This window comes from Thermococcus piezophilus (assembly GCF_001647085.1).
Taxonomy (GTDB): Archaea; Methanobacteriota_B; Thermococci; order Thermococcales; family Thermococcaceae; genus Thermococcus; species Thermococcus piezophilus.
Genome location: NZ_CP015520.1, coordinates 714,686 through 826,182, shown reverse-complemented (window position 1 = coordinate 826,182; position 111,497 = coordinate 714,686). Strand labels below are relative to the sequence as shown.

The window sequence follows — 111,497 nt, the reverse complement described above, 5'->3', positions numbered from 1 at the left end:
AAAGTCCCGGGAAAGGTCGAAGCGAGGGCGAGGGTGTACCTCCCCGAATTTCTCAATTTTGCCAGGAAGTTGGGGTTTAAGGTCGAAGCGAACGAGAGTCTCCTGAAGTGGCTGAACCTTCCCCCGTCAAGGAGAGAAAGGCTTGAGTACAGCGGAAGCAGGAGGATAATCCTGAGGGCCAATGACGATTATGCCTACCTCCGCCTGATGGTCTATGGTGTCGTTATGGCAGTTCTTAAGACACCGGCAGAGTGGGGCCAGCTTGAGGATTACGTTCTCTCGATGGAGCCGATACAGCTTCGATTCTGGGCTTCAAAATTCAAAAACACTTACTGGAAGTATAAGAACCGGAGGAAGCTTGATTATCTTGCAAGACGCTTCCTGGAGGTGGAATGGGTTTGAGTGAAGACATCAGGGAGGCCATCCTGAGAGACGTTCTCCTCCACAGTCCTGCACTGTTTTACACCGCCCTAACCGCTCCTGGAAGGAGGGGGATAACCCCTTTTAAGCACCAGTTCCAGCCCCTTTATCATGCAATGATTTCCCGACCGGTGAGGATACTTATCGCTGATGAGATTGGGCTTGGGAAAACGGTGCAGGCGCTGGCCATTGCCCGTTACCTTCAGCTGAGGGGCGAGGCCGAGAGAATCCTTGTCCTCGTTCCCAAGATTCTCCGGGAGCAGTGGAAGCAGGAGATAAGAAGGGTTGGGGGTCTTCCAACCGTAATCGAGAACGGTCGTGAGGTTGAGGGCAAGCTGAGAAACACGTATGGATACACGGTCGTCTCAATTGACCTCGCAAAGAGATCTCCCCATCGCGAGAGGTTTCTCGGTGTTAAGTGGGATCTGATAATCGTTGATGAGGTCCACAACGTTACCCTTGGCACCCAGAGGTATGAATTCCTCAGAAAGCTTGTTGGGAAGGGTGGACGGGATCTCAATCTAATATTCCTCTCCGCGACGCCTCACAGGGGCGACCCCAAGGATTATCTCGCAAGGATTGCCCTCCTTGACCCAACTCTTACCGACCAGTATCAAAAACTCGACAAGCCAAGTTTTTACAAAAGAACTCGGGACACGCTCGTTATGAGGAGAACCAAAAAGGTCGTTAATGAGCTTGAGGGCAGAGAGGTCTTCAAGAAGTGTTATTTTGGGGCAGTTGTCGTTGAGATAAGCGATGCGGAGAGGGCTTTTTTCAATGAGCTCGATAAAGTGCTTTTTGAAATGATAAAGAATGCCGGAAAGAACTCTCCCGAGGCCCTGCTAGCTGTCCTTGTGCGCAAGAGGGCATCATCGAGTTACGAGGCTGCGGTGAGGACAATCAGCAAAATCGCCGAAAGTGCGAATTCCAATGAGCGTGGAAAGGCGGAAAGGGTGGACAAGTACATTAAAAGTCTCTTTGGCCTTGGTTATGATGAGATTGAGCTGGAAGACTTCAACGAGCTTGACGATGCCGTTGAAAAAATAATCGAGGAATACTCCCCCCTGCTCGACAGGAAACAGGTGGAGTCTTTCAGGGGACTTCTTGAGCTGGCAGGGCAAATCAAAGACCAGGACAGCAAGCTTCAAATGGTGGCGGAGATTGCCACGTATCACATCAAGCAAGGGGAGAAGGTGATAATCTTCACGGAGTTCAAGGACACATTAAATTACATAAAGCGGAAGCTTCCCAAGATTCTGGCCGACGAGTATGGGGTTAAGCTGGAGAGCCATGAGATTTCCCTCCTTTATGGAGGAATGTCAAGCGGGGAAGTGGAGGAACAGATATCCCGGTTTGAGAAATATGGGAAGCTTTTGATATCCACGGATGTTGCCTCCGAGGGTTTGAACCTTCAGATTGCCAGCGTTATCATAAATTACGAGGCTCCCTGGAGCCCGATAAAGCTTGAGCAGAGGGTTGGAAGAATATGGAGGCTCAGCCAGCCGAGAGAGACGACCGCTTACACCCTGTTTCTGGCCGCTGAGACTGCCTGTACGTTCTGGAGAACCTTTACCAGAAGATTATGAACATAACTGAAGCCATTGGAAGTGGCCCGCGCCTTGGCAAACCTGTTTTCGGAAAACAAATGTTCTCTGGGGATTTTGAAGCACTGTGGAAGGAGGGAGGAGCCGAAGGAGGTGCCAAGGGAGAGCAACCTTCCGAGTACGACCTTGTATTTGCGTCAATAAAGAGGGAACTGACAGGCTACGCGGGGGCCATAATACACACCCTAAAGAGTCTTCGACAGAACATTGAAAAAATGGTTCCCTCCGACACAACAAAGCAGGTTCAGGAGGAGCTTGAACACATACTCACTCCGAGAGACTTTGACAGTGACGTGATCTCCGAAGTGCTGGGGGCTTATCTCACTGAAGTCCTTGGGAAGAGGAACATCCCGGAGATTTCCCCAATTCTTCATGGTGTCACTAAGGAAGGCCCCTCAAATCTGAGGCCAATGTGGATTGGTGTTAAGGGTAGGGATGGCGTTGAATACCTTTATTTTGTAAGGTTAGTTGACGAGAAAGATGGCCGGGAGTTCCATCGTTATCCTGTTCTCGTAAGGAGGAATGGTGGAAAGCTTGAGTTTCTTTATGGCGTTGACCTGTTGGAGCATCTTATTGAGGTGTTCTCGCAGGAGTTCGTTGTTATTGGCCGGCCCGAACCCACGATGGAGGGGCATTTGGTATCCTCCCAGCTCAGGACACTGGCGAGAGACAATTTTTACAGACCGAGGACAAAGTACAGAAATTATGAAATGGCGTTCTCAAGGGATAAACTGAAGAAGGGGCGCCTCTTCAGGAACACGAAAATTGAAACAACTGAAGTATTGAGGATCGAGGGCATCAGCGAGGAGAGGTTCAACATACTGAAGTACATTCCCGAAGGGATTCTCGACATTTATGGGCTCTCAGAAAAGGACGTAGAACCACCAACTGATGAGTACAAACATATTACTGAAAGAAATTTCGTGCCCCTGGATGATATTCTGAAGAGCGAACGGAAGGCTATGGAGATCGTCATGGAGCTTGAGCGGAAGAGGCTGGAGAGAAAGTATGGTCCCAATGGAGGATGGAAAGTCGAGGATGTCTCGTTGAGAGAGCACTATGACATTAAGGTTAGTGAGCCTGGACGGGAGAAGTACATTGAGGTCAAGGGTCACAAGCCACTCCTGCTTACTGCAGAGGTCACGCCCGCGGAGTATAAATTCGCGACTGACTCCAAAAACGTGGATAAGTACTGGATTTATATCGTCGCAAACCTCGGAAAGAAAAAACCTGTCATACTGAAGATTTTCAGGCCTTTTGGTCCCAGCAGAAAGGTGTATGCGGTTCTCGAAGACGGGAAGGAAATTGACGTTACGGACAAGATGCAGGTTTACGTCAAAGACAAGACGCGGAAAGTCCTCAGCGTAAAATAATTTCTTTTTATCCCCTCTTACTGCCGTTTCATGGGGGGCGGTGAGAAGCTTGTCCCAACTCCCCGAACGATTTTATAAAAACGTTTGAATTTTTAAGACATTCGAGTTACTTGACATATTCCCCCGAAGTGCTTCGGGGAGTATCACGCCTCGAGAACGGGGTACTCTTTTTGGCCAAGCACTTGCGCTGGCTTTTGATATTAACACAATTTGTTGTTGGGATCCGCAAAGAATATGTACATCAAAGACAAGGGTAAAAGCGGTGGTTTGAAATGAGGTACTGGCTTTGCATTACAAACCGTGACAACTGGGAGGTTGTGAAAAAGAAGAACGTCTGGGGTGTGCCAAAGAGACATAAGAATACAATCGCCAAGGTTAAACCGGGCGACAGGCTCGTCTTTTACGTCAAGCAGGAGCGGAGGGACAAAGAAATTTTAGAGCCGAAAATCGTGGGCATCTTTGAGGTCGTTAGCGAGCCTTACATTGACTCAACAAGGATATTCAAGAGTCCACCACACCTCAACGAGACCTATCCGCTGAGGGTCAGGGTCAAGCCGATAAAGCTCGGCGAGCTCGACTTCAAGCCGCTCATTCCAAAGCTCAACTTTATTACGAACAAAAAGCGCTGGAGTGGCCACTTGATGGGCAAGGCAATGAGGGAAATTCCGGAAGACGATTACAGGCTGATTGAAAGCCTTATCTGAATTTTGAGGGGTCTATGAATGTATGATCATATCGTGTGTATTGGGAATACGGGTCAAGGGTCATTAAGATTGCACACTTTAAATCGGTCTTTCTAAGTAGGATTCTCTCAGAAACAGCTTTCAGATTTTTGCGTCTGCTTTTCTTTTGATGCCCTTTGAGGACCCCTTGAGAATGCCAACATAAGAGAGAATCCATCCTAAACTTAATCTCTAAATATGTGCACTCTCAAAGAGTCAGCATTTAAAAGCAGTTAGAAACTTTCCGCCAGCGCTTGCGGAAGCAAGGGCTGTTATGGGGCCGGGGCCGGGATTTGAACCCGGGCTAGGGGATCCACAGTCCCCTGTGCTGACCAGGCTACACCACCCCGGCCATGTCCAGCTAAACCTTTTGAGTTAGCTTTATAAAGTTTTCGTCAGAACGGGCTGAAAGAGGGAGCTGAGACCTTTTACATCCAATAACCAAACTCAGAGGAGAGATTGGAAACCGTCAAACCACGCGGGGAGGTTTCGAGATGAAAGCCAAGAGGGAAGCGCTCGCGAGCCTCTTCACGGCTATAAATGGGGGCAAAGTCGATGAAGACATAATAGACCTCCTCCTTCTCATCAACTCGATAAAGGGCATCTATACCACATCCTCCTGCTCGGGGAGGATTGGAATCATCGAGGAGCCGGCTCTGGGGGCAAAGCCCCTATCCAGATGGCTGATAAAGGTTCATAGACTCATAGAATTTGAAGAAGCGAAAGAAGCCCTGAAAAATGCCAAAGAGGGAATCATCTTCCTCAAGAGCCAGCCGCCTATCTTTCACGTCGTTGCCGGAGACCTTGAGAAGGCAAAGAAGCTCCACGAGCTAGGCTTGGCTTCAGGCTTCAAGTACACCACCTTCAAGGTCATCTCCAAACGCTATCTCGTTGAGATAAACGCCACCGAATACCTTACTGCCCCCCTTGGAAGGGATGGAAAGGTCCTGGTGGACGACGAATACATCCGCTTCGCCATCGAGATCGGCAACGAGATGCTGAGGCGCTCGAAGAGAAGGCTCTCCCGCCTTGAGGAAAACTTCAGAAAGCTGAGGAAAGAGCTTGGCAAAGACGAGCTGTTCTACGAGATGGCCGAGAAGCATGGAATTTCAGTCAGGTGAAATTTCATGGAATTATTCATAGATGAGAGTGGAGACCTTGGAGGCACGAAAAGCAATAAGTGGTACTTCATAGTCGCAGGAATGATATGTAATGAAAAAGAGATTTCGTTCATCATAAAGTCGCTTCTCCAAGAATTGAATTTAGCAGACTTTCATATGAGGAAAAGAAAAAGGTTCCATCCAAGCTCGCCAACCTTGATTTCAGTATAGCATACACCGTTCTCTCGAAAAACGATGAACATCTGAAAAGATGGCTCGACAGATCAAAGAGAAACAAACTGGTAGCAGCCAAAGTCCTGCACTCCACTGTAATCTCAGGGTTAGGGTTCTCAGAGGCAATCATCGACAGGAGCCATTATTCAAAGGAGTTATCCACGTGAGTAGCTCGTCACGGAATCAAAGTTACTGCCGAGAATTCAGTCATACGACCGGGTCTCCAGCTTGCCGACGCAGTAGCCAACACCGTATATCTCCATTACCAGCACAAAAACAGAGAGCTCTTTGAAAGCATCAAAGATAAAATTGTATCCAGCAAGTTTATCACCGAAAAAGAGATTCTAAGGGGAAAAGCTAAGTCGGGTGGCTAGTCTCCAGGCGGGCGACCCCCACCCTCATTCTTCATTTAGATTGTAGCTGGTTTATAACTTATTAACTTTTTGATTATCTCATCTCGTTCCACTCTGGGTTTCCATACCTAGCCTCTATCAGTTTCTCTGCAAGCTCGAGCTCGTAGTCCGTCAGCTGGTCTTCTTCCAGCTCAAACGCAGCAGAGAACTTGTCTTTCAGCAGCTCGTAGGTCTCCCAGCGGTTCAGCTTTATTCCCTCGCGCTCCAGGATCGTAACCCTCTCCCAGATGTTCGAAACTCCTTTATCGGAAAGCTTCGCCTTCGAGATCCTCAGAACCTTCGCGAGTACATCCACTCTTGTCGCGTACATGAACGTGCCGTGCTGGAGGATTACCCCCTTTCTCCTCGTCTGGGCAGAGCCGCTTATCTTCTTGCCGTTGGCGACGATGTCGTTCAGGCCGGAGAAGCCAGCGTCAAGGCCAAGCTCCTTTAGAGCATCGACGAGCGGACCAGCCAGGTAGCGATAGCTCTCCTCGACGTTCCTCAGGGCGGGATGGTAGTCCTCGCCGACGACCACAGAATAGGTTATCTCACCGAACTCGTCGTGGAAGACGCTTCCGCCGCCGGTTATGCGCCTTACAACAGGGATTCCGAGCTTCCCGGCAACATCGAGGTCAACATCGTGCCTAACGCTCTGGAAGCGGCCTATAGTTACCGAGCTGGGACTGAAAGCGTAGAGCCTCACCGTGTCGGGGACCTTGCCCTCGATTCTAGCGCGCATTATTGCCTCGTCTATCGCCATCTGAACCTCGGGTCGGGCAACTATGAGCGGAATGAACCTCATGCTATCACCAAGGTTAAAAAATCAAGAGCGTTTTTAAGCCCAGCGATGATGACGCCCAAGCCCTCCTGACGGGTGATGAAAGCGGTCACCACTGAGCAGATAGAAACTTTGCACCAGCAAAGTTTGATGGTCAGGGGCCGATTAGCTCCTCATCGGTCTCTCGGCCACCTACCCTCACATCATCCCAGACCGAGGCGCTCCCTTATCTCGAGCGGGATGAGGCCTATCTTCGGGAAAACCAGCAGGGCCTTGTCCTCGACGGCATAAGCTGGAACGCAAGGGACCGGCCCGTAAGGCGTTGGATAATCGGGGTCGGGAGCCCAGTTGTTGTCGCCCCATGTGACAAAACACTTCTCAGTTTTCCCTCCAAGGCTTACCTCCTTTATATCCCTGACGCGGTGAATTATCGGGTATTCATAACCGGGGCGCTTATAGACGATCACGTCGCCAACGTGAACTTCATCAATGTTGTTCTCACTTATCCCCTTCAGGAGGACGACATCCCCCCTGTAAAAGACGGGTTCCATGGAGCCGCTCACCACTATGACCAGTGGCGAGTCCGTGTGAAAGGCCATCTTAAGCCCGAATTGGAGTGCAAAAACTGCTATGAACGCGATTAGGATCCATGCTATGTCCTTTTTCCACGACTCATCCATCTCAGCGCCTCCATCAGAGTGCTTATTCTCGCGGATATGGCACCTATCGCGGTGCATGTTTCAAGGCTGACCCTTTTCCCTGTTATATCCATATGATAGCGTGCCATCTTAAATATTTCCTTTGGAAGGCCATGCCTTCCAAGGCCTATCAGGAGCAGAAAACTCTCGCCTTTCAAAGCCCTCTCTGAGAGCTCAAGTGGGGTTATCTCCTTCTCCTCGCTCGGCTTTCTAGTGGTCGCAACCGGCGTGCCGAACTGAGGAGGAAAGCCCTTCTTCGGAAACTCAAAGAGGTGAAAGCGGTTTCTCTGGGCAAGCTCGAGGAGATACTTCCCTCCCTCGCCTATGGTCGTGTGACTGGCTATTTCCTCGGCAACATCAACCGGTCTGCCCTCGAAGGGGAATCCTACCAGAGCCAGGTGAAAGCCGTAGGCATAAGCTGTTGGTCCGGCTCTGGCTATGGCTCTCAGGTGGGCCTCGTGCAGCTTCCTTGGGTCGTAGGTGTTGTAGAGCGCAACCGTCAGCATGGTTCCTCGGAAAAAGTGCCCAACAAAGGTTTATAAGGATTTATAGCAGACTAAACATTTAGTATGACCATGCTAGAGGAAATAAACATACTCGTCGAAAGGGGCCACTACGAAGAGGCCCTGGGAAAGATCCAGGAGCTCGCTGACCCAATAGAGAGGGTCACGGCTCTCGCAGATATAGCGGTTGCCATCTATCAACACGGCGATCCGGCCGAATGGATTCCTGGCATCTTAGAAGACGCCATATACATCGCCAAGAAGCTCAAAGATCCCTCCGACAAGGTCATTGCCTACTCCATCATTGCCTCCTCACTCGCGATGATAGACTACGAGGAGGACGCGATGGACTTCTTCAATCGGGCGATAGACGAAACAGATAGCATAAAAAGCCCCATAGAAAAGGGCATAGTTCTCTCGATCCTTGCCTACCGTCTTGCCCTTGCTGGCTACTCTGACAACGCCTTTGAAATGTTCAACGTTGCCTTCGATACGATAATCGGGGCCGAGATAGGCTACACACACAAAGTCGATGGGATAATAAGGATTGGGGAGCTACTTGAGAAGGTCGGGGACACTCTGCCATCAAACAAGGCTTTGGACTTTTACAGAATGGCGTTTGACATATTCGAGAAGCTCCATGTCAGCCAAAAGGCAGCGATAGTTGAGAAGAAGATAGAGCTCGCCAAAACGGTCTACAACGTCGGACTGCCTGAGATAAGGACGGCCCTGCTTGAGGGAAGAAACCACTACGCATTAGCCTTTCTTGAAAAGAAGTACAGTGGCGTTATGAGGCTCATTGGAGAGCTCGAAGTTGCCCTCTGGCTGAAGAGAGTGAACGACCCTGAGTACCTCGAGATCATCGATAAGGCCTTTGAACACTGTGAGAATCCAAGGTTCACCGACGCCAACGTCCAGCACATAGCGAGACTCCTAATCGAGCTTGGAAACCTGAGAAGGGCACTGAAATTCGCAAAAGAAATCCAGAATATCCACAAGAGAAGCGAGGCACTAAAGGCGATAGCCCTTGAGTTGGTCAGAAGGAAAAAGTTCGAAGAGGTAAAAAAGGTCATTGAAATCATCCCAGATCCAAAGATAAGGGAGGAGGTACTCAACGAGATTGGGACCATACAAGAAAGCCAGTGAGGGGTCCACATGATATTTGATGCCCATTCAGACCTGCCCGCTTTTGTCTATGACGAGAGGAAGAATGGAAAAACTCTTGTCCTTGAGGAAAGTTTTAACCAATTCTTTGCCCCGGGCGTAGCCGCTCGAGTGATGGCCATCTGGACAAAACCGGACAGGAAAAGCTCGGCCCTAAGATACGGGCTGGAGGTTCTCAACGCCCTTCAGAAAGACGTCGCGGAGAGCGAGCGCTTCGAGCTTGTGAAAAGCGTCAGAGATATGAGAAAGGCCATCGAGGAAGGAAGGGTTGCCCTCTGGTTGGGCCTTGAGGGAGGAGAGCCGATAGGGGACAGTCTGGATTTGCTGGAGGTTTTCCACCACCTTGGCCTGAGGGTGCTAACGCTCACATGGAGCCTTCGCAATGCCATAGGCGATGGTGTCTTCGAGAGGACAAACGGTGGCCTGACCAACTTCGGCGTTGAAGTCGTAGGAAAGGCTGAGGAACTGGGAATCATCATAGATCTCAGCCACATAAACGAAGCCGGCTTCTGGGACGCCCTAGACGTTACCGCATTCCCTGTTATGGCCTCGCACTCCAATGCAAGAGCGCTATGCAATCACCCGAGGAACCTCACGGACGAGCAGATAAAGGCCATAGCAGAGCGGGATGGAGTTATCGGGGCGGTTGCCATTCCGAGCTTTGTAGACAAGGAAAAGCCAACGCTGGAGAAGTACGTTGGTCACATAGCGTATATGGCCGAGTTAGCGGGATACAAGCACGTGGGGCTCGGCTTCGACTTCGTGTATTACATGTCCGGCTGGAGCGGGAGGAGCGTTGAGGGCTTTGAAGACGAGTCGAAGATTCCGGCGCTGCTAGAGAGGCTGAACGAGAACTTCAGCGCGAAAGAAGTTAGAGCGATAACTTTCAGGAACTTCGAGCGCCTTTTTGAAAGGGTTATCGGATGACGGAATCTTTTTATCCTCTTTTTCTCAGCAGTCCGCGGTGAGTCCATGGAGGAAGTCTACTTCTTAACCGCAGGAGACGCGAGAAGGCTGCTCTTCGCTAGAGGTGGAGCGAGGCTTAACCTGGATTTGAGAAAAACCGGGCGCTCATGGCTCATCACCATTGAGGGAGACGAGTTCATATTTCCAGACGGCACGCGCGTTGAGAGGAGCGTAATCGAAAGGGTCGCGAGGGACGAGGGGAACGTTTACTTCATCAAAAACGGGGGCGTTTACAAGGCGGCAATAGCCGGAGAGTACTACTACAAGCTCGTGCCAACGGTTCCGCCCACGATAGAGATAAACGGCATCAGGATGCACCGGACGAAGGACGTAAACCCCCTCCAAGACACCCTCAACAAAGTGAATACCGTCAAACCCAATGAGGGTGAAACTGTTCTAGATACCTGCATGGGGCTCGGATACACAGCGATAGAGGCCGCGAAGCGCGGTGCTTACGTGATAACTGTAGAAAAGGATAAGGGCGTCATAGAACTGGCAAGAATAAACCCCTGGAGCAGGGAGCTCTTCCAGGGCGGGAAGATTCAGATCATCCATGGGGATGCCTTCGAGGTCGTAAAGAGGTTCAACAACGGGAGCTTCGATGTGATAATCCACGACCCTCCGCGCTTTTCTCTGGCGGGCCATCTCTACAGCGGAGAGTTTTATGAGGAGCTCTTTAGAATTCTCAAGCCCGGTGGGAGGCTTTTCCACTACGTTGGGAACCCTGGGAAGAAGTACCGGAGAAGAGACCTCCAGAAGGGCGTGATGGAGCGCCTAAGAAAGGCAGGCTTCGTTGGTGTTAGAAGGGCCGAGGAAGCGCTCGGTGTAGTGGCGAAGAAGCCAGAGAAAAGATAAAAATCTCAGATGCCCCCAACCTCTTCCATCTCCTCGAAGGCCTCCAAGTTGGTGTAGTAGTCCATTAGCTGGGATATCTCCTTCCTCAGCCTGAAGCTCTTGACTATCGCTATGGCAAATCCTATTATCGATGGCCATGCTAAGAGTAGCAGCAGCTTCCAGTCGGCTATTGGAATCGGTCTCGGGTCTGTGAAGCGGTTGAAGTTCCATATCATGAAGGCTATCATGAGCCAGGCTGTGGAAAAGTTGGTCAGACCACTTCCGCTCTCACCGAGCTTGAAGCCAGGGATGACGTCCTTGGTTATCGGCGGGAGCAGGTTGCTGCCCATGAAGCCAAGCTGATCCTCGAAGACGTGGAGCCACTGGCCTATCATCGCCGCGAGGGCAAGCTCGGTCGCGTGGGCGTAGCCGATGAGCTTGAAGAAGGCAAAGACGACGATACCGATTATTATGCCCATCGTGAGGGAGTGGCTGAAGCCGTGGTGCCATGGCAGGAAGCGATCCTTGACTACGGTCTTGCCCTTAAACTCCGCCTTTCTGAAGGCTATCTCCGGGCCCGAGAAGGAATCAACACGGGTAGGCTTGGGATATGTCTTGATGAAGGGGACACTGACCTTCGCTATCCCTACGCGCCTATAATCTGGAACTTCACCGCCTATGGCAACACCGCCAGGAGTTACAATCGGGCCCATCTCAACGCGGACTTCCCTCTTCGGCGGGTCGAGGTGTATGAAGAACCGCCTGTAGACATCTCCGGGCAGGCGAATGTTGTGTATCTTGACTATAGTTTCACCTTTCTCGTAGGCTTCCTCTATGGCCTTGGCTATGGTCTCGGCTATGCCCTGTGGGTGGGGAGCGTCGGAGACAACAAGCTTTATTCCGTCATCATCAACGTCGACATAGCCAAAGACCAGCATCTCCTTCCCAAAGGCTATCTCACCGAACTCCTCTTCAAAGAAATCGTAGTCTTCCCCGAAGGCCTCTACCGTTATGGTGCCGGTCTCATCTGTAAGCTTGAAGATTATGCTCTTGTATGGCTTCTCGACTGTTTTGACGTTTCCGTTCTCATCAATCATCTTAAAGACCAGCGTATCCTCGCCCCTCTCGACTATTTCGCTGACCTTGCCCTGAACTGCAAAGAACTGGTAGCGGTTTTTCTCATTCAGTTCAGCAACCTTAACGAGTTTTGGTGCGTAGTGCTTCTTGTCGTCCCATGGAGCCGGATCTATTTCGTAGTCCCTCCTGCTGAAGAACTTGCCGAATTTAAAGTCGACGAAGTCGGGGAAATATGCCGCAGCTGCAGCTATGACTGGAATGAGGATGCCCATCCGCAAGTCCGCGACCAGAGCAGGGAAGAAGGTCGCCGCCGCCAGACCGGATATGTAGTGAGTGAAGCCCCTCATTTTACATCACCCCAGACCAAGCAGGTGCATAACTTCGCCCGTGTGTCCCGTCATACTTATGAGCACCGGAAGAATAAGGCCTCCGAGGCAGTAACTCCTTCTGGTGTTGAAGGCCGCCGCCATCATGCCTATTGCCGTTGAGACGAGGAGCACCACTATCCCCATCGGTCCGGTGAGGACGTATGAGATGATAACCAGCGTTATTGCTACGAAGTAAGAGAGCTTCCTAATATGGACGATGTTGAAGCTCCTCGCAAGGAACTTGGAGATGTAGTAGGTGAAAACGAAGCTTATTCCCGCGCTCAGGAGGATAACGCCTACGGCCGCCAAGTATTCAGCGTAGCTCTTCGGAGTGTATATCGAGCTAACGAGCCATGCCGCCGCTCCCCTCGTGAGCCTGAGGTTGGGCAGGAAGAGCAGTGTAAAGGCCCCGACGTAGTAGATGACCCTGTTAACTCCTTGACTGATTATGAAGGCATCGTCCCCGCGCTGGCTCGTCATGTGACCCGCTATGAGCGCTCCCATACCTCCAGTGATTATCGGGTAAACGGCAGCTATTGTTCCTCCAAGAGCACCGCCAAAACTGGCCTTAGCGATGTTGTAGGGACTGCTCTCAATTCTATCGTCCGGCACCTGTTCCAGCATGGGTGGATTGGAGAGTATGTTCAGCAGCACCCAAGACATCCCAAAGAAGCCTATGAACATGGGCGTAAGCCTCGTGTAGGCGCTCGTTGTCGGTAGGAGGTTGGTGTTCATGACGATGAAGCCAAGGATTCCAGAGAGTAAGAAGACGAGTAATCCACCCAGTATCTGCCTCCAAGCCATCCAGAGCCTCTGGAACGGCGTCTTGCCCCTGTCACCTTCCTTGGGCCACTCGCTCATGAACATGAAAAGAACTATGGCGGTGAGGAAGTAGGTGATGTACGGACTGGTCGCCTGGTATATCGGCGGAAGTACCTTCGGGAAGATGAAGAGGGCGCCTATGACCAGTATAAGCGTTCCAGCAACCGCGCCGATGAGGTACAGCAGTACCGCCTCATGTCCTCTGCCAAGGAGGAGGTACCTCTGCGTGGGGAAGAGCAGAAAGACGGCGCTTTCGTCAGCAACGCTGAAGTAGACGCTCGATATTGCACTGACGTAGGCGTAAGCTACTATGGCCCCTATAGCAAAGAATGGAAAGGCCTGGACTGGCATGAGCTCGCCGACCCCGAAGACTGCCACGAGCAGGGCCATGATGTTGAAGATATGGAATCCCGGAATCCATGATATAAGCGAGCCGAAGAGCACTCCGGCCAGCGACCAAATTAAAATATCCAAGAGGGGGAGCATGGTCATCACCTCACTCGACGATTATTGCGTCCCTCATGTAGGGGACGACCTCTATAGTACCCTTGTACTCGGTAACGTAGCCTGCTATCCTGACAACCTGGTCCTTACTGAACGTCTTATCGCCCGCGGCGCTCTTCGGTATGAAGATAACGAGCTCGCCGCTACCGTCATCAATGGTGAGCTTGAAGAAGGTACTTCCTTCATAGAGGTCAACGATAGTTCCACTGACGATCACCGTCCTGCCCATGATGTCCGCGCTCACGTCTCCGGTTTTAACCTCGGGGGAAGGCTCTGCCCTGATAACTTTGAGTGAAACCACCATTCCGCTGTCCGTGTCGTAGGTAAGCTCAAGGACGCTCCCAGTTCCGGCATCAAAGGGGTTGGGGAGGAGGTCCTTGCTTACAAGGATGGAGGCACTTCCCGTATCGTCGCTGACGTTCATGATGTACTCGGGCCCCTTGTAGGCAAGGGCATCCCACGTGACCGTCAGGTTGACAAGGCCACTGGCCCCCTCGAGCTCAGATAAGGTAACGGTTTGAATTTCTCCTTGGGATGATTCAGCCACGCGGATCGCATCGGCGGTGTATACCACTATCTCGGGCTCTCCGTTGTACTCCTCAACGTAGCCCGCAATTATGACTTTGTTCCCCTTCCTAACTTCGACGCTTCCAGCAGTAGAGGGTATGAACACCGCCACCTCTCCGCTTCCGTCATCGACCATCATCTTAAGGCCTGTGCCGAGCTGGACTACCGATATTACTGTACCGTTGACGGCAACGGTCTTTCCAGAGAGGCCCAGGCTCACTGAACCGGTACTAATAAGCTCCGCGGGAACGGCCTTCACGACTTCTAGGGTGGTTATATCCATTGTCGTGGGATCAACGGTGACCTTCAGTTCACTACCTGTTCCCGCCTCTAGAGGATTGGGAAGTAATGTTCTATTAACCACGAGGGAGGCCTTTCCGGTTTCGTCTCTGATGCTCATGATGTAGTTCGGCTTCTCGTAGGCCAAAGTGTCCCACTTCACCACGAGCCAGACCAGCCCCTGTGCAGTCTTAAGGTCCGAGACCGTGACAAACTGGGCCTCTCCGCCGAGTTCGGCTTTCACAACGGCATTCGGAGTGAAGACAACCACCTCTGGCTCTCCTCTGTACTCCTCGACGTAGCCACCGACCTTAACTACGTCGCCGACCTCTGGGACGTAGGAAAGCTCGTTCGCAGTGGAGCGCGGCACGAAGACCGGCAAGTCGCCGACGACTATCTTGAGGTTGCCGCTGAGGTTGGCGACATCGGTCACCTTGCCGATCACGAGCACGAGCTGGCCTCTCATCTCAAGGGTTATCTCCGATGGAGACATCGGTGTTGGCTCCACTGGCTTCACGATTGTCAAGTCCTTGCCCCTCACCTCGGTAGCGCTAACAACGAGTCCCATGACCTTAACCTCACTGCCTGTTCCCACCTCCAACGGGTTGAGGTTCATGAGTTCTTCTTTCGGAATTGAGACAGTTACACCATCAATCTTGAGGTAGTAGGTGTAGTTCTCGTAGGTGATGCCCTCGAGCGAGCCTGTGAAGTCTACGAGAGAGCCAACATAGCTGTCCAGCTCATCCGCGGTGACCTGCGGGAGTTCGATCTCCGATTCCTCCAGAGGCCTTCCAAGGGCATGTACCCCGTTTCCGGTGTAAACAACAACTTCGAGCTCATTGCGGTACTGGTCGAGGTAGCCGGCAACCTCAACGCCAAGGCCGGTCTGGAGGTTGTCCTTCGTCATGTTGGAAAACTCGGCAACGCTCGCTGAAGGTATGAAGACTACCAGCTTTCCGGTTCCATCGTCTATGTAGAGATTGAGGTTCGAGCCGATGGTGGCTATCTCCTCGATGTTACCCCTGACGATCACTATCTGGCCCCTCATATCCTCAGTCAGAGCCCCTATTGGGATAACTTTCGGAGCATTGGGCTCGATGACCTCGACGTAGGCACCGACCAGCCTGCCATCATCCCCTATCCTTCCAGCAACCTTAACGACGCTTTCAGTGCCAACCTCAAACGGATCAAGCTTCGCCAACACATCCCTCGGAAGGAGTGCATCGAAGTAATTGGTTCCATCCGTGAGGGTCAGAACGTATCTGCCGCTCTCATAGGAGATTCCGGCAAGCTCACCCTTAACGCTGAGAACCATTCCGATGTAGTTTGACGCTTCAGCAAGCGGAACCTCGGGAGCCTCCTCTATGGGCGTAATGTGGAACTTGTCAATGTCCCTTACGACTATTTCCGGAGAAGAACCCTTGTAGAGGTAGACGATTCCTGGAGCATAGACGGTGTCACCCGTTTTGAGTGTGACGTTGTTCTCCACAAGGAGAACTCGCGGCACGAGGACTGCAACCTCGGACTCGCCAGTATCAACGGTAAGCAGAAGTCCAGAGCTGACGTTTGAAACCTGTGTGACGATTCCCTCGACGGCGACGTAGAGATTGGCCATCTCCGGGGTGAGGGAACTGACTTTTTCAGGACTATCTGAGTAAACCTTCGAGACGAACTCCAGGCCGTCAAGGTACTGGAGAATCGCGTAGGTGTAGGTCTCCCTTACCCTGAGCTGAACTTCAGCAGTTACGTTGTCCCCGGGGAACGGCACGAGGTTTTTGGCTATCATCTCCTCCGCCAAAGGAGAATAAACCCTGACGTCTATTTGCCCAGTCCCATCATCTACGGTGAACGTTATGGATATTCTCCCCCCACTATCAGAGACGTAGGGAACACTGACGACGGTTCCGTTTATCCTCACGACGGCGTAGTTCATCAAGTAGCTTCCGTAGACATCATTCACCTTTATTAGCGGTGCCTGGGCTGTTTGAGCAGCCACTAAAAGAACCGCAACGCCAATAATCGAAATCAACAGCGACAGGTATTTAAGTCGAGAGACGTCCAGCTTCTTTTGCTCCTTCAGACCATGATAATAAAGTCTCTTCTCACTTTCAATTCCAGCCATACCCAGACCTCCGGTTTATTTAACGTAGCAATGTACTACAACGCGTGAATTTTTAACAGTTTCGTGTCAAAGAAATACAGAAATGGGCAGGTATGGATAAAGAGGAACATAAAATGTAAGGGACTTCTCAAAAAATCCGAACGCCAATAAGTTCCGAGTTGAATTCAGGACCAATGAGACAAAGATAAAAATACCAAGACTTCACTCTAAGCCCTTCAGAATCTTCTCCACATCGAAACCTTCCTCGTACTTCTTGAGCTTCCTCTCGAAGAACTCCACGAAGAGCTTGTAGCGCTTGGCCCTGTGCTTTGGAGAACCCCTTATGCTGTGGCCGTGAGCACCGCGCTTGAATATCGCTATGTAAGCCTCCTTGCTGAGGTCCTTGAGGGCGTGGTAGAACATGACGCTCTGGTCGAGCGGACAGCGGTAGTCCTCCAGCGAATGGATGAGCAGTATCGGTGCCTTAACGTTCTCGACGTAGAAGAGCGGGCTGAGCTTTCTGTAGTTCTCGTTGTTCAGCGGGTCGTCCCCGATTACCTCCTTGTCGAACCAGAGACCTATATCGGAGAAGGCGTAGCTCGTCAGCCAGTAGCTTATGCCGTTCTCACTTATCCCGGCCTTGAAGAGGTCGCTCTGAGTCAGCGCCCAGTTGGTCATGAATCCGCCGTAGCTGATGCCCGTTATTCCAACACGCTCCCTGTCAGCGGTTGGCTCGAGCTCGAAGAACTTCTTCACCCCGTTGAGTATATCCTGAAAGTCTTCTAAGCCAGTCCTTTCAAGGACGCGCAGCGCAAAGTCCTCGTCATAGCCATTACTTCCCCTCGGATTGACAAAGACAATGTAGTAGCCCTTACTCGCCATCAGTTGCATCTCGTACTTGAAGTAGTGGCCGTACATTCCCTTCGGCCCGCCGTGGACGAAGACTATGACCGGGGCCTTCTCGTCCTCATTCAGCTCTGGCCTGATGTACCAGCCGTCTATCTCGAGGTCGAGGGACTTAAACCTGAAGTGCCTCGGCTCAAAGGTCCTGAGCCTCTCAAAGAGCGGCCCGTTGTAGTCTGTGAGCTGCTTAAGTTCGCCGTCGTAGAGGTAGAGCTCCCTCAAGCGCGTTGCAGTCTCGATGAGCATCGCAACCTTTCCACCGTCGACGTCGAAGCCCATGACCCAGTGCTCGCCAACGGTTATCCGCTCAACATCACCATCCCACAGGTAGAGGTTGATACTACCAGCCTCGTAGAGGGTGAAGTAGACTCTGCCATCGTCAAGCCTAGCCTGGCCTGTATTCTTGCCGAGGTGTTCATTTATAGCCTTCAGCTCGCTGTCGTAGAGGTAGAGTAAGTCGTGCTCGCTGAGCTTTTTCTTCTCGGGCTTGCCGCGAAGGAGGATGGTTTTGCCGTCGGAATCAACCGCCTGGAAGGAAACCTTCTCGAAGAGTTTCTCCTCATCTCCATCGCGCCAGAGGTAAATATCGGTGAACTTGAAGAAGGCGGGCTTGCCCTCCTCGCGGTGAGGAACGTTAACGACTATGGCGTTGCCGTGCCAGATACCCGAACTGAAGCGCGGCTTCTCAAACTCCTCGAGTATCTCCTCGCTCTCGGTGTCGAGAATCCAAAAGGTGGTCGTCTCACCGTCGAAGAAGCCCATGTTGTCGAACCACACAGGGACATCGTCCTCGAAGATGAAGTCCTCATCGTCCCTGCGCTTGAAGCCTACAACAAGGAAACGCCGGGAATCGTCGTTCCACTGGATGAAGCGGACGTTTTTAGCCTCCAGAACCTTCTTGGCGCTAAGCATTTCAACGTCGGCGACCCATATCTCGGAAGTCCTCTTCTCCCCGTTGGGCCTCATGAAGGCGAGCTTCCTGCCATCCGGAGAAAAGCGAGGCATGGAAGCGTTCTCGATGAAGCGCCTTGTTCCAGTTTCGATGTCCTCAACCACCACAGTATTCTCGTACCTGTTGTCCTTCATGTTGGCCTTGGTCAGAACGTAGGCGATCCTATCTCCCTTGATCTGGGGGTCGCCCAGGTAAGCAAACCTAGAAAAGGTCCTTTCGTTCCATTCGATGCTGCTCATAACGGTATCACCAATTTAGTAGAGAGCCTTAAAAGTATATAAGCCTAACCCAGTGGACAGGTGGAAACATGAAAGATGAGTACGCCGTTGGAATAATTCTCATAGCGGGACTCGCCGTATCACTGGCCTTCAGGACGTATCTTGGAGTGGTCCTCGCTGCAATAGGGATACCGCTCTACCTGGCCTACGTAGCCAGAGAACAGAATATACTGGCGAAGTCGAGGCTCTTCGACAGGGATTTCTTCCTCATGATAGCCATAGCGGTCGTCGTTATACTCGTCTCCAACTACATCTGGGACCCAAGAGTGGGACTCATAGCGATGGCGGTTCTCGTTCCGATATTAGCCCTTTACATTGACAGGCTAAAGGCAGGAAAGAAGCCTAAAAACGCCTGAAAGCTCGCCCGTTTTCTTATATCTCCTCAATTCTTCCCTCAGCCCGTCAAGAAAAACCCCGTCGATCCCAAACTTCCCCCTTATCCTTCTCGATATGTAATTGTCGCTCAGAAACAGCATGGCCATCGCCGAGGTGAGGTTCTTGGGCTTCCTGAAGCCGGCCTTCTCGAAGTCTATGAGCCAGACGCGCTCCCCAACTATTATGTGCCTTCCGCCCTGTATCTGCCCGTGGTCTATGCCGAGCCTATCAAGGAGGGCCGTTTTATGGGCTATCTCGAAGAGATGGCGCTTTTCAACGTCGGCGTAGAAGATTATCTCACCCTTCGCGAACTCGCGGATGAGATATTCGAGGCCCTCAAAGGTTCCGTAGTCCACAAGCCGGGGCGTTACCTCGTATGGCTCGAGTATCTTGATGATTTCTGCCTCCCTCTTGAAGTTCATCCTCGGCGAATCCGGACGCTGGAGCTTAACTATAAAGATTTTTTCCCCTAAACCGGCCCTGAAAATAAGGCTCGTCGTCCCCTTGGCAAAGGAGCGAATTTCGGTGTATCCACGCCCTTTCAGGAAAGAGTAAAAGCGCTTTAACCAGACTTCACTTATCAGGTGGTCGAACATAGGCCTCGATAAACTTAAATACTCCGCCGATAAAATACTTTTGGTGGTTCACATGGTGACGGCTTTTATTTTGATGGTTACGGCCGCTGGAAAGGAAAGGGAAGTTATGGAGAAGCTTCTCGCCATGCCCGAGGTCAAGGAGGCATACGTCGTCTACGGCGAGTACGACCTCGTGGTCAAGGTTGAGACCGACACGCTCAAGGATCTGGACCAGTTCATCACTGAGAAAATAAGGAAAATGTCCGAGATACAGATGACCTCGACGATGATAGCCATCTGATTCTCTCGATTTCCTACTTTCGTTTCTGAGCCGCGGATAAGAAAAAGGGGCTCACTTGTTCATCATGAGCCTTATCCTTTCCGCAGCATCTTTCGCCTTGTCCGAGATGTTGCTCAGCGTTCTCGCTATGTTGAGGATGTAGAAGCCCTCACCCCAGTTCAGCTCGTTCTCCTTCTCAAAGACGAGCTGCATGAGCTTCGTGTCGAGTCCATCTAGCTTGCTCTCCACGCTTTCTATGGCCTTGATAATCTCATACTCCCTATCGATTTCCTTATCGATGAAGCCGCTCTCTATGACCCTGTCCATCTGGACTATGGCTTCGTGGACTAGTTTAGCAGCCTTTATGCTCTCAGTCCCCATCTGGAGGATTAACTCCTTCACCTCGGATGGAATATCCTTCGGTCTCTTGACAAGGAGCCACTTGGCGGTGTCTTCGGCAGCATCGGCCACCTTGTCCTGCATGTGGAGGTAGATGAGAACGTCTTCCCTCGCAACGGCCATGAGGAACTTCGAGCTGAGGGAGTCCCTTATCTCCTCCTTTATCCGGTCGGCCACATCCTCGAGGCGGTCCACTTCAATCGCTACCTTCTCCATCTCCTCGTAGTTCTCCTCATACCAGAGGCGGAGGGCCCTCTCGAGGGTCTCGACGGTTTGGAGAACCACGTCGGAGTGCTTTATCAAAGGCTTGAAGGGGCTCTTCGCAAAGAGCTTGGTCCAGACCTGCATGATATCACCCCACCACCATAAGCACCTTGAATATAATGGCACTCACAACGGCCGCTATCGGAACCGTGACGAACCAGGAGATTATTATATCCTTGACGATGTCCTTGTTTATTGCTTTTACTCCACGGGCGAAGCCTATGCCTATGACCGCACCGACGACGGTGTGAGTGGTGGAAATCGGCATGCCGAGCCAGGAGGCTACGAGAACGACGGTTGCAGCTGAGAAGTCAATGGTGAAGCCCCTCGTGTTGGTGAGCTCGGTTATCTTCTTACCGACGGTCTCCATAACTTTGTAGCCGTAAGTGGCAACGCCAACCGCTATGCCTACTCCACCGAGAGCCAGAATCCACTTCGGAACGGGCACCTGCATTCCGGCCAGGCCCATGGTGGCGACTGCATAAACAGCGGCTACCGGACCTATTGCGTTGGCGACGTCGTTGGCGCCGTGGGCCAAAGCTACGTAGCCGGAGGTAACCACCTGAACCTTCTTGAAGATGCTCTCAACACCTGTGTAGGGGTCACTCGAGAGGAAGCGGACCTTTATGAGGAAGTAGCTGAAGATGAAAACGATTATGCCAAGAGGTATTCCATAGAAAATAACCCCCGTCTTGAGGTCACTCCCGTGGAGAACCTTGATGTAGAACATGGCCCCGATGACCACGAAGGCCATGCCTATCCAGAAGGGAGACCATATCCTCGCACTTCTCACAGGATTTTCGCTTTCGAAAATGCTCTTGGTAAGGGCCTTGAAGATGAAGTAAGCCATTAGGGCACCTATTACAGGGGACAATATCCAGCTAAGGACGACCTGCGCCATCTTGTCCCAGTTGACGATGCCCAGGCCGGCGTAGGCTATCCCGTAGCCCGCTATGCCACCTATGATCGAGTGCGTCGTTGAAACCGGGAGTCCGAATTTGGTAGCCACTACCAGCCAAATAGTTGCAGCAAGCAAGGCCGCTATTGAGCCGTATATAAGAACCGTTGGATCTGTGATTTTGTCGGGGTAGAGTATTCCCTTCCTTATGGTCTCGGTGACACTCTTTCCGAAGAAGTATGCGCCAGTGAACTCTAGGACGCCCGCTATCAAAACGGCCTGCTTGGGGGTTATCGCCTTCGCACCTACGGCAGTGCTCATGGAATTAGCAGCATCATTGGCACCTATCGCCCATGCCATGGCAAAACCGAGGATTATGGTTATCAGCAACCATGGATCCACGCTTATCACCGAGAGAACGCTTCCCCCGAAGATATAAATATCTTGCCGCAGTAGAATATAGTGCACCGCAAAGTTCTATATAGACATAAATAGAATAAAGAGAAAGTCAGGACTCAACCTTGACGGGCTCAACCTCAATGCTCCCATCGGCAGCCATGAAGAGCCTCGTATAGTGGTCGAAACCGCCCTCGTCTGGAGCGGCGTAAAGGGGAGCCCCCGCAGCGCCAGTCACTATGAAGTGGACGCCATCGATGGTTCCGTTCCAGAACATGTGTATGTGGCTGAAGATTCCGAAGGCGTTGTACTCCCTCATAAGCTCAAGGAGTCTCTTTCCGTCGCTCGGATCCATACCGTGGTCTTCGCCGGATCTTGGATCAACGGGCGGGGCGTGCATGATCATAACGGGCCTCTTGCCCATTTCCTTGGCCATCTCCAGCTCATCCCGGAGCCAGGCCCACTGCTCGTCGCTCAGGCGGTAGTCGTTCTCGATGTTGTTCATGAAGATGTAGTAGTAATCGCCGAGGGCAAAGGAGTAATCTGTCGGGCCGAAGAACTGGTGATAAACGTTTATTCCCTCTCCCCTGTATTCATGGTTGCCAGGGGCAACAAATATCGGCTTGTTCCACTTCCACTCCTTGAGCAAAGCCGCCCACTGGTCGACGGTTCCTGAATAGACGAGATCTCCGCCATCTATGACGAAAACTGCATCTTCGTTGTTTATCCCATCTCTTATCTTAAGGAACACCTCCGGAACTTCGGTGCCTCCATCAGACCTATGGTCGCCGAAGGCTATTATCTTGTAATCGCCGAGATCCTTGGGAACCAGGCTGAAGAAATCGGCACTGGTTGTGAGCTTCACCCATGTCTCGCCAGTCTCCGCACCCTGGGGGAGCTGGATAACCGCCGGGTTAATGTTCTCCACTACATAGGTTAACTCGACGCCATTCGAGTCCTTGACCTCAACGCTCACGTTGAAGCCAAGGGCATGGATATAAACGGTGGAACCGTTCACTAGGCTTATGAAGCCTCCCTTAACGGTGACGTTTTCACCATCAACAACGCGCCAGTAGTAGATGAATGGCTCCATCGTCTTGAAAGAGCTTAGATACCAGTGCTCACCCTCATCTGGAATTCCGTTCCAGTCGTTGTCTCCTATGACCTTAACCACAACTCCCTCAAAGTCACCCATCCTGAGGACATCGTCCGTCCTAACACTTCCGCCGTTCTTGAGTTCCAGCGCGTATTCAACGGCGGCACCGACACCAGCCTTGCTCGTCCCGGTAAATACGTAGTAGGTCTTCCCGTTCTGGTTAAACCCTGCAAAGATGCCCTTGTCTTCCCCGACGAACTTGATACCGAGCTTGTAGATGATGTAGCCGAAGTAGTCGTTGACGGTTATCAGAATCGGCTTGCCCCTGAGGACCTCCCTTCCATCGGCGGGGGAGAGTATCGCAACTCCACCGTCATAGTCCTTGGCCGGAAGAATTTGAGCGTTTGGGAAGTAGTGCCTGGCCAAATCCTCGTAGCCCTCGCTGACGTAGACCTTTGAGACTTCACCCACTATCTTGTACCACTCAGCCAGAACCTGGCCCTTCTCATAGCTTCCAAAGTCTATGGCACCTGTGGGGACAGAACTAGTCGAAGCCGGAGACGTTGACGTTTCAGTGGTTCCATCAGAGCTTATGCACCCCGAGAGGAGCACCATAAAGGCGAGTACAATGGCCAAAACTGCCGTGCCTTTTCGCATAGGTTTCACCAGGAGATGATGGTAAATAAGGCTTAAAGCACTTTTCATCACCTTTAAATATGCCAACGTCGAAATTCCTTCGGTGATACCATGTTTGTCGGCCACTACACCGAAGTTCCCGAGAAGGACACAGGTTTTGAGGGAGTAACAATTCGGTGGCTCGTTTCCCCGAAGCTCGGGGCCAAGAACTTCGCGATGAGGTATTTCGTCCTCAAGAATGGTGCCGAGATATCCCTCCACAGCCACGACTGGGAGCACGAGATATTCATCATAAAGGGCGAAGGAATAATAACCAACGGGAAGGGAGAGCACCACGTCAAGGCCGGAAACTTCCTCTACGTCCCGCCCAACGAGCCCCACGGCTACAAGGCACTGAGTGAAACCTTCGAGTTCCTCTGTCTGATTCCGGCCAAGAAGAATGCCATCCCGGAAGACGAGTGGGCCTAGCGCCTTCTGTAGTAGTGGATCTTTATTTTCTTTCTTCTGGTTACCATCAGGTCTGCTTTCTTTGATTTGGGGCGGATTGAAGGTTCTTCAAGAAACGCCCATGCGAGATCATATGCAAGCGACGCAATGACGACCAGGAGAAGGGCGAGCACCAAGAAGGGCGTGTAGTACCAGATAACCCCAACCTTCGGGATGACTATCAGGGGCTTGCCTATGACCTGATCAGGATATACTACCCATGGATCAGGTCTCTCACGGTTGTCTCCCTTAGTAATGTAATAGATCTGTCCGTTTTCATCCGTGCGGATTTCAGCAACCCTGTGAAGGATTCTATAAGTGGAGTTTCCAATCTCGATGTTGTATAGGATAATATCACCAATGTGAACATTGTGAGAGGGATACGTAACAACGAGGTCGTTGGGATTGATGTTTGGCTTCATTGAGTCAGTAAGGATGACAACGTACTGAAAGCCGAAGATGAACTTAAGGACAACTACTAGAATGACGAAGAACAGGAGAAGGTAAGTCAAAATGGAAAGGATATCACGGTGCTTAACATTCATTCAGAGCCTCCTAGAGAGTTCATTGACCCTGGTAGACCACATAAACAGTGTCAAAGCTGCTGAGGGGAACACCATCAGCGCTGGCTCCGTTGGTGAATGGCACAGTATAAGTACCGCTTCCATCAAGAGTAACCTGGCCCCATGCAACTAGAGTCGTGCCGCTGTAGAGCTTGACGTAGAGGGTTCCCGCTCCGGGATCAGTGGTTATGGTAACCGTTGCACTGACTACGTAGTCCGGATTGTTGGGGTTAAGGTTCCAGGTGACATTGGCCGTGGTGACAGTGCTAGTGATCGTCTTGCTTCCCTGACCAAGCTCCTGAACGTTAACTGTAATACTAGGCACAGCAAGCGCGGCACCAACCAGCGCCAGGACAAGCGCCAGTGTGAGTGGGATTAACCTCTTCTTATTGTTCCTCCTCATGGGACTTCACCTCTACTGACTATAACCGTTAGGTATATAAATACCTTTCTAAAACAAACCATGTTGGTTCACTGTAGGATATTGTAAGTCCCACAAATGAACCACAAATTTATCGTATGCGCAACAATTAATATTGTAGAATCCGCAAAAAATACCTCAGTATAAAACAGCGCCTTTAAGATATGTGGAACCTGCCCAAGTGACCCTGGCGTTTGTCAGTTCTCCTGGTGCCCCACCATCAAGTATTATGTCTTTGTAGTTGAAAGTCCTGCCTTCCACTCCGCCCTTTTTGCCCTCACCGTGGATGAGAACCTCAATCTCCCTTCCAACGTAGTTCTGGTTTATCTCGTAGGCGATCTGGAGTCTAAGCCTGTGGAGCAAGCGAGAGCGCTCCTTGACCTTCCAGCCGGGCAGCTGCTTCCATTTGGCAGCTACCGTTCCAGGTCTCGGCGAATAGCGGGAAACGTTTATCTTATCAGGCCTCACCATCTTAATCAGTTCCACTGTGTTCTGGAATGCCTCCTCGGTCTCTCCAGGGAAGCCGACTATGATGTCCGTGTTAAGGTTCAGCCCGGGAATCTTCCTTCTGAATTCGTTAACTATCTCCTCGAACTCCTCAACGGTGTAAGTGCGCCCCATTCTCCTCAGCACTTCGTTGTCTCCGCTCTGAACAGGCAGGTGGAGGAACTTGTAGACTTTTTTGTCCTGATAGGCTTCAATCAGCTCGTCAAGGAAATTTATTGCATGGTTCGGGTTCATCATGCCGACCCTTATCCTAAACTGTCCTTCTATGGACGTTATCTCATCGAGAAGCTCCGCCAAGTTGGTCCCAATATCGAAGCCGTAGCAGCCAGTGTCCTCGCTGGAAAGCTGTATCTCCCTGTATCCACGCTCCAAAGCATCTTTAACCCACTTAACCACGAGTTCAGGTTTGTAACTCGTGAGAACCCCACGAGCGAAGCGCGTTGCACAGTAGGTGCACGCGTTGAGGCAGCCCTCGCTTATCGGAACCACGAAGGCAACGCCACTTCTCCAAAGGCGGGGAAGCCCAAGCTTGTCAAGACTTCTCTCGCGCCAGCCTTCAACACTCACCAGCTTTCCGTCGCGCTCGGCAAGGTCTATTGCCTCAGCTATTCTGTCTATGCTCTTTACTCCGAGTATTCCAGAAACGCGAGGGTCTATTATATCAGGGTTGACGTGTGTGAGGCAACCCGTAACGATGACTCTTTTACCAGAATCAAGGAGCGTTTTTATGCGCTCCCTCATGTGCTTCTCGGTAGGGTCCTTTACGGCGCAGGTGTTCACAACAACGTAGTCAGCACTTTCCGGAGTCTCCACTAACCCATAGCCCGCTCTAAGGAGGATTGCCTCCATTATTTCGGCGTCCGCTTTATTCCTGGTGCAGCCGTAGGTCTCAACGTGAACCTTTATCATCACACTCGCCTGGGCTTGGGGGTTTAAAAAGCATGCTGGCCAGGTCTGTGGATACAAAATCAAAAAGCATGAATAATGAGTTAATAATGAGTTCCAAAAGTAGAATAGTAAGAAGGAAAGGAAATCAAATAACTTCTCCAAAAGCGAACTTTCTCTTGACTGAGTTTATGACGATCTCAACCTCGTCGCCGACCTGAGTGTTCGGGACGAAGATAACGAAGCCCTTTATCTTGGCGATACCATCGCCACCTTTTCCAAGGCCCTCGATCTTAACTCTATACCTTTCTCCAACCTTAACAGGGGCTTCGTAGCCACCGTCAAATCCATTTCCATACATATCTAACACCAACTCTTTCAACTTTTGGTACCCTTTGGATGGCTCCAGAAGAGCACCAGGTCCATTTAGTTTGATACTTTATAAACCTTTGGGCAGTTCCAGCGAGTTACCTTTGCCAAAAAAATAAACAAAAATGTTTGAGACACCAAAACAAGCTGAAAAAGTGAGATTTCGACCGAAGATTCCGTTTTAAACCTCAGGTTCAAAAAACGCTTTTATCCATAAACCTATTAGTTTAGATTAGGTGGAATGGATTTCATCTGGAGGTGATAATTTGAGTGAGATTACCCTCAACAAAGTGTGTCGAATCGCCGGTGAGGCGAAGCTCGTGCTGTATGAGGAAAATGGAACAGTTCAAGATGCACTCTTCATCGCCACTGCCCCAATTAGGGGATTTGAGAAGCTTGTAGTAGGCAAAAATCCACTTTTCGCGGTCGAAGCTGTCATGAGAATCTGCGGTCTCTGTCATGCGTCCCACGGTATAGCGATGAGCGAGGCCATAGAAAATGCCATTGGGATAATACCACCAAGAAACGGAATACTGATGAGAGAAGCCCTCGGCCTCGTGAACAGGATTCAGAGCCACATGCTCGAGTTCCTCATGGTTGCTGGGGACCTGCTAATCGAGGAGAAAAGGGAGGAAGTTCTGTTCCAGCTCATGGACTTCCACGCCAAGATCAGCGACTACCTTCTCAAGATGGGAGGCGCAGCAACACATCCCCCAAACCTCACCGTGGGAGGAATGTTCTCTGTCCCTAAGTGGAGCGTCTTCAACAACCTCAAGGCACGCCTTCCAAAGCTAACCGGGCAGTGGGAAGAAATAGCACATTTGCTGACCGATGAGGACATCCAGACAGAAGTTGCTGATGAACTCAGGGAGAAGAAAGCGGAAAACAACTACCTGGTAAGCAGTCTGTTCTACGGGGACAGGTTCAACATAAACGCCGAGAGAATTGAGACAATGCCCTATTATGAATACAGAACGGACAACCCCCACTCAAAGGAGTCCACCACACTCATAGCCTTCTACGGTGGGGAAAAGGTTGAAGCTGGCCCAAGGGCAAGGATGAAAGTTTACCGGGAGTTTACAGATTCTTCCCTCTATGGCCTTCACACCGCGAGGGTTCAGGATACAACGCTGGCACTCATTAGGCTTGAAGAAATCCTTGACAGCATAAAGATGGACGAGCCGTTCAGAACGAAGAACATAGTTTTCGGGCCAGGCAAGGGTGTTGGAGTCTACGAGGCACCAAGGGGAACACTCATCCACTTGATCGAACTTGGAGACGAGGGTAGGGTGGTTTCTTCCAAGATAATCGTTCCCACAATGTTCAACATTCCCGTGATGGAGGAGATGGCAAAAGGTCTGAGCGTTAAAGCGGCCGAGGCCGTTATGCGCCTATATGACCCATGTATTCCATGTACGACCCACGTTGTGAAGTTGGGGGGATGATTATGGAGAAGCTTAAGGTTCTTCATGTTGATGTAGGGGGTTGTGAGGGATGCAACGTCAGTATCATTCGCGCATATCCAAAGCTCATGGACTTGATAGAGCTCGACATATCATACCTGCGGAAGGAAGAGTATAAGCTCGACGAGTACGACGTAGCGATAATAACAGGCGGAGCCTGTATGAATGAGCCAAGGATTCTTGAGGAACTGAAGGAGATAAGGGAGAAGGCCCATACGGTGGTGGCATTCGGTTCGTGTGCAACCTTCAGCGGGATATTACGCTTCTGCCGCGGCGGGCAGGAGCCAAGGGCTGACCACAGGAACTTCCAGCCCATAAACAGCGTGATTAAAGTTGATTACTCCATCCCTGGCTGCCCACCAACACCGCAGATGCTCCGGTCCTTCTTCAAGTTCTACATCAACGGTGACGAGAGAAGGCTGAGGCTCTTCAAGGTGAGTGCCGACATAAAGAAGCTGAGCGGCTTTGACCTGATAGACGATATATTGCTTACGGGCCTCTGCATAGGTTGTGGTGCCTGTGAGCTGTCGTGTCCGACCAACGCAATCAAGCTGATAGACAAGAGGCCTAACCTCGTTCAGGAGAAGTGTATCCGCTGCGGCACCTGCTATATAAGGTGTCCGCGCGCCTCACAGATTCTGTCCATGGGTGATGCGAGATGATGAGCGTTTCAGAAAATCTTTTGGGAAACGTCTTTGGAATTTATCTTGCGCGGGCAACCGATGAGGAAATACTCAAAAGAAAGGTTGCCAGCGGCGGTGCGGTTACAGCCCTCTTAGCCTACGCCCTGGAGAAGGGCCTCATAGACGGCGTTGTAACGGCCAAAAGGACAGAGGGGTTGGAGGGTCAGGCTGTAGTTGCGAGGACAAGGGAGGAGCTCCTTGAAACTGCCGGAAACAAGTGGAGCATAGTGCCCTTCGCCTCCAGGATGAAGGCCAAGATAGAGGAAGAAGGCCTAAAGAACGTTGCCGTGGTCTGCCTCCCATGCCAGGCCCAGTTCTTCGGCCAGATGAGGGACTTCCCACTCCTGGAAAGCGATTTCGGAGAGAGGATAAAGTACATCGTTAGTCTCTTCTGCATAGGAACATTCGCATTCGAGGCATTCCTCAACTACCTCAGGATGAAGCACAGCATAATGGCCCAGGATATCAAGGACATAGTCCTTAAGGGAGACTTCCTCGAGATATACCACGGCGATTCAGTGCTCTCACTGCAGATAAAAGAGGTTTACTCGTACCTCCAAGCCGGCTGTCTGGTCTGTACGGACTACACTGGAACATGGAGCGATATCTCGGCCGGCTTCGTGGAGAGCGAGAAGGGATGGACGGTCCTTATAACGCGAAACCTTAAGGCAGAAGAGCTCGTTAAGAGCGCCGAGAAGGACGGATACATAGAGCTGCGCGACGGCTCTCACGTGATAGGAGACGTTCTCAAAGCGGCCAGGGAAAAGCTCGCGAGGGCGCAGAAAAACATGATGTATCTGCTATGAGAGCAACTTTTTCATTTTATCATCTGGGTTCTCCTTCTGGAAGGTGGTTGAGTTGATAAAGAAAGTGAAAATTCTCAAGTGGCAAGATGGGCTCGTCCCCACCGAGGATTATATCTGCGTCGAGGAGACCTTCGAAATCTTCGCAGTACACGAAAAGGACAAAGAGTTTCTCGCCGAACTTCCTGCTTCACCCAACCAGCTAAAGGAACTTGGAGCGGGATTCGTCGTGTGCGGAGGCTATGAAAGACCGGAAGACATAGTTGACGTATGGATTGAGGGCAATGAGATTTACGTGAAGTTGAAAGATACCCCCATCACCACGGGCGAGCTGGTTGTGAAACACACACCCTGCGGCGACCCCTACAGAATGAGGGAGGGCAAAATTCTCGACAGGAAGGGCGAAAAAGTCAAAATAACCCCCGACCTCATATTGAAGATATCCTCCACGATGACAACGCTGGCTGAAACGTGGAGAAAGACAGGGGGCACCCATTGGGCGGCCCTCTTCGATTTGAACGCCAATGTCGTTGCCTTCAGCGAGGACATAGGTAGGCACAACGCCGTCGATAAGGTCGTAGGATACGCCGTCCTCAGCGGACTCGACCTTGAAAGGCTTATCCTGGCATCGAGCGGCAGGATGCCCTACGGCATGGTAAGGAAGGTAGTCAACGCGGGCATTCCAGCAGTAGTGACGAAATCACCACCGACGGACAAGGGCGTGGAGCTCTCCAGGGAGCACGAGGTAACCCTAATAGGCTTCGCGAGGGGAAAGCGCTTCAACGTGTACTCCGGGGAGCATCGATTATTGTTCTAAGACTTATTCCCCTAGTCCTAATTTTGTCCTAACTTCCCTCGCCCTAATGGACAATACCTGATGAACGGCCAAACATGTCTATTAATGGCATTCTTAATTCAATATTCTACGTTCATAAATGACCTTAAGTGATTTTGTTTACTCCAGTATTTGGCAGTATACAAACAGACTTAAAAAAAGCCTTCTAAGGACTTTATTTTGCTGTTTCACAATGAATATAACCTTTTGTTAAAAACCAAGCTATTTAAAAAGTGTTTTAAGCCAAATAGAGAACTATTATTGAAAATCAAATAGCGTACAGTACACCATATAACGTACATTGAAGACCAAAAATGTCCCCCAAGGTGGAGGTGTGAAGAATGAGTGAAAGGCTCGTCCCCGTGGTCTGCCCCTACTGTGGTGTAGGGTGCAGGCTATACATCAGGAGTGTTGATGGCTATCCCGTAGGCATAGAATACGCCAAGGACGTCCCCAACATCTCAAACGAACTCGGAAAGCTCTGTCCTAAAGGCAACGCCGTCGTTGAGTACCTCCTCGCAAAGGACAGGCTCAAGAGACCCCTCAAGGCCAAGGAACAGGGCAAGTTCGTTGAGATAAGCTGGAGCGAGGCAATAAAGGAGGTTGCCGAGAGGCTCAAGGGCTATGCCAAAGACGATCCAAACCAGTTAATGTTCTTCGGCTCTGCGAGAACATTCAACGAGCCCAACTACCTCGTCCAGAAGCTGGCCAGAATGCTCGGCACCAACAACGTTGATCACTGTGCAAGGCTCTGCCACGCACCGACCGTCACGGGTCTCAAGGCTGTTTTCGGTGCTGGCGCAATGACCAACACCTACAAGGACATTGAAGAGGCAAACGTCATCTTCATTATCGGCCACAACTACGCTGAGACCCACCCGGTTGGCTTCCGCTACGTCATTAAGGCCAAGGAAAGGGGCGCTAAGGTCATAGTCGCTGACCCGAGGTTCACCAGGACGGCCTGGTTCGCCGACATATTCCTACAGCACTACCCGGGAAGCGACATAGCACTCATCAGTGGTCTCATCCACGTCATCATCAAGGAGCGGCTCTACGACGAGAGGTTCGTTAGAGAGAGATGCGTTGGCTTCGATGAAGTTGTGGCAGCCGTCGAAAAGTTCACACCCGAGTTCGTCGAGAAGGTAACCGGTGTCCCGGCGGAACTCATCATTGAAGCTGCAAGAACCTTCGCAAACGCTGGAAAAGGTGTCATAACATGGGCCATGGGTCTGACTCAGCACACCCACGGAACTGAAAATGTCAAGCTTCTCGCGACGCTCTCAGCCATCTGTGGGTATCAGGGTAAGGAAGGTGCTGGCTGTGCTCCAATGCGCGGCCAGAACAACGTTCAGGGCGCCTGTGACATGGCGGCCCTGCCAAACGTCTTCCCAGGTTATCAGGCCGTCACAGACCCTGAGAAGAGAAAGTTCTTCGAGGAGTTCTGGGGCGTTGAGCTGAGCGGCGAAGTTGGACTGACAACAGTCGAGGCTGCCTACGCGGTCGATAAAGGTAAGGTCAAGGCATACTACGTCATGGGTGAGAACCCGGTCATAAGCGAGGCCAACGCCAACCACGTGATGCACGCTCTACAGAAGCTCGAGTTCATGGTAGTCCAGGACATCGTTCCAACCCCAACGATGGAGTTCGCTGACATAGTCCTCCCAGCTGCCGCAATGCTCGAGAACGAGGGTTCCATTACAAACACCGAGAGAAGGGTACAGTGGAGCTTCCAGGCGGTAAAACCACCTGGAGAAGCAAGGCCCGACTGGTGGATTATAAGCGAGGTCGGTAAAGCCGTAGGTTTCACCGGAGGCGGAGCGAAGGGCTTCAGTTACACTTGCCCAGAGGACATTCTCAAGGAGATCAACGCCTGCACTCCGCAGTACCGCGGTATAACTCCAGAGAGACTCAAAGAGAACCTCGCTGGACTCCACTGGCCGTGCCCAAGCGAGGACCACCCAGGAACTAGAGTCCTTTACAGAGATAAGTTCCTTACACCCGATGGAAAGGCACACCTCGTTGCATTTTCAGAGTACAAGGGACCGGTGGAGATGCCTGACGAGAAGTATCCGTTCCTTCTCACGACCCACAGGTACGTCGGCCAGTACCACACGGCAACCATGACGATGAGGAGTGATTCCCTCAAGAAGCGCTGGCCCGAACCGTACGCCGAAATCCACCCCCAGGATGCTGCAAGGCTTGGTATCAAGACAGGTGACTGGATCAAGATAGAAACAAGGAGAGGATTCTATCCAATCAAAGCCAAGGTAACTAAGGCCGTCAAGAAAGGAGTCATAGCTGTCCCGTGGCACTGGGGAGCAAACGTCCTCACCAATGATGCCCTTGACCCATACGCAAAAATACCTGAAACCAAGGCCTGTGCCTGTAATGTCGCCAAGATCACAGAAGAAGAGGCCAGAGAACTCATAAAGAAACTGCCGCCCGTCATACCCAGGGTGGAGGTAGTTAGGGGGTGAAATAGATGGCGAGGAAGACCATCTTCATAGATTTTTCCAAGTGCATTGAGTGCCGTGCCTGTGAAGTCGCCTGTGAGAGGGAGCACAACGGTGTGTCCCACATAAGCGTCTTTGAGTGGCAGGAAATGGCCGCGATGGCCCTCAACTGCCGCCACTGTGAAAAAGCGCCGTGTGTTGAGGTCTGCCCAACCAACGCCCTATACCGCGACGAGGACGGAGCTGTTATACTCGCTCCACAGAAGTGTATCGGCTGTCTCATGTGCGGCATAGTATGTCCCTTCGGAATACCAGAGCTCGACCTTATTAACAAGATAATGGGTAAATGTGACCTCTGTGCCCACCGTAGAGCAGAGGGTAAGCTCCCAGCCTGTGCCGAGACCTGTCCAACTGATGCTCTCATTTACGACTGCAGAGCGCATCCCGCTGACGGGGGTGTGATAGCATGGAAGAGCTTTTTATTCTTTCCTTTTCAATTCCGCTGGTTGGAGGCCTTTTACTGTTCAAACTCGACGGTAAAAGAGCGGATTACCTCATGCTCATCACTGTCATCCTTGCCACAATACTCAATCTCGCGGGAGTTTATGAGTTCTATTCCTCTGGGATGCCTACTATACACAAAACCCTCATGACCTCTACACTCTTCGGTGAGGTCTACGGTCTCTTGATAGACCCAATGAGCGTGTGCGTTGGTTTGGTTGTGATAACAGCCGGACTGCTCTTCATGCTCTACGCAAAGGACTACATGGGCCCTGAAAACAAAGAGCATCCTGTCTACGAAGGTAAAGGAAGATTCTATGCGTGGATGGTCCTCTTCATCGGTGCCACCCTTGCGTTTATTTATTCCTCATCGGTTCTACAGCTGCTGATATTCTTTGAGATTATGAGTCTGGCCTGTTGGGGTGTGGTGAGCTATTACGGGGGTAAAAAGGCCAAGAGATCAGCGTACAAAGCCCTTCTCGTTACAAACTTCGGTGCGATGGTGGGCCTCTATACAGCGGTTGGGATAGGAATCACCCGCCTCCACGACCTCAGCCTGTTCGCGTACTCCAATCTTACCGATGATATGAAGTTCATTGTCTTTGTGGCAGTAATGATAGCTGCTTTTACAAAGAGTGCCCAGTTTCCGCTTTACTCATGGCTACCGGACGCCATGGTAGCTCCAACACCTGCTTCAGCCTTCCTCCACGGTGCCGCAATGGTCGAGATGGGTGTCTACCTGCTGGCCAGATTTATCCAGTTCATGAATCCCATACCCAAAGAAGGATTTTACGTCATGGCAGCACTTATCATCGCCACTCAAATAATTTGCATCATGATGTACCCCCTCCAGAAGAGCGCGAAGAGACTTCTAGCCTACTCGACGATAGCAGAATCTGGACTGATGTACGTCGCCCTCGCGACGGCAGTCCTCGGATTGCAAGGCGGACTGCAGGCTTCGATGTTCCAGCTCTTCAACCATGCTTACATCAAGGGTCTGGCATTTCTCACGGCTGGAACGTTCAGCTACGCCCTCGGAACCCTTGAGATGGACAGGATAAATGGCCTCATCAAGTCCCCTGTAGTCGGCTACGGCTGGACGTTCGCTCTCCTCGGCTTAGCTGGGGTTCCACCATTCGGCGTGTTCTTCGGGAAGCTCGGCATCCTCAGCAACGCGAACGCGATGAAGGAGAGCATGCTTGTTATGGTTATGTTTGTCCTGCTCCTCATAGACTCGGCAGTATTCCTCATGGTGTCCCTGAAGAGGATACACGGCATGGTATTCAGCAAGGGCGGAGAAGAAGTCGAGATTACACCACTGATGAAGGCCGTGATGGTTATCCTGCTTGTTCTGGCCATGCTGGCCCCGTACATAGCGTATCCAATGATCGTCAAGGTGGGGTGGTGATGGATGTTCGACGTAACGCTCACTCTTTCACTCGATAGAACTGCAGTGTTCTTCGTACTCAACGTCGCGATACTCGGCATAGCGGCGCTAGTTGCATCGTTCAGATACATGAGGATATACGAGTTCAAACCAAAGATACCCTACTACCCAACGCTCGCCATCTTCATAGCCTCAATGCTCTTCATCCCAATGGTTCAGGACTGGCTCAGCTTCCTCTTCTTCTGGGAAATAATGACGCTCGCTTCATACTTTCTGATAATCTATGACTGGCCGGAGGAGAGCGTCAAGAAGGCCGGCTGGAAGTACTTCGTGACCATGCACCTCTTTGACACATCCCCCCTCATGCTGGCAGTGACTATGTACTACGCCTTTCATGGAACGTTCAACTTTGGAGCCATAACAGAGTATAGCAACGCCATGGTCGCTCTCTTCCTCCTGGGATTCGCAGCCAAGGCTGGCCTTTTCCCGCTCCACTTCTGGCTTCCCGATGCTCACCCAGCCGCACCGAGCCCGGTCTCGGCCCTGATGAGTGGTGCCATGGTCGAGCTCGGCCTCTACGGAACTATTCGGGTTCTCGATGCTGTAGAATGGAGTGTCTCAAGCTGGATAATCTACGCCATAGGTGCCATGGCAGTGCTCAGCATGCTGGCTGCCATACTCAGCTACGCCCTCCAGGACGACGTCAAGAGGCTCTTCGCATGGTCCACCATTGACAACATGGGCTGGATGTATCTGCTCATCATGGCAGGTCTCCTCGGCGTTACAGGGGTGGATAAGAGCATCAACTACTACGTCGTTGCCCACGGACTCGCGAAGGCGGCGGCCTTTATCTCGACCGGTGCACTCCTCTACGTCTTTGGAACCAGAGACCTTGAGAGGATGAAGGGAATGATGAATTCAGACAGTTTTACTGCCGGCCTTATGATGGCATCAATATTCGCCCTTGAAGGGGTTCCCCCCTTCAACCTGTTCCTGAGCAAGCTCGACGTGATAAAGACTCTCCTGACGGTCAGCCCAGCTCTGGCATACTTCACAGCCATTGAGTGGGTGATAGCTTTCATACTGTTCCTCAGGGTCATCCACGCCTACATCATAAGCGACGGAAGGCCAGAGGCAAAGAGACAGCTCGCTGGAAGTATAGCGCTCTCTGTGGTGTTACTTCTCATCCTTTCGCTTGTCAGCCAATTCATATGTGACTACATATGGGTGAGGTGGTGAGAATGGAGGGACTGTTCACTCTCACCGTTATCCTCTATCTTGCATCAATACCTGCCGCGATAGCCTTCAGGAGAAACTATAGGACCTCTCTCAACGCTGGACATCTGCTCACGACGCTTGCTTCGCTCTCGCTATTGGTCTTTACAGTTATGGCCATTCCGAACGTCCTCAATGGCAACGCGATAGACATTACATACAACCTGGGAGTCTTCAGCATACCATTCCACATTGATGGGCTTTCATTGATAATGTGCTTCGTCCTCAGTGTTCTTGGACTGGCCACTTCAATCTACTCACCGTGCTACATGGAGTTCTACAAGGAACTTGGAAAGGGCTGGGTTTACATCATGCTCTACTCAGCTTTCGTCCTCTCAATGGTGCTTATAGTCACGGTGTCAAATCTGCTCTGGTTCCTCTTCCTCTGGGAGGTCATGACTTTAGCCTCCTACGTCCTCATGGTGTGGGAGTATGAGGAAGAGTATGTGAGAAAAGCAGGCTGGAAGTACTTTGTAAGTATGCACCTAGCTAGTACCCTACCTCTTGTCATAGCCCTAGCACTCATCTATGCAAAGACAGGCTCAATATCGGGTCTCGACTTTTCAGCCATAGCGAAGCTCCACCTAGGGCCCATCTACTACCTCTTGTTCCTGATAGGGTTTGGAAGCAAGGCCGGCGCTGTCCCAGTACACTTCTGGCTCCCAGACGCACATCCCGCAGCTCCCAGCAACGTGTCCGCTTTGATGAGTGGTGTCATGATTAAGGTTGCCGTCTACGGCCTCGTAAGGACGACCTGCTTCCTCTTGGGTCCAACGGTTTCATTCGGCTATGTAGTGGCCATAATAGGTACTATAACGCTGACAGTTGGAACGCTCTATGCCCTCAAGCAAACCGACGCGAAGAGACTCCTGGCTTACCACAGTGTCGGTCAGATGGGTTACATATGGCTCGGGATAGGTGTTGGAATACTATTCCTCGCCAAAGGGGGCGAATGGAGCGCCTTCGGAGCGGTGGCACTAGCCGCCGGTCTTTACCATCTCGTGAACCACGCACTCTTCAAGGGACTGCTCTTCCTATCGGCAGGTTCAATGCTCTATAGAACCCACAGCAGGGACCTTAACAAACTGAGGGGACTGGCGAGGGTTATGCCACTCACCGCCATCTTCACGCTCGTTGCCGCGATGTCCATAGCGGGAACCCCGCCGTTTAACGGATTCATGAGTAAGTGGCTCATCTATCAGTCAACCTTCCTGTCAAACAATGGACTTATCGTGTTCCTTGGGGTTATGGCCCTCTTCATAAGCGCAGCGACGCTAGCTTCGTTCATCAAGTTCTACACGACCGCGTTTGGAGGAGAACCGACGGAGTTTACGAAGGACGCTGAGGAAGTCCCATCCTCGATGCTCATCGCCAAGGGCTTCTTGGCGTCACTCTGCCTCCTCTTTGGACTGGTTCCAAGCCTCATCCTGCCGATACTGCTTTCGCCAGGGGCAGCCCTAGCAGGCATAGATGTCTCAGGATTGACGGACACAAACTACTGGCTTGTTACGATTAAAGCTCCGCTCATGCCGACGGGAGCAGAAAGCTACTTCAAACCGCTACTCTTTGCGACACTCTTCGGCGTGCTCTTCCTCGGCATGTACCTGCTCTTCCCAGTTTCAAAGAAAACCTACAGACCCTGGACCCTCGGTGAACCCGTGGCGATGGAGCACTACAAGTTCAAGGCGATAAACTACTACGAGCCCTTCGAGGAGTACATCCACCCGCTCTACCACACCGGCCACGTTCTCAGCGAGTTCGGCTCCGCCCTGATCGGAGCAGTCGCCAATGCGTACGTCTCAACGGCCACGGCCCTCCACAAGGCCTGCGATTCCATAAGCAGGGAAATAGCAGGGATCGGCAAGGCATACGAGAGGAAGTGCCCCGAGGTATACTTTGACGAGTACTTCCTTGCCCCCCTGGTCAAAATAGCGAGGGTCTCGGGAGTGCTCCTTGATGAAGGCTTCATGAGGCCCAACGCGGCGCTCACAATAGCCCTGGTAATCCTGGGAGTGATATTCGCCCTGATGGTGCTGTGAGGTGGTGAAGATGACGCTCGAAAAAATTGCATTCGCGGCCGTTTCACTGATGATAATCATCCTCCTTCCGCCCCTCCTCGACGGAATAAGCAGAAAGATCAAGGCTACCGTCCAGGAGAGGCAGGGACCCTCAGTCTTCCAGACCTACTACGACCTCTCAAGCCTGCTCTCAATGGAGCCAATGCTTCCAACGGACAGACTGGGCTTCCTCATAGCTCCCTATGTGGCCTTTGCTTGGCAGTCTCAGCCGCCCTGCTCCTACCCTTCGGGAACTTCGTTCCAGTGGCCTTCACAGGGGACATCTTCGTCTTCCTCTACGTGCTGGCGATATTCTCGATATCGATGATGATGGCGGGCTTCCTCGTGAACAATACCTACTCAAACGCAGGAGCAAACAGAGAGATGATGCTCATCCTCAGCGTGGAGCCGATACTGGGAATAGCGATAGGTATACTCGCGCTTAAGACCCACTCGCTCAGCGTGAGCGGGATTCCACTCAACCTCAGCTTCACACCCTCCGTTGTCCTCGCCTTCATCTTCCTCGCCTACGCCGTCTATACCGAGTGCGCCTTCATACCCTTCGACATAGCCGAGGCCGAAACGGAGATACTCGAGGGTCCACTCGTTGAGTACAGTGGAAAGTTGCTTGGAATCTTCAAGTGGGCCATGCTGATAAAGCGCGTAGCCCTGATATGGCTGTTCGCGAGCTTCATAGTCATTCCAGTCATAAATGGGTTCGTCGACATCACGACGCCTTACGGCGGTGCAGTAACGCTCGCGGCACAGCTGACATTCCTGGTGATCTTCTACGCCATGTCGGCCATCATAGAGTCAACGACGGCCCGTATGAAAGTAATCCAAGCCATCAGACAGAACACGGTGATATTCCTTGCGGGAATAGTCGCGCTGGTGATAGCTTCCCTGGGATTGTGAGGTGGTGCTCATGTCTGAAGTCATCAAGTTTAACGAGGCCATGAAAAAGAAGCTCGTACACAGGGGAGATGAGAAGGCTAAGGTAACGCGGGAGTACTTAGATGAGATTATCGAGAAGTTCGGGGAGAAGATAAGGGACGTCAAGCAGGTCGCTTACAACCAGTGGATTATAATCGTCGAAAGAGAAGACCTTCCGGAGATAGTCCTCTACTTCCTCAACACCCGGAGTGGAAGGAGACCCAGCTCTCATCGATGGTGGCCACCGACGAGAGGCCCTTAAATGGCAAGTTCAGCATCACCTACTGGCTCAGCGTTAACGGAAAGGCGGGTGACTTCTATCTCGGCGTCAGGGCTTACCTGCCGGAGGACGACCCGAGGTTCACCTCGATAGCGGCCAAGCACAGGGGCGCGAATTGGTACGAGAGGGAAGCCATGGAGATGCTCGGCCTCACTGCCGAAGGTCACCCCGATCCCAGGCGGCTCGTTCTTCCGGATGACTGGCCATCCTGCGTTTACCCGCTCAGGAAGGACTTCCACTACTCCGACAGTCCGCCGGGAGAGAAATTCTACCCCTACAAGGAACCGAAGAAGGACGAGATAATAGTTCCCTACGGACCGTACCATGTGGCCCTTGAAGAGGCAGCACACTTCAGGCTCTATGTTAAGGGAGAGACCATAGTGGACATTGACTATCGCGGCTTCTACGCCCACAGGGGCATAGAGAAGATATCCGAGGGAAGGCTAACCTATGATCAGGCATGCTTCATAGCGGAGAGAATATGTGGAATCTGCGGCTGCACACACTCCACAGCCTACTGCCAGGCGGTTGAGAACGCTGGAGGTATAGAGGTTCCCGAGAGAGCCGAGTACATCAGGACGATAGTCCTCGAGATAGAGAGACTCCACAGCCACCTGCTCAACTTTGGAATAGCCTGTCACCTCGTTGGCTACGACTACGGCTTCATGAAAGCCTGGAAAATAAGGGAGCACGTGATGTGGCTCGCCGAGCGTTTAACGGGCAACAGAAAGACCTACGGAATGCTCCTTGTCGGTGGCGTTAGGAGAGACCTTCTGGAGTACAGAAAATCCCTGATAGAAGACGTTCTCAAGAAGATAAAGACCGAGTTCAGTGAGCTCGTCGATGAGGCAACCTCAACGAGCACCTTCGTGAAGCGCCTTGAAGGCGTTGGGGTTCTGCCCTACAAGGTCGCCAAGGAGTGGGACGTTGATGGGCCCCTTGGCAGAGGCTCCGGAAGGGACTTTGATGTCAGAAGGGACCACCCGTACGCGGCCTACAAGTACCTCGACTTCAAGGTCCCAGTCTACAAAGAGGGTGACGTTCTGGCGAGGGCCCTCGTCAGAATAGAGGAAGTTTTCGAGAGCATATGGATAATAGAGCAGGCCCTCGACCAGATGCCCGGAGGAGACATTCTGGCGGAGTACAAGGAGATACCCCCGTACTCGGAAGCGATAGGCATGACCGAGGCACCGAGGGGAGAGAACATTCACTACGTCATGACCGGCGAGAACAACAAGGTCTACAGGTACAGGGCCAGGGCGGCAACCTACAACAACCTGCCAGCTGTTCCCGACATGATGCGCGGCTACACGATAGCGGATGCCCCGCTCATAGTTGCCAGCATTGATCCGTGCTACTCCTGTACAGAGAGGGTTCAGGTAGTCGACGTCGAAAGCGGGAAGGTTAGGGTTCTCAGCGAGACGGAGTTCAACAAGCTCTCCATAAAGGCCTCCAGGGGGGTCTGAGATGGCCGTGACGCTGAAGTACCCCTTCGTGAAGCTTGAAGCCCCTCCGGAGTACAGAGGAATTCCACAGATAGACCCGACCCTCTGCATAGGCTGCGGTGCCTGCGTTAACGCCTGTCCGCCAGATGCACTCCTCAGGATAGACGACTACAACAGAGGGGTTAGAGAAATTGTCCTCGATGTGGGAAGGTGCATCCGCTGTGCTCGCTGTGAGGAGGTCTGTCCCACCGGAGCAATCAAGCTCACGAACCTCTTTGAGGCCGCTTCGCCCGACAGGATGGACCACGTGGAGGTTGTTAGGCTTAGGCTCGTGAAATGCAAAAACTGCGGCAGGTACGCCGACTTCACTGAGAGGCAGGTGAGAAAGGCCCTCCAGATTCTCCCCAAGGAGATCATCGAAAGGGAAGCCCTGGAAGAGAAGGTCTGGACCTGCAGGAACTGCAGGAGGAAAGGGACAGTTGATGGAACCATAGAAGCCAGCAGGGAGGTGGTTCTATGAGCGGAAAGCCGAAGCTCCGCTCCATATGGGTCTTCCACCTCAACACCGGCTCGTGCAACGGCTGTGACATCGAGATAATCGACGTGCTCACACCGTTCTACGACGTCGAGCGCTTTGGAATCAAGCTAGTTGGCTCACCGAGACATGCTCATGCACTCCTCGTCTCGGGTCCGCTCACGAGACAGGCCTACTACGGCGCCAAAGAGACCATAAAGGCGATGCCTCCGGAGCCAAGGGTAATAGTCGCCATCGGAACGTGCACCTGTAGCGGAGGGATATTCTACAACGGCTATCCGGTCTACAGAAGACCCGAGAGCGGTAGAGAGGGAAGCGAGTATCCAAGGAGGGGAGGCATAGCGGAGCTTATCGCTGACTTGAGGGACGAGGGCGAGAAGGTCGGTCCGGTCATCTACATCCCCGGCTGTCCACCGAGACCGGAGGAGATAATCTACGGCATAGCACAGCTCGTGGGACTCGTCGAGAAGAGGCTCAGCTATCAGGAGTACAGCGACGAGTTTGTAAGGTTCAGACTTCCGGAGGGTCCTGTTGAAGAGAGGATTAGACTAACCCTAAGGGAGAGGCTCAGACACCTCGTAGGATACCTCGACAGGGAAAAGATCCTCGAGGATTTCATGAGCCTCGTTAAAGAGGCCGAGAAGAACGAGAATCCCAGGGAGGAGCTGGCCAGGCTCGTCAAGGACTACGCCGCCAAATGCGGGGACGTTAGACTGGGCTTCTGTATGATGCTCCTCGAAAGAGAGTACTGGAGGGTCAAAGATGCCCTGGATGCTGGTAAAGAGTTCGTATATTGGCTATAAAACCCATCTTGGGGCTGGACTGGCCCACATAGAGGGAGACTTCGAAGTGGAAGAGATAGTTGGAGAAATAACTCCCAGAACAGCCCATCTGCTTAGAAAATCCTTCGAACGGTCATACTTCACGCTCGCCGATGCTCCCCTGATACCCTTCGAAGAACTGGATGAGGGGGATAGGCGGCTAATCTTGAAGGCTCTTAGGGGTCTTAAAGAAAATGAAAAGCTTAAAATAAAGAGGAGGTGAATTGGATGGCTGAAGCAAAGGAAAAAATCCTATACGGCGTAGATACAACCTTTGAGGCCGTAGCGAAGAAGGCCACCCCCAAGTTTAAGACAACCCCGGGTAGACTGCTCTTTGCCGGCTTTATGGCTGGTGCCTTCATCGCCTTCGGATTCCTCTTGGCGGTGGTTGCCTCTGCCGGATACAGCCCGAAGCTCTTCCCGGACACGGGTAACATATCCACCTTCAAAATACTCCTTGGTGCGGTCTTCCCGGTTGGCCTTATAGCGGTTATCTTAGCGGGAGCCGACCTCTGGACGGGAAATGTTCAGTTCCTCAGCTCGGCTAAGGCAAAGGGCTACGCTGACTTCAAGTGCGTTCTCTACAACTGGTTCGGAAGCTACGGTGGAAACTTCGTAGGTTCAATATTCCTCGCGCTCCTAGCCGTTCCACTGACACACTTATTTGGCCACGTTGGAGACCCGAACACCTTCGGTCAGGTCACAGTAGGCATAGCCACCGGCAAGGTCTCGAAGGATATACTGGCATTGTTCTTCCTTGGTATCGGCTGTAACTGGCTTGTCAACGTCGCGATATGGCAGGCAGCAAGGGTTCAGGACGGTGCCGGCAAGATACTTGCCATATGGTTCCCGATCTTCGCCTTCGTTGCCATAGGCTTCGAGCACGCTATAGCCAACATGTGGGCCATTCCAACGGGCATACTCCTCAGCGACTACGCCATAACCTGGACCCAGTTCTTCCACAACGTAATCCCAGTAACCTTCGGTAACGCCGTCGGTGGCTTCCTCTTTGTGGCCTTCTACTACTGGTATCTGAGCAACCCAGAGCTAACCACCGACCGCGTTATCAAAGAAATCATTGACTTCCTTATCGTTTTCATGGCTTTCTGGGTCGTCGCGACACTCATCCCAGCGGGAATCGGCGTAGCTCTCGACAAGGCCCTTGGCAAGGGTGCCATGTACCTCGTCCCACTGGTGCTCTCAGCATATTACATCGTCGGTGCCTTCGTCCTCTACAAGAAGGCCAGGCCGGCCTGACCGCTCTTTCCTTTTTTCCATCCATCGTGAGAGGTGAGAAAAATGCTCGAAAGCACGTTCATGACGCTCATGAAGCTCATCATTCCCCTTTACATAGCCGCGTTCATCATCTATGCTGTTAGGGCTTTTAGGGGTCCAACGGTAGTGGATATTATCCTTGCTGTTGACTGTCTCTCTTTCGATGTGGCAGCGTTCATGGCCATCCTTGCGGTTTACTTTAAGAGCGTTTACTTAGTGAGCGGGGCTATAATACTCGCTCTTTGGGCGTACCTGCTGGATATCTACGTTGCAAAGTACTTGGTGAGCAGGGAGGTGGGAGCATGAGCGTTCTGTTTTACATAGGAGCGCTCCTGATAGTCATTGGTGGCATCTGCGACTTATTTGGTGCCCTTGGACTCTTAAAATTCCCGAACTTTTACGTTAGGTTACATGCTGCTACGGTAGGAACTATTGGAGGAGCAGTAGTGCCGTTATTCGGCGTTGCCCTGCTTGCCCTCGGTGCGGACTTCCTCCCCCACAGGTACGCCATCGCTGGTGCAAGCTTCATCACCGGCATAATAGTCCTCCTCGCAGCACCAGCGGGCGCTCACGCTTTGGCCTACGCTGCTCACAAGGCCAAGCTCGTGGAGTGGAAGCCAAAAGTCGACCACCTCAAGGAGGTGAGAGAGTGATTGAAATCCACCTGCTAATCTTAGCTACCGTCGCAGTCCTCGGTATGGTCTTCTCATACCTGGCCATCACAGAGAAGGACCTGCTCAAGGCGGTCGGATTTTCCGCTGTCCAAGCAATAGCCTACGCCATAGCCTTCTACATCCTGATGGCGCCGGACATTGTCCTGGCATACGTTGCCATAGCCGTGGGAATTTACTCCGCCCTGCTTGTCTTCGTAATAAGCAAGACCGAAAGGTACGAGGTGGTGTGAAATGAAACGCTGGATTGCGCTTATCTTTTTGCTAATCGCGGTCATTATGCTGGCTTACATCTTCCAAGTCCCCCAGCCAGAGAACATCAAACCCCTTGGCGAGTTTTATCTTGAAAACAGTTATTTTGGGGATTATTCTGCTAAGAGTCCTGAGGTTGTTACCTCAATCCTCTGGGACTATCGTGGTATTGACACGCTCTTTGAGACTGCAGTGTTCTTCCTCGCAATAATAGGCAGCCTAACCATCTTCAGACTCACCAAAGAGCAGGAGAAAGAAGTTAAAAAGGAGCCAACGCAGGTGGAATCACTCCCCCTGCCGATTAGGACTGTTACTAAAGTCATCGTCGTTATGATCCTTGCAGTCTCGGCTTCGATTGCCCTGCACGGTCACTTAACGCCTGGTGGTGGTTTCCAGGGCGGTTCAGCACTGGCCGTTGCACCACTCCTCATAATAGCCGCTTATTCCAAGTACGCTCTTGAAGAACACGGATTAGATAAAACCAGGGCTTTAATCCTGCGTTCTATTGGACTGCTTGGCATAGCCTTGGTTGCTCTGGTTCCCCTCCTCAGCGGTGGCTTTATCATGCAGAACCAGCCAATATTCCCTGCTGAAATTGGAGGCCAGCTCATTAGTGGTTCCCTAATCTACTACAACCTCTTCGAGTTCCTGGCTGTTGGAGCCGGCTTTACAGCAGTGTTCCTCCTCCTAAGCATCCCAGAAGAAAAATTCAAAAAAATCCTGGGGGTGAAGAAATGATAGGCTTCCTCTGGAGCCTTGTGGTAATTTCACTCATGATGACACTACTCATCGGCCTCTACGGAATTGCCAGAAGACCCAACATCGTCAAGAAGCTCATAGCACTGACTATCATCGGTGACACCGCGAACCTGCTCGTGGTCATGCTCGGTTACCGCCTGACCTATCCGACGGCTCCCCCGATCCTCCCGAGCCTTGAGAAGAGCGCATTAGGGAGCTTCCTGAGCACCGCGGTTGACCCTCTCCCCCAGGCGCTGGTAATCACCGCCGTCGTCATTGGGATGGCTGTCAACGTTCTGATAGCCTTTGCAATCGTTCAGATCTACAGGCTCTATGGCACGCTCGACGCGAGGGAAATAGGTGTAAAACGCTCATCGCCGCTGGAGGGTGAGAAGATATGAGGGGTGTGATTCCCACCGCACTGCTCGCGTTCATTACCTACATTCTGTTCACTGGCTCTGCAACGCCCTATGATTTGGCAACTGGCGCCATCATCGCAATCGCCGTAGGACTGCTGATGGGCAAGTTCCTCGTGAAGAACGACGCTAAAGCACTGAATCCGGTCAGATGGCTTTGGGCTGTAATTTACTTCCTCTGGTACATGCTTGTGGCAGAAACAAAAGCGCACTTGGACGTGATGGCTAGAATACTCAGTGGAAAGTACGAGCCCGGAATAGTTAGAGCACCCATTAACGTGAAGACGGATTACGCCAAGACTCTGGTGGCGAACTCCATAACCAACACGCCCGGAACGGTTGTGGTGGACATGGACGAGAAGTACCTCTACGTGAACTGGATTGACACGAGCACGGAAGACCCAGAAGAAGCTAGAAGTGAAATCTCCGCCGACTTTGAGAAGTTTACAAAGAGAATATTCGAGTGAGGTGGTGAAAAATGGACATCGTGGGATTCACCCCTGTGATACCAATACTCTTCGCCTTTGCTCTCCCGCTCACGTCAATAATAGTCAAGGGCAACAGGAAGGTGACTCAAGCTTACGCCCTAATAGGCACGGGCTTGACTTTACTAGCCTCCTACGAGCTTTTCAGGCAAGTTTATAACTCCAGCAAGCCTTTAATCTACACTTTCGGCGGTTGGGCCGCCCCAGTGGGAATAATATATGAAGTTGACAGGATGAGCGCCCTCTTCGCCCTGGTTACTGCCGTGCTGATGTTCCTGATTGCGATTTACAGCTACCGCTACCTGGAGCACGAGGAGGGCTTAGAGTGGTACTATACCCTCTACCTCGGCCTTGAGGCCGGTTTACTCGGCGTTCTCCTCACTGGCGACGCTTTCAATCTCTTCGTCATGATTGAGGTAACAAGCATTGCAGCATACGCCCTCGTCATGTTCTACAGGGACAGGGGCGATTCAATCTGCGCCGGCCTGAAGTACGCCTTTATCGGCGCTCTCGGAACGACCATGTACTTCCTCGCGCTTGGAATACTCTACGGGGCGTTTGGAACATTGAACATGGCCAACTTGAGCGCATTAATCCACGGATTGAGCTTCCCGATAGCGGGCACCACTTACGGCAATATCGCGATAGCTTCAGGTGTTGCTCTGGCTCTGGCAACGTGGGCGTTTCTTATAAAAGCAGCGATTGTTCCGAATCATTTTTGGTTGCCAGAAGCCCACCCAGCAGCGCCGAGTTCAATCTCGGCCGTACTCTCCGGACTGGTCGTCAACGTCGGTGTCTACTCACTCATCAGATTCCTCTACACCATCTACGGCGGCGAAGTCAGTGGTTCGCTCAGTGGGATTATCCACGCCCTCAGCGTTATCCTGATAGTCCTGGGTGCGGTTTCGGCATTCTTCGGTGCCCTCATGATGAACGTTCAGCGCGACGTGAAGAAGCTCATCGCGTATTCAACTGTAATGCACATGGGCTATCTGGTGATGGCAGTTGGCGTTGGAACCCAGCTGGCACTTCAGGCAGCGGCTTTCCACATCATCAACCACGCGATTGCTAAGGCATTACTCTTCCTTGCGGCTGGTGTTTTTATCCATGCCGCTGGCTCAAGGGACATCTCGGACCTGGCAGGCCTCGGCAGGCAGATGCCCGTCGCCACCTTCAGCCTGGCCATAGCAACGCTGAGCCTCGTCGGAATCCCGCCATTCAACGTGTTCTTCAGCAAATTGTTGCTCTTCAACGCTTTGATGGAGAAAAGCTTTGCCCTAGCAATGGTCCTTGTGCTGAGCTCTGTGATTGCACTGGTGGCTTACGTTAGAGTGTTCCAGGAGATCTGGCTCGGCAAGCCCAAGGAGAAGGCGACCGTCAGGGAACATGGCAGCATGAGCGGGGTTCTGCTGATACTGGCAGTCATCTGCCTGCTGCTTGGACTCTTCGCACCATACATCATCGAACACTACATTAACCCCGCTGTAAGCCAGGCCATGGACTACAGGCTCTACATCCAGGCGGCACTGGAATACGCGACAAAGCTGAAGATGGGCCTTTAATCCTTTTTATATTCTTCAGGCACACTAAAGCACCAACGTGGAGGGAAGGGATTGATTGGAGCGGTTCTAGCGGGAGGCAGGTCAAAGCGTTTTGGTGGAAACAAACTTCTGTACAGAATCGACGGAAAGCCGTTAATCCTTCATACAATTGAGAGACTTGAATCAGCAAATGAAATAGATGGGGTTGTCATCGTTGCCTCTCCTGAAAACGCTGAAAAGCTGAAAACCTTTGGCTACCATGTTCTTGTTGATGAGCTTCTCGTTGGCCCAATTGGAGGAATATATACTGCTCTACGCTTAGAGGACGCTTTCGTCACGGCAGGGGACATGCCCCGCATAGTGCCTGAGTTTGTAGATTATATAATCAAGTACTTCCAAAAGAGTAAGAAGGCTGTCTGCGTTCCGCGCTGGATTAATGGGCACATAGAACCACTGCATGCAGCATATTCTATGGGATTCTTGGACATTATAGAGAAGCAACTAGCTTTAGAAGAATATATGATAAAGAGAGCCATAGAAAAAGCCAATGTCTGCTACTTAACAATAGAAAAAGTCCCCTTTGAATGGAGAGAAAGTTTTTTCAACGTGAACAGAAAAACTGATCTGCGAAAACCCTGAATTCCTGAACCTTTGGTTTAAAACAGGGTGTTACATACTTTTATTTTCAATTCTAAGCTTTAAAAAAACGCTTTTAAGAGTAAACATCCAATTAGGTTTGTGAAATGGTAAACAAAATTGTAAAAAGGTGTTTTGAACCAAACGTGGGGTGGTAGAAAGATGGCATTTATTGCCGCCTTCATCTGGTGCTACATCCTCTGGCTGGGGCTGACAGCAGGCAGCAGCGGACTATTATGGAGCAGCGAGGAACTAATAGCCGGTCTGTTGTTCTCGGCGGTAGTAGCATATACTACCAAAGGCATCATTGGTGAAAAGGCTAGCCGCTTCCTAAACCCAATAAAATGGCTTGAGTTCATAGTTTACTCCATCGGCCCGCTCTTTTTGGGCATGGTCAAGGCCAACTTCCACGTCGCTTGGCTCGTTATAACCGGCAAGATAAGGCCAGGCATAGTGCGCGTTCCTGTTGACCTCGAAAACGACGCCCAGTACACGATTCTCAGCAACTCGATAACGCTCACGCCGGGAACGCTCACCATCGATGCCTGTCCTGAGGAGAAGGCCCTCTACGTCCACTGGATTGACATTCCCGAGGGACTTGAGAGGCCGGAGAACTCGGAGCCAGTCTCAGGTTCCTTTGAAAAGTGGGCAAGGAGGTTGGGGAGATGATTGAACCAGTGTTCTTCTACTCGGCGCTGATAATATCCATCGGAGCGTTCTTGGCAATACTCAGGATTCTTCTCGGTCCAACGGTTCCAGACAGGGTGGTTGGCGTTGACACTCTCAACACCCTCGTCGTTGCGGGGATGGTCCTTCTCGGTGCTGCCTATGACAGGACGATCTACATCGACATAGCCATCGTTTACGCGCTTCTCAGCTACATAGGAACGCTGATAGTCGCGAGATACCTGCAGGGGGGATTGAAATGATTGAGTACCTGATTTACGCCTTCCTGGCGATAAACATCGCCTTCAACCTCCTCGGAAGCATAGCCCTCCATCGCTTCCCCGACGTCTACACGAGGCTCCACGGGGCAACCAAGTGCACCACGTTTGGAACGATATTCGCGGTTTTAGCGGTCGTCACCCACGCCTTTTACCAGCTTCACGTCACCGGCGACCCAAAGTACCTCCAGATGGCCCTCCACAGCTTCGTGGCGCTGGTAGCGCTCCTCCTGACGAACCCGGTCGGGGCTCATGCAATAGCCAAAGCTGCACACCTGAGCGGCTACAAGCCGGCCAGAGCGGTTGTCGATGCGTATGAAAGGAAGCTTGGGGGTGAGGGGGATGAACGCCCTAACGATTGATATGGCGATTCAGGCTATTATTCTTATCAGCGTCCTGATCACGGCCTATCTCACGATTCGCTTCAGGGACTTGCTGGCTGCTGCACTCATGTCGGCCGCTATGAGCCTGCTCCTGAGCCTTGAGTTCTACATGCTTCACGCACCTGACGTTGCCATAGCCGAAGCGGCCGTCGGAGCAGGTGTGGTTACGGCTGTTGTGGTTTACGGCATAGCGAAGACCGAGAGATGGGAGGTGGAACCGTGAAAAGAACCATAGCTTATCTCTCACTGCTGTTCATTCTGGGGGCACTCCTCTATATAGCGAACCCCAACTACGGTCTCAAGTTCGGCCCCGGCGGTAGCGAGTGGCTCGCGCTCCGCTATACAGACAACTACTACATCACCCACGGCCTCAAGGAGGTCGGCGGTATGAACATAGTCACCGACATCGTGTTCGACTACCGTGGATACGATACGATTGGGGAGGCCACCGTTTTGTTCACAGCTATAGCCGGTGCGATAGCCCTTCTAAGGCCCTGGAGGAGGGATGAGGCATGACCTGCAAACCGGGGTGCGGGGACGATATGGGTCTCATCGTGAAGACGACTGCTAGAGCTATAATCCCGCTCATAGGAATTTTCGGTACCTACATAGTAGTGCACGGTCACCTGACACCGGGTGGTGGCTTCCAGGGGGGTGCCACCATAGCGGGAGCGGGAATATTATTCCTGGTTGCATTCGGCCTCGACGAGATGAAGGAGCAATACAACAAGAGCCTCTACTCGGCCCTAGAAGGCATAGGCGGCCTGACCTTCCTAGGGGTGGCGATGCTCGGTATGGGGGTTGCGTTCTTTTACAACACGCTCTGGCACAACGGGCCCTTCTTCAACGGCCAGCCCGGAACGCTCCTCTCGGCGGGATACCTGCCGATAATGAACTTGGCTGTCGGTCTGAAGGTCTTCACGGGACTCGTTAGTGCACTAACAACGATAGCACTTTACAGGAGGTGGAAGTCATGATTCAGTTCCAGTTCATCACCGCGTTCCTGCTCATAGCCCTCGGAATCTACGCCTTTCTGGCAAAGAGAAACCTAATCAAGCTGATTTTAGCGCTTGATATCATAGATTCGGGGATACACCTGCTCCTCATCAGCCTCGGCTACCGCATAGAGCTGAACCAGATTCCGACCGCGCCGATTTACACCGGCTACGAGACTCTCAAGAGCCCGATGGTCGGCCCGCTTCCCCAGGCGCTGGTCCTCACGAGCATAGTCATCGGCGTCTGTGTGCTCTCGCTCGCGGTTGCGCTCACGATAAACGCCTACAGACACTACGGAAGCCTTGACGTGAGAGCTCTAAGGAGGTTGAGGGGATGAATGGCGAGGCAATACTTCCATACCTCATAATCATTCCGCTCTTCGGAGCGTTCTCAATGCCCATGGTGAACCTTCTGGGAAGAAAGTCCAGGGAAGCATGGGCCGTCATAATCAGCGGCGCAACACTCGCCGTCGGCTCGGCGATGTTCTACAGCGTCTGGGAGAACAGGGGGATAATCGTTTACACCCTCGGTGCCAAGAGCCCGCTCGGACAGGCTAACTTCCCGATAAGGATAGTCTGGGAAGTGGACCTCTTTGGGGCTCTCATGGTCTTCATGGTAACACTCGTGAGCTTCCTGGCCGTGCTTTATTCCCTCGGCTATATGAAGCACGACACGGGCCTCGACAAGTACTACACCCTTATCATAATCCTCGAGCTTGGAATGCTCGGCATAGCCATAACCGGTGACCTCTTCAACTTCTACGTCTTCCTAGAGATAATGAGCATCGCCAGCTACGCGTTGGTGGCTTTCAGGAACGACACGTGGGAGGGCATTGAAGCCGGTATCAAGTACATGTTCGTCGGCTCGATAGCAAGTGCCTTCATCCTGCTCGGCATAGCGCTCCTCTACGGCCAGTACGGAACGCTCACTATGAGCTATCTCGCTTTGAAGCTCGCTGAAAGCCCTAGCGTTACGGCCAAGGTTGCTCTGGCGCTCTTCATAGCGGGACTTCTCTTCAAGAGTGGTGCTTCCCCAGTCCACATGTGGCTGGCAGATGCCCACCCGGCAGCGCCGAGCTCGATAAGTGCCATGCTTTCAGGTCTCGTCATCAAGATAGGCGGAATCTACGCCTTGGCCAGAATACTCTTCAGCATCTATGGGGCAAGCATAAGCGTGAAGACCGTCGGGTGGGTCATCATCATCTTCGCATGTATAACGCTGGTAATCGGCAACGCGATGGCGGTAATCCAGAACGACATGAAGAGGCTCTTAGCATACTCTTCAGTCGGACAGATAGGCTACATCCTCCTCGGCCTTGGAATCGGTTTAGCTGCCTATGGAAGCCAGACCGGCGAGATAGCAATGGCGGGAGCTATTTACCACACCTTCAACCACGCCCTCATGAAGGCCCTCCTCTTCCTTGTCGCAGGAGCGGTAATCCACCAGCTCGGAACGAGGAACCTCAACGAGCTGAGCGGAATAGCAAAAACCATGCCCAAGACGACCTTCGCCTTCCTGATTGGTGCGGCCGCGATAATAGGAATGCCGCCCCTCAACGGCTTCGCGAGCAAGTGGCTCATCTATGAAAGCTCGGCGATATTCAACCCGATACTGGGTGCGATAGCCATAATCGGAACAGCCTTCTGTACCGCCGCATACGTAAGGGTGCTCTACACCTTCTTCGGAAGGCCCAGTGAGAGTGTCATGAAGGCCAAAGACCCCGAGGGAACGATGCTCTGGCCGATAATACTCCTTGTGGTTGCCATTATCGTCATGGGCCTCTTCCCGTGGCAGATAAGCGAGAAAATCATGATTCCAGCCGTGAAGGCCCTTGAGAATCAGCTGGCCTACGTAAGCACTGTCTTAGGGGGTGCGTGAAATGTTCGGCTACTGGGATGCCCTCTACTTCGTCTTTGTCTTTATCATCGGACTCATCTTAGCGTGGCTACTCGAGAGGTGGGCCGCTAAATCCGGCATGGGGACGAGGGAAGTCGGTGACGGGACGAAGATATTCATAAGCGGTGAAGACTCCGACAAGGTGATTCCAGGCTTCGAGCATCTCGAGGGCCACTACACCGGCAGGAATGTCATGTGGGGGCTTACTTACGCGCTCAAGCGCTTCTTCACCGCCCTCAAGGCCGACCATACCGGACTGCTGACCGACTACGTGAGCTACCTCGTCATAGTTACTGCCTTCGTCATGGGAGTGCTGTTGATATGGGGGTGAAGGAAAATGGCAATAACCGTTCCCGCTAACGGAGGTTCAAACTCACCGGAACGCAAGAGGCTTGAGAAGAGAATCGCCCAGCTGTGCAGGTTCATCGGGAAGTCACCGTGGGTCTTCCACGTGAACACCGGCTCGTGCAACGGCTGTGACATCGAGATAATAGCGGCCCTAACGCCCCGCTACGACGCGGAGCGCTTCGGAGTCAAGCTCGTCGGCAGTCCGAGGCACGCCGACATACTCCTCGTTACCGGACCGGTAACCAACCAGAGCCTCGAGAGGGTTAAACTGGTCTACGAGCAGACGCCCGAGCCGAAGATAGTCATAGCCGTCGGCTCCTGCCCCACCGGCGGGAGCGTCTTCTATGAGAGTCCCTTCACCAACGCGCCGCTGAGCAACGTTATTCCTGTAGATGTTTACGTCCCAGGCTGTCCGCCGAGGCCCGAAGCTATACTCCACGGCGTCGTTTTGGCCCTCGAAAAGCTGGCTAAAATCCTGGAGGGTGAGGTTCCGGAGGTGAAAGAATGAGCGAGACTCATGCTAACGAGGGAACTGAGGTTAAAAAGCCAACCAAGGCCGAGAAGGTCGCGAATGCAATAGCGGAGCGCTTTCCAAACGCCCAGGTCGAGGTCAAGACCAACAAGTGGATGCGGGAGAGGGTCTGGGTGAGAGTCCAAAAGGAGGACTACCGCGAGCTGATGAAGTTCATAAAAGCGCTTGACGGCGAGGCCCACTACTCGATAGGCATCGAGCAGGACTGGGGGGAAGAGCTCGGCTTCCTGAACCACCTCGTGATTTACTACGACGACGCCCCAGCCGTTTCCCTGCTCATCGACGTCCACGCGCCCAAGGACGACCCAACGTTGCCGGACATAAGCGACATCTTCCCCATAGCCCTCCAGTTCGAGAGGGAAGGCATGGAGATGATCGGCATAGACTTCGAAGGAGCGCCCGACAAAAGGAGGCTCTTCCTGCCCGAGGACTTTCCTGAGGGGATATACCCGCTCCGCATCGACGACAAAGGCGTGCCGGAGGAGATGGTCCACAACGCAGGCCACCCGTACTACCTCAAAGGGGGTGCTAAGAAATGACTAAAGTCGAGTACTGGGTCAAGATACCCTTCGGTCCGATTCACCCCGGTCTGGAGGAGCCGGAGAAGTTCATACTCACCCTCGACGGCGAGAGGATAGTTGATGTGGACGTAAAGCTCGGCTATAACCTGCGCGGAATCCAGTGGATAGCCCTGAGGAGGAACTACGTCCAGATAATGTATCTGGCGGAGAGAATGTGCGGAATCTGCTCCTTCTCGCACAACCACACCTACACGAGGGCCGTCGAGGAGGCGGCCGGGATAGAGGTGCCGGAGAGGGCCGAGTACATTCGCGTCATCGTCGGCGAGCTCGAGAGAATTCACTCCCACCTGCTCAACCTCGGAGTTTTGGCCCACGACATAGGCTACGACACTGTGCTACACATGACCTGGCTCGCGAGAGAAAGGGTCATGGACACCCTTGAGGCAGTGGCCGGAAACAGGGTGAACTATTCCATGATAACCATCAGCGGCGTCAGGAGGGACATCGACGAGAAGAGGAAGCGCTTAATCCTCGACATGATAAAGTACTACCGCGAGGTTATGCCCCAGATAGAGGAAGTCTTCCTCCACGACCCCACGATAGAGGCAAGGTTCAGGGACTGCGCGGTCATAAGCAAGCGCGTCGCGATGGAACAGGCGCGGTCGGCCCGACCGGAAGAGGAAGCGGAATCCGGGACGACGCGAGGTGGAGCGAGAGGCTCGGCGTTTACCCAGACCTAGGAATAAAGCCCATCATGCCGCAGGACGTTACTGGGGAAAAGCCCCACGGAGATGTCTTCGACAGGATTGCGGTGAGAATCGGCGAGCTCTGGCAGAGCTTAGAACTCATAGAGCACGCCCTCGACCGGATGCCGACCGGGAAAATCAAGACCTTCCCCAAGGACAACGTTCTGGTCGCAAAGCTCAGGATAATGGTAGACGGAGAGGGCATTGGAAGGTACGAGGCCCCGAGAGGAGAGCTGGTTCACTACGTCCGCGGAAAGAAGGGAAGCGACAAGCCTCTCCGCTGGAAGCCGAGGGAGCCGACCTTCCCGAACCTCTTCGCGGTGGCAAAGGGAGTGATAGGCGACCAGGTCGCGGATTTCGTGGTCGCCGTTGCCTCAATAGACCCCTGCCTGAGCTGTACGGACAGGGTGGCGGTGGTCGAGGACGGCAAGAAGAGAATCTTAACCGAGAAGGACCTCCTCAAGGCATCGATAAAGAAGACGCGAGAGATAAACCCTGAGATAAAGGGAAACCCGACACCCATATGTCTGGGCTGCTCGAGGTGATGAGGATGGACATCATGACAGGCGTCGTTTACCCAGTTGCAGGTTTGGTGGGTCTTTATATCTTTGTCTCATTAGCTTCGCTCATATGGGAAGGAATAGACAGGAAGCTCGTTGCCAGAATGCAGCGCAGGGTCGGGCCGCCGCTGCTCCAGCCACTCTACGACTTCTTTAAGTTGGCGAGCAAGGAGACCATAATTCCAAACACGTCAAACTTCATGTTCAGGGCCGCCCCAGTGCTGAGCCTCGCCACGGCCATAGCGCTCCTCGCTTACACACCCATGGGCTTTGAGCCGATTTTGACGAGCAAGGGCGACATCATAGTCTTTATCTACCTCCTTGCCCTCCTCAGCCTCTTCAAGATACTCGGAGCAATAAGCTCAGGCAACCCCTACGCAAAGATAGGAGCCGCGAGGGAAGCCGCCATAATGGTCTCAAGGGAGCCTGCGATGATGCTGGCGATATTCGCAATAATGTGGCGCCTCGGCAAGCTCGGCATTGAAAAGCCCTTCAGCATGAGTGTCTTCTACCAGCACAACATATGGGAGATAGGAACCCCAATGAGCCTCGTTGGAGCTCTGATACTGCTGTACGTATTCATCGTATGGTTGGCGAGCGAGATAGAGGTTGGATTCTTCAACATCCCAGACGCGGAGGAAGAGATAGCCGAGGGACTGCTCGTCGAGTACAGTGGAAGGTATCTGGCTTTATTCAAGCTGACCAAAGCCCTAAAGGCCTTCATAAGCGCCAGCTTGATAGTGGCCATATTCTTCCCATGGGGAATATCTGGCTATCTCGGACTGACTGACTATGCCGCGACCATAGCAGACCTGCTCTTCCACACGCTCAAGGTATTCCTCCTGCTCTTTGCAGTGCAGAGCATCTTCAGGGCAACAACGGGAAGGCTGAAGATAACGCAAGCCGTTGACTTCCTTTGGAAAAACGTCTTCTTGGCCTCTCTCCTCGGCTCCCTCCTCATAGCCATGGAGGTGATAATGTGAGGCTCTCACCGCTTATCCCAACGGTCCTCAGGAACCTTGCAAAGAAGCCAGCCACCAACCTCTTCCCCAAGATGGAGCCAGTTCCAGTTCCAGAGAACTTCAGGGGAAGGCTCATCTACGACGTGGACAAGTGCGTCGGCTGCAGGATGTGCGTTACCGTCTGTCCAGCGGGAGTGTTTGTTTACCTCCCAGAGGTCAGGAAGGTTACCCTCTGGACTGGCAGGTGTGTCTTCTGCAGCCAGTGCGTTGACGTCTGCCCCACCAACGCCCTCAAGATGAGCGACGAGTTCCTCCTAGCGAGCTACGACAAGTACGACGAGAAGTTCATATGGTTCAAGGAGGAGGAAATTGAGGAGCTGAAGAAGAAGCTCGAGGAGCAGAAGAAGGCGAAAGAAGCCGCCAAGAAGGCCGAAAATAAGTGACCTCTCCTTTTCTCCCCTTTGAGCCAATATTTTATCCCTTTTCGGGTTTGCCACATTTTCTACAGATCGGGCTATTCACACTAAACCTCTAACGGACCACCCATATCGTCAGAACCATCAGGATGTAAGCTATGATGCTAATGACTATATGAAGCTTGATCCAGAAGTCCCGTCTTTTTGATAGAAAAATCAATGCCCCGCTGAGCATGGCAAAATTCATGAGGGCGAAGGCCATGTAGCCAAGGGTCCCATGGTCAATCAACTGGAACACCCACTGGGAAGATGTAGAGGGGAGCGCCTTCCGTTTCAAGGATCGCCGCCACGCGGTCGTCATGGAAGGCTCCGACCGCGACCGTTCCAAGGCCAAGAGCGGTCGCCTGAAGGTAGAGGTTCTGACCTATGTGCCCCGCTTCCATGTGGACGTAGCGGATTCCCCTCTCGCCGTAGACATTGGCGGTTCTCTCGTAGAATGCGACGAGAATTATGTCCACAGGCGCATCGCCGACCCACTCCTGGTCGAGGGCAGCGCTCTGGAGCTCGGCCCTGAAGTCTCCAGCTTTGATGATGCTCCGGCTGTGGGTAGAGGGGTCGTAATGGTAAATCCCAGGCTCGAGGCCCCCGACGTTTCCAACAACCACATAGACCTTGAAGGGATACGTTGCCCCTGCGCTCGGCGCAGAGCGGTAACCTTTTGACCTCATTGTTATCCCCTGGGCCGCCCAGAGGAGCTGAGAGAGCTGTTCGAGGGTTATAGGATCATCTGTATAGTCCCGACGCTCCTTCTCTTTACTATGATCTCCTCAACACTCATCTCGCCGGTTAAGCGCGGCTCTGGAAGTTTAATCTCGCCTTCTCCCAGCCCTTCAGGAAAAGGACGCTTGAAGTAGGGCCTGAAGAGAATGACTAAGGGGGATAGCATAACCATCAGGATCACCAGCCAGGCAGTTCGTCGGCACCACATATTTCTATATTGCAGGCATTCTATTTATAATTCACTCATGGACCTCGAACTTCAGTATCTCCCCTGACTTTAGAACGCTCACCCCTGCTTTCTTTCCGAGAACTTCAACGACAACGAGGAAGTCCGGATTCGTCAAATCGACTTTGGCGCTTAATTCATCAACTATGAGGGCCCCGAGCTCCCGTTCGATTTCCCTCGCGGAGAGCTTTTTGTTCCCCCTCACCTTGGCACGAACGGCGAAAGTGCCCCTCAACCTGTCTCCAGCGATCCCCAGGGCAGCTTTGAATATCTCCTCCCTCCTCGCGGAAACGAGTTCCATGAGGGGTATCACCCTCTTTATCGCCTGCGTCTCGAAGTTCTTCAGCCGTTTGAGGGCTTCTCCCATGGAGAGGGGAGTTTCTGCCAGTAAAACACCGTGCCAGTCGGTTCCCTTAACTCTAACCTTCTCCAGCGCCCACTCCAGCTCGAGTATCGCATCGCCCTCCCGTCTCTGGGGAGCCGTAACGAGCAGAACCGCCATTTTTGCTCACCAATGGGCAAGTTTTTATATTTCACCACCCTAAACTATGCGGTGAGTTAAAATGGAACCCCGCGGCCTTAAGCTTTACCAATACCAGTCATACGAAATATACGGCCTTTCTCGAAACCCCTTTGAGCAGCTCGCAAGCGAAGGAATACAGGACGTCGAGGGCATACACGTCTACCAGGAAATCGACATGCGCCTCCAGATGATAATCTCCGAGGTGCTCGGCAACAAGAGCTCCATAGCGCTGTCCATAGTCGGCCCCCTCGGAATGGGAAAGACCCAGCGCCTCAAGAGCATTGCCAAAGTGATAGAAGAAAACCAAGGAAAGGCCATCTACGTCAAGGTCGACACCAACGACATCCTTAAACTCACTCGCGATATCTTCTACGCCCTCAAGCCGCCGAAGAGCAGGACGAACATCTTCCTCGAGAACATCTCTAGGAAGCTTGGCTTCATAGATAGGCTCGAAAAGATGCTCAGCTCAAGCCAAGAGTACAAGAGCAGGGACATAGCAGAACTCCTCACAGAGCAGATGAGTAAATATTCATACTGCGCCCTCCTCCTCGATGAGCTTGAAAACATGCAGACGGCGAGAGAACAGGAGAAGATACAATTCTTCGAGATGCTGAGGCACTTCATAAGCAACATGCCCAAGGGTTGCATAGTGGCCTTCGCCTGCGTTCCGGAAGCCTACGAAGAGTACACAAAGATATTCCCCGCATTCTTCATGCGCCTCCACTACGAGTTCAAGCTCAGGACCATGAGCCGGGATGAAGCCTACGAGCTCGTCAAGAAGAGGCTTAACCGCGTTAGGATACGGGACACGGACGACCCGCTGTATCCCTTCACTGAGGGGGCAATAAAGCTCATCCACGAGCTCGGAAAGGGCAACCCGAGGCAGATTCTAAGGCTCCTCCACTACGTGCTCAGCGAGGCGGCCAAACACAAGTTCGACCCAATAGACGACTACGTGGTTACGACCATTCTTGAGGAGCCGAAGAGCCTGGAGGAGTACCTCACAAGGATTCCCAAGAACTACAAAGACCTCGTTGAGACGATAGTCTTCAAGTTCAACGGCGGGCCGGTAAGCTACATCCAGATAGCCAAGGAAGTCAAGAGGCCTGGAATGCAGGTCTATGACCAGCTTAACGAGCTCATAAGGCTTGGCTTCCTGGTCGGCGACCCCAAGGGCAACTATAAAGTTCCAGAATACGTGAAAAAGTTCCTTGAGGAAGATGCAGAAAGGGAGGATGCCAAGGAATGAACTACGAGGAGCACGTGCTGGCGGGGATAATAACCTACCCCCTCGCGGTTGCGGTGGCGTTGCTCCTCAAAAACTACGGCGTTCCCTTCCATTTCACTCCGATAGCGATGGTCTTAGGCTATGCTCTCTACGTCCTGGGGAGCGACCTCCCGGACATAGATCATCCAAACGCCCTCATCCACCGCGGGACGAAGCCCATAGTTTCAGTCCTCGTGGGCAGCGTGGTCTACCTGAGAACGGTGGACATGATTCACATAGGGCCGGAGTGGGAGAACGTCCTCCTAGCGTGGATCATCGGGGCGGTTGCCGGAGTGGTGGCGTGGTACGGGTTCACCGCAATAATGCCTGGGCACAGAGGGATAGTCCACAGCCTGCTCGTCGCAATGGTTTACGGCCTGCTCGCGTTTGCATTAAGCACTTTCGGCCTTGGAATGAGCACGGAAGAGGCCCTCTTCCTCGGCTTCGCAGCGTTCAGCGGCTACACGCTGCACCTGATACTCGACAGGGACGTCTCGCTGGTATGAGGGAAAGGTTTATCGTTTTAAGGAGCAACTCCCATCGGTGGTGGCATGGATCTGGAGCTGTTCCTTTTCTTCTTCTGTTCATTGTATTAGCCATTATCCTCTGGGGTCACCACCAGGTGGAGACAGCTAAGCAGAGGGCGGAGAGGTTCAGGGAAGCCCTCAGGCTTGAGGGAAACAAGCTAATTCGTCCAAAGAGGATGAGGCCCGTTAAGGGAAGGTTCACACTGAAGGGAATATGGTCGAGCTCCGTGAGGAGCAGACACTACAGCATCAAGAGAAAATTCACAGAATCAGAGGAAATCAAGACGGATAGAATAGAGCTGAAGCCCGAAAGGTTCTCCTTGCTGATTAACAAGGCCGAGGAGGCCCTTATAGACGTCCCAGCATACCTCGTCAAAGACCCAGAGTTCGATGGAATCCTCAGGATTCCAATAATCCCCTCGTACAGGATAAGCATGGAGAAGACTTCATTAGAGGTCTCCAATGACATGGAATTCGCGCACCTTAACCTGGAGACGAACGAGTGGGAAATCCATGGGAGGTCCTACGTTTCCATCCAAAATAACCGCGGAGCAAGGTGGAACTGAAGAGGGAGAAGCCAAAGGTAACGGAAAGGCTAATATACACGAAGGAAGGGGGCGACTTCGAGAGGAAGCTCCTGAGGGAGAAGCTCATCGTAATCTCAGACAGACGCGTTGCAGACCATAGGAGCTTTAAGCGGACCCTCAAAAGGGAAGTTCTCCTCGAGGGACACGGAGAATACACCGTCAACTGACCCTCGACGTTCCGTTAGGGAGCGATATCCATGATAAAACCCCAATCATCGTCGAGCAAGGCGATGGGACGCCCGAGGGAGAGGTGAAGGTCTGGGCGGTAATATGACCAAATACACACTAGTGGGCAATAATGCTTTTAAATAACCCATGTTAGCTAAGCCAGGAGGTGAGGTATATGTTCAGTCTGGGAGGATTTTCACGCGTAGGCGAGTATGAGAAAAAGACATGGGACGTGCTCATCATAGGAGCGGGACCGGCTGGCTTCACCGCAGCGATATACGCGGCACGCTTCGGACTGGAGACCCTGATAATCAGCAAGGACCTCGGTGGAAACATGGCACTGACAGACCTCATAGAGAACTACTCCGGCTTCCCGGAGGGCATCAGCGGCTCGGAATTAACCAACAGGATGCACGAGCACGTCAAGAAGCTCGGCGTTGAGATAATCTTCGACGAGGTCGGGAGGATAGACCCAACGGACTGTGCCTACTATGAGGGTCCGTGCAAGTTCGTGGTCAGGACCAAGAACGGAAAGGAGTACAAAGGCAGGACCATAATCATAGCCGTCGGAGCCGCTCCAAGAAAGCTCAACGTTCCAGGCGAGGCCGAGTTCACCGGCAGGGGAGTCAGCTACTGTGCCACCTGCGACGGCCCACTCTTCAAGGGCAAGAAGATAATAGTGGTTGGCGGAGGAAACACCGCTTTGCAGGAGGCTCTATACCTGAAGAGCATCGGCGTTGACGTTACCCTCGTCCACAGGCGCGACAAGTTCAGAGCCGACAAGATACTACAGGACAGGTTCAAGGAGAGCGGCATTCCAACGATACTCAACACCGTCGTTACGGAGATCAAGGGAACCAACAAGGTCGAAGCGGTGAGACTCAAGAACATCAAGACCGACGAGGAGACGGAGATGGCCGTTGACGGTGTCTTCATCTTCATAGGCTACGAGCCGAAGACCGACTTCGTCAAACACCTCGGCATAACCGACGAGTACGGCTACATCTCGGTGGACATGCACATGCGCACTAAGGTCAAGGGCATCTTTGCAGCAGGAGACATAACCAACGTTTTCAAGCAGATAGCGGTTGCAGTCGGCCAGGGTGCCATCGCTGCCAACTCAGCGAAGGAGCTCCTCGAGGAGTGGAACGGGAAGAGCCTGGAGTGAGCATTTTTCGTTATTTGTTTCTTTTGAACTCAGTTCTTGAGGAATGAAGTAGTCTGTATACATCGGCATTTATCAAGGGATTTCTCCGAAAATTCTTCGACCAAAAGTGTTCATTGATGAACATAGAATTATATAGGTGGAGTTCCTTTCTCCCATCGGTGATTCATGATGGCGATTAGACCAAATGTTAAGGAGCTCCCCGGGCCGAAGGCTCAGGAGATAATAAAGAAGAACTTCGAGGCTCTGACAGTTACCACCCAGGACCCCGAGACCCTCCCGATAGTCATCGACCATGGTGATGGCATACTCGTCTACGACGTCGATGGAAACGTCTTCTATGACTTCGGAAGCGGTGTCGGTGTTCTCAACGTCGGCCACGTCCATCCGCGCGTAGTCGAGGCCGTCAAGAGGCAGGCCGAAAAGTTCACTCACTTCGCTCTGAACGACTTCTTCTACGAGAACGCTGTCATACTCGCCCAGAAGCTTGCCGAACTAGCTCCAGGCGACTTCCCGAAGAAAGTCGTTTACCAGAACAGCGGTGCGGAAGCCAACGAGGCCATGATGAAGCTCGTTAAGTACAGCACCGGCAGGAAGAGGTTCATGGCCTTCTACCACGCATTCCACGGCAGGACACAGGCTGTTCTGAGCTTGACCGCGAGTAAGTGGGTCCAGCAGGAGCGCTTCTTCCCGACCATGCCCGGCGTCGAGCACGTACCCTATCCGAACCCCTACAGGAACCCCTGGCACATCGACGGCTATGCCGAGCCGGACGAGCTCGTCAACCGCGTTATAGAGTTCATCGAGGAGTACGTGTTCAGGCACGTTCCACCGGAGGACGTCGGTGCGATAGTCTTCGAGCCCATCCAAGGGGAGGGTGGCTACGTTGTCCCGCCAAAGAACTTCTTCAGGGAGCTCAAGAAGCTGGCTGACAACTACGGAATACTCTTAGCTGACGACGAAGTTCAGATGGGCGTCGGAAGGACGGGCAGGTTCTGGGCCATCGAGCACTTCGATGTTGCCCCGGACACCATCCAGTTCGGAAAGGCCATAGGCGGTGGAATTCCGCTCGCTGGTGTTGTCCACAGAGCAGATATCGCCTTCGACAAGCCAGGAAGGCACGCCTCGACCTTCGGCGGCAACCCAGTGGCAATAACGGCCGGAATAGAGGTGGTGGAGATAGTCAAGGAGCTCCTTCCGCACGTCCAGGAGGTCGGCGACTACCTCCACAAGTACCTCAAGGAGTTCGAGGAGCGCTATGAAGTCGTTGGAGATGCCCGCGGTCTCGGACTGGCCCAGGCGGTCGAGATAGTCAAGAGCAAGGACACCAAGGAAAAGCACCCAGATCTCAGGAACGAAATCGTCAAGGAAGCTGTCAAACGCGGCCTTATACTCCTCGGCTGCGGCGACAACAGCATAAGGTTCATCCCGCCGCTCATCATAACCAAGGAAGAGATAGACGTGGCAATGGAGATCTTTGAGGAGGCCCTCAAGGCCGCTCTCAAGTGAATCTATTCTTCCCAAACTTTTTTATAAAATTGTAATTGAACTCTCCAGGTGGTAAACCATGGCAGACCTAACTGGGATGCTCAAGCCTTACGTACCCTACGTGCTCGGAGGAGCGATCATAGTCTACCTCGCCTACCTCTGGGCCAACAGGAAGAAGTTCAGGAGCGCCAACGTAATGGCGATATCGGCGATGATGGCGGCAGTTGTCGGCGTTACAACGGCCTTCGTCACGGTAACTATTCCTGCCACCGGGGGCTACCTCAACTTCGGTGACACGATGGTCATGTTCGCAGCGATGGTTTTTGGGCCAGTGGTTGGAGTCTTCGCGGGGGGAGTCGGTTCGGCCCTGGGAGATGTCCTAGCCGGCTACCCAGGATGGGCGCCGATAACGCTCGTAGTTAAGGGACTCGAGGGCTTAGCTGTCGGTTACCTCGCCAATAGAAGCGACAACGTCTCAACCCTCGCCATCGCGGGCATCGTCGGCGGAATAATCATGATATCAGGATACTTCCTCTTCGAGGCTTACATGTTCGGAGTCGTGGCGGCTTATCAGGAAGTGCCGGCAAATATCGTTCAGGCCGTTACCGGAGTACTCGCTGGCACGGGACTTGCACAGGCAATAAAGAAGAGATATCCTGAAGTTGAGGATCTCATTTAAACTTCCAGCCTCTTTATTTCTTCCCACATCTTGTTCTCTTCAAGAAGGGGTTCCACGGAGATTCTCCTTGATGCCCGCTTTATCTGGCCAAGATACTTGGAGTCCGCGACGACTGCATCGTAGCCCAGCTCTTCTATCCTGTAAATCTTGAGCCTGCATTGACTCAGAAATTCGGCTGAGTGCTTCAAAAATCCCGGGCCAACGAGGAGAATATCGGGCTCAAGGCCCTCAGTCTTAAGTTCCTGGATGGCCCTCTGGAGAATATCCCTAACTTCCTGCACTCCTTGCCCCCTCCGCTATTTTTGCACCGCTCGAGGTTCCGATCCTGTTAGCACCAGCCTCTATCATGGCAAAGGCCTGCTCGTAGGTTCTGATTCCTCCAGACGCTTTGACACCCATCTCTGGGCCGACTACCTTCCTCATCAGACTGACGTCCTCTACCGTTGCTCCACCGGTTCCAAAGCCCGTGGAGGTCTTAACGAAGTCCGCTCCAGCCTCCTTCGCCAGCTCACAGGCCTTAACCTTCTCTTCCTCGCTCAGATAGCAGGTCTCGATGATGACCTTCACTATAGCACCCCTCTCATGGGCGACCCTCACGACTTCTTCTATGTCCTTTTTGACGTAGTCGTAGTTTTTGTCCTTCAGCGCGCCAATGTTTATCACCATATCCAGCTCGTCGGCACCGTCCTCAAGGGCTTTCCTCGCCTCGAAGACCTTCACCTCGATGGGCGTTGCCCCCAGGGGAAAGCCTATGACCGTTGCGACTTTGACACCGCTCCCCTTGAGCCGCTCTTTGGCTAGCTTAACACGGTAAGGGTTGACGCAGACAGCGTAGAAGCCGTACTCCTTCGCTTCGTCGCAGAGCTTGATTATGTCCTCCTCAGTAGCGTAGGGCTTAAGGTTGGTGTGGTCTATGTACTTGGCAACATCAATCTCATGGGCCATCGGTACCACCTGATACTACTAACGGTGAAAGGTATTTTAGACCTTTCCCCCCAGAAATTATGACTCTATCGGAAAATCCGCGGCCTCTTCTGGAGCTTAGCCAAGCTTTAAGCGTTTTTCCGAGCATCTGTAAAAATATTCGCTATTCCAGAGACAGCCCAACAAATGTTTTGAAGAGGGCTTCGTTTTCCACTGGAAAAGTTCAAAAATGAAACTCAAAAAGGCCCTCTCTAGGACCACTAGTCCCTCAGGGCTTTTAAGGACTTTATGAACCGCTTTCCCACTTCCTCATCCCCAAAAATGGGCTCCTCTTCACCGTTAACTATGCGCTCAAGTGTTTCCACGGCATTGTCCCAGAGCTCTTCGAAGCTGGAACTGCCCTCGATAGGGTTCCTTAACACGTGCCACTTTCCGTTCTCGTAGTCGTAGACGATGATACGTGGGATGTATTCAAGATCCATGAACGTGTTGTCGAGGCTCAGCTCTATCCTGAATCCATCGATTTCGAGAAAGCCATCTCTCCTGAGCTGCCTTTTCCAATCCATGATAAAAATCTGGATGGGAGGTTTAAAAACTCACCCCCTCCTGAGAAGGACTAAGAGCGCCAGCCCAACCACGATGCCAGGTCCGCATATCGGGCCGCCCGAAGTACTCGGAGTTTCTGTAGCGGGCGGTTTAGTGAGTGTGGGCCCTATGTAAGCGGTGCCGTTTGGAAGGTCGTAGATGGGCGCCGTATCGGTGATGCACCTGACCAGCATGGGGTTGAGACTCTCATCGTACGGTATCCATGCGTAGGTGCCGTTCTTCGTCTCGTACCAGCCAATGTGGGAGTTCGGCCCAGCCTTCCCCGGCTTTGCAATTTTTGCTATCGCCGCTATGTCTTCGTCACTTATATCCAATACGCCGTTCTCCCGCAGCCACTGAAGCTCGACCTTTACCGCCTCGGAGAAGTTTATCTCTGCCGGATCGACCACGGGGACGAGCCTCCCACCGAGCGGTTCCACAAAAGTGAGCCCTCCAAAGCCACATTCGGCACCGAAAGCTCCCAGAAAACCCTTAACGGCGGCTTCCGCCTCCGCAGGGCTCTGGTTGTATGCCTTGACTTTCACTCGGAAGGTACCGGCCCTGATGACCTTACTAGGGTCAACACCATGCTCCCTCAGGCAGGATTCAAAGGCTGGGTTCGGCTTCCAGGTGCAGACTCCATTCAGGCAGCCGCAGGAGGTCATCCCGAGGCAGCTGTACCACTCACGGTAGACGCAGGGAGTCACTATCTTGGACGCCTCAGCCCTTGGCGCGCAGACTTCCCCAGAACAGCCACCCGTGGCGCAGTCGGCATCAGTTGTGCACTCCCCACCGCTCAGCGGTGTCAGGGTTATCGTTACGTTGCCTCTGGTGAAAGTTAAGTTGTCCTCAGTTTCCCAACCGTCTTCCCCCAGCTTTTCGAGGGCTTCAGCAGTTATCAGAAGAGAAGCGTTGAATGCCGTTTGGCTTACCCCAGCATCTCTCCACTCCATCGGAATCTCTATCCTGAGGTGGGGACCGTCACTGGCGTTCCAGAGGATGACGGCGAGCCTTTTGTCGTAGTGCGAGCGGTAGATGAAAGTGTCGTTTTCAATCAGTGCATTGTGGAGGGCGGCAAATGGTGGATACGGCCTGTAAACTATCCCCTGCTTGTTAAGAATAACCTCCACGGCGTAGGCATCAGCAGGACTCATGCAGGCCCAAGCGAGCGGAGTGAATGCAAACATCAGCAGGACAGCAAGAACTAACACATTTTTCATTCTCTCACCAGCAATTAATTGGCCTCAAAATATATACGCCTATCTATCGCTTCAGCAAGGTTCGAAGCTAAAAGCTTTATATGGTGGACGGCCAATATCACCTGAGGTGATTGCTATGGAGAATCCCTTTGAGATAACTGCTGTTATAGCAAGGGAGATACTCGACAGCAGGGGAAACCCGACTGTCGAGGTCGAAGTCTACACGCCGATAAGCATGGGAAGAGCGGCCGTTCCGAGTGGCGCTTCCACCGGAACCCACGAGGCCCTTGAGCTTCGCGACGGAGGAAAGCGCTACCACGGGAAAGGTGTTAGACGGGCAGTCGAGAACGTAAACAAGATAATCGCCCCCGAGATAATCGGAATGGACGTCACCTGGCAGAGAGACATCGATATGCTCATGCTCGAGCTCGACGGCACCGAGAACAAGAGCAACCTCGGTGCAAACGCTATCCTAGGCGTTTCTCTGGCCGTTGCTAAGGCCGCCGCCAATGCCCTCGGCCTTCCGCTCTACCAGTACATCGGAGGAACCAACGCCTACGCCATGCCCGTTCCGATGAGCAACGTCATCAACGGCGGCGTTCACGCTGGAAACGAGCTCGACTTCCAGGAGTTCATGATAATGCCCGTTGGTGCAGCCTCCTTCAGGGAGGCCATAATGTGGGTCAGCGAGACCTACCACGTTCTTAAGAGCGTCATAGCCGAGAAGTACAGCAAGGGTGCAATAAACGTTGGAGACGAGGGTGGCTTCGCACCGCCAATGAAAGAGGTTACCGAACCCCTCGAGACCCTCATAAAGGCCATCGAGGAGGCCGGCTACAAGCCCGGCGACGAGATAGCCTTCGCCCTCGATCCTGCTTCCAGCGAGTTCTACCACCAGGACATCGGCAAGTACGTCGTTGCCGGCAAGGAGTACACGAGGGAAGAGCTCGTTGACCTCTACAAGGAGCTCGTCTCGGCTTATCCAATAGTCTCCATCGAGGATCCGTTCCAGGAGGAGGACTGGGAAGGCTTCAAGCTCATCACCAAAGAGCTCGGCGACAAGATACAGATAGTCGGCGACGACCTCTTCGTCACCAACCCGAAGAGGCTCAGGAGGGGCATCGAGCTTGGCGCGGCTAACGCGCTCCTCCTCAAGGTCAACCAAATTGGAACGCTGAGCGAGGCCATAGATGCCGCTTACACAGCCTTCAGAGCTGGCTACGGCGTCGTCGTCTCCCACCGCTCCGGAGAAACCGAGGATGCTACCATAGCCGACTTGGCAGTCGCCCTCAACGCAGGCCAGATAAAGACCGGCGCTCCAGCCAGGAGCGACAGGAACGCCAAGTACAACCAGCTCATCCGCATCGAGGAGGAGCTCACGGGCATCGCGTACTATCCGGGCAGGAAGTTCAGGAACCCTTTCCTCTGAGCTGCTCCTTCTTTTCCACATTTCTGGCCAACAAGGGTTTTTTAACTTCGGCTTCAACGTTTTTTGAACTTGCCAGAATCAGCAGAGTGGGCTCATCCTATGGAGGCCTCAACCAATGGAGAATAACTATCAAGCTCTCCAGGAAGGTCCTGCCCCCTGCAATTCCCTGTTCTGCGAGGTGGTTTAAATGGCAGAACGAAAAAAGTTGAAGATCTACATCCCAGGCATCAAATTTCCTTCAATCTCGCTCACGGGCAACTACTGTGCCCTCAACTGCGCCCACTGCGGGAGGCACTACCTTGAGGGCATGAAGAAGCCAACTAGGAAAGAGCTCCTCAACTTCTGCCTCGACCTTGAGCGGAACGGCTATACCGGTTGTCTGCTCAGCGGAGGAATGGATTCAAGGCTGAAGGTACCACTGGATAAGTACGCGGATGAGCTGAAGGAAATAAAGAGGAGAACGAGCTTAAAGCTCAACGCCCACGTTGGATTCATAGACGAGAGCGATTTGGAGTGGGTCAAATACGTTGACGTCGTTTCCCTCGACTTCGTCGGCGATAACGATGTTATAAGGCGCGTTTACAGGATAGACAAGACCGTCGAGGACTACCTCAGAATCCTCGACCTGCTGAGCGAGGCCGGTATTCGCGTTGCGCCGCACATAACCATAGGCCTTGACTTCGGGAGGGTTCACTGGGAGTATAAGGCAATAGACATGCTCCTCCAGTACCCGATAGACGTCATCGTACTCGATGTGCTCATCCCAACGAAGGGCACGGAGATGGAGGGAGTTCAGAAACCGAGCGTTGATGAAGCCATCAGGGTTGTTGAATATGCAAGGAATAAGTTCGACGGCGAGCTCAGCATAGGATGCATGAGACCCTTAGGGAAATGGCGCATAGATTTCGACAGGAAGGCAGTTCTGGCTGGCATTGACAGACTGACAAATTCACCAACAAAAGTTATCGAATGGGCAAAAACTGTAAGGAAAGTTGAGATAATCTACGAGTGCTGCGTCATGTAGGGCTCAGGAAACCTCGCATCATCATAAAATCAGAAAGGAGAACGCCAATCATCGCCCCCAGGCTTTTACAGTTCCTCCTTCACGGTAACGAAGGAGACCATCGTTACGGTCTGGCCCACTCCCTTTATCTCCCTTAGCCTGTCCACGACGATCTTTCCAACCTCCTCGGATGAGGGGGCGCGCACCTTAATGAGCAGATCCCACTCTCCCGCTATTATGTGGACTTCATAGACACCATCGAGGGCCGCTATTCTCTCGGCCACTTCACGCTGACTTAATCCTAAATCAGGCTCGTATCTGGCGAGAATGAATGCTGTAGTGCCAAGGTTAAGCTTTTTGTAGTTCGGCTTAACTGTGAACTTCTCGATTACTCCCTCGTCCACGAGCTTTTTGATGCGGTAGTGGACGGTGGTCCTCGGGATGCCCAGCTTCTTGCTGAGCGAGGCTATGTTCTCCCTGGCGTTTTCCTTAAGTTCCTTCAACAGCTTCATATCAGTGGCATCGAGTGAGGAAACCATCGCGACCCCCTTCGTCACTTATCCAACTGTAATCATATAACTTGGTAGGATATGCTTATTTAAGGTTTTCCTTTAGCCACTCTGAAAAAGCCTTAAGCGCCTGACCTCTGTGTGATATTCTGTTCTTTTCGATGGTTGTCATTTCGGCAAAAGTTTTTTCGAAACCTGAAGGTCTGAATATTGGGTCGAAGCCAAAGCCCATGTCCCCCCTCTTCTCGTGGATTATCTCCCCGTGAACGACTCCCGTGAAGAGGTGGGCCTCCCCGTCCCAGTAAGCAACGACGCTCTTGAAGTATGCCTTCCTGTTCTCAACGCCCTCCAAGAGCTTGAGCAGTCCCTCGTTGCCCAGCGTTTTGTAAACGTAAGCGGAGTAGACACCCGGAAATCCGCCGAGGGCCTCAACGAAGAGCCCGGAGTCATCGAGGAAGAAGGGCTCCTTCAGCTTCCTGCTCAGCCACTCGAGACCGAAAAGAGCAACTTCCTCAAGGGTCTCCGCTTGTATCTCTGGATACTCAACCCTGAGCTGATAAACTTCAACGCCCAGAGGCTCAAAGTACTTCCGTGCCTCCTCAACCTTGCCGGGATTAGAAGTGATAAAAGCCAGCCTCATCAGATCACCAAAAACTGAAGAAGAGGAGAACGATAAAAAGCTTTCAGTCTATTTTATAGCCTATCTTCTCAACGAGCTCGCGCCTCTCGGCCTTCTGCTCCTCGGTTTCAATCTTGTTGGAAGCCTTACCGTCCACAACTCCAAGAACGGACCTTCCGAGTTCGGTTTCAGCTACTATCACCTGGAAAGGATTTTCACTGGCGCCATAAACCATGGCAACCGTCGGATGGTTCTTGATAGTGTTGAGAACGTTTATCGGAAAAGCGTTTTTCATCAGGATCACGAAGACATGCCCCGCGCCTATCTTAAGGGCGTTCTTGGCGGCGAGCTTCTCAAGCTCCTCGTCGTTGCCAGTGAAGCGTGTCAGCTGAGGTTTGGCCTCGTTCATGGCTATACCAAACTTTATTCCCGGAACCGTTGTGAGCAGGGCCTTGGCAAGGTCATCAACGGTGAATATTGAGAAGTTGCCCTGTCCGATTATTACCTCAACGCCCTCGGGCTTCTCAATATCAACGACCCCTATCTTCACCATTGCCACCACCGGAAAATTTAATATCGCAGAGTATTTAACTTTTTCCGTGAGGTAAAATGATTGAGCTGAATATAGAAGAAATAGAATTTCTCGTCGAGCTCTTGAATAAATATCCCACGGGGAGCCTCCGAAAGATTGCCGAACTGGAGGGAATCGATTATTACAAGCTCAAGCGCCTTTATGACAGATACTACGGTGAACACGTTCAAGTCAACGCCATGTACGATATAGTCAAACTGGGCCTGAGAAGTTACGTCGCCTTTCTCTCCGTTCCCCAAAACGATCTCCGATTTGTTGCCCACAGGATGTATCAAAACCCGTTCATCGTTCACCAATGCGCGATTTTCGGTTTCAAAAACGGAATAAACGCCGTCCTCCACATCCCAAAGGAGCAGATCAAGTACATCGACGAGATGCTGACCAAATACTCCGAGGATTACGAGTATTATGAGGTCAAGGCATATCCACCCGCCAAGAAGAGAGAATTCGGAGAGTGGAGGTACAGCTACGCCTACGCCATGCTGATGGACATCCTAAAGTGGGACGCCAGAACTCCGATGAAGGAGATATCCAAAATGCTCGGAAAGACCAGGCCGACTATTAGGTATATGGTAAACAAGCTTAAGGAAGACGGAATATTAATAGGCTTCTTTGCAAATATAGAGGTAGACACCTACAACAGGGGGGTCTTAGGAATAACGTCCACACTCGATGAAGCAGTTCTCGAGCGCTTTAGGGACTACGAGATAATGGTTGGCGTCCTGGACAACAATAAATATATCTTTGAGTGGTTTTTCTCATCCAAAGAGGACCTCGGAACAAAGCTGTTCGAATTCAGCAACTACGTGGAGAAGGTCGCCATTGAATACTTTGATCTACTGGCGGACATAGAGAAAAACCGCAAATACGCGAGGTTCTCCAAGATGGTCAAAAAAGATGGGAGCGGCTACCGCTCGATACTAGAGTTCTAGCGGGCAGTACTCAAGGCCATAGACGTCTCCAGTTGCCTGATACTCCAAGGCCCTGCAGTCATGGCAGACATACTTGAAAGGACAATTGCTGCAGCCTTCTATCTTATCCTTTGTGAGTCTCCAGAACTCCTTGAGACGCCTTTTCCTGAGAACCTTTTTGAGCCTAACTTCCTTGACGTCCGCCACTATGTAGTTCCTCAGCAGCGGGCACGGAAGGGCGTAGCCTTCGGCCGTTATAGCAACCGTTCCGGAGAGGCAGTCGTGGTACTCCTCGGAGCTCGCGTTGATAACCCTCTTCATCTCTATAACGTTGAAGTCGAGCTTTCTGGCGGAACCCGGGTACAATACGTCAACGTAGATTTCTCCGGGAAATGCGGTGCTGAGACTTCTAAGCTCATCGTACTGCTTGGCGGTGGCCATAACCAGCGCTCCATGAAGCCAGCCGTGGGCCTCAAGCCTCTTGATGTTTTCTTCCGAGTACTCAAGCTCAGCGATGAAGTGAACATCCTCTACTGGATGGATTAATCCGAGATCCTCGAGTTTAATTACGGCATAGACTTCGGGAACCCCAATTTCCGCCGCATAGGACGCGATACTAGTGAGGTACTCAATGCGGTCGTAGTTGGTGAGCCACAGCTCCCTCCCACCGAGCTCTTTGAAATCCCTTATTAGTTCCCTGACGCGCTCTGGACTGAGCGGCTCGCGCCTGAGTAGGAAAGAGTTGTTCCCGATGCAGCCTATCGAGCGGGGAATTCCAGTGACCTCTGAAAACCTCCCGTTTCCAGCTCCGAGCTGGAGTATGAGCCTCTCAAGCTTGCCACTGTGTGTCCTGTGGCTCCAGGGTGGCTTCCCCACTGAGACTATATTCGGCGAGGCGTTCACCCCAGCGGCATTAGTGCTATCGTAAACGACCTTCTCCATTGGACCCCACCGGGGGAGGGATGGACAAAAGCGTATATATACTTTTTCTATTCCGATTTTGCACACTATCAGCAGTAGTTTGCAAAAAGTGGAGAGAACAGAAGTGTTCATTTGTCCGGCAGTACCTTGTCGCCTTCGATCCAGAAAGTGCCCTCGTAGGTCACCTCCCTCTTCCACACAGGGACGCGCCTCTTGACTTTGTCGATGGCCCAGATACAGGCATCAAACGCTTCCTTTCTGTGCTTTCCACTGGCCACTATCAGTATCGTGTCTTCCCCGACTTCAAGCTCACCGTAGCGGTGCCATATCAGGATGTCAATGATAGGAAACTTCTCAAGCGCCTCTTCTCGTATGCGCTCCATTTCTTTTACCGCCATCTCCTCGTAGGCCTCGTAGATGAGCTTCTTGACCCTCCTGCCATGATTCTCGTTCCTGACCTTCCCAAGGAAGAACACGTAGCCTCCAGCCTCCGGAACGAGGAGATAGCTCAGAGCCTCGTTGAGGTCGAAAGGTTCGGTGGTAATCCTAACCTTCATATCCACCCCCCACTTAACTACTCACTTGGAGCTTTAAACCTGACGAGTTAATAAAAAGGTTTAAGTGATCACCGGCCCAAAGGGAGAAAGGTGAAAGGGATGAAAAAATACGCGTTGGTACTCGTTCTAATTTTGCTCACTGGGTTCACAGCGGGCTGTATATCCTCCAACGGCCAAGCCAGCACGACACCGAGCGAGAGCCCCGTTTCTGAATCACAAACGGCGAGCTCACCGACCACCACACACCAGCAAACGACCACCACAACAACTACCGCGACTGAAACTCCAACAAGCACAGAAAGAGGTTACATCACAGAGGAGCTCCTCAAGGGGGTTTCTGGAATAAGGCAGTTCACGTACACCAGCAACGCCACCATCTCGATGAACGTGACCGTCGAACAGGAAGGAATTAGCCAGAAGGATCACGTGGACCTCACCATCATCGAGGAGAGCTACGTAGATTTCGACTCATGGAGCGCTTGGATAAACTCAACGACGATAATACAGCCCGACGGCGCTTCCACGTCCATCCAGTACATAACCGTGAACAACGTCACCTACGTCAAGACCGCCGTCGGATGGATGAAAGCCGACGACGAGACCCTCAGAGAGCTGATCTGGAAATATAACATCGTGAGCCTCGCCAGGAAGTACCTCGCCAGGGAGCCCATGGAGAGAGCCGAAGGGGACGTTCTAACACTCAGATACAGGCTCGATGCGGACGACCTAAAAGTCCTCGCCAGTGCCTACTTCGCATCAACACCCGACACGGAGATAAGCGTAGATGATGGCCTTCTGGAGCTCCAGTTCAGGGGCGGAATCCTCGTTGGTGGGAGCATAAGCTACACCGTTAGCGCAAAAACCGTGGTCAGCGACCCGACGCACGGAAATATGACTATAATACAGGAGGGCACATGGAGCAAAGTTATAAAGATAACGGGCATCAACGAAAAGAAAAGCGTAAAGGAGCCCTCTACTTGAGCTCGATCACGTCGAAGATGTTGAAGGCCAAATCGACTATCAAGAGCTGATTAATAAGGGGCTCGCCTATGCCAGTTAGAAGCTTTATGACTTCCAGGGCCTGAATTGCCCCGACGACGCCTGCTGTTGCCCCCAGAATCGGGAATTTCTCTTTCTTTTCTCCAACATTCGGGAAGATCTCCCTGAGGCTCTTCGTAATTCCAGGGAATATTGTCGTTACCTGGCCGTAGGTCCCCTCCACGGCACCGTGTACGAGGGGAACCCTCTTCCTGTGGGCGTAGTCGTCGAGGAGGAAGCGAGTCCCGAAGTTGTCGAGGCAGTCAACGATTACATCAACGCCTTCGAGAACCTCATCGATGTTCCCCCCGCTTAAACGGCCCACAAAGGTCTCGATTTTTATGTCGGAGTTGAAGCGCTCCAGCTTCCATTTGGCGGAGATCGGTTTGGGGTTCTCCCCAAGGTCCTCTTCCCAGTGGAGTATCTGCCTGTTGAGGTTGCTGAGCTCGGGTGTCTGCTCGTCTATGAGGAGGAGCGTCCCCATTCCAGCGGCAGCAAGGTAGTATGCGACCGGACTTCCAAGACCGCCTACTCCCACCACGGCCACCTTGGAATTCTTGAGCTTCTCCTGGCCCTCTTCTCCGAATATCATTATCTGCCTGTCGTAGCGCTCAATTTCGCGCTCGGTCAGCATATCAACCACCACTTACCGGGGGGAACAGCGCTATCGTGTCACCGTCATTCAAAACCTCGTCGAAGTTCACATAGCGCCCGTTCCGCGAAACGTTGACGTCGGCCAAATCGTCGTCCTCCGCGAAGACCTCGTTTTTGAGAATTGGGTGCCTTTCTTTGATGATATCGATAAGTTCTCTGACCTTTATCCCATCCAGAACCTCCAGCTCCTCCTCGCCAGTGCCAACGAGGGAGCGGAAGCGGGCAAAGTACCTGACCTTTACCTTCATCTTTACACCACCGAAGGAGTTGGGAAACGGAAGTTAAAAAGGATTGCTGGACAAATCTTCATATCCTGTCAAGGGAACTCGTTGTCCATTGTAATCGGCAAGTGGAAGTTCTCTTACAGGTGCCCATATTGTACTTGAATTACATTGGATCACACTCAAATGCCACTTGCTTTAATTCTCATTCTTTCATTGGCTCCACTTCCACCGTCGCTTCACTCCAGTGTTCTTCCCCTGCCCCGTTTGGTTCACCAAATGCCCCTAATCCTGTCCCCATCAATTTCAATGTATCCCATAACAGGAATCAATGAACCATCGTAATTCCAGGCCTTCACTTGTAAATACACTTCCCCACCACCCTCTAGTTCGGTCGGGTAAGCTATTAACTCAACACTAAATAGGGAGTTACTAGGATTTATTGGTGAAGTATCCTTTATCACCGTCACGCTTCCGCTGAAGCTTTTTGTGTACTGGTCGAAACTGCACTCTCCAGGGTACGTGAAGGTTCCAGACCAGGCATAATGGACACTACCAAAAGTTTCCGTTGCACTCCCACCTGCAGGAGCATTAACGCTAACGCTAAAACTCCTCGTGCTCGTGTCGCTGCTGCTTGTTGGATAGACAATCCTGATAGTGCAAGTTCCAGCAATGTTAACATCATTGTCATTCTTCACTACAACCTTGAAAGTAACGTCTTCTCCAGTCTTGACGGTCCCATCGCCGTTCTCATCCTGAGTCAAAACGCTTACATAAACCTTACCAGGATAACGCCATCCTCCAGCGCTATCGTCTTTGAGTAGCTCGCTATTATCTCCCTCTCCTCACTTGCTGGCTCCACACTGTTCGGTGTTGGCCAGAACTGGGAGTGTAGGTTATCTTAACAGTCCCGCTCACCGTCACTTGACCGCTACGCTTCATAATGATTGTACTTAAAGTCAACTTCAACGAACGCCATTGAGAAGTCTTTGAGGAAAGCAGTCATGTTAAAGTCTTCTGTAATTTTGTCCCGTTCTGAACAATGTACTCTTCCAAAGCCTGAATCTGCTCGTCAGTCCAGCCCTGCTCCTTAAGAGCATCAACATTCTCCTGTGGCAGACCGTTTTCGCTAATGTTCTGAGCCATTTCGCGGAGTTCCTCCGCAGTGTAATAAGTTTTTACTCCAGAGGCTTTCAGATCTTCCAAAGCCTGCCAGATTAAGGCTGAAATATTCGCAGCATTATCCGCATCAAGGCGAGAATTCTGAATTAACTCTGGAGCAAGACTGAGGTTGCCGTTTTCAATGCCAACCACAAGCTCTGCCTCCCTGTTTAGGATGTCCCAGAATGCCTCATAGGAATCGCTAGTCGTTACTGCTGCCGCGTAGTTGTTTGACATTCCAGCACTTACTGTCATGCCCAAAATCAATATTATTAACCACGACCCTATCAACTTCCTTATGGGAGCTTCACCAAACTACTAAAATCAGTTGAAGCTTAAAAGAATTTTCTATTCAAATTTTGAACACCATCTAAAATAGTTAGCAAAAAACGGAAAATCTGAAAGAGCACTCATCACCACGGCACGCTCTTCCAGCCCATCCTGTAGGCAAAGTAGTTGGCCCCCCAGTGGACGAATGGCGAGACAATAAGGAGGAAAATTATCTGGCCAGAATCGAGCGTCTTAACGGGATAGGCAAAGGCCAGAGCAGAGATTAAAAAGCCCAGCTGATCGAGGCCGATGGCTGGATAGCCCCTCGGCAGGTTGGCGCGTCTCTTGAAGAAGCTGCCCACGAGGTCGCCAAAAAGCGCGCCAAATGACAACAGAAAAGCCAGGAGAATGGCCGTCTCGAGGGAGCAATAGAAGTCGGGCGTGAGGAAGTACTGGATGACTCCGGAGGCCGTTCCTATGGCAACGCCGCCAATGAAGCCGCGCCACGTCTTCCCGTCGCCGAAGATCCTCCTGCCATCACCCCAGGTCCTACCACCATCAATAGGCCTGCCACCACCCACGAGAACTGGGGAAGCGTTGGCGATGTAAGCTGGAACTATGTACCAGAAGGCCCAGAGTAGTGATGAAAGCGACATTTCCTCACCCCGATTGAACTCCCAGAGGTTGGTTTTAAAGCTACCGCTTTTCCCCACCCTCAAGGCAGGTAATGAGCCTCTCAAGGACTTCCTCGTCGTCGTGGCTCATGATGAAGTGGAATATCCTTCCCGCCAGCTCGTTCCTCTTCATGGCGACCTCTATGCTCTCCCTGACGAAATCAGCCTCTGGACCGGTTTCATCTCCAAGGGCCTCCAAAGCCTTTCGAAGGTTGTCCTTCATCTGTTCAACGTCTTCGAGTATTCTGTTGTAATAAGCAGCCTGTCTCCAGTCCTTCAGGAGCTTGGTGGCTTTGTAGTAGGCCTTCTTGTCGCCCGGCTTCTTGATCCTAACAACTAGGCCGAGGCTTTCCATGGACTTGAGGGCCGTGCTCACATGGGAGAGTGAATATCCTGTGAGCTCCGCTATCTCGCCAAGGCTCATTGGCTCCCTCGCGAGAAATAGGACTCCGTAAATGTAGCCGTAAAGCTCGCTGAAGCCAAATCTCCTGGCGGCATTCGCGAAGTGCTCCATGACTATTCGACGTGCTTCTTCAACTCCCACAGCCAACACCCCCGATTCCAGCGAGTGAATTCGACATGAAAATGACAAAGGTCAATCAGCAAAAGGTTTTTAAAGTTTCAGATATTTAAAACTTTCGGAAATTTCCAAAAGTTCGGAGGGAACCTGATGGCAGTGCTGCGTAAGGTCGCAAAGATAATAGTGAAGTACCGGGTGGCATTTGCACTCATATCAATATTCATGCTGGTTGTTTCCATCTATGGAATCCAAAACCTGCGCTTCGAGAGCGACTTAAGGAGCATGCTCCCCGAGGGGCACCCAGCGATAGAGGACTACAACACATTCCAAAACGAGTTTCAGAGCAGCGACAGCGCGCTGATAGTGGTCAAGGTGGATTCTATAGAGCCAAGAGGGGTGTATGATATTAGGGACCCCCAAGTAATCCAGGCCATCTACGAGCTCGAGCAGAGGCTCCGCCAGAGGGAGTACGTAACCGACACCATAAGCATAGCGGACGTTTACATGCAGGTTCTCGGCCGTCTTCCAGAAACGGAGGAAGAGGCTAAGTTCGTACTCAATATGCTTCCTGCAGAGACAAGAAGCCAGCTCGTGAGCAGGGACTACACGACGACGATAATAGTGGTAACCGTGAGCAGAGAGAAGAACTCGAAAACGCTCACAAGAGTTTACAAGGAAATTCAAGCTGACATAAACGACGTCAAGTTTCCGAAAAACGTAGAAGTAGTCCAGACTGGCAACATAGGCATAACCTACAGGATACTGGAGCTTCTCCAGAGCGACCTGAACAAGACCATGGCAATATCCTTCGTCCTCGTTCTAGGATTGCTGCTCTACTTCTACCGTTCGCCAGTTAAAGCACTGATTCCGCTCACTCCCTTAGTGTTTGGCGTTACCATGACTCTTGGGGCGATGGGGCTCCTTGGAATACCCCTCGACATTGCGACGACCACGATAGGCGCGATGCTCATAGGAATGGGCATAGACTACGGAGTCCATGTGACCAACCGCTGCTATGAGGAGAGGAAGAGGGGAAAGAGCATAGAGGAGGCCGCGGAGGAGGCAATAGCCGAGACTGGAAAGGCACTCTTGGGAGCGGCGCTGACGACCGTTGCAGGCTTTGCCGCGATGTATCTCTCCAGCCTCCCGATGCTCCACAACCTCGCGACCACCTTGATCCTCGGCCTTGGATTAGCGGCCCTAAACGCGGTCGTGATAACGCCTGCGGTGATAATCCTCGAGGAGGACGTGATGAAGAGGCTGAAGGGGCACTACGAGGTGCCCGAGATACGCTCCCACTCGGGCATCTTAAGAGAAGCGTTCCGCTCCCTGGGAGAGGGTATCAGAAGGAGACCCTTCACGTTCCTCGGTGCGGTCTTCTTGATAACCTTGGTCTTCGGCTATGGAGTAACGCAGGTGACCACGGAGGTTAGGCTTGAGAAGTTCGTTCCCAAGGGCATGCCCGAGATAGAGGCACTGAAGGACGTGCGCAGTGATTTCGGCGGGCAGGACGAGCTCTACGTTCTCGTCAAGGCAGACGACGTCAGAGATCCTACCCTTGTGAGGAGCATCTACCGCTTTGAGAACGAAATAACGGCAGACTCCTACTACAACAACGTCTTTGACTCGGAGAGCATAGCAGACATTGTCGTCGAAAAATACGGCTACATCCCGAACGATGAAGAAAAAATCAGAGAAGCACTGAAGGACTACGAGGGGCAGAACCTGGTGTCCCCCGACTACTCCATGACACTGATTAAGTTCACGGGCGACTTCGGCGGTGTGAGCATCAACGATTTCAGGAGGATAATGAGCTACTTCGAAGATGCAATTAAAACCGCGGACTTTCCGCCAGGAGTGAGCCTCTCTTTGACCGGCGACATCTACCTCAACTACGTCCTCGACAGCCTAACGAACGAGGAAATCAACCGCATCTCGGCCTATGGAACGATCTTTGTCATCTTGATAGTCCTGATTCTCTTCAAGCGCCCGAAGGTTTCCATCGCGATGATAACCCCAATGTTCCTCGGTGCCCTCTGGACTGTCGGATTCATGGGCCTGGTCGGCATTCCCTTCACCCAGACCCTGGCAGGTGTCATCTCGATGATAGTCGGCCTTGGCGTCGATTATGGAATGCACCTGAGCCACCGCTTCCTCGAGGAAAGGGAAAAAGGAAACCCGCGCCCGATAGTAACGTCCGTCGAGAACGTCGGGCCGGGAATCCTCGTGGGGGCGCTGACAACGGCCGGGGGCTTCTTAGCGCTCCTCGCGGGGGAACTGCCAACCATACATGACTTTGGGCTTACACTGGCGTTTGGAATATTCGCCTCGGTGTTGGCATCTTACCTCGTCACACCCGCATTACTGCAGATATTTTATGGTAAAGATCCTGGAGGTGGTTCGAGATGAAAAAAGTAGCCGGAACTCTTATCCTGCTCCTCATCACAAGCCTGTTCGCATCGGGCGTAAGCGCCTCGCAGGGAAGCCCTCTCTTCGAGGGCTACCTGAGCAAGGGGGAGGCCATACTCGTGGGACCGCTCGTGATCTCACTGGTGGACACACAGAAGGACTACGGAAACGGGGAGTACTACGCCTTCCTTGTGATACTAAAGAACGGGAAGATACTCAACGCCGAGTACAAGACGATATACGTGCCCGACCCCGAGAAGATTCAGAGGCTCCTCCTCAATCCGGAGTTCCTGCTGGCCCTCGCCGAAACTCAGGGCTACGACGTGGAGGCGTGTTCCCAGTACGTCAATGACAGCACCGCTTTCAACGCCTGCCTGATAGCCAATGCCTTTGGATTCTACCAGTGGCTCCAGAGCGCATCTCCGACGGAAATCGCCGATGCCGTGATGCGGACCATTGAGGAGCATCCAGAACTCGGAATCAGGAAGGAAGACGTTCTGATGCAGATAACCTATCCCGACATAACTCCAGTCAGGGAAGGCGAGACGGTAGAAGTTGATGTGGACGACGAGAAGGTCTACGTAACGGTACTGGAGGTTTATCCCAATGGAATCAAGGTAAGTATAAGCGGGCCGCCGGAGTGGAGGGCCGCCACTGCCCCGGGAGTTGTGATCCCGAGCGTTGAAATGCCCGATACAGTTCAGCCCGGCGATACGATAACTATTAAGGTCCACCTCAAGAACGAGGGCGCATTAAAGGTCCGCTACCTCAACGTCTTCGTCTCCCCGACACCAATGAGCTTCAACGAGAGTTCCTCGATAGCGAGTGCCATATCGATGGCCCTGAGCCAGAGCGGAGTTTCCCAGAGCGTCTTCTACCCCGAAGGAAGCGCGGTTCAGTACATCGAATACTTGGAAGGGAAGGAGAACGCCACGCTTACCTTCCGGATAAAGATAAACCCCAACGCGGATGTGGGAACGTATCCCCTCTACGTCGGCGTCGTGTACTTCACTGGGCTGGGCTCCAACATGAAGATGGTCCAGAGCTACAACTTCGTTGCCCTGACTGTCAGCAGGAATAGGGAAGGCTTCATCGAGATAACAAATGTCAAGACGATTCCGAAAGAGATAAGCCCCGGCGATACGTTCACGGTAAGATTCACGATAAAGAACACCGGGGCCCAATCCGTCAAAGCCCTGAGCCTCAAGATAATCCCCTACCAGGTGCCGATACAGGGGGAGGTCAAGAACGTCGACCTCTCGGCCCTTTCCCAGATCCCCATTCAAGGGAGTGAAGGGCTGAGCGAGAGCATTCAGACGGCGCTTAACCAGATAATGGGGGAGCTCGCCAGACAGAACGTCGAGGCATTCCTGCCGGTTGGGGAGGACAACGTAAAGTACATTGCCGAGCTCGAACCGGGCCAGGAAGCGACGCTGGAGTTCAGGATTAAGGTCAACGACAAGCTCGAGAACGGGATATACCCCCTTCGGGTGGAGCTGAAGTACCTGAGCGCACCCGACGATAAGGAGATAAGCGACGAGAGGTTGGTCGGCATAGACATCACCGGAAAGGCGGAGCTTCTCCTGTCGAAAGTCTTAACATCACCTGGCAAGGTCCTCCCTGGAACGGGCAACGTGGAAATCGACCTCCAGGTGGACAACGTTGGAACCGGAACCGCGAGGACGGTGATCCTGAAGCCCCAGCCGTCGTGGCCGTTCAAGCTGAGTGAAACGAGCCAGCAGCTCATAAACCTCGGAACGCTCGGCAAGGGCGACTCGGCAAAGGCCTCCTTCAGGGTCGACGTTGCAGAGAACGCCACCTCGGGAATCTACGAAATCCCGCTCTTAGTAACGTATACCAACGACCTCGGGATGGAGAAGAACGTTACGCTAAGGGTCCCCGTTATAATCGCCGCCAAGCCGAATATAGAGGTCGTAAACGTTAGATTTGAACCCGAGCCCCTCCAGGGGGAGAGCGTCAAGGTCTACATTACCCTGAAGAACACGGGAGGAGAGAAGGCCACGAGCGTGCTCATGGAGGGTGTTGTGAAGGCTGATCAGCCCTTCACCCTCGACAAGAGAACGGACTACGTCGGTGACCTTGCACCGGGGGCGACGGGAGAAGGGGTCATAATCCTGAGGGTCGACAGTGACGCCATCCCGAAGGATTACAAGATCCAGCTAAGGATCAGGGCCGTTGGAGACCCGAACCAGGGAGATGACAACGTCTACATCTTTGAGAAGACGATTGACGTAACGGTTCAGGAAAACACCAAGACCTCCACCAACCTCAGGAACCTTGCAGTGGTCGTGGGAATCCTCGTAGTGCTGACGGTGATCTACACATACCGGAAAGGCAGGGCCTCCTGATGGCCTGAAAACATTTAAACTCACAAATACCATAACAAAAAACGGTGAGAGAAATGAACTGGAAAATAGCCATGGCAGGCATATTCCTCGCTATCATTCTGTGGCTCGGTTACGTCGCCTACGCGGTGCTCACGATCCAGCCCAGCATCCAGGCCCAATGGGGCTATGTCGATCAGAACACGACCGAGATATGGATAACGGCGCACCTCGACAAGCCCCTGCTCGTTCCAGCGTCGGTGGAGAACACCAGCCTTGACTTCCTAGGTATCCCTGTGGCGAGCGTGGAGAAGTTCGACTACGGGGCCACGAAAAGGGACATCACCCTTGCCATAGCCATAGACAACAGAAACCTCGTCGATGCCCTCGTGAGATACATGGACAACGGACAGAAGGGCTACGTCGTCTTTCACCTGCGGGGCAAGCTCTTTGGAGTGGTGCCGATAGACGAGAACGTGACCACCCAGATAAGCGAGGACATACTTCAGTATCTCAACATAACCGCCGAGAGCAGAGACGTAGGCATCGCCAAGACCCCGGCACTACTCGAGACGACAACAGACTGGGCGGGAACTCGGGGAGACAACGCCGTGATAATTAACCACCTGAAGCTCTACAACCCCAACCCGTTCCCGCTGCCCATAAGTGGCGTCGGATACACGATATACGCCAACGACATCAAAATAGGCCAGGGTACCATAGTCAAGAGCGTGGTTCTCCCGGCCAGGGGGTACGGAACGGTTGACGTTGAGACGTTAATTGACATTAAGGTCCTTCCTAGAGTCTGGGCTGAACACATAAAGAACGGCGAGGTCAGCAGGGTAAGGGCCGAGATATACCTTGACATCACCGTGCTGAATATGAACTACAAGATGGAGCTGGCGACCGTTGACGAAACCATCCAGACCGATATAATGGGAGAGCTGAACAACATGCTCCAGAATCTGATTAAATGAACGGATGAAAGTTTTTAAGCCCCCCACCTTTCCCTTTTCTGGTGAGAGAAATGGACGTGAGAGAAGTTCACGAGTTCCTCAATGGGATGTGGGAGAGCATCTTCAGGCTCAACGAAGAGCTAAAGGCCGAACTTCCCGGACTTGGCTTCAAGGTCGAGGACGTCGAGGAGGTCTTTGGCGCCTACATCTACCTCGACGGCGAATGGAAGCTGATGAAGTATCCCCACCCGGCCTTCGAGATAAAGCCGCAGGGAGAGGTGGGCGTTACCCTTCAGGGATACTACTTCGTCTTTGCGATCCCAAAGGAAAAAGTGGGAAGGGAGCTCGTTGAGAGGTTCGTGGAGAGCTTTGACGAGGCCTTCATCTACGGGGGAACCAACTTCCTCGACGACATCTACGGACCAACTAAAAGGGCGAGCGTCGATGAGATTATAGAGCGGATAGCCCAGAGTGACGAGGAGGTTTTCCAGTTCGAGGCCGATTTTAAGAGTGTTGATGAGCTCAAGAAGGGCCTTATGGAGTTCATAGCCTTCGCCAAATCCCTCGGCGCCCTGGAGGTTTAGTCGTGTACGAGGAGGCGTTTCCTCCCAAGCTCAGGGAGTACTACCAAAAGCTCTTCGGGAGTGAAGCCAAGGAGATAATGGCCTCCCTCAGGAGGCCCGTGGAGAAGTACTACATTAGAGTCAATACCCTCAAGACGAGCCGCTCCAAGCTGATGTCCACCCTGAGGAAAGAGGGACTGAAGCCAAAACGAAGCCCCTACCTCAAGGAGGGTATATACTTCGAGAGGGAAGGCCCTAACTTTCCAGATGATTACGAGCCGGACTTACCCGTCGTAAGGGCCAACAAGTTCGCGGCGGAAAGCGTTTATCAAGGAGCAATGCTCTACGCCCCTGGAGTCCTTCAGGCGGACAAGAAGATAAAGCCCGGTGACGAGGTCGAGATTCGCGATCCGAAAGGCCTTCTCGTTGGGATTGGCATAGCAAAGATGAGCGCCAAAGAGATGATAACCTCGACCAGAGGCATAGCCGTGGAGGTAACCCTGCCGAAGTTCAAGTTACCGAGCCTGAGCGAGCTGGAGAGCTTTAAAGAGGGCTTCTTCTATGCCCAGAGCCTGCCCTCAATGGTGGTGGCGAGGGTTCTTGAGCCGAGCGAGGAGGAGCTGATAGTCGATATGGCCGCCGCTCCAGGCGGGAAGACGAGCCACATAGCCCAGTTGATGGAAAACCGCGGAGAGATAATTGCCATCGACAAGTCCAAGAACAGACTGAGGAAGATGGAAGAAGAGCTAAAGAGGCTCGGCGTCAAGAACGTCAAGCTTCTCCACATGGACTCCCGAAAACTACCCGAGCTTGGAATAGAGGCGGATAAGATACTCCTCGACGCTCCATGCACAGCCCTCGGCATAAGACCCAAGCTCTGGGAGGGTAGGACGCCTAAAGATATTGAAGCCACCGCCCGCTATCAGAGGCACTTCATCAACGCAGCGATAAAGTCCCTCAAGAAGGGAGGCATTCTCGTTTACTCCACCTGCACGCTGAGCTACGAGGAGAACGAGGCCAACGTGCGCTACATGGTGCACAAAGGTTTAAAGCTTGAAGAGCAGGGTCTCTTTATAGGCTCGTCTGGTATTGGTATGGACGAGGTCCAGAGGTTTTATCCCCACAAACACCTTACCCAGGGCTTCTTCATAGCAAAACTGAGGAAGGTGTAGGCATGGACTGGAAGAAGGTCGGCTTCCTCACCTTTGGAATCCTCATAATAATCCTGCTCATCTGGTGGGCGGGAGTAGAGGATGTAATAGGCGTTCTAAAAAAAGCGAGGCTTGACTACTTCATACTCGCCGTGCTCGTTTACATTGCGGGTGTTGTTCTCTGGGCCCTTCGCTGGGGGGTGCTCCTCAAGAGCCTCAACATAAACGCCTCCTTTAGGACGATTCTGGGCGCGATATTCGTGGGCGTTTTTGTGAACAACGTCACACCTGGGGCCCGCGGCGGCGGTGAGCCTATGAGGATGTACTACCTCTCAAAGCGCTCCAATGAGACATACGGCCCAGTTTTTGCCACAATAATGGCCGACAGAATCCTCGACCTCATTCCGGTCATCGTTATGCTGTTCCTTTCTATGGTTTACGTCTATCGCTTAGGCTCAACGACGCTGATGATAACCCTGCTCGTCCTCAACGCAATCCTTGCCGCCTTGATCGTAATAACGCTTGTTATACTCCTGAACGAGAGGAGAACCAAGAGGATTCTCTACTGGTTCTTTGGGCTGATCTCCCGGCTGATGCCAAAGAAGGCAAAAAAGTACGAGGAGAAGTTCATCCACAACATCGAGGTAAACGTCCCCAAGTTCCAGAAGGGCTTTAAACTCCTCCTGAAAGACAAAAAAGCCTTCTTACTGGCCCTAGCGTATTCCTTCGCTTTCTGGTTCCTTACCCTTCTCCGCTCCTACTTCATCTTCCTGAGCATTAAATACCCAGTTGGCCTTGAGGAGATCATGGTCGTGCAGATGATAGGCGTTGTCGCAGGTTTGATAAGCATTATTCCAGGCGGTGCAGGATTTATAGAGGCCATAAACTCGGGTGTCTACATCCTCCTAGGCATAGATAAGAACTTCGCCGTTACCGCAACGCTCATAGATAGGCTGATATCTTACTGGATACCAACGGTTCTCGGCGGCTTCCTCACAACCCACTTTGGCGTTAAGCTCAGGGAAGATAAGAAAAAGAAAGGTTTAACTGAAGAAGGGAGAATTGACAACCATGAAGTTTGGGATAGTGGCTAGGAGAGATAAAGAGGCAGCCCTCAAGCTCGCATATAAGGTCTACGACTTCCTCAAGGTCAGCGGTTACGAGGTGTATGTGGATACCGACACACACAGATACCTGGCCGAATTTCAGGAGGAAGATGTCCTCCCGCTGGAGGACTTCGACGTCGATTTTATTATCGTTATCGGGGGAGATGGGACGATTCTCAGAGTAGAACACAAAACCAAGAAGGAGATACCTTTGTTGGGCATCAACATGGGGACGCTCGGTTTTCTCACAGAGGTTGAACCCCACGAGGCTTTTTTTGCCCTGAGCAAGCTAATTGAGGGTGATTATCATATAGACGAACGCATAAAGCTGAGAACATACCTAAATGGCGAGAATGTAGTCCCTGATGCCCTCAACGAAGTGGCCATTCTAACGGGCATACCCGGAAAGATAATCCATCTGAGGTATTACATAGACGAAGGCCTCGCCGATGAAATCAGAGCCGACGGGCTGATAGTCTCAACACCGACAGGATCAACGGGCTACGCCATGTCCTCGGGAGGGCCCTTCGTGGATCCGAGGCTTGATGTAATCGTCATAGCACCCCTCGCACCGATAGCGCTAAGCTCGAGGCCAATGATAGTGCCGTCGTACAGCAAGATAGACGTGAGGAACATGGCCCTCACCAGGGAGATAATACTGGCGATCGATGGGCAGTTCTACACCTACCTAGAGCCAGAGACTGAGATAACCATAAAACTCTCCCCACGGAGGGCAAAGTTTGTGAGGTTCTCGAACGAGGTGTACCCAAAGTACACAATGAAGATCAAGCGGAAGTTTTGAGAAGGCTCTTCAAGTTCCTCACGGGGATGAACTCCCTAAGGAGAACGTTCAGCTCCCTTTCTTTCAGTGTTTCCTTATCAACAACCACGAGCACGGCAGACTTTGTTTCAACAGCGTGGTCTTTCAGTGCTGTGAGGAATCTAAAGATGGCCGTAAAGTCGTTGTACAGAATAAGAGTTTCAAGGCAGTCCACCACTATCAACCTGCCCCCGCCCCGAAGGAACTTTACTGCACTCTCAATGACGACGTGAAGCTTGGTCAGGCCGATTCCCTTGTCAGTGACTTGGGTCACCCACAGGATTTGAACGTGCTCTCCGAGGTTTTCATACTTCCAGGGGCTCCTAGTGATGACAAGCACCGGAGCGTCAATTGAAGAAATGAACTCCACAAGTTCCCTTGTGCTTCCCCCCATGTAGAGATAACCTCCAGAAGAGAGCTTCGCGCTCCCGGGAGCTTTTGAAGGGACTGGTAAGATGATTCTTTCAATGTGACTTATGTAACTTAACATGCCATAGGCTATGCCAATTATCGACAGGAAGTAGAGAACCCACTCCACAGACACAATGGGAGCCACATTCTCAGTAAAATCGTCAACGATATCAAGGGCTCGGCCTATTGTCGCTGTAAACAGGGAAACTGCCACAACCACAATGAACCTGTTGAGGGGTTCACCGTAACGTGACATCCTCTTGGCGACATAGAGCGTAGAATACCCGAGGATAATGAACAGCACAACATCAATAAAAAAGACCCAGATCGAAACATTCAGCTCCATACAACCTCCACCTCATCGGTTCTGAACTTCTGCTTTACGACCGTGTCCTCGAGGCCGAACCTGACGCCTCCGAGGTACATTCTCAATCCAGTATAAGCTATCATGGCCCCGTTGTCCCTGCACAGGTCGTACGGGGGAACGAAGAACTCTATCCCCCTGTCCTCTGTCATCGTTTTGAGCATCTCCCTAAGGCGGTTGTTGGCCGCGACGCCGCCAACGAGAACAACCTCATCCTTGCCTGTGTGGGCAACGGCCCTCTCGGTAACCTCAACGAGCGCGGCAAAGGCCGTCTCCTGGAAGGAGTATGCCAGGTCCTCAACGCGGTACTTTCTAGTCCTGTACTTCCTGACGGCCTCGGTAAGAATTCCAGAAAAGCTCAAATCCATACCCTTGACCGCGTATGGAAGCTCGATATACTTCTCGCCCTTTAAGGCGAGCCTCTCAATCTTCGGCCCTCCGGGGAAGCCTATGCCCAGCTCGCGAGCGAAGGTATCGATGGCGTTCCCGATGCCTATGTCAAGAGTCTCACCGAAAACCCTGTAACGACCTCCCTCCAACGCCAAAACCTGGGTGTTTCCACCGCTCACGTAGAGGCCGACGGGGTCTTTAACGCCGAACATTTTCGTGATCTCAACGTGGGCTATGCAGTGGTTCACTCCGATTATTGGCTTGCGGTGCTTTATGGCCAGGGCCCGTGCGGCGGTGGCAACAACACGAAGGGCAGGACCGAGACCGGGCCCCTGGGAGAAGGTTATAATGTCAACGTCCTCGATGGCTATTCCAGCCTCGTTCAGGGCCTTTCTCAGGAGGGGCCTCAAAAGCCTCGCGTGGTGCTCGGCGGCTTCCTTTGGATGGATACCCCCCTTTTCGGTGGTCAAAGTATCAAATATGTTTGCTAAGACTTTATCCTCGGTAACTATACCTATGCCAAGGGTATGTGCCGTCCCCTCTATACCTAACGTTATCATCAGGAGGGGAGGGTAAAAAGGGTATAAAAAGATTATCTGGGTCAAATTCCCGGCGGGTGATGAACACGCTTTTCAAAGGTCACAAAATCCGTCCAAGCGGCATGCGCAAGAAACTCAGCCTCAAGGTTTGGCTTCCCACCTTCAAAGGCATCATTCCTGTATGAACTTCCCACGACCTCTCCGACGAACCACGTGTGATCCCCGTAGTCCCGCTCATCCACCAGTTTGCACTCCACGTTCGCCAGGGCTTCTTTTATACTGGGGGTTTTAACAGTCTTCGATGGAACGATGGTTATTTTCATCTCTTTCAGCTTCTCAGGACCGTGTCTGGTGCCGGCTATCCAAACATCAGGGAGCATATCGAGACTCGGCACACTAATGACGAACTCGCGGTACTTCTTTATCAGCCCCCACGTGTGTCTCTTTGGAGAAACCGCGACGCCGACCATAAAGGGCTCAAAGGACACGACGGTAACCCAATCGGCGGCCATGATGTTGGTTTCCTCACCCTTTCCAGCCACCACGAGGTAAGTCCTCATCGGATAGAGGAGTCTGTACGGCTTCATGAGCATCACCAGATATAAATTGAACTTCATCTTAAAAAAGTGTCAGCGAAGGGAAAGCCAAGCCAAAGCCTTAGCAGCTCTCTCCGGCGTCGGAAAGTTCTTCAGGCCGCGCTTCTCGAGTAAATTGACGCCATCCCTGACAAGCTCCCCAGCCATGAAGTTCACGATGATGGGTTTGGGGCAGTCAGCCTCGATTACCGCCCTCGCTACCTCCTCGCTCGAGATGAATATCGGCGGAACGCAGATTACGAGGAGAGAATCAACGTTCTCGTCCCTGCAAACGACCTCGATGGTCCGCTTATAGCGCTTGTAGTCGGCATCTGCTATGAGGTCTATGGGATTCTTGACGGAGCACTGAGGCGGAAGGAAGGAGCGGAGCTCTTCAACGGTTTCATCGCCCAGTTTGGCAATTTCGAGGCCTAGCTTTTCGAGCTTGTCTGTCGCGAGAACACCAGGCCCTCCAGAGTTCGTGATTACTGCGACGCGCCTTCCAGCCTTAGGGTACATCTCAAAGGCCTTAGCAGCATCAAACAGCTCCTCCATTTCCTCGACCTCTATGGCCATAGTCTGTTTGAAGGCGGCCCTGTAAATCTCGTAGCTTCCCGCGAGAGAACCTGTGTGAGATGCCGCGGCTTTGGCGCCGCTCGCACTCTTTCCGGCTTTGAGGACTATAACTGGCTTCCTGCTCGCGGCGTAATGCAGTGCCTCCATGAAGCGTCGGCCGTCTTTAACGCCCTCGATGTAAAGGGCTATGGCCTTAGTGTTTTCATCATCAGCGAAGTATCTCAGGAAGTCGCTCTCGTTCAGATCGGCGGCGTTTCCATAGGAAACGAAGGCCGAAAATCCGATTCCTTCCTCGTTGCCCATTGCCAAAGCTGCGCCGCCAAAGGCCCCGCTCTGGCTTATCAGAGCAAGCCCCCCGGGCTTAACGCGGACTTCGAAGGAGCCAAAGAACTTCCGGTGAACACCGAAGATGCCTGCACAGTTGGGCCCAATGAGCCTGACACCGTGTCTCTTGGCTTTTTCTACCAGCTCGCGCTCCAGCTCGACGTTTCCGACCTCTGAAAAGCCAGCGCTTATAACGACGGCACCCTCGATTAAGTCACCGATTTCGTCTATGAGGGAAGGCACGAACTTGGCTGGAATGACTATTATGGCAGTATCAACCGGCTCCTCAAGCTTTGGCCGGATTTCAAAGGTTTTTCCACTAACCTGGACCGTTCCCCCTTTCGGGTTCACGGGGATTATCCTGCCCTCAAAACCACCATCCACTATGTTGCGCAGGATTTCATAGGCTATGGCGCCTTCTTTGAAGGAGCCAAAGATGGCAACGCTCCGGGGATAAAAGAAGAAGTCCATTCACTCACCCCCGAATTCGGAGGTCTCGCCATCGAGGCTCTCACTTTTCTCGATAGAGCTTTCCTTCTCTTCTTCGGCTGGCTCTTCCACCTCCTTCGAAGCGGTTCTGCGCTTCTTGAGCCAGGCTATCCCAACGACCACCACCAAAATAAGGCCAATCCAGAGGTAGGTGAAATAGTTTGGCTTCTTCTCCACTACCGTGATAATTATTGTATTGTTGGGCCCAACTTGATAGGAGCCGCCTTTAACGAGCACCTTGTTGAAGGGCATAGGTAGCTTGACGAGGGCGTTCCACATCTCCTCTGAAGAGGTCTCGCTATGGGACACCTCCGGCTTGGCGACGCCGATGACTACCAAACTGCCATTCTTCTGGCGGGCGTCGATGCTAATTACTTCCATCCTGGCCTTAAAGCTCGAGATTATCTGATTAATAATCAGAGGCGTGGCATTCGCCCCGCTGAAGGTGGCATTGAACTGGACGTAACCTTCCTGGGGGTCGTACCTGATGGAGATTTCCCTCCAGGTTGCGTTCAGGAACTTCCAATAGGAATACTGCGGAGTGTAGAGCTCTACTATGGGGATGAAGTCTCCGTTGGTCCAGACCGCGACGTTGTTGCTGAAAGCGTCTGGAGTCGGGGCAAGGTTCCTTACTTCGTAATCCTTGGGAAGGAGGAGGGTCAGCTTATCCCAGCTGTAGGCGAAAACATGGCCTCTAAAGACGAATTCCATGGGGCTACTGAGTGGACAGCTAAGGACTTTCCCATCGCTGACGAGGAAGTTGGCAATGGCAAAGGTTACCACAGCAGACCAGTTGTCAAGAACCTTAACCGGGCCCCCTTCAGGCCAGTATATTGTACTGTTGAGCCCCTTTGCCTCAAATCTCTTCTCGAAGTTGTCCTTCAGGTTGTCGTAGATCAAGCCCTTCACGAAGGACTGGAACTGCTCCTCAGCCAAGGTGGTGTTGTTAACAGCGAGTTTATTAAAGTACGCCCTGTAAAACGGATCCTTGAGCGTGGCGTATATCCTGAACTGGGCCACCCCGTCGGGGGACACCTGAATCATCATGTCTATATTGAAAAGGGGCTGGGGCTTTTCGGCCGCTGCCATGTGAGCAAGGGGTGAGCCAATCAGGAGAAGAGTCAAGATGAGTACGATGAGCCTTCTCATTCTACCACCTCCGGGAAAAATCTCCGGAAGTTGATAAAAAAGCTTATTGGTCCCTCAGCCTAATTTCAGCCCATGAGGAAAAAGTACCTCAAAGTGGTCGTCGGAGGAACCTTTGACAGGCTCCACCTCGGACATAAAGCGTTGCTGAGGAAGGCCTTCGAGGTGGGAAAGTACGTCTATGTTGGACTGACTGCCGACGAGATGGTGAGAAACAAGCCCCACGCAGATAAAATCCTTCCCTACGAGCTCCGCCTGAGGGATCTGCTCAAGTTCTTCGAGGTTAACGGCTACTCCAACTACCGGGTCATCAAGATACACACAGCCATAGGCTTCGCGGATAAGATGAAAAGCCTTGACGCCATAGTCGTCAGTGAGGAGACCTACAAAGGGGCACTCATAGTGAACAGAGCCAGAGAAGAGAGGGGCCTGAAGCCCCTCGAGATAGTGACCATCGGGATCGTAAGGAGCAGCCTCGGGGCGAAGATAAGCTCCTCCCTGATCAGGGCAGGTCTCATCGACCCGCTCGGAAACCCTAGGAAGAGAGATTCACCGTAATGCTCCCCATGTTATTGATACATACTCCATCTGACCTCCTTCCCCTCCTGAGGGTGAGGGCTCCAATGAGGAACCCCATATCCGGCGGGCAGGAAGGGGGGTGGGCTTCAATAAGGCCTCTTAGGAGTGGCATCTTGACTCTCAGGAGAGTCTTCCCTATTACCTCCAACCTGAAATAGAATAATCCCTCCGGATTCAGGAGCATCTTTCCAGCAACCTTTTTTTCAAAATATTAAAAGTCCCAACCGGGTCCGAGGAAAAGTTCCTCACCAGGAAAGAATTTAAGAGTTAAGCGTTAATTCACTCCTGGTGGTATCTATGATGAAGCTGAAGGAGCCGATAATAGCGATAAACTTCAAGACGTACATCGAGGCCACGGGCGAGAGAGCCCTTGAGATCGCCAAGGCCGCCGAGAAGGTCTGGAAGGAGACTGGAATAACCATAGTGGTCGCGCCGCAGCTGGCTGACCTTTACAGAATTGCCCAGGAGGTCGAGATTCCGGTCTTTGCTCAGCATATAGACCCGATTAAACCTGGAAGCCACACCGGTCACGTCCTCCCGGAGGCAGTTAAAGAAGCCGGGGCCGTCGGAACTCTCCTCAATCATTCGGAGAACAGAATGATTTTAGCGGACCTCGAAGCTGCCATAAGGCGCGCCGAGGAAGTTGGATTGATGACAATAGTCTGCTCCAACAATCCAGCAGTCAGTGCCGCTGTCGCCGCTCTGGGGCCAGATTACGTCGCAGTTGAACCGCCTGAGCTGATAGGAACGGGCATTCCAGTCAGCAAGGCCAAACCGGAAGTCATAACCGACACCGTCGAGCTCGTCAAGAGGGTAAACCCAGAGGTCAAAGTTCTTACCGGCGCGGGCATTTCCACTGGAGAGGACGTCAAGAAGGCTTTGGAGCTCGGAAGCGTTGGCGTTCTCCTCGCGAGCGGCGTTACCAAGGCAAAAGACCCGGAGAAGGCGATAAGGGATCTGGTATCGCTGATTGTTTGAGTTTTCCTTCTTCAACTATTTCTGACATCGACCAGCTTAAGATTTATAAGTCCTGGGGAACTCTTTTTATCGGGCAGCCCCGTGGTGTAGCGGCCAAGCATGCGGGACTTTGGATCCCGCGACCGGGTTCGAATCCCGGCGGGGCTACCATAGAAATTTGCCTTCGCAAAGTTTCATCAAAGTTTGTAGTCCATTTAAAAGGCTAATTCTGCGTGATTTTCTTTTTGAGTAGTCGTTTTTAAAGTGAGAACTCCCCAAATTATCCCCATTGGCTCCGGTTTAACTAAAAATCAACGCCCCGAGGGCGTCAAGGGAGGGTTAAATCCTTTAAAAGCTTTTTCAGGGAATTCTCGCTTAGAAAATGAGCACTCTCGGATAGAAAATCCTGTATTAGGGCCTTTTCTAAAGGTTTGATTTTGAAAAGGGTTTACGCTCAAATTGCCCTTCTGCGAGTGTTTCACTCTACAAACGGCGTCCGGTGGACACCAGTAACAAATTGAAACTACGTAGAAGGCTTCATTTAGTGTTAAACCCCAGCCAAAGTTGCCCTTGAATAGTGCACGACTAATTTTTCTACCAGTTTGATGAGGAGGGCATTCTTTTCGCCAGAAAATTTGCTAGAAGGCAAACTCGTCCACGCTGAAGCTCTCCATGACACGCTCGAAGTCGTTTTCAGGAGCGTAAACGAAGCCGCAACGGGTGCACTTAAGAACGCCGTTCTCCTCACTCAGCGGAGAGAAGCAGACCGGACAGCGGTACTCCTCGCGCTGGAGGGAATCATAGACCTCATCCTTCATCACAAGGAGGTTGAGTTCTGTCCCCCAGTCCTCGTGGAGCATGCCCCAGTAGGGCGTTTCGATGGGATAAAAGTCCTCCAAAATCAGGGCGTTTATTCCAATGCTCTTAACACCAGGCGGGAGCTTTCCTGTCGGTTCTATACTGACCACGTACTGATCGTAGAACTCGATGTGCTCCGCGCGGATCGTTAAGCCGCGGGAGAGCCTTGAGCGGAGGGGAATAATCTGAAGGAAGAGATTTTCCCGCTCGACGTCCCAGCTCGCGCTTATCGAGACGCTACCCTTCGTAAAGAATTGAGTGATATAACCGTCGTCCCTTTCTTCACCCGCCAGAGAAAAGCCCAGCTTGGCCATTGCACGGTTTAGGAAGTTCGGCCGCGGGAGCTTCTGGTAGTTTATCAGATACTCCCCCACCCATCCGGCCAGGGGCATGGAATAGCCGAGGAAGACCTGCTTCTGCACGCGGAGGTAGGCGACGCTGGGGAGCAGTTTGAACTGGTCGTACATCAAAAAAAGGGCGACATAATAATATATATGATTAACGTTAGGAACCAAAAAACTCGTCCAGACTTATGCCCTTCTTGGGCTTCTTCATCTTGGACTTCTCCTTCCTAATGTTATTCTCAAGACCTTCAGAAGGCTTGGTCTTTTTCTCAGCTTTTTTAGACTTCTTTTCAGCTTTCGTCTCGGCCTTTGACCTCTCAGCCTTTTTCTTGAGCTTCCCGTTGGCCTTAAGCTCGTCAAGGTAGCCGTTCCTGCCGTTGGACTTGCCTGTTCTGGCCTTTATCATCTTCTCGCAGATGTCGGCGGAGAAGCCCATCAAAGTCCTCTGCCTCTCTGGGAAGACTTTCTCAAAGAGGCTCTTGATGTCCTTTTCTGTCATGCATATCCTCTGCCTCGTGTAGTCCAGCACGTTGTACCGCGTAACCAACATCTTGGCCGTCGGCAGGTACTTCTCAATTGCACCTTTACTGACGGTCAGGACGATTTTGCCGCCACACTTGGGGCACTTGCCGGTGAGCGGTGGTCTCCGGTACTTCGTATTGCACTTGACGCAGCGGAACTCCTGTCTGGTGAAGCTCCTGAGGTTGCCCCTCAGGTCTGGAACGAGGTGGGAGTTGATTATCGTCTCGGCAACGTGGTGCTCGTCAACCGCGCGAATACGCTCCGCCAAAGCCAGCTGACGGGCGACCTTCTCCTCCATGTCGCTGAGTTGTTTGTACAGGCTCATCTTCGGGCCGAGGCCGATGTCATCAGTGTCGTGGGTGAACTTTATGCCCTCGTACATCTCGGGCTTTCCTAGGCGGTCCTCAACGCGCTCGATGAACTTTACCTCCTTAGGCGATTTCATCTCGTAAGTCGCCGCGTAGAACTCGAGCGGATAATACCTGACAACGTCCATGTTGTGGACCTCACTGTCTACCTCGCGCGGGTCAAGGCGGGTGGTAACAACCAGCGGCGCGTCCATCTTCCCACCGCGCTTCTCAGGGAGGTAGTACTTGCTGAAGTTCAGGAGGGCATCGAGGAGGAGCATTACTGCATCTTCGTCACCATCACAATTTGCTGTAGTAATATTATTACTAATTATTATAGTATGATACTTCGAGGCACTGAGCGAATAAACGAATTCATCTGATGGGTCAATGTACTCCACAGAGCGCACCTTGGCAAGAACTCCCATCTCAGTGGCCCTTCTGTAGGGCTGGAACTTGTGACCCTCCCATTCCTTCTTAACAGAGTTCTTCCTTCCACTTATGAAACCTACGAGCTCCATGAACTTTCTAGCCTGGATACCGTAGAGGTTTAGGAGGTAGACCTTTGAAATTGGGATTTCACTGCCATTTCTCCTGTGATACTCCTGAACCACGTTTCCAGAGTGGGAGTTTGCGTTCTTATCAACCCTCCAGCTTGCGTAGAGACCGAACTTGGAAATCAGCAGAGTGTCAATATCCTCAAGAAGTGCCTTATTCACACTATACACGACAACCATTGGCTTTGAACCTATTACAGTTCCATCTCCCTCAAAGTAGGCCCTCAGCATCTCGGCCACAAGTTCTGGAGTTAACGTGAAAACAAAGGCAGGAACTCTCTTCGTGTGTGCGTTTCTTCCAGCTTTCAGCACCTCCGTGAAGAGAAGGTACAGGATGCGTGAGCCGACAGTAACCTTCTCGCCCCTCTCATGAATTCCAAAGCCCTCGCCGAAGGCCTCCCTTAAAGCTTTCTTGAGGTCTTCCCTAGCCTCTTCGTCCGCTATCGAGAAGCTTATCTGATAAACGCTGTTGCTCTTCCTAGCGTAACCCTCGGCCAAGTAATAGCCAAGAACCCTCATAAGGGGTCTTATCGGTACGAACCTCTTTATCCGAACCCTATCGCGCTTGAAAGCCATCCAGCAGTCTGGAACATCTTCAATCGAAAGCCCATTTTCTTTTAGAATTCTCAAAAGTTCTCCCAATGGTATGGAGTCCCTGCGTATATAATCCCCTTTAACATCAGTACCAAGTGAGGAGAGCCAGCTTGAGAGCCCACGAACCATGATGACGTCCCACAGACTCTTAAACCGCTCATCTGAAAATGCCCTAAGCAAGTCAAAGCTTTCAATGTCATACTCTTCAAATTCAAACCGGGGAACGAGTATCCTGTCGCCCTCCTTGACCTCAAATGCCCTCTTCTCTATGAATTTCCCGTTTTCGTAGACAAGAACCGGATGGTCGACGGTTGTCTCAAAGGACCTTCCCAACTCAAGCTCGAAGCGAATGGTGTGGTCAGTGCTTGGAGCTTTGATGACATCCTCGATATCTGTCAGAACGACCTTTCCGCTCTCCGGATCGAAGGAGTAGACATTAACGTCAACCTTCGGTCTCTTCCTGACGTAAACCATGTTCTCGTAGTGTTCATCCTCGAAGAGCTCGTAGAGCTCTCTAAGCGTTATTCTCATTGGCATTCCATCAATCTGGACAAGTATCCTTGTGTCACCCGGGAAGCAGTTCCTTCTCTTCGCGGCATGATAATACGGGTGGGCATAACCAACCAGCACGTCGGAAAAGCCTATTATCCTGCCAATGATTCCGGCAGACGTGTGGGGGGCAAGACCGATGACGAGGTGGCCTATCAAATCCTCCATCTTCTCGGCGTTGTAGAACCTCGGCAGTCCGTAGAACTTCTCAAGCAGGTCATCTATGAAGCGTGCGACTTTGAGGAGATATCTGCCAGCCTCGTAGGAAAGGATTACGTCCTGCACCTTGAGCTCGACTATCTGATCGTCCCGCTCTAACGGTTTACCCTCGAAGTCGTGGGTGTAGCCGAGCTCGCGGAGCTTCTCAACGCTTACGCCTATCTCCCGCGGCTTGAAGTGGGTTATTGGGGCATCGGTGGCGTCGAAACGGATTGTACCATCTTTAAAGACGTAGACGTCGTTCTTGGTCCGGAGGAGGCCTTTCTCTAAAGGCTCGGCCATCTTGTAGCCGGAGGTCATTCCCTGGACACCCTTGAGCTTGTCTATGCCGTAGACCTTAACGTTCTCCATGGCAGCGCGGAGAAGCGCAGAGGGTTTTATCCTCCGCCTGGCGTAGGGCTTGAGCTCGATCCCACACCTCGGACACCGGAAGTCGAAGTTATCGGCCTCACCCTCACGATAATCAGTGCTGCACTTCGGGCAGTGCCAGAGAAGCTCTTTCCTCGTTCCGCAGCTCGGACATATATGTTCTAACCCAACGTGACCGCATTTTGGACACTTGAAGAAGGCTATCTCCACCTCCGTAGTCTTACCTTCTTCGGCGGCCTTCTTTATGTCACGGGAGCTTCCACCGGCGAGACCGATCGGGAAAAGCACCTGAACGGGTGGCTTCATCTTCCTCTCTTTGGCCTTCTCGGGCCTGCCCATTCTCGCGCCGATCCAGCTTATACCCCGATCGCGGAGCTTAATCCTATTGCCCTTGTTGATGATGTCAATTACTGTGTGAAAGGGCTTGGCCTTGAATTCCCACTCGAGGTTGCCGAGGGGAGTCAGTAATGCGGCACTCCAGGGATATTCGATTACGATAACCTTCTTCCGATCTTCCGTCCGCTCCAATCGGTGCGGAAGGCCCAAAAGCTCGAGGTAGCGCTTTATCTTCGAGTCGTTGTCGAGGACGACTTTTCTCGCGAACTTGTTTTTCATGTGCTCGTCCCACTCGATTTGAGCGCCGAGAAGGGCCCTCTGGAGATCCTCAACTTCCTCCGGCTTTAGTGTGTTCCAGTAGAGGGTGTAGTTGGGGTGGAAGGGAATGTCGAGAACCTTGGAGATGTGTATGGCTTCTTCAATGCTCGGCCTGACGCGGAGAGGGTCTTTAAGGAGCCTTTCAAGGAAGTCAGGATCAAGCTCGACGTATTCAGCGGCCTCTTCTACCGCCTCGCGTGGGTTGTCCTCGAAGGGCTTCAGCTCGACCTCGTAGATATCCGCGATAGCTTTAGCAAACTCCTGAATCCACCATTCTTCAGCGTAGTTGGCAGGCAAGAGAGTCTGATTGTTCTCAACAAAGTCGCCAAAGTTGACAAGGGCGTCGCCGACGTAGAGTATCTCCTCGATTTTGTCGCGGATTTTGAGGGCGGTTTGATAGTCGTCAACTCGGATAACCGAGCCATCCTTGAGCTTGACTATCGGGCCTTCGACGGTGGTTGCGGGGGTTACGATACAGCCCTTTCCGGGGCGTTCAGTCTTCATCTGCGTGCCTATGGCTATGAACTCGTCGAGGATGAGCATGGTTGCAGGATTGACGCTCCAGGTTGCGAAGCCACTAACCCTCGAACGGCCGTATCTAAGCCTGAAGCCACCGTTAGTGGAGGGTTCGGCGAAGAGCGGCCTGCCACCGATTATCTCCTTCGTGTACTTCTTGTTGGGAGCGATATTGGCCCTGAACTTCTCGTAGAGTTCGTAGTAGAAGCCCTTCTCAATTTTCTCCTCAACTTTCTCAGTGGGAGCTTCTTCACCGGCGCTCTCGACCGTCTCTTCCTTGACCTCAGCTTTGCCTTTCTCCTTCGCCTCGACGAACTCCTTTATCCAGTCCCAGCCCTCTATGCCCATCTTGTCAATGTACTTGACGAGCTTCTTGGCCTTCTGGAGGACACCTTCAGCAAGAACGAGGATTGCACCGCCGCGCAGGTGGTTGGTCTCCACTCCAGGAACATCGCGGTGGGAAACTTCAACCTTGTCGGTCTCTTCGCCGGTTATCTCTATGGGGATGTTCTTCATGGCAAGTCTTACTTCGTCTGCCTCCGGATGATACTGGAGCCTCGTAACTGCCCGGTGGTAGAGGTCTATCTCCTCAACCATTCTCTCAATGTGTTTCTCGCTCGGCTTGAACCTGTCGAGGCCGAGCTTTTTTCTCACGTAATCGCCAACGAGAACACTCAAAGCCTGGGCCGTTCCACCAGAGCTTCTTATTGGCCCGGCATAGTAGAGGGCCAAGTACTCACTCCTATCAGCCCACTCGTTGCGCTTGATTTTAACGTCGGCTATTCCTTCCAGCGGGGCGGAGACGATGCCCTCAGTGAGAATAGCAAGGGCCGTCCTTACCGCCTGCTCTGCGTATTTCTCCTTGCCCCCAAGGTCACCGAATTTGCCGTCTATTATCTCGTCAACGACCTTAAGGGCGGCCAGTTCCTTTCCATACTCTTTGACGAGCGCCCTAATCCTCTCGGCAACGCCTGGAGGGCCAACAAGGCTTTCGACACGACCGGCCATGTCAGTAGCTTGAGGAACCTCAACATCGGTGCTCGGGTCCTTACCCTGAGCGCGGGCCTTTCTCGCTATCTCGTAGGCCCTGTCAATCTCGCGCTGGAGAGATTCAAAGTAAGCTTTCATTTCTTCAGAATACAGCTCGGCCATTGTCAAACACCCTCACAGTACTGGTCAAAGTTCACAACGGCCCTCAAACGGGCGGTTTCCACATCGATTATTGGAACCCTTGCCGGGGTAGGAACGATGTTCACCATCTTCTGGAACTCCGTCTGGGCCTGCCATGTGCCGGTGTTTATCAAAAAGACGCCGTTGTAAATCTTATACTGCATAACATGGACGTGGCCAGCCTGGAAGAGGTCTGGAACGCTCTCTATGACAAGGGTATCTTCCGGATCCGGAGCTATTGGCACCTTCTCACCGAAGGTTGGTGCAAGGTGGCGGAGCTTGAGGAGGTCGAGCATTGCCTCCGCAGGCCTGTGATGGGTTCTGTTCGGGATAAAGCTGACGACGTCCTCTATCCCCCTTCCGTGAGCTATGAGAAAGTCCCTGCCATGAAGCCTTACCACCGCAGGATTGCTTATTATGACCGCGTTCTTGAGCTTAAGGAGAGGTCTGGCATATTCTTCGTAAAAGCCCGGCTGAGGAAGGGCCGTTCTGGCCGCATCGTGGTTGCCCGGGCCAATAAACATTGTTATATGGTCCGGCACGTTGGAGAGGAGGTTCGCCAAAGCCTCGTACTGATCGAAAATGTCAGGAATAGCAAGCTCGTTGTACTGGCCGGGATAGATGCCTATGCCATCAACGACGTCGCCAGCGATTATCATGTACTTAATCCGGCTCACGAGCTCCTCCTCGGCCCTGTTGTTGACATCTCCGTTGAGCCACTCGAGGAAGCGCATAAAGGCTTTCTCGCAGAACTTATTGCTTCCGACGTGGACGTCACTGAGCAGAACAGCGTAGACCTTTTCCTCAAGGGGAGGCTTTTCGCGCTTGAACTTTGGAACGTCCGGCAGGTAAATCTTATCCGCGAAGAAGATGCCCATTCCAGAGTAGCGACCCTTGAAGGCCACCACAGCGTCGGGCATTATCTCGAAGAACTTCTTCGAGTCCTCGTTGTTGCGGTTTATGAAGACCTTGATTATTCCCGTGTTGTCCTCAACCTCGAACATGAAACCCTTAGCAGTCTCCCTTTTAGAGTTCACGAGGCCGATTATCGTGACGTCATCATCGGTTCTAACGTAACTTAGCTTGGCTATGTCTATTACACTGCCTATCTCCGGATTCTCGCGAAGAATACGGCGCATCTTCTTGAGCCTGCTCCTGAAGTAGTCCGCATAGACCTTGATTATTATCTCCCCCTCCTTGCCCCGGGCGTCCTTGGCCTTCGGAATGGTGAACTTGGCGTCCTTGACATCGAAGGCAATTTCATAATCCTCTGGAATCTCTTTGGCCCTGTAGTAGAAGCCTTCCTTTGGAGATATCCTAAAGGCAGAATAGACTGAATAGCTCTTCTCTTCTTCAGGAACCTCCTCGACGTAGGCTATCGGAACACCATAGTCACCGTAGACTATCCCCGGCTTGACGCCGTTATCGGCCTCCTCACTGCTCACGTAGCTGGGGACATTGCCATTGTCGTTTCCAGTCGGAGCCTCTTCGACTGAAAGCCCCCCTTCCACTGGAAGGGTTTCATCAGCAACCTCAGAAATGGAGGCCTCCATGACTTCGGTTTCAGATTCAGAGTCACCTATAAAGGGGGATTCCCCCAGAGTTCCAGTGGAAATATAACTCTCCCCCCCAGAAAAGTTGGGCTCTTCTTGCCCCAACAGGCCCATTTCAGACATATCACCCCCGCTTTCAGAGGAGGTTCCAGTGGAAATAGACGTTCCTTCGTCAGCACTATGAACAGCAGCCACAGTTGTCAGTTCGAGTATTTCTCCATCCACAGCAGACGAGTCGATAGTTCCAGGCGTTTCAACAAGCATTTCAGCTTCAGAAGCCATATCTTCTGAAGTTTGCTCTTCAACATGGGGGTGGAATTCTGCAGAAGAAGAGATCGAACTTTCCAATGGAGCCATGCCCTTCTCCATGAGAAACTCCCTGGCGACGGTGGAGTCTATTACAAAGGTACCCCTTGTCTTGGCGAACTTGATGAGCTCAGCGAGAGTAAAGTCCTTCTTATAGCCATCAACAAGGAGGTAATAGGCCGACGGAGTGATTAGATAGTTGTTAGCCATTAAATCCTCAATCAGACCCATCAGAGCAACCTCCTCTGGCGGGACATGCTTATAGTGAGCACCGTCTGGAGCTGGTGATCATGACGGTATATGTTCTTGACCTTATAAGGAGTTACGTTGAGCCTTATCTCCTTGGTTCTACCATAGCGGCCCTTGCTGACGACCTTGGCGTTTATGATGCCGAGCATATCTAGTTCATTTATTAAATCACTCACGCGCCTCTGAGTTAGCGGTTCAAGGTCTATGTGGTCGCAGAGGGACTTGTAGACAGAATAGACGTCGCCAGTGTTTGCGGGCAGCTCGCCGTTCTCGTCCAGGAGAACGATAGCATAGAGGAGAACCTTTGAGTGGAGCGGAAGGGTCTTTATGACCTCCTCCATGGTGTCCTGCTCTATCTTCTCTTGGGCCTTCCAGACGTGGCGCTCGGTTACCTTGCTCGCCCCTTCGCGCTCGGCTATTTCTCCAGCGACGCGGAGCAGGTCAAGGGCGCGCCTTGCATCACCGTGCTCGCGGGCTGCCAAGGCAGCACAGAGGGGAACTACACTGTCATCGAGAACACCTTCGTTAAAGGCATCCTTAGCACGCTGCATGAGTATATCCCGCAGCTGATTGGCGTCGTAAGGTGGGAAGACAACCTCCTCCTCGCTTAGACTTGAAAGAACGCGCGGGTCCAGGTAGTCCTTGAACTTGAGGTCGTTGGATATGCCAATTATGCTAACCTTCGCCCGGTGAAGTTCGGTGTTTATCCTCGTGAGAGAGTAAAGAATATCGTCACCGCTCTTTTTGATGAGTTTGTCAATCTCATCGAGGACTATGATGACGAAGCGCTCTTTGGCATCTATGACCACCTTGAGCTTGGAGTACACCTCATCGGTCGGCCATCCTACGAGCGGAACTTCAACGCCACTCTCCTCGCGGAAGTGGTTCACTATGTTGGCAAGAACACGGTACTGTGTGTCGACTATCTCACAGTTGACATAGATAACATCAACGGGAACGTTGTACTTTTGGGATATCTTCTTCAGCTCCTCTGTGACGAACTTTATGGTGACGGTCTTACCAGTACCGGTTTTGCCGTAGACGAAAACGTTGGAAGGAGTTTCACCTCTAAGAACCGGAACGAGAATGTGCGCAAGGTTCTCAATCTGTTCACGCCTGTGAGGAAGCTCTCTGGGCGTATAGCTATGCCTTAAAACCTCCTTATTTTTGAAAATCTTCTTGGCATGAAGATACTTCTCGAAGATTGAATCAAGGTAATTGTCGTCCATCAGCACCACCCATTCCACTGGAAATCCAGCTCCAGCCGTGATTATTGTACAGAGCTCCGAATCACAGTTGGAACATATGACAATTTTAAAGACAATAACTGTAAATCATACGACTTCATCATTGTGATCATGAACGCTAAACATGTGCTCCACAGGAAGCACCGGATACAGAGGAAAGCGTAGGTAGTGAGCTTCAGGGGTTTATATGCCTTGTTGAACAGAGGGATGTAAAAAGAATAGAGGGCCAACAGAAAAATCGTCAGAGATATATTGTGTTGTCCAGTTCACGAGAGTTAGCCTCTTCCTGGGCCTCGAATATCTCTTTGAGCAGCCGTTTGGCATCGGCTTCAGGCATTCCGACTTTAACCACCAGGAAGCGGAGAAGTTCTTCCCGTGTAGCCCCTTTCTGAAGCCTCTCGAAGATCATCCAGACAATGCGATCAAACACATCCCTGGCAAAGGCCTCCTCTAAGCCAAGGGCCTCGACGGCCGATTGAAGACCTACCAGAAGTGACGTCAAGGCATCATTGAACTCGGCCTTACCCAGGGATTTCTTGTCGAGGTCCACACGGAGGTATATCTCATCGTTCATCCCGGAGAGTGTGAATTTCATTAGGTTGACTCTATCATTGAGCAGGAGAAGTGTGTGGTAAATCTTCAAGCGCTCGTCTTTCGTCATGGAAATGGTCTCAAGACGAAGAGGAACTATCAGATGGACAAAGTCATTAGAGAACATCACGATAAGGCCAAATGGCATATGGGGATGCTCAGCAACGTAAGCGTTCTGACCGACGTTTTTTATGACCCAGGGAAGATCCACAATGTCCTTAGCGTTGTCGTCACCATCCCTAAGCCAGCTGAGAACTTGATTCTCAATATCTTCCACTGGAATCACCAAGGGAACTTTCGATTCGAAACTTAATAACGGTATCGTTCCAGCGGAAACTGAAGGAGTCAAAGAACATAATAGTGCATCAAACATTTACATTCGAAAATGAACAATAGCATCCAAGTGGGCATTTCCACTGAAAGCAGAATGAACATTTTTGGGCAGAAAATAATGTACACTAATGCTCCAAATCGTACTATTTTGGTAAACATATATACTAAACACAAGACAGAACATTAAACGGTTTCGTAGTCCCCCAGAGTTCTGTTTCCAGTGGAGGCGGACTTTGGCTACTCCCATATTATCCCTTGATCTTTGGTGAAACTCTCCCGTTCTTTTTACAATTACCAATATTTATATTTTTTCATGAACAATGTTCATAAAAAAATCTCAAACTCATAAAGATCATGAAAATTAGTCTAAATATTCAAAGAGCAGATTTAAAATCTGTTGATTTTATGTTTGTAATGTTCTTTATAAATGGAGCTTTCTGTTTTTTCGGGCATGTAATCCATCCATTCTCCAAAATTGGGTTCCAGTGGAAATGAAACTCTGGGGGGTCTTTCAAATAATCATCGAAAAAGACCTTTGTTTCCAGTGGAAATCTAACTCCATTACTGGACACCACAAAGCATTAATGATACTTTTTTAAACCTGCCAACGATAGTGTACAACATGATTCCAGTACCCCTCGTTAGAAGACTCTTGAAGCTCAAGATTCGGGTGAGCAGGAACAAGCTTCTCCTAATTGCTACTGTGGTTCTGGGACTGGCGTTAGCTTTTGCGGGTCTGTTCATGTATTTGGAGGGTGTGGACTTCTTTACTGCGTTCTACTGGGCAATAATAACCATGGCCACGATCGGCTATGGGGACATAATCCCCCAAACCGAAGCCGGCCGGATAGTAGCTATGATAGCCGCTGTCGCTGGAATCTCGACTTTCACCGCCCTGGTTTCCATTCTAGCTGAATATTTCATTTCATCGTCTTTGAGGAGGATGACGGGCATGCATCGCGTAAGGTATTCTGGACATTACGTTATCATAGGTCAGGGAAGTAGCGTTCCCAGCTGTGTGAGTGAGCTCATGTCGGCGATTTCCTCTGGAGATGCTGATGCAAGACCAATAGTCGTTGTTCTCCCCTGTGAAGAGGAGCGCAAAAAACTGGAACTTCCGGAAGAGGTGGAGGTTCTCATCGGGGATCCCACGAATAGAGAGACTCTTGAGAGGGCCAAGGTAGGGGATGCGTCCTATGTGATACTTTCCCTCGAGGACGACTCGAAGTCTGTCTTCACAACCCTAATGATAAAGCGCATATCTGATGCAAAAGTCTTCGTGGAAGCACTGAAGCCAGAGAGCGTCGAGCTGCTTAAGCAGGCAGGTGCCGACAGGGTTATAACAAGCAGGAGCCTCGCGGGCAGACTTTTAGCGAGTTCAGTCTTCGAACCAGAAGTCGTTGATGTCATAGATGACCTGACGACCACCTCCAGGGGCTATGACATATCCACTATTGTAAGGAAGAACCTCTGGGGTGTTCCATACATCGAGGCGTTTCAGAAGCTTTATTCGGAGGGCTACTTCCTCGTCGGTTACTACACTGATAGGGCTATCCTCGGACCGAATCTCAATGAACCCATCCCGGAAGGGGCAAAACTGCTCGTGATAAGGAGTGTTGTTTCCACTGGAAAAGGCTGAACTCCTGGGATTTCTGGGCTTTTACTTTATTGTCCTGTGCTTACTCCGCTAAATTTGGCTAATTTGATGGTCTTTTGGCTTTAGAACCAAAATCTTAAAAGTTCATTTCCCTGAGAAAAGTATATAACCCTCTAGTTTTTACCCCTATGGAAGGTAGTCGTAGCGGGTGAGTGGGATGCCGAAGAAAAAGAAGGCTGAGGATGAAATAAAAGAGCTCGAGGAGTTTGAGGAGCTCGACGTTGTTGGAGAGTCATCATCAAGCTCAACCAAGAAGAAGCAGAAAGAGATTAAAACGTTAGAGGATCTTCCTGGCGTTGGTCCCGCTACTGCCGAGAAGCTCCGCGAGGCTGGCTACGACAGCATTGAGGCTATAGCCGTTGCATCTCCGATGGAGCTTAAGGAGATAGCCGGTATAAGCGAGGGGGCGGCACTTAAGATAATCCAAGCTGCCAGAGAGGCAGCTAACATAGGAACCTTCATGCGCGCTGACGAGTACATGGAAAAGCGGAGGACCATAGGCAAGATATCCACCGGAAGCAAGAGCCTCGATAAGCTGGTCGGAGGTGGTATAGAAACCCAGGCCATAACCGAGGTCTTCGGTGAGTTTGGAAGCGGTAAGACCCAGCTGGCCCACACTCTGGCAGTAATGGTTCAGCTTCCGCCAGAGGAAGGTGGACTTCAAGGTTCAGTCATCTGGATAGACACGGAGAACACTTTCAGGCCCGAGAGAATACGGCAGATTGCTGAAAACCGCGGTCTCGATCCGGAGGAGGTCCTCAAGAACATCTATGTTGCAAGGGCATTCAACAGCAACCACCAGATGCTTCTTGTCGAGAGGGCAGAGGAGATAATCAAGGAGAAAGCCGAGACTGAGAGGCCCGTCAAGCTGATCGTCATAGATTCGCTTATGGCCCACTTCAGAAGTGAGTACATTGGAAGGGGAACTCTTGCCGAGAGGCAGCAGAAGCTGGCAAAGCACTTAGCAGACCTTCACCGCATCGCTGACCTCTACGACATAGCAGTCTTCGTCACCAACCAGGTCCAGGCGAAACCTGACGCCTTTTTCGGCGATCCGACGAGGCCCGTTGGAGGTCATATACTCGCACACTCCGCGACGCTGAGGATATACCTCAGGAAGGGCAAGGCTGGAAAGCGCGTCGCCAGGCTTATAGACAGCCCGCACCTGCCCGAGGGAGAGGCTATATTCCGCATCACCGACAAGGGCGTCGAGGACTGAGTTAGCTTTTTAACCCCTCTTCTTTACCTCTTCCCATGTCAAAAGTTAAGGCAGTGACGAACCCCTCCCGCGAGGAGCTTCTAGGGATAATCGATTCCGCGCTATCAAAGGAGGCCATGCTGACGATTTTTGCCCGGTGTAAGGTTCACTACGACGGCAGGGCTAAGAGCGAGCTCGGTTCTGGCGACAGGGTTATACTTGTCAAGCCCGACGGTGCTTTTCTCATTCACCAGAGCAAGAAGCGTGAGCCTGTCAACTGGCAACCGCCCGGAAGCTTCGTAACCGTCGAGGAGCGCGATGGGATTATCGTCCTCCGATCCGTAAGAAGGAAGCCCAAAGAAATCCTTGAAGTCGAGCTGGAGGAGGTTTACCTCGCCTCTCTCTTTAAGGCCGAGGACTACGAGGAGCTGGCATTAACCGGCAGCGAGGCTGAGATGGCGGAGATGATATTCAAAAACCCCGAGCTAATTGAGCCTGGCTTCAGGCCCCTCTTCCGCGAGAAGTCCATTGGCCACGGCATAGTGGACATCCTTGGAAGGGATAGGGAGGGCAACCTCGTGGTTCTGGAGCTCAAGCGCAGGAGGGCAGACCTCCACGCGGTGAGTCAGCTCAAGCGCTACGTTGAGGCTTTGAGGGCTGAGCACCCAGCCGTCAGGGGAATTCTCGTCGCACCTTCGCTTACCTCTGGCGCTAAGAAGCTCCTTGAAAAAGAAGGTCTGGAATTCAGACGGGTTCAGCCGCCCAAGAGGGAAAGCGTAGCTAAGGGCAGGCAAACGACGCTGTTTTAGCCAATGTCCATCTCCTGCGGGAGCATCTCCCTGACCCTGACGAGCAGAAGTGTATTCTTCTTCCTTATCTCTACGATTCTTCCCAGTCCCAGCAGCCTCACCTGCGCCCTGCAGACTGTGATTTCTCTTTCGTCGCTCTCCTCCCATGGAATGCGCTGCTCCATGCTCTCGAGTTTTAGCAACTCGGCGAGGAGTCCTTCCGTTCCGATGGTTATATCCTGGTAGGTTTCGTATGTGAGAAAGACCCTTCCCAGCTCGCGCGCCCTTTCGAGGGCTACGACATTCCTCGCGCTTCTGATTTCCAGCGTCTTGTAGGGGCTTCTTAGGAGTTCATCCAGAACGCGTCTTGCGATTCCAGCTAAGGTCACTGCCTCCATGCTCTCACCTCACAGGTAGATGCTCTCGTACTGCTTCTCGGTCTTTCTCCTCGCCTGCTCCATCTGCTCATGCATTTTTCTGAGCTGTTCCTCTATCATCTCTGCCTCCTTGATAAGAGGCTCCGTGGGGACCTCTATGGGCGTCAGCTTCTTGAGAACCTCAACAACGTTGGCTGCTGCCCTCGGGTCTGGTCTGTCCCCAAAGGTCTCGCCGAGGAGAACGTAGGCGTCCAAACCTTCTTTGCTTGCCTCCCATAGGAGCTTGCCACTCATGCCCATTATTGAGCCGTACTGGAGTATCTTGACGCCGAAGTTTTCCAGCTCCTTGTTGAGCTCTTCGCGCGCACCGACGCCCCAGACGTCCATTTTCTCCTTGAATAGGCCAATACCAATGCCTCCAAGAGAAATTACCTTCGCTGCGTTCATATCTTTCAGATACCTCACTAGTTCATTAGCTATTTCGCTTACCAGGGTTGGAGGCACGTAGATATCGGCAACGGCGAGGATTATGTTGTCTTTTCCGTAGAACCTTAGTGGTGGATTGGGCTTCCCCTCAAGGATGAGCGCCATCGGCGGAATGAATGGACTCTCCACGTAGCCTACCATCTCCATTCCGAGTTCCTTTGCTAAGAAGTTGGCCGCTATATGACCTACTAGGCCTATTCCGGGATATCCCTCGATGAGAATGGGGTCCTTTATCTCTGGTAGAACTATCTTGACTGGCTTCCCGTTCTCCATGTTCTCACCCAAGGAAATTTTTAGTTTCTAAAGGTTATTAAAGTTTCGGAGCTCTATTTCCACTGGAAAGGCAAGTCTTAAATAACTCAAGCCTGATTTTTACAGGGTGATGTCCAAATGCCGAGGATAGGTATCATAGGCGGTTCCGGTGTTTACGGCGTTTTTGATCCAGAAGAGACCGTCAAGGTTCACACTCCCTATGGCAGGCCTTCGGCTCCAGTGGAAATCGGGAAGATTGGGGGCGTCGAGGTCGCCTTCATACCGCGCCACGGCAAGCACCACGAGTTCCCGCCGCACGAGGTTCCATATAGGGCGAACATCTGGGCTCTCAAGGAGCTTGGCGTCGAGCGCGTCATCGGCGTAACGGCTGTTGGCTCCCTTAGAGAAGAGTATAAGCCCGGGGACATTGTAATTACTGACCAGTTCATTGACTTCACGAAGAAGAGGGAATACACCTTCTACAACGGGCCAAGGGTAGCCCACGTCAGCATGGCCGACCCCTTCTGTCCGGAAATGAGGAAAATTTTCTACGAGACGGCTAAAGAGCTCGGCTTCCCTGTCCATGAGAAGGGCACCTATGTTTGTATAGAGGGTCCAAGGTTTTCAACGAGGGCCGAGAGCTTCATGTTCAGACAGTACGCTCACATAATCGGCATGACTCTCGTTCCTGAAGTAGTTTTAGCGAGAGAACTCGGAATGTGCTACGTGAACATTGCAACCGTTACCGACTACGACGTCTGGGCTGACAAGCCCGTCGATGCCCAAGAGGTTCTCAAAGTCATGGCTGAGAACAACTATAAGGTTCAGGAGCTTCTCAAGAAGGGAATTCCGCGCATACCGAAGGAGAGGAAGTGTGGCTGTGCTGATGTGTTGAAGAGCATGTTTGTATGAGTAACCTTCCCTGTTTCTTTCTTTATGCCTGTGGCATGGCCGAAGGATTTAAGAATGTTGGAATCTGCCTCATGAGTGAAGTGGGTATAAGACGAGGGTTTGATGTGCTCGCCATATTCATTTTTGCGGGTTACACTGTCCTCCTTCCAGAGGAACACAGGTTCCTTTTTTGAGCTATTGGGGCGTTCTACTCGCGGCCTTTTGACTCTCTACAGCAGAAAAGATGTGTGAGCGGAATTTAAAAAAGCCTGGGGGATAAGCCAAAGAGTACAAGCGGAGAGAGTGCAGGTTTTTTGTTGGGGATTGTAAGGGGGGCTGATTCTTCCTTCAGAAAAGGTTCTGCAGAATAGTTTTGGACAAGTTTTTGTTTTTATAGTTTTGATGTTCTACTCTTTTAATTTTTTAATCTGACATATAGGAGAAATATAAAAACGTCATTAAAGAGTAAAACTTAAATATGAATAACACCCCTTAGCTTTCAAGGGGGCATTCATGAAGAAGTTGCTGGACCTTGTGATGCTGGTGCTGGTGATGGGTTTGGCAGTCAGCCCGGCCTTGGCAAGCGTAGATGCTGTTTCAATGTTGGAAACAAAGGCTCCCAGAACACCAGGATGCTCCTGATACTCTGGAAATATGTCTAATCATATGGGGCTCACAGAATATGTGGGGTAGTAGAGATATGTGGGTGATGCAATATGAAGATTGGATCGAAGTTTCAGGATTTTGCCCTTTATTTTGTCCTCTTTGCATTATTTGTGTACGGAATTGAGAAAGTTTATACGTTAAAGGGAAAGTTTTTGATTGTATTGGTACTTGTGGTGGGTAGCATTTACGAGTACTCCCAATTAAAAAATACAGATATACTCTCCGAGTATTTTAGTAGGTATTATAAACTTAGACATTTAATTCTCAAGAGATAATCATTTGTACGTTGGATTAACATTTTGGGTGGTGGCTGTGGAACTAAATATGTTATTGTTTGCTGGTATTTTTGGGAACAAGTATCAGAAACCATAACATAATGGGGGTTGAGCGGAATTGGAAAGAAATAGATATGTTGTCCTATCTCTTGTTTTTTTACATTTCCTCTTAGCGATTGGTTTGGTATGGAAGCATTTTTTGTCTATCACTGAAATTTTAATACTATTGGTTTTATATGTCACAATATCGGGGGTCATTTCTTATTATTTAAAGAATAACAAAATTAAATCAATAGCTGAATATACCTTATCAGTTATTGTAGATGGATACGTGGGTATGAGAATTATTCAATCTGTACGTCCCCATGATTGTGGCCCCATTTATCTCTGGATGCTTTTCATTATTTTTACGTATTTGATGGGTATCAGAAAACACATGGCTATCCGTTAA

118 protein-coding genes, 2 tRNA genes and 4 pseudogenes (1 of these 124 cut by a window edge) are annotated in these 111,497 nt (G+C 51.9%); 76 read left to right on the top strand and 48 right to left on the bottom strand.

The window, feature by feature from the left end; genetic code table 11:
• The 4 genes from A7C91_RS04475 to A7C91_RS04465 form a co-directional block, all read left to right on the top strand.
• Positions 1-402 carry the 3' portion of a hypothetical protein gene (locus A7C91_RS04475; protein WP_234394469.1) on the top strand. The gene continues 135 nt to the left of window position 1, outside the view, so the window shows 402 of its 537 coding nt (coding positions 136-537); its start codon lies off the left edge, out of view; it ends in the stop codon at positions 400-402.
• Positions 393-2,006, top strand: a complete 1,614-nt coding sequence (locus A7C91_RS11665; RefSeq protein ID WP_234394468.1) for a DEAD/DEAH box helicase — start codon at positions 393-395, stop codon at positions 2,004-2,006. The genes A7C91_RS04475 and A7C91_RS11665 overlap by 10 nt, the downstream gene beginning before the upstream one ends.
• A complete protein-coding gene (locus tag A7C91_RS11660; protein WP_234394467.1) occupies positions 2,003-3,397 on the top strand; it encodes a protein NO VEIN domain-containing protein in 1,395 nt (464 codons plus the stop codon). Before A7C91_RS11665 ends, A7C91_RS11660 begins: the two co-directional genes overlap by 4 nt.
• A 272-nt stretch (positions 3,398-3,669) precedes the next feature.
• Positions 3,670-4,101 carry an EVE domain-containing protein gene (locus tag A7C91_RS04465; protein ID WP_068665278.1) on the top strand — a complete coding sequence of 144 codons (432 nt, stop codon included), beginning with the start codon at positions 3,670-3,672 and terminating at the stop codon, positions 4,099-4,101.
• 293 nt (positions 4,102-4,394) lie between these two features.
• Here A7C91_RS04465 and A7C91_RS04460 read toward each other — a convergent pair.
• Positions 4,395-4,471, bottom strand: a tRNA-His gene (locus tag A7C91_RS04460).
• Between the two features lie 142 nt (positions 4,472-4,613).
• Between A7C91_RS04460 and taw3 the strand changes: the two genes are divergently transcribed.
• Positions 4,614-5,240: a tRNA(Phe) 7-((3-amino-3-carboxypropyl)-4-demethylwyosine(37)-N(4))-methyltransferase Taw3 gene (taw3, locus tag A7C91_RS04455; RefSeq protein ID WP_068665276.1), complete on the top strand. Its 627-nt coding sequence runs from the start codon at positions 4,614-4,616 to the stop codon at positions 5,238-5,240.
• Positions 5,241-5,246: 6 nt separating this feature from the next.
• Positions 5,247-5,450, top strand: a complete 204-nt coding sequence (locus A7C91_RS04450; RefSeq protein WP_068665274.1) for a DUF3800 domain-containing protein — start codon at positions 5,247-5,249, stop codon at positions 5,448-5,450.
• Positions 5,451-5,900: 450 nt separating this feature from the next.
• Here the strand turns inward: A7C91_RS04450 and A7C91_RS04445 are convergent, their stop codons facing one another.
• The 3 genes from A7C91_RS04445 to A7C91_RS04435 all read right to left on the bottom strand — a co-directional run bounded on the left by A7C91_RS04445 (position 5,901) and on the right by A7C91_RS04435 (position 7,830).
• The gene (locus A7C91_RS04445) at positions 5,901-6,650 is read right to left on the bottom strand and encodes a lipoate-protein ligase large subunit (RefSeq protein WP_068665272.1); all 750 of its coding nucleotides are present in this window, start codon (positions 6,648-6,650) and stop codon (positions 5,901-5,903) included.
• Positions 6,651-6,829: 179 nt separating this feature from the next.
• Positions 6,830-7,306: a signal peptidase I gene (locus tag A7C91_RS04440; protein WP_068665270.1), complete on the bottom strand. Its 477-nt coding sequence runs from the start codon at positions 7,304-7,306 to the stop codon at positions 6,830-6,832.
• Complete coding sequence (locus A7C91_RS04435; protein ID WP_068665268.1) at positions 7,279-7,830, bottom strand: DUF531 domain-containing protein; 552 nt, start codon at positions 7,828-7,830, stop codon at positions 7,279-7,281. The genes A7C91_RS04440 and A7C91_RS04435 overlap by 28 nt, the downstream gene beginning before the upstream one ends.
• 63 nt (positions 7,831-7,893) lie before the next feature.
• On the opposite strand from A7C91_RS04435, the gene A7C91_RS04430 reads away from it, so the two are divergent.
• The 3 genes from A7C91_RS04430 to A7C91_RS04420 are packed head-to-tail and all read left to right on the top strand — an operon-like array spanning position 7,894 to position 10,812.
• Entirely contained in the window at positions 7,894-8,973 is a 1,080-nt protein-coding gene (locus tag A7C91_RS04430) for a hypothetical protein (RefSeq protein WP_068665266.1), read from the top strand.
• Positions 8,974-8,982: 9 nt separating this feature from the next.
• Positions 8,983-9,918 (top strand): dipeptidase, encoded by a 936-nt coding sequence (locus tag A7C91_RS04425; protein WP_068665264.1) that lies wholly within the window; start codon positions 8,983-8,985, stop codon positions 9,916-9,918.
• 45 nt (positions 9,919-9,963) lie between these two features.
• A complete protein-coding gene (locus A7C91_RS04420) occupies positions 9,964-10,812 on the top strand; it encodes a class I SAM-dependent methyltransferase (RefSeq protein ID WP_068665262.1) in 849 nt (282 codons plus the stop codon).
• A 5-nt stretch (positions 10,813-10,817) separates the two neighbouring features.
• Here the strand turns inward: A7C91_RS04420 and A7C91_RS04415 are convergent, their stop codons facing one another.
• The 4 genes from A7C91_RS04415 to A7C91_RS04400 all read right to left on the bottom strand — a co-directional run bounded on the left by A7C91_RS04415 (position 10,818) and on the right by A7C91_RS04400 (position 18,603).
• Positions 10,818-12,215: a metal-dependent hydrolase gene (locus A7C91_RS04415; protein ID WP_068665260.1), complete on the bottom strand. Its 1,398-nt coding sequence runs from the start codon at positions 12,213-12,215 to the stop codon at positions 10,818-10,820.
• Between the two features lie 6 nt (positions 12,216-12,221).
• The gene (locus A7C91_RS04410; RefSeq protein WP_068665259.1) at positions 12,222-13,544 is read right to left on the bottom strand and encodes a tripartite tricarboxylate transporter permease; all 1,323 of its coding nucleotides are present in this window, start codon (positions 13,542-13,544) and stop codon (positions 12,222-12,224) included.
• Between the two features lie 10 nt (positions 13,545-13,554).
• Positions 13,555-16,530 (bottom strand): hypothetical protein, encoded by a 2,976-nt coding sequence (locus A7C91_RS04405; protein ID WP_068665257.1) that lies wholly within the window; start codon positions 16,528-16,530, stop codon positions 13,555-13,557.
• Positions 16,531-16,731: 201 nt separating this feature from the next.
• On the bottom strand, positions 16,732-18,603 hold the full coding sequence (locus A7C91_RS04400) for an alpha/beta hydrolase family protein (protein WP_068665255.1): 1,872 nt from the start codon (positions 18,601-18,603) through the stop codon (positions 16,732-16,734).
• Positions 18,604-18,671: 68 nt separating this feature from the next.
• Here A7C91_RS04400 and A7C91_RS04395 point away from each other — a divergent pair, with 68 nt between their 5' ends.
• Complete coding sequence (locus tag A7C91_RS04395) at positions 18,672-18,998, top strand: hypothetical protein (RefSeq protein ID WP_068665253.1); 327 nt, start codon at positions 18,672-18,674, stop codon at positions 18,996-18,998.
• Here A7C91_RS04395 and A7C91_RS04390 read toward each other — a convergent pair.
• Positions 18,966-19,613 (bottom strand): serine/threonine protein kinase, encoded by a 648-nt coding sequence (locus A7C91_RS04390; protein WP_068665251.1) that lies wholly within the window; start codon positions 19,611-19,613, stop codon positions 18,966-18,968. The genes A7C91_RS04395 and A7C91_RS04390 overlap by 33 nt on opposite strands.
• A gap of 52 nt (positions 19,614-19,665) precedes the next feature.
• Between A7C91_RS04390 and A7C91_RS04385 the strand changes: the two genes are divergently transcribed.
• Entirely contained in the window at positions 19,666-19,893 is a 228-nt protein-coding gene (locus tag A7C91_RS04385; RefSeq protein ID WP_012572508.1) for an Lrp/AsnC family transcriptional regulator, read from the top strand.
• A gap of 51 nt (positions 19,894-19,944) precedes the next feature.
• Here A7C91_RS04385 and A7C91_RS04380 read toward each other — a convergent pair whose 3' ends face one another.
• The 3 genes from A7C91_RS04380 to A7C91_RS04370 all read right to left on the bottom strand — a co-directional run bounded on the left by A7C91_RS04380 (position 19,945) and on the right by A7C91_RS04370 (position 23,582).
• Positions 19,945-20,619: a TIGR00153 family protein gene (locus A7C91_RS04380; protein WP_068665249.1), complete on the bottom strand. Its 675-nt coding sequence runs from the start codon at positions 20,617-20,619 to the stop codon at positions 19,945-19,947.
• A 4-nt stretch (positions 20,620-20,623) separates the two neighbouring features.
• Positions 20,624-21,844 carry an inorganic phosphate transporter gene (locus A7C91_RS04375; RefSeq protein WP_199920110.1) on the bottom strand — a complete coding sequence of 407 codons (1,221 nt, stop codon included), beginning with the start codon at positions 21,842-21,844 and terminating at the stop codon, positions 20,624-20,626.
• Positions 21,845-21,941: 97 nt separating this feature from the next.
• Complete coding sequence (locus A7C91_RS04370) at positions 21,942-23,582, bottom strand: metallophosphoesterase family protein (protein WP_068665247.1); 1,641 nt, start codon at positions 23,580-23,582, stop codon at positions 21,942-21,944.
• Between the two features lie 90 nt (positions 23,583-23,672).
• Here A7C91_RS04370 and A7C91_RS04365 point away from each other — a divergent pair, with 90 nt between their 5' ends.
• Entirely contained in the window at positions 23,673-24,029 is a 357-nt protein-coding gene (locus tag A7C91_RS04365) for a cupin domain-containing protein (RefSeq protein WP_068665245.1), read from the top strand.
• Here A7C91_RS04365 and A7C91_RS04360 read toward each other — a convergent pair.
• From A7C91_RS04360 to A7C91_RS04345, 4 genes are all read right to left on the bottom strand, one after another.
• Complete coding sequence (locus A7C91_RS04360) at positions 24,026-24,592, bottom strand: signal peptidase I (RefSeq protein ID WP_068665243.1); 567 nt, start codon at positions 24,590-24,592, stop codon at positions 24,026-24,028. The two genes, A7C91_RS04365 and A7C91_RS04360, sit on opposite strands and share 4 nt — an antisense overlap.
• A gap of 19 nt (positions 24,593-24,611) precedes the next feature.
• On the bottom strand, positions 24,612-25,013 hold the full coding sequence (locus tag A7C91_RS04355) for a hypothetical protein (protein ID WP_068665241.1): 402 nt from the start codon (positions 25,011-25,013) through the stop codon (positions 24,612-24,614).
• Positions 25,014-25,169: 156 nt separating this feature from the next.
• A complete protein-coding gene (locus A7C91_RS04350) occupies positions 25,170-26,447 on the bottom strand; it encodes a tRNA (N(6)-L-threonylcarbamoyladenosine(37)-C(2))-methylthiotransferase (RefSeq protein WP_068665239.1) in 1,278 nt (425 codons plus the stop codon).
• A 124-nt stretch (positions 26,448-26,571) separates the two neighbouring features.
• Positions 26,572-26,784, bottom strand: a complete 213-nt coding sequence (locus A7C91_RS04345; RefSeq protein WP_012572520.1) for a TRAM domain-containing RNA chaperone — start codon at positions 26,782-26,784, stop codon at positions 26,572-26,574.
• 274 nt (positions 26,785-27,058) lie between these two features.
• Here A7C91_RS04345 and A7C91_RS04340 point away from each other — a divergent pair, with 274 nt between their 5' ends.
• The 38 genes and pseudogenes from A7C91_RS04340 to A7C91_RS04165 all read left to right on the top strand — a co-directional run bounded on the left by A7C91_RS04340 (position 27,059) and on the right by A7C91_RS04165 (position 56,608).
• The gene (locus A7C91_RS04340) at positions 27,059-28,237 is read left to right on the top strand and encodes a nickel-dependent hydrogenase large subunit (protein ID WP_068665237.1); all 1,179 of its coding nucleotides are present in this window, start codon (positions 27,059-27,061) and stop codon (positions 28,235-28,237) included.
• Positions 28,234-28,917: an NADH-quinone oxidoreductase subunit B family protein gene (locus A7C91_RS04335; RefSeq protein ID WP_234394466.1), complete on the top strand. Its 684-nt coding sequence runs from the start codon at positions 28,234-28,236 to the stop codon at positions 28,915-28,917. Before A7C91_RS04340 ends, A7C91_RS04335 begins: the two co-directional genes overlap by 4 nt.
• A complete protein-coding gene (locus A7C91_RS04330; RefSeq protein ID WP_068665234.1) occupies positions 28,914-29,744 on the top strand; it encodes a Coenzyme F420 hydrogenase/dehydrogenase, beta subunit C-terminal domain in 831 nt (276 codons plus the stop codon). Before A7C91_RS04335 ends, A7C91_RS04330 begins: the two co-directional genes overlap by 4 nt.
• 52 nt (positions 29,745-29,796) lie before the next feature.
• Entirely contained in the window at positions 29,797-30,558 is a 762-nt protein-coding gene (fdhD, locus tag A7C91_RS04325) for a formate dehydrogenase accessory sulfurtransferase FdhD (RefSeq protein ID WP_068665232.1), read from the top strand.
• Between the two features lie 359 nt (positions 30,559-30,917).
• Positions 30,918-33,053: a formate dehydrogenase subunit alpha gene (gene fdhF / locus A7C91_RS04320; RefSeq protein WP_068665230.1), complete on the top strand. Its 2,136-nt coding sequence runs from the start codon at positions 30,918-30,920 to the stop codon at positions 33,051-33,053.
• Positions 33,054-33,058: 5 nt separating this feature from the next.
• Positions 33,059-33,457: pseudogene (locus A7C91_RS10750) on the top strand (4Fe-4S dicluster domain-containing protein); the annotation flags it as partial.
• Between the two features lie 38 nt (positions 33,458-33,495).
• A complete protein-coding gene (locus A7C91_RS04315) occupies positions 33,496-34,938 on the top strand; it encodes a hydrogenase 4 subunit D (RefSeq protein ID WP_068665228.1) in 1,443 nt (480 codons plus the stop codon).
• A 3-nt stretch (positions 34,939-34,941) separates the two neighbouring features.
• Entirely contained in the window at positions 34,942-36,156 is a 1,215-nt protein-coding gene (locus A7C91_RS04310; protein ID WP_068665226.1) for a complex I subunit 5 family protein, read from the top strand.
• A gap of 2 nt (positions 36,157-36,158) precedes the next feature.
• Positions 36,159-38,231 carry a proton-conducting transporter transmembrane domain-containing protein gene (locus A7C91_RS04305; protein ID WP_068665224.1) on the top strand — a complete coding sequence of 691 codons (2,073 nt, stop codon included), beginning with the start codon at positions 36,159-36,161 and terminating at the stop codon, positions 38,229-38,231.
• Between the two features lie 10 nt (positions 38,232-38,241).
• Positions 38,242-39,164 (top strand): annotated as a pseudogene (locus A7C91_RS04300) (respiratory chain complex I subunit 1 family protein).
• A gap of 4 nt (positions 39,165-39,168) precedes the next feature.
• On the top strand, positions 39,169-39,444 hold the full coding sequence (locus A7C91_RS12320; protein WP_324609517.1) for a hypothetical protein: 276 nt from the start codon (positions 39,169-39,171) through the stop codon (positions 39,442-39,444).
• Positions 39,417-40,928: a hydrogenase large subunit gene (locus A7C91_RS04295; RefSeq protein WP_324609516.1), complete on the top strand. Its 1,512-nt coding sequence runs from the start codon at positions 39,417-39,419 to the stop codon at positions 40,926-40,928. Before A7C91_RS12320 ends, A7C91_RS04295 begins: the two co-directional genes overlap by 28 nt.
• A 1-nt stretch (position 40,929) precedes the next feature.
• Positions 40,930-41,427, top strand: a complete 498-nt coding sequence (locus A7C91_RS04290) for a 4Fe-4S dicluster domain-containing protein (RefSeq protein ID WP_068665222.1) — start codon at positions 40,930-40,932, stop codon at positions 41,425-41,427.
• Positions 41,424-42,245: an NADH-quinone oxidoreductase subunit B family protein gene (locus A7C91_RS04285; RefSeq protein WP_068665220.1), complete on the top strand. Its 822-nt coding sequence runs from the start codon at positions 41,424-41,426 to the stop codon at positions 42,243-42,245. The genes A7C91_RS04290 and A7C91_RS04285 overlap by 4 nt, the downstream gene beginning before the upstream one ends.
• Complete coding sequence (locus A7C91_RS04280) at positions 42,205-42,486, top strand: hypothetical protein (RefSeq protein ID WP_068665218.1); 282 nt, start codon at positions 42,205-42,207, stop codon at positions 42,484-42,486. Before A7C91_RS04285 ends, A7C91_RS04280 begins: the two co-directional genes overlap by 41 nt.
• A 5-nt stretch (positions 42,487-42,491) precedes the next feature.
• Positions 42,492-43,520 carry a formate/nitrite transporter family protein gene (locus tag A7C91_RS04275; RefSeq protein ID WP_068665216.1) on the top strand — a complete coding sequence of 343 codons (1,029 nt, stop codon included), beginning with the start codon at positions 42,492-42,494 and terminating at the stop codon, positions 43,518-43,520.
• A 42-nt stretch (positions 43,521-43,562) separates the two neighbouring features.
• Entirely contained in the window at positions 43,563-43,844 is a 282-nt protein-coding gene (locus A7C91_RS04270) for an MrpF/PhaF family protein (protein WP_068665214.1), read from the top strand.
• Complete coding sequence (gene mnhG, locus A7C91_RS04265; RefSeq protein WP_068665212.1) at positions 43,841-44,191, top strand: monovalent cation/H(+) antiporter subunit G; 351 nt, start codon at positions 43,841-43,843, stop codon at positions 44,189-44,191. The genes A7C91_RS04270 and mnhG (A7C91_RS04265) overlap by 4 nt, the downstream gene beginning before the upstream one ends.
• Positions 44,188-44,442: a hydrogenase subunit MbhD domain-containing protein gene (locus A7C91_RS04260; protein WP_068665210.1), complete on the top strand. Its 255-nt coding sequence runs from the start codon at positions 44,188-44,190 to the stop codon at positions 44,440-44,442. The genes mnhG (A7C91_RS04265) and A7C91_RS04260 overlap by 4 nt, the downstream gene beginning before the upstream one ends.
• Before the next feature lies 1 nt (position 44,443).
• Positions 44,444-45,199, top strand: a complete 756-nt coding sequence (locus A7C91_RS04255) for an MnhB domain-containing protein (protein WP_068665207.1) — start codon at positions 44,444-44,446, stop codon at positions 45,197-45,199.
• Positions 45,196-45,600, top strand: coding sequence for a sodium:proton antiporter (locus tag A7C91_RS04250; protein ID WP_068665205.1), 405 nt, complete (start codon positions 45,196-45,198; stop codon positions 45,598-45,600). Before A7C91_RS04255 ends, A7C91_RS04250 begins: the two co-directional genes overlap by 4 nt.
• Entirely contained in the window at positions 45,597-46,082 is a 486-nt protein-coding gene (locus tag A7C91_RS04245; protein WP_068665203.1) for a Na+/H+ antiporter subunit E, read from the top strand. The genes A7C91_RS04250 and A7C91_RS04245 overlap by 4 nt, the downstream gene beginning before the upstream one ends.
• A gap of 11 nt (positions 46,083-46,093) precedes the next feature.
• Positions 46,094-47,662, top strand: coding sequence for a proton-conducting transporter transmembrane domain-containing protein (locus A7C91_RS04240; protein WP_068665201.1), 1,569 nt, complete (start codon positions 46,094-46,096; stop codon positions 47,660-47,662).
• 51 nt (positions 47,663-47,713) lie between these two features.
• Positions 47,714-48,280 carry a molybdenum cofactor guanylyltransferase MobA gene (mobA, locus tag A7C91_RS04235; protein WP_068665199.1) on the top strand — a complete coding sequence of 189 codons (567 nt, stop codon included), beginning with the start codon at positions 47,714-47,716 and terminating at the stop codon, positions 48,278-48,280.
• Between the two features lie 159 nt (positions 48,281-48,439).
• A complete protein-coding gene (locus A7C91_RS04230) occupies positions 48,440-48,946 on the top strand; it encodes a monovalent cation/H+ antiporter subunit E (RefSeq protein ID WP_068665197.1) in 507 nt (168 codons plus the stop codon).
• Positions 48,943-49,206, top strand: a complete 264-nt coding sequence (locus tag A7C91_RS04225) for a cation:proton antiporter (RefSeq protein ID WP_068665195.1) — start codon at positions 48,943-48,945, stop codon at positions 49,204-49,206. The genes A7C91_RS04230 and A7C91_RS04225 overlap by 4 nt, the downstream gene beginning before the upstream one ends.
• On the top strand, positions 49,203-49,583 hold the full coding sequence (gene mnhG, locus A7C91_RS04220) for a monovalent cation/H(+) antiporter subunit G (protein WP_068665193.1): 381 nt from the start codon (positions 49,203-49,205) through the stop codon (positions 49,581-49,583). Before A7C91_RS04225 ends, mnhG (A7C91_RS04220) begins: the two co-directional genes overlap by 4 nt.
• Complete coding sequence (locus tag A7C91_RS04215; protein WP_068665191.1) at positions 49,564-49,827, top strand: hydrogenase subunit MbhD domain-containing protein; 264 nt, start codon at positions 49,564-49,566, stop codon at positions 49,825-49,827. The genes mnhG (A7C91_RS04220) and A7C91_RS04215 overlap by 20 nt, the downstream gene beginning before the upstream one ends.
• Positions 49,824-50,120 (top strand): hydrogen gas-evolving membrane-bound hydrogenase subunit E, encoded by a 297-nt coding sequence (gene mbhE / locus A7C91_RS04210; protein ID WP_068665189.1) that lies wholly within the window; start codon positions 49,824-49,826, stop codon positions 50,118-50,120. The genes A7C91_RS04215 and mbhE overlap by 4 nt, the downstream gene beginning before the upstream one ends.
• A gap of 26 nt (positions 50,121-50,146) precedes the next feature.
• Positions 50,147-50,581, top strand: coding sequence for a Na(+)/H(+) antiporter subunit B (locus A7C91_RS04205; RefSeq protein WP_068665187.1), 435 nt, complete (start codon positions 50,147-50,149; stop codon positions 50,579-50,581).
• Positions 50,578-50,937 carry an NADH-quinone oxidoreductase subunit K gene (locus A7C91_RS04200; RefSeq protein ID WP_068665185.1) on the top strand — a complete coding sequence of 120 codons (360 nt, stop codon included), beginning with the start codon at positions 50,578-50,580 and terminating at the stop codon, positions 50,935-50,937. The genes A7C91_RS04205 and A7C91_RS04200 overlap by 4 nt, the downstream gene beginning before the upstream one ends.
• Positions 50,934-52,478, top strand: a complete 1,545-nt coding sequence (locus A7C91_RS04195) for a proton-conducting transporter transmembrane domain-containing protein (RefSeq protein ID WP_068665183.1) — start codon at positions 50,934-50,936, stop codon at positions 52,476-52,478. Before A7C91_RS04200 ends, A7C91_RS04195 begins: the two co-directional genes overlap by 4 nt.
• 1 nt (position 52,479) lies before the next feature.
• Positions 52,480-52,827, top strand: coding sequence for a membrane-bound hydrogenase complex subunit MbhI (gene mbhI, locus A7C91_RS04190; protein WP_068665181.1), 348 nt, complete (start codon positions 52,480-52,482; stop codon positions 52,825-52,827).
• A 6-nt stretch (positions 52,828-52,833) separates the two neighbouring features.
• Positions 52,834-53,352, top strand: a complete 519-nt coding sequence (locus tag A7C91_RS04185; protein WP_068665179.1) for an NADH-quinone oxidoreductase subunit B family protein — start codon at positions 52,834-52,836, stop codon at positions 53,350-53,352.
• On the top strand, positions 53,349-53,915 hold the full coding sequence (locus A7C91_RS04180) for an NADH-quinone oxidoreductase subunit C (protein ID WP_068665177.1): 567 nt from the start codon (positions 53,349-53,351) through the stop codon (positions 53,913-53,915). The genes A7C91_RS04185 and A7C91_RS04180 overlap by 4 nt, the downstream gene beginning before the upstream one ends.
• A pseudogene (locus tag A7C91_RS04175) lies at positions 53,912-55,188 on the top strand (hydrogenase large subunit). Before A7C91_RS04180 ends, A7C91_RS04175 begins: the two are co-directional and overlap by 4 nt.
• A 5-nt stretch (positions 55,189-55,193) precedes the next feature.
• Complete coding sequence (locus A7C91_RS04170) at positions 55,194-56,186, top strand: respiratory chain complex I subunit 1 family protein (RefSeq protein WP_068665175.1); 993 nt, start codon at positions 55,194-55,196, stop codon at positions 56,184-56,186.
• Entirely contained in the window at positions 56,183-56,608 is a 426-nt protein-coding gene (locus tag A7C91_RS04165; RefSeq protein ID WP_068665173.1) for a 4Fe-4S dicluster domain-containing protein, read from the top strand. Before A7C91_RS04170 ends, A7C91_RS04165 begins: the two co-directional genes overlap by 4 nt.
• A gap of 88 nt (positions 56,609-56,696) precedes the next feature.
• Here the strand turns inward: A7C91_RS04165 and A7C91_RS11095 are convergent, their stop codons facing one another.
• From A7C91_RS11095 to A7C91_RS04155, 3 genes and pseudogenes are all read right to left on the bottom strand, one after another.
• Positions 56,697-56,870, bottom strand: coding sequence for a hypothetical protein (locus tag A7C91_RS11095; protein ID WP_167906712.1), 174 nt, complete (start codon positions 56,868-56,870; stop codon positions 56,697-56,699).
• Positions 56,863-57,527, bottom strand: a pseudogene (locus A7C91_RS04160) (SagB/ThcOx family dehydrogenase). The gene A7C91_RS11095 and the pseudogene A7C91_RS04160 overlap by 8 nt, the downstream one beginning before the upstream one ends.
• A 73-nt stretch (positions 57,528-57,600) precedes the next feature.
• Positions 57,601-58,089: a THUMP domain-containing protein gene (locus tag A7C91_RS04155; RefSeq protein WP_068665171.1), complete on the bottom strand. Its 489-nt coding sequence runs from the start codon at positions 58,087-58,089 to the stop codon at positions 57,601-57,603.
• A gap of 61 nt (positions 58,090-58,150) precedes the next feature.
• Here A7C91_RS04155 and A7C91_RS04150 point away from each other — a divergent pair, with 61 nt between their 5' ends.
• The 7 genes from A7C91_RS04150 (at position 58,151) to A7C91_RS04120 (ending at position 63,991) form a co-directional block, all read left to right on the top strand.
• Complete coding sequence (locus A7C91_RS04150) at positions 58,151-59,359, top strand: ATP-binding protein (protein ID WP_068665169.1); 1,209 nt, start codon at positions 58,151-58,153, stop codon at positions 59,357-59,359.
• Positions 59,356-59,883 carry a metal-dependent hydrolase gene (locus A7C91_RS04145; protein ID WP_068665167.1) on the top strand — a complete coding sequence of 176 codons (528 nt, stop codon included), beginning with the start codon at positions 59,356-59,358 and terminating at the stop codon, positions 59,881-59,883. Before A7C91_RS04150 ends, A7C91_RS04145 begins: the two co-directional genes overlap by 4 nt.
• A 116-nt stretch (positions 59,884-59,999) precedes the next feature.
• Positions 60,000-60,470 (top strand): hypothetical protein, encoded by a 471-nt coding sequence (locus A7C91_RS04140; RefSeq protein ID WP_199920109.1) that lies wholly within the window; start codon positions 60,000-60,002, stop codon positions 60,468-60,470.
• On the top strand, positions 60,461-60,658 hold the full coding sequence (locus A7C91_RS04135; protein WP_068665163.1) for a hypothetical protein: 198 nt from the start codon (positions 60,461-60,463) through the stop codon (positions 60,656-60,658). Before A7C91_RS04140 ends, A7C91_RS04135 begins: the two co-directional genes overlap by 10 nt.
• 176 nt (positions 60,659-60,834) lie before the next feature.
• On the top strand, positions 60,835-61,827 hold the full coding sequence (gene trxB / locus A7C91_RS04130) for a thioredoxin-disulfide reductase (RefSeq protein WP_068665161.1): 993 nt from the start codon (positions 60,835-60,837) through the stop codon (positions 61,825-61,827).
• 168 nt (positions 61,828-61,995) lie between these two features.
• Entirely contained in the window at positions 61,996-63,333 is a 1,338-nt protein-coding gene (locus tag A7C91_RS04125; RefSeq protein ID WP_068665159.1) for an ornithine aminotransferase, read from the top strand.
• A gap of 58 nt (positions 63,334-63,391) precedes the next feature.
• The gene (locus A7C91_RS04120; RefSeq protein ID WP_068665157.1) at positions 63,392-63,991 is read left to right on the top strand and encodes an ECF transporter S component; all 600 of its coding nucleotides are present in this window, start codon (positions 63,392-63,394) and stop codon (positions 63,989-63,991) included.
• Here the strand turns inward: A7C91_RS04120 and A7C91_RS04115 are convergent.
• From A7C91_RS04115 to A7C91_RS04100, 4 genes are all read right to left on the bottom strand, one after another.
• Positions 63,988-64,272 carry a family 4B encapsulin nanocompartment shell protein gene (locus tag A7C91_RS04115; RefSeq protein ID WP_068665155.1) on the bottom strand — a complete coding sequence of 95 codons (285 nt, stop codon included), beginning with the start codon at positions 64,270-64,272 and terminating at the stop codon, positions 63,988-63,990. The genes A7C91_RS04120 and A7C91_RS04115 overlap by 4 nt on opposite strands.
• Positions 64,259-64,936, bottom strand: coding sequence for a deoxyribose-phosphate aldolase (deoC, locus tag A7C91_RS04110; protein ID WP_068665153.1), 678 nt, complete (start codon positions 64,934-64,936; stop codon positions 64,259-64,261). The genes A7C91_RS04115 and deoC overlap by 14 nt, the downstream gene beginning before the upstream one ends.
• Before the next feature lie 239 nt (positions 64,937-65,175).
• Positions 65,176-65,481, bottom strand: coding sequence for a hypothetical protein (locus A7C91_RS04105; protein ID WP_068665151.1), 306 nt, complete (start codon positions 65,479-65,481; stop codon positions 65,176-65,178).
• Between the two features lie 30 nt (positions 65,482-65,511).
• The gene (locus A7C91_RS04100; RefSeq protein ID WP_068665149.1) at positions 65,512-66,720 is read right to left on the bottom strand and encodes a CGP-CTERM-anchored Cys-rich protein; all 1,209 of its coding nucleotides are present in this window, start codon (positions 66,718-66,720) and stop codon (positions 65,512-65,514) included.
• 115 nt (positions 66,721-66,835) lie between these two features.
• On the opposite strand from A7C91_RS04100, the gene eno reads away from it, so the two are divergent.
• Both eno and A7C91_RS04090 read left to right on the top strand, forming a co-directional pair.
• Entirely contained in the window at positions 66,836-68,128 is a 1,293-nt protein-coding gene (gene eno, locus A7C91_RS04095) for a phosphopyruvate hydratase (RefSeq protein WP_068665147.1), read from the top strand.
• Positions 68,129-68,315: 187 nt separating this feature from the next.
• Positions 68,316-69,152, top strand: a complete 837-nt coding sequence (locus tag A7C91_RS04090) for a LipS1 family lipoyl synthase (RefSeq protein ID WP_068665145.1) — start codon at positions 68,316-68,318, stop codon at positions 69,150-69,152.
• A gap of 65 nt (positions 69,153-69,217) precedes the next feature.
• Here the strand turns inward: A7C91_RS04090 and A7C91_RS04085 are convergent, their stop codons facing one another.
• The 3 genes from A7C91_RS04085 to A7C91_RS04075 are packed head-to-tail and all read right to left on the bottom strand — an operon-like array spanning position 69,218 to position 70,812.
• The gene (locus tag A7C91_RS04085) at positions 69,218-69,670 is read right to left on the bottom strand and encodes an Lrp/AsnC family transcriptional regulator (protein WP_068665143.1); all 453 of its coding nucleotides are present in this window, start codon (positions 69,668-69,670) and stop codon (positions 69,218-69,220) included.
• A gap of 55 nt (positions 69,671-69,725) precedes the next feature.
• The gene (locus A7C91_RS04080) at positions 69,726-70,280 is read right to left on the bottom strand and encodes an XTP/dITP diphosphatase (RefSeq protein WP_068665140.1); all 555 of its coding nucleotides are present in this window, start codon (positions 70,278-70,280) and stop codon (positions 69,726-69,728) included.
• A 43-nt stretch (positions 70,281-70,323) separates the two neighbouring features.
• Positions 70,324-70,812, bottom strand: coding sequence for an adenosine-specific kinase (locus tag A7C91_RS04075; protein WP_068665137.1), 489 nt, complete (start codon positions 70,810-70,812; stop codon positions 70,324-70,326).
• Between the two features lie 56 nt (positions 70,813-70,868).
• On the opposite strand from A7C91_RS04075, the gene A7C91_RS04070 reads away from it, so the two are divergent.
• Positions 70,869-71,783: an Lrp/AsnC family transcriptional regulator gene (locus tag A7C91_RS04070; RefSeq protein ID WP_068665135.1), complete on the top strand. Its 915-nt coding sequence runs from the start codon at positions 70,869-70,871 to the stop codon at positions 71,781-71,783.
• On the opposite strand, the gene A7C91_RS04065 is transcribed toward A7C91_RS04070, so the two are convergent.
• Positions 71,772-72,704, bottom strand: coding sequence for an SPASM domain-containing protein (locus tag A7C91_RS04065; RefSeq protein WP_068665133.1), 933 nt, complete (start codon positions 72,702-72,704; stop codon positions 71,772-71,774). The genes A7C91_RS04070 and A7C91_RS04065 overlap by 12 nt on opposite strands.
• 107 nt (positions 72,705-72,811) lie before the next feature.
• Positions 72,812-73,240: a molybdenum cofactor biosynthesis protein MoaE gene (locus tag A7C91_RS04060; RefSeq protein ID WP_068665131.1), complete on the bottom strand. Its 429-nt coding sequence runs from the start codon at positions 73,238-73,240 to the stop codon at positions 72,812-72,814.
• Positions 73,241-73,339: 99 nt separating this feature from the next.
• Between A7C91_RS04060 and A7C91_RS04055 the strand changes: the two genes are divergently transcribed.
• Positions 73,340-74,221 carry a hypothetical protein gene (locus A7C91_RS04055; protein WP_068665129.1) on the top strand — a complete coding sequence of 294 codons (882 nt, stop codon included), beginning with the start codon at positions 73,340-73,342 and terminating at the stop codon, positions 74,219-74,221.
• On the opposite strand, the gene A7C91_RS04050 is transcribed toward A7C91_RS04055, so the two are convergent.
• The 6 genes from A7C91_RS04050 to A7C91_RS04025 all read right to left on the bottom strand — a co-directional run bounded on the left by A7C91_RS04050 (position 74,214) and on the right by A7C91_RS04025 (position 77,802).
• Entirely contained in the window at positions 74,214-74,912 is a 699-nt protein-coding gene (locus A7C91_RS04050) for a ThiF family adenylyltransferase (RefSeq protein WP_068665127.1), read from the bottom strand. The genes A7C91_RS04055 and A7C91_RS04050 overlap by 8 nt on opposite strands.
• A gap of 1 nt (position 74,913) precedes the next feature.
• Positions 74,914-75,180 (bottom strand): ubiquitin-like small modifier protein 1, encoded by a 267-nt coding sequence (locus tag A7C91_RS04045; protein WP_068665125.1) that lies wholly within the window; start codon positions 75,178-75,180, stop codon positions 74,914-74,916.
• Between the two features lie 245 nt (positions 75,181-75,425).
• Positions 75,426-75,917, bottom strand: a complete 492-nt coding sequence (locus A7C91_RS04040; RefSeq protein ID WP_068665122.1) for a hypothetical protein — start codon at positions 75,915-75,917, stop codon at positions 75,426-75,428.
• 238 nt (positions 75,918-76,155) lie between these two features.
• Positions 76,156-76,551, bottom strand: a complete 396-nt coding sequence (locus tag A7C91_RS04035) for a hypothetical protein (RefSeq protein WP_199920108.1) — start codon at positions 76,549-76,551, stop codon at positions 76,156-76,158.
• Positions 76,552-76,727: 176 nt separating this feature from the next.
• Positions 76,728-77,240, bottom strand: a complete 513-nt coding sequence (locus A7C91_RS04030; RefSeq protein WP_068665118.1) for a CDP-2,3-bis-(O-geranylgeranyl)-sn-glycerol synthase — start codon at positions 77,238-77,240, stop codon at positions 76,728-76,730.
• A gap of 40 nt (positions 77,241-77,280) precedes the next feature.
• A complete protein-coding gene (locus A7C91_RS04025) occupies positions 77,281-77,802 on the bottom strand; it encodes a GbsR/MarR family transcriptional regulator (protein ID WP_068665117.1) in 522 nt (173 codons plus the stop codon).
• Positions 77,803-77,928: 126 nt separating this feature from the next.
• Between A7C91_RS04025 and A7C91_RS04020 the strand changes: the two genes are divergently transcribed.
• Genes A7C91_RS04020 through A7C91_RS03990 form a run of 7 tightly spaced genes read left to right on the top strand, consistent with a single transcriptional unit; the run spans position 77,929 to position 87,110 of the window.
• Positions 77,929-80,187, top strand: a complete 2,259-nt coding sequence (locus A7C91_RS04020; protein WP_199920107.1) for a hydrophobe/amphiphile efflux-3 (HAE3) family transporter — start codon at positions 77,929-77,931, stop codon at positions 80,185-80,187.
• Positions 80,184-82,556: a COG1361 S-layer family protein gene (locus A7C91_RS04015; protein WP_068665114.1), complete on the top strand. Its 2,373-nt coding sequence runs from the start codon at positions 80,184-80,186 to the stop codon at positions 82,554-82,556. The genes A7C91_RS04020 and A7C91_RS04015 overlap by 4 nt, the downstream gene beginning before the upstream one ends.
• A gap of 53 nt (positions 82,557-82,609) precedes the next feature.
• Positions 82,610-83,509: an LEA/WHy family protein gene (locus tag A7C91_RS04010; protein WP_068665113.1), complete on the top strand. Its 900-nt coding sequence runs from the start codon at positions 82,610-82,612 to the stop codon at positions 83,507-83,509.
• 50 nt (positions 83,510-83,559) lie between these two features.
• Positions 83,560-84,072 (top strand): DUF3201 domain-containing protein, encoded by a 513-nt coding sequence (locus A7C91_RS04005; protein WP_068665111.1) that lies wholly within the window; start codon positions 83,560-83,562, stop codon positions 84,070-84,072.
• 2 nt (positions 84,073-84,074) lie between these two features.
• Positions 84,075-85,223: an RsmB/NOP family class I SAM-dependent RNA methyltransferase gene (locus A7C91_RS04000; protein WP_068665109.1), complete on the top strand. Its 1,149-nt coding sequence runs from the start codon at positions 84,075-84,077 to the stop codon at positions 85,221-85,223.
• Positions 85,224-85,225: 2 nt separating this feature from the next.
• Positions 85,226-86,296, top strand: a complete 1,071-nt coding sequence (locus A7C91_RS03995; RefSeq protein WP_068665107.1) for a flippase-like domain-containing protein — start codon at positions 85,226-85,228, stop codon at positions 86,294-86,296.
• Complete coding sequence (locus tag A7C91_RS03990; protein ID WP_068665105.1) at positions 86,274-87,110, top strand: NAD(+) kinase; 837 nt, start codon at positions 86,274-86,276, stop codon at positions 87,108-87,110. The genes A7C91_RS03995 and A7C91_RS03990 overlap by 23 nt, the downstream gene beginning before the upstream one ends.
• Here the strand turns inward: A7C91_RS03990 and A7C91_RS03985 are convergent.
• Genes A7C91_RS03985 through A7C91_RS03965 form a run of 5 tightly spaced genes read right to left on the bottom strand, consistent with a single transcriptional unit; the run spans position 87,094 to position 91,945 of the window.
• Positions 87,094-87,885: a DUF835 domain-containing protein gene (locus A7C91_RS03985; RefSeq protein WP_068665103.1), complete on the bottom strand. Its 792-nt coding sequence runs from the start codon at positions 87,883-87,885 to the stop codon at positions 87,094-87,096. The two genes, A7C91_RS03990 and A7C91_RS03985, sit on opposite strands and share 17 nt — an antisense overlap.
• The gene (locus A7C91_RS03980) at positions 87,876-88,853 is read right to left on the bottom strand and encodes a bifunctional N(6)-L-threonylcarbamoyladenine synthase/serine/threonine protein kinase (RefSeq protein WP_068667393.1); all 978 of its coding nucleotides are present in this window, start codon (positions 88,851-88,853) and stop codon (positions 87,876-87,878) included. The genes A7C91_RS03985 and A7C91_RS03980 overlap by 10 nt, the downstream gene beginning before the upstream one ends.
• 41 nt (positions 88,854-88,894) lie before the next feature.
• Positions 88,895-89,419, bottom strand: coding sequence for a flavin reductase family protein (locus A7C91_RS03975; RefSeq protein WP_068665101.1), 525 nt, complete (start codon positions 89,417-89,419; stop codon positions 88,895-88,897).
• A gap of 42 nt (positions 89,420-89,461) precedes the next feature.
• Entirely contained in the window at positions 89,462-90,778 is a 1,317-nt protein-coding gene (locus tag A7C91_RS03970; protein WP_068665099.1) for an acetate--CoA ligase family protein, read from the bottom strand.
• The gene (locus A7C91_RS03965; protein ID WP_068665097.1) at positions 90,779-91,945 is read right to left on the bottom strand and encodes a hypothetical protein; all 1,167 of its coding nucleotides are present in this window, start codon (positions 91,943-91,945) and stop codon (positions 90,779-90,781) included. It abuts the gene before it with no gap.
• A 72-nt stretch (positions 91,946-92,017) separates the two neighbouring features.
• Between A7C91_RS03965 and coaD the strand changes: the two genes are divergently transcribed.
• A complete protein-coding gene (gene coaD / locus A7C91_RS03960) occupies positions 92,018-92,500 on the top strand; it encodes a phosphopantetheine adenylyltransferase (RefSeq protein ID WP_068665095.1) in 483 nt (160 codons plus the stop codon).
• Here the strand turns inward: coaD and A7C91_RS03955 are convergent.
• The gene (locus tag A7C91_RS03955) at positions 92,478-92,705 is read right to left on the bottom strand and encodes a hypothetical protein (RefSeq protein ID WP_068665093.1); all 228 of its coding nucleotides are present in this window, start codon (positions 92,703-92,705) and stop codon (positions 92,478-92,480) included. The two genes, coaD and A7C91_RS03955, sit on opposite strands and share 23 nt — an antisense overlap.
• 113 nt (positions 92,706-92,818) lie before the next feature.
• Here A7C91_RS03955 and tpiA point away from each other — a divergent pair, with 113 nt between their 5' ends.
• Both tpiA and A7C91_RS03945 read left to right on the top strand, forming a co-directional pair.
• Entirely contained in the window at positions 92,819-93,499 is a 681-nt protein-coding gene (gene tpiA / locus A7C91_RS03950) for a triose-phosphate isomerase (protein ID WP_068665091.1), read from the top strand.
• A 75-nt stretch (positions 93,500-93,574) separates the two neighbouring features.
• Positions 93,575-93,649: transfer RNA gene (locus A7C91_RS03945), tRNA-Gln, on the top strand.
• 467 nt (positions 93,650-94,116) lie between these two features.
• On the opposite strand, the gene A7C91_RS03940 is transcribed toward A7C91_RS03945, so the two are convergent.
• From A7C91_RS03940 to A7C91_RS11090, 6 genes are all read right to left on the bottom strand, one after another.
• A complete protein-coding gene (locus tag A7C91_RS03940) occupies positions 94,117-94,803 on the bottom strand; it encodes a hypothetical protein (protein WP_068667392.1) in 687 nt (228 codons plus the stop codon).
• A gap of 37 nt (positions 94,804-94,840) precedes the next feature.
• Positions 94,841-100,159: a DNA-directed DNA polymerase II large subunit gene (locus A7C91_RS03935; RefSeq protein ID WP_068665089.1), complete on the bottom strand. Its 5,319-nt coding sequence runs from the start codon at positions 100,157-100,159 to the stop codon at positions 94,841-94,843.
• 2 nt (positions 100,160-100,161) lie between these two features.
• Positions 100,162-102,267, bottom strand: a complete 2,106-nt coding sequence (locus A7C91_RS03930) for a DNA-directed DNA polymerase II small subunit (protein ID WP_068665087.1) — start codon at positions 102,265-102,267, stop codon at positions 100,162-100,164.
• Positions 102,267-103,514, bottom strand: coding sequence for an ORC1-type DNA replication protein (locus tag A7C91_RS03925; RefSeq protein WP_068665085.1), 1,248 nt, complete (start codon positions 103,512-103,514; stop codon positions 102,267-102,269). Before A7C91_RS03925 ends, A7C91_RS03930 begins: the two co-directional genes overlap by 1 nt.
• A gap of 259 nt (positions 103,515-103,773) precedes the next feature.
• Positions 103,774-104,400 carry a DUF8183 domain-containing protein gene (locus A7C91_RS03920; protein WP_068665083.1) on the bottom strand — a complete coding sequence of 209 codons (627 nt, stop codon included), beginning with the start codon at positions 104,398-104,400 and terminating at the stop codon, positions 103,774-103,776.
• Positions 104,401-104,830: 430 nt separating this feature from the next.
• Entirely contained in the window at positions 104,831-105,028 is a 198-nt protein-coding gene (locus A7C91_RS11090) for a hypothetical protein (protein WP_199920106.1), read from the bottom strand.
• Positions 105,029-105,078: 50 nt separating this feature from the next.
• On the opposite strand from A7C91_RS11090, the gene A7C91_RS03915 reads away from it, so the two are divergent.
• The 3 genes from A7C91_RS03915 to nucS all read left to right on the top strand — a co-directional run bounded on the left by A7C91_RS03915 (position 105,079) and on the right by nucS (position 108,120).
• Complete coding sequence (locus tag A7C91_RS03915; RefSeq protein ID WP_068665081.1) at positions 105,079-106,095, top strand: potassium channel family protein; 1,017 nt, start codon at positions 105,079-105,081, stop codon at positions 106,093-106,095.
• A 175-nt stretch (positions 106,096-106,270) separates the two neighbouring features.
• Positions 106,271-107,332, top strand: coding sequence for a DNA repair and recombination protein RadA (radA, locus tag A7C91_RS03910; RefSeq protein ID WP_068665079.1), 1,062 nt, complete (start codon positions 106,271-106,273; stop codon positions 107,330-107,332).
• A 35-nt stretch (positions 107,333-107,367) separates the two neighbouring features.
• The gene (nucS, locus tag A7C91_RS03905) at positions 107,368-108,120 is read left to right on the top strand and encodes an endonuclease NucS (protein WP_082871980.1); all 753 of its coding nucleotides are present in this window, start codon (positions 107,368-107,370) and stop codon (positions 108,118-108,120) included.
• Here nucS and A7C91_RS03900 read toward each other — a convergent pair.
• Together A7C91_RS03900 and A7C91_RS03895 are read right to left on the bottom strand one after the other, a co-directional pair.
• Positions 108,117-108,497 carry a DUF473 domain-containing protein gene (locus tag A7C91_RS03900; protein ID WP_068665077.1) on the bottom strand — a complete coding sequence of 127 codons (381 nt, stop codon included), beginning with the start codon at positions 108,495-108,497 and terminating at the stop codon, positions 108,117-108,119. The genes nucS and A7C91_RS03900 overlap by 4 nt on opposite strands.
• A gap of 9 nt (positions 108,498-108,506) precedes the next feature.
• Complete coding sequence (locus A7C91_RS03895) at positions 108,507-109,235, bottom strand: proteasome assembly chaperone family protein (protein ID WP_068665075.1); 729 nt, start codon at positions 109,233-109,235, stop codon at positions 108,507-108,509.
• A gap of 117 nt (positions 109,236-109,352) precedes the next feature.
• Here A7C91_RS03895 and A7C91_RS03890 point away from each other — a divergent pair, with 117 nt between their 5' ends.
• On the top strand, positions 109,353-110,126 hold the full coding sequence (locus A7C91_RS03890; RefSeq protein ID WP_068665073.1) for an S-methyl-5'-thioadenosine phosphorylase: 774 nt from the start codon (positions 109,353-109,355) through the stop codon (positions 110,124-110,126).
• Positions 110,127-110,618: 492 nt separating this feature from the next.
• The gene (locus A7C91_RS12140) at positions 110,619-110,747 is read left to right on the top strand and encodes a hypothetical protein (RefSeq protein WP_267886254.1); all 129 of its coding nucleotides are present in this window, start codon (positions 110,619-110,621) and stop codon (positions 110,745-110,747) included.
• The last annotated feature ends 750 nt before the right edge of the window (positions 110,748-111,497 follow it).

What these genes read in the sequence shown, in the direction of transcription:
- A7C91_RS11665 (WP_234394468.1), top strand. Translation starts at nt 393, where the DNA reads ATGGGTTTGAGTGAAGACATCAGGGAGGCCATCCTGAGAGACGTTCTC.
- A7C91_RS11660 (WP_234394467.1), top strand. Translation starts at nt 2,003, where the DNA reads ATGAACATAACTGAAGCCATTGGAAGTGGCCCGCGCCTTGGCAAACCT.
- A7C91_RS04465 (WP_068665278.1), top strand. Translation starts at nt 3,670, where the DNA reads ATGAGGTACTGGCTTTGCATTACAAACCGTGACAACTGGGAGGTTGTG.
- taw3 (WP_068665276.1), top strand. Translation starts at nt 4,614, where the DNA reads ATGAAAGCCAAGAGGGAAGCGCTCGCGAGCCTCTTCACGGCTATAAAT.
- A7C91_RS04450 (WP_068665274.1), top strand. Translation starts at nt 5,247, where the DNA reads ATGGAATTATTCATAGATGAGAGTGGAGACCTTGGAGGCACGAAAAGC.
- A7C91_RS04445 (WP_068665272.1), bottom strand. Translation starts at nt 6,650, where the DNA reads ATGAGGTTCATTCCGCTCATAGTTGCCCGACCCGAGGTTCAGATGGCG.
- A7C91_RS04440 (WP_068665270.1), bottom strand. Translation starts at nt 7,306, where the DNA reads ATGGATGAGTCGTGGAAAAAGGACATAGCATGGATCCTAATCGCGTTC.
- A7C91_RS04435 (WP_068665268.1), bottom strand. Translation starts at nt 7,830, where the DNA reads ATGCTGACGGTTGCGCTCTACAACACCTACGACCCAAGGAAGCTGCAC.
- A7C91_RS04430 (WP_068665266.1), top strand. Translation starts at nt 7,894, where the DNA reads ATGACCATGCTAGAGGAAATAAACATACTCGTCGAAAGGGGCCACTAC.
- A7C91_RS04425 (WP_068665264.1), top strand. Translation starts at nt 8,983, where the DNA reads ATGATATTTGATGCCCATTCAGACCTGCCCGCTTTTGTCTATGACGAG.
- A7C91_RS04420 (WP_068665262.1), top strand. Translation starts at nt 9,964, where the DNA reads ATGGAGGAAGTCTACTTCTTAACCGCAGGAGACGCGAGAAGGCTGCTC.
- A7C91_RS04415 (WP_068665260.1), bottom strand. Translation starts at nt 12,215, where the DNA reads ATGAGGGGCTTCACTCACTACATATCCGGTCTGGCGGCGGCGACCTTC.
- A7C91_RS04410 (WP_068665259.1), bottom strand. Translation starts at nt 13,544, where the DNA reads ATGCTCCCCCTCTTGGATATTTTAATTTGGTCGCTGGCCGGAGTGCTC.
- A7C91_RS04405 (WP_068665257.1), bottom strand. Translation starts at nt 16,530, where the DNA reads ATGGCTGGAATTGAAAGTGAGAAGAGACTTTATTATCATGGTCTGAAG.
- A7C91_RS04400 (WP_068665255.1), bottom strand. Translation starts at nt 18,603, where the DNA reads ATGAGCAGCATCGAATGGAACGAAAGGACCTTTTCTAGGTTTGCTTAC.
- A7C91_RS04395 (WP_068665253.1), top strand. Translation starts at nt 18,672, where the DNA reads ATGAAAGATGAGTACGCCGTTGGAATAATTCTCATAGCGGGACTCGCC.
- A7C91_RS04390 (WP_068665251.1), bottom strand. Translation starts at nt 19,613, where the DNA reads ATGTTCGACCACCTGATAAGTGAAGTCTGGTTAAAGCGCTTTTACTCT.
- A7C91_RS04385 (WP_012572508.1), top strand. Translation starts at nt 19,666, where the DNA reads ATGGTGACGGCTTTTATTTTGATGGTTACGGCCGCTGGAAAGGAAAGG.
- A7C91_RS04380 (WP_068665249.1), bottom strand. Translation starts at nt 20,619, where the DNA reads ATGCAGGTCTGGACCAAGCTCTTTGCGAAGAGCCCCTTCAAGCCTTTG.
- A7C91_RS04370 (WP_068665247.1), bottom strand. Translation starts at nt 23,582, where the DNA reads ATGCGAAAAGGCACGGCAGTTTTGGCCATTGTACTCGCCTTTATGGTG.
- A7C91_RS04365 (WP_068665245.1), top strand. Translation starts at nt 23,673, where the DNA reads ATGTTTGTCGGCCACTACACCGAAGTTCCCGAGAAGGACACAGGTTTT.
- A7C91_RS04360 (WP_068665243.1), bottom strand. Translation starts at nt 24,592, where the DNA reads ATGAATGTTAAGCACCGTGATATCCTTTCCATTTTGACTTACCTTCTC.
- A7C91_RS04355 (WP_068665241.1), bottom strand. Translation starts at nt 25,013, where the DNA reads ATGAGGAGGAACAATAAGAAGAGGTTAATCCCACTCACACTGGCGCTT.
- A7C91_RS04350 (WP_068665239.1), bottom strand. Translation starts at nt 26,447, where the DNA reads ATGATAAAGGTTCACGTTGAGACCTACGGCTGCACCAGGAATAAAGCG.
- A7C91_RS04345 (WP_012572520.1), bottom strand. Translation starts at nt 26,784, where the DNA reads ATGTATGGAAATGGATTTGACGGTGGCTACGAAGCCCCTGTTAAGGTT.
- A7C91_RS04335 (WP_234394466.1), top strand. Translation starts at nt 28,234, where the DNA reads ATGATTATGGAGAAGCTTAAGGTTCTTCATGTTGATGTAGGGGGTTGT.
- A7C91_RS04330 (WP_068665234.1), top strand. Translation starts at nt 28,914, where the DNA reads ATGATGAGCGTTTCAGAAAATCTTTTGGGAAACGTCTTTGGAATTTAT.
- fdhF (WP_068665230.1), top strand. Translation starts at nt 30,918, where the DNA reads ATGAGTGAAAGGCTCGTCCCCGTGGTCTGCCCCTACTGTGGTGTAGGG.
- A7C91_RS04315 (WP_068665228.1), top strand. Translation starts at nt 33,496, where the DNA reads ATGGAAGAGCTTTTTATTCTTTCCTTTTCAATTCCGCTGGTTGGAGGC.
- A7C91_RS04310 (WP_068665226.1), top strand. Translation starts at nt 34,942, where the DNA reads ATGTTCGACGTAACGCTCACTCTTTCACTCGATAGAACTGCAGTGTTC.
- A7C91_RS04305 (WP_068665224.1), top strand. Translation starts at nt 36,159, where the DNA reads ATGGAGGGACTGTTCACTCTCACCGTTATCCTCTATCTTGCATCAATA.
- A7C91_RS04295 (WP_324609516.1), top strand. Translation starts at nt 39,417, where the DNA reads ATGGTGGCCACCGACGAGAGGCCCTTAAATGGCAAGTTCAGCATCACC.
- A7C91_RS04290 (WP_068665222.1), top strand. Translation starts at nt 40,930, where the DNA reads ATGGCCGTGACGCTGAAGTACCCCTTCGTGAAGCTTGAAGCCCCTCCG.
- A7C91_RS04285 (WP_068665220.1), top strand. Translation starts at nt 41,424, where the DNA reads ATGAGCGGAAAGCCGAAGCTCCGCTCCATATGGGTCTTCCACCTCAAC.
- A7C91_RS04280 (WP_068665218.1), top strand. Translation starts at nt 42,205, where the DNA reads ATGCCCTGGATGCTGGTAAAGAGTTCGTATATTGGCTATAAAACCCAT.
- A7C91_RS04275 (WP_068665216.1), top strand. Translation starts at nt 42,492, where the DNA reads ATGGCTGAAGCAAAGGAAAAAATCCTATACGGCGTAGATACAACCTTT.
- A7C91_RS04270 (WP_068665214.1), top strand. Translation starts at nt 43,563, where the DNA reads ATGCTCGAAAGCACGTTCATGACGCTCATGAAGCTCATCATTCCCCTT.
- mnhG (WP_068665212.1), top strand. Translation starts at nt 43,841, where the DNA reads ATGAGCGTTCTGTTTTACATAGGAGCGCTCCTGATAGTCATTGGTGGC.
- A7C91_RS04255 (WP_068665207.1), top strand. Translation starts at nt 44,444, where the DNA reads ATGAAACGCTGGATTGCGCTTATCTTTTTGCTAATCGCGGTCATTATG.
- A7C91_RS04250 (WP_068665205.1), top strand. Translation starts at nt 45,196, where the DNA reads ATGATAGGCTTCCTCTGGAGCCTTGTGGTAATTTCACTCATGATGACA.
- A7C91_RS04245 (WP_068665203.1), top strand. Translation starts at nt 45,597, where the DNA reads ATGAGGGGTGTGATTCCCACCGCACTGCTCGCGTTCATTACCTACATT.
- A7C91_RS04240 (WP_068665201.1), top strand. Translation starts at nt 46,094, where the DNA reads ATGGACATCGTGGGATTCACCCCTGTGATACCAATACTCTTCGCCTTT.
- A7C91_RS04230 (WP_068665197.1), top strand. Translation starts at nt 48,440, where the DNA reads ATGGCATTTATTGCCGCCTTCATCTGGTGCTACATCCTCTGGCTGGGG.
- A7C91_RS04225 (WP_068665195.1), top strand. Translation starts at nt 48,943, where the DNA reads ATGATTGAACCAGTGTTCTTCTACTCGGCGCTGATAATATCCATCGGA.
- mnhG (WP_068665193.1), top strand. Translation starts at nt 49,203, where the DNA reads ATGATTGAGTACCTGATTTACGCCTTCCTGGCGATAAACATCGCCTTC.
- A7C91_RS04215 (WP_068665191.1), top strand. Translation starts at nt 49,564, where the DNA reads ATGAACGCCCTAACGATTGATATGGCGATTCAGGCTATTATTCTTATC.
- A7C91_RS04205 (WP_068665187.1), top strand. Translation starts at nt 50,147, where the DNA reads ATGGGTCTCATCGTGAAGACGACTGCTAGAGCTATAATCCCGCTCATA.
- A7C91_RS04200 (WP_068665185.1), top strand. Translation starts at nt 50,578, where the DNA reads ATGATTCAGTTCCAGTTCATCACCGCGTTCCTGCTCATAGCCCTCGGA.
- A7C91_RS04195 (WP_068665183.1), top strand. Translation starts at nt 50,934, where the DNA reads ATGAATGGCGAGGCAATACTTCCATACCTCATAATCATTCCGCTCTTC.
- mbhI (WP_068665181.1), top strand. Translation starts at nt 52,480, where the DNA reads ATGTTCGGCTACTGGGATGCCCTCTACTTCGTCTTTGTCTTTATCATC.
- A7C91_RS04185 (WP_068665179.1), top strand. Translation starts at nt 52,834, where the DNA reads ATGGCAATAACCGTTCCCGCTAACGGAGGTTCAAACTCACCGGAACGC.
- A7C91_RS04180 (WP_068665177.1), top strand. Translation starts at nt 53,349, where the DNA reads ATGAGCGAGACTCATGCTAACGAGGGAACTGAGGTTAAAAAGCCAACC.
- A7C91_RS04170 (WP_068665175.1), top strand. Translation starts at nt 55,194, where the DNA reads ATGGACATCATGACAGGCGTCGTTTACCCAGTTGCAGGTTTGGTGGGT.
- A7C91_RS04155 (WP_068665171.1), bottom strand. Translation starts at nt 58,089, where the DNA reads ATGGCGGTTCTGCTCGTTACGGCTCCCCAGAGACGGGAGGGCGATGCG.
- A7C91_RS04150 (WP_068665169.1), top strand. Translation starts at nt 58,151, where the DNA reads ATGGAACCCCGCGGCCTTAAGCTTTACCAATACCAGTCATACGAAATA.
- A7C91_RS04145 (WP_068665167.1), top strand. Translation starts at nt 59,356, where the DNA reads ATGAACTACGAGGAGCACGTGCTGGCGGGGATAATAACCTACCCCCTC.
- trxB (WP_068665161.1), top strand. Translation starts at nt 60,835, where the DNA reads ATGTTCAGTCTGGGAGGATTTTCACGCGTAGGCGAGTATGAGAAAAAG.
- A7C91_RS04125 (WP_068665159.1), top strand. Translation starts at nt 61,996, where the DNA reads ATGGCGATTAGACCAAATGTTAAGGAGCTCCCCGGGCCGAAGGCTCAG.
- A7C91_RS04120 (WP_068665157.1), top strand. Translation starts at nt 63,392, where the DNA reads ATGGCAGACCTAACTGGGATGCTCAAGCCTTACGTACCCTACGTGCTC.
- deoC (WP_068665153.1), bottom strand. Translation starts at nt 64,936, where the DNA reads ATGGCCCATGAGATTGATGTTGCCAAGTACATAGACCACACCAACCTT.
- A7C91_RS04105 (WP_068665151.1), bottom strand. Translation starts at nt 65,481, where the DNA reads ATGGATTGGAAAAGGCAGCTCAGGAGAGATGGCTTTCTCGAAATCGAT.
- A7C91_RS04100 (WP_068665149.1), bottom strand. Translation starts at nt 66,720, where the DNA reads ATGAAAAATGTGTTAGTTCTTGCTGTCCTGCTGATGTTTGCATTCACT.
- eno (WP_068665147.1), top strand. Translation starts at nt 66,836, where the DNA reads ATGGAGAATCCCTTTGAGATAACTGCTGTTATAGCAAGGGAGATACTC.
- A7C91_RS04090 (WP_068665145.1), top strand. Translation starts at nt 68,316, where the DNA reads ATGGCAGAACGAAAAAAGTTGAAGATCTACATCCCAGGCATCAAATTT.
- A7C91_RS04085 (WP_068665143.1), bottom strand. Translation starts at nt 69,670, where the DNA reads ATGGTTTCCTCACTCGATGCCACTGATATGAAGCTGTTGAAGGAACTT.
- A7C91_RS04080 (WP_068665140.1), bottom strand. Translation starts at nt 70,280, where the DNA reads ATGAGGCTGGCTTTTATCACTTCTAATCCCGGCAAGGTTGAGGAGGCA.
- A7C91_RS04075 (WP_068665137.1), bottom strand. Translation starts at nt 70,812, where the DNA reads ATGGTGAAGATAGGGGTCGTTGATATTGAGAAGCCCGAGGGCGTTGAG.
- A7C91_RS04070 (WP_068665135.1), top strand. Translation starts at nt 70,869, where the DNA reads ATGATTGAGCTGAATATAGAAGAAATAGAATTTCTCGTCGAGCTCTTG.
- A7C91_RS04065 (WP_068665133.1), bottom strand. Translation starts at nt 72,704, where the DNA reads ATGGAGAAGGTCGTTTACGATAGCACTAATGCCGCTGGGGTGAACGCC.
- A7C91_RS04060 (WP_068665131.1), bottom strand. Translation starts at nt 73,240, where the DNA reads ATGAAGGTTAGGATTACCACCGAACCTTTCGACCTCAACGAGGCTCTG.
- A7C91_RS04055 (WP_068665129.1), top strand. Translation starts at nt 73,340, where the DNA reads ATGAAAAAATACGCGTTGGTACTCGTTCTAATTTTGCTCACTGGGTTC.
- A7C91_RS04050 (WP_068665127.1), bottom strand. Translation starts at nt 74,912, where the DNA reads ATGCTGACCGAGCGCGAAATTGAGCGCTACGACAGGCAGATAATGATA.
- A7C91_RS04045 (WP_068665125.1), bottom strand. Translation starts at nt 75,180, where the DNA reads ATGAAGGTAAAGGTCAGGTACTTTGCCCGCTTCCGCTCCCTCGTTGGC.
- A7C91_RS04035 (WP_199920108.1), bottom strand. Translation starts at nt 76,551, where the DNA reads ATGTCAAACAACTACGCGGCAGCAGTAACGACTAGCGATTCCTATGAG.
- A7C91_RS04030 (WP_068665118.1), bottom strand. Translation starts at nt 77,240, where the DNA reads ATGTCGCTTTCATCACTACTCTGGGCCTTCTGGTACATAGTTCCAGCT.
- A7C91_RS04020 (WP_199920107.1), top strand. Translation starts at nt 77,929, where the DNA reads ATGGCAGTGCTGCGTAAGGTCGCAAAGATAATAGTGAAGTACCGGGTG.
- A7C91_RS04015 (WP_068665114.1), top strand. Translation starts at nt 80,184, where the DNA reads ATGAAAAAAGTAGCCGGAACTCTTATCCTGCTCCTCATCACAAGCCTG.
- A7C91_RS04010 (WP_068665113.1), top strand. Translation starts at nt 82,610, where the DNA reads ATGAACTGGAAAATAGCCATGGCAGGCATATTCCTCGCTATCATTCTG.
- A7C91_RS04005 (WP_068665111.1), top strand. Translation starts at nt 83,560, where the DNA reads ATGGACGTGAGAGAAGTTCACGAGTTCCTCAATGGGATGTGGGAGAGC.
- A7C91_RS03995 (WP_068665107.1), top strand. Translation starts at nt 85,226, where the DNA reads ATGGACTGGAAGAAGGTCGGCTTCCTCACCTTTGGAATCCTCATAATA.
- A7C91_RS03990 (WP_068665105.1), top strand. Translation starts at nt 86,274, where the DNA reads ATGAAGTTTGGGATAGTGGCTAGGAGAGATAAAGAGGCAGCCCTCAAG.
- A7C91_RS03985 (WP_068665103.1), bottom strand. Translation starts at nt 87,885, where the DNA reads ATGGAGCTGAATGTTTCGATCTGGGTCTTTTTTATTGATGTTGTGCTG.
- A7C91_RS03980 (WP_068667393.1), bottom strand. Translation starts at nt 88,853, where the DNA reads ATGATAACGTTAGGTATAGAGGGGACGGCACATACCCTTGGCATAGGT.
- A7C91_RS03975 (WP_068665101.1), bottom strand. Translation starts at nt 89,419, where the DNA reads ATGAAGCCGTACAGACTCCTCTATCCGATGAGGACTTACCTCGTGGTG.
- A7C91_RS03970 (WP_068665099.1), bottom strand. Translation starts at nt 90,778, where the DNA reads ATGGACTTCTTCTTTTATCCCCGGAGCGTTGCCATCTTTGGCTCCTTC.
- A7C91_RS03965 (WP_068665097.1), bottom strand. Translation starts at nt 91,945, where the DNA reads ATGAGAAGGCTCATCGTACTCATCTTGACTCTTCTCCTGATTGGCTCA.
- coaD (WP_068665095.1), top strand. Translation starts at nt 92,018, where the DNA reads ATGAGGAAAAAGTACCTCAAAGTGGTCGTCGGAGGAACCTTTGACAGG.
- A7C91_RS03955 (WP_068665093.1), bottom strand. Translation starts at nt 92,705, where the DNA reads ATGCTCCTGAATCCGGAGGGATTATTCTATTTCAGGTTGGAGGTAATA.
- tpiA (WP_068665091.1), top strand. Translation starts at nt 92,819, where the DNA reads ATGATGAAGCTGAAGGAGCCGATAATAGCGATAAACTTCAAGACGTAC.
- A7C91_RS03940 (WP_068667392.1), bottom strand. Translation starts at nt 94,803, where the DNA reads ATGTACGACCAGTTCAAACTGCTCCCCAGCGTCGCCTACCTCCGCGTG.
- A7C91_RS03935 (WP_068665089.1), bottom strand. Translation starts at nt 100,159, where the DNA reads ATGGCCGAGCTGTATTCTGAAGAAATGAAAGCTTACTTTGAATCTCTC.
- A7C91_RS03930 (WP_068665087.1), bottom strand. Translation starts at nt 102,267, where the DNA reads ATGGGTCTGATTGAGGATTTAATGGCTAACAACTATCTAATCACTCCG.
- A7C91_RS03925 (WP_068665085.1), bottom strand. Translation starts at nt 103,514, where the DNA reads ATGGACGACAATTACCTTGATTCAATCTTCGAGAAGTATCTTCATGCC.
- A7C91_RS03915 (WP_068665081.1), top strand. Translation starts at nt 105,079, where the DNA reads ATGATTCCAGTACCCCTCGTTAGAAGACTCTTGAAGCTCAAGATTCGG.
- radA (WP_068665079.1), top strand. Translation starts at nt 106,271, where the DNA reads ATGCCGAAGAAAAAGAAGGCTGAGGATGAAATAAAAGAGCTCGAGGAG.
- nucS (WP_082871980.1), top strand. Translation starts at nt 107,368, where the DNA reads ATGTCAAAAGTTAAGGCAGTGACGAACCCCTCCCGCGAGGAGCTTCTA.
- A7C91_RS03900 (WP_068665077.1), bottom strand. Translation starts at nt 108,497, where the DNA reads ATGGAGGCAGTGACCTTAGCTGGAATCGCAAGACGCGTTCTGGATGAA.
- A7C91_RS03895 (WP_068665075.1), bottom strand. Translation starts at nt 109,235, where the DNA reads ATGGAGAACGGGAAGCCAGTCAAGATAGTTCTACCAGAGATAAAGGAC.
- A7C91_RS03890 (WP_068665073.1), top strand. Translation starts at nt 109,353, where the DNA reads ATGCCGAGGATAGGTATCATAGGCGGTTCCGGTGTTTACGGCGTTTTT.
- A7C91_RS12140 (WP_267886254.1), top strand. Translation starts at nt 110,619, where the DNA reads ATGAAGAAGTTGCTGGACCTTGTGATGCTGGTGCTGGTGATGGGTTTG.